This window comes from Methanomicrobium sp. W14 (assembly GCF_017875315.1).
In the GTDB taxonomy this organism is placed as follows: Archaea; Halobacteriota; Methanomicrobia; order Methanomicrobiales; family Methanomicrobiaceae; genus Methanomicrobium.
Map to the genome: position 1 here is coordinate 456,494 of NZ_JAGGMM010000001.1, position 115,343 is coordinate 571,836.

General features: G+C 41.9%; 120 protein-coding genes and 4 tRNA genes (2 of these 124 running past the window's edge). 66 read left to right on the forward strand and 58 right to left on the reverse strand.

Annotated features, from left to right (window positions below; all coding sequences use genetic code 11):
• A protein-coding gene (locus J2128_RS02385; protein ID WP_209689325.1) for a DNA polymerase sliding clamp crosses the window boundary here: on the forward strand, window positions 1-643 show its 3' portion. The gene continues 101 nt to the left of window position 1, outside the view; the window shows 643 of its 744 coding nt (coding positions 102-744); its start codon lies off the left edge, out of view; its stop codon occupies window positions 641-643.
• A gap of 17 nt (window positions 644-660) precedes the next feature.
• Window positions 661-1,767, forward strand: a complete 1,107-nt coding sequence (locus J2128_RS02390) for a DNA primase large subunit PriL (RefSeq protein WP_209689327.1) — start codon at window positions 661-663, stop codon at window positions 1,765-1,767.
• Window positions 1,768-1,877: 110 nt separating this feature from the next.
• On the opposite strand, the gene J2128_RS02395 is transcribed toward J2128_RS02390, so the two are convergent.
• Window positions 1,878-2,060, reverse strand: coding sequence for a hypothetical protein (locus J2128_RS02395; RefSeq protein WP_209689329.1), 183 nt, complete (start codon window positions 2,058-2,060; stop codon window positions 1,878-1,880).
• Window positions 2,061-2,186: 126 nt separating this feature from the next.
• Here J2128_RS02395 and J2128_RS02400 point away from each other — a divergent pair, with 126 nt between their 5' ends.
• From J2128_RS02400 to J2128_RS02435, 8 genes are all read left to right on the forward strand, one after another.
• Window positions 2,187-2,744, forward strand: a complete 558-nt coding sequence (locus J2128_RS02400; protein ID WP_209689331.1) for a thiamine-phosphate synthase family protein — start codon at window positions 2,187-2,189, stop codon at window positions 2,742-2,744.
• A gap of 12 nt (window positions 2,745-2,756) precedes the next feature.
• Complete coding sequence (locus tag J2128_RS02405) at window positions 2,757-2,948, forward strand: 30S ribosomal protein S17e (protein WP_209689333.1); 192 nt, start codon at window positions 2,757-2,759, stop codon at window positions 2,946-2,948.
• A gap of 7 nt (window positions 2,949-2,955) precedes the next feature.
• Window positions 2,956-3,831, forward strand: a complete 876-nt coding sequence (gene dapA, locus J2128_RS02410) for a 4-hydroxy-tetrahydrodipicolinate synthase (RefSeq protein WP_209689335.1) — start codon at window positions 2,956-2,958, stop codon at window positions 3,829-3,831.
• Window positions 3,824-4,591 (forward strand): 4-hydroxy-tetrahydrodipicolinate reductase, encoded by a 768-nt coding sequence (dapB, locus tag J2128_RS02415; protein ID WP_209689337.1) that lies wholly within the window; start codon window positions 3,824-3,826, stop codon window positions 4,589-4,591. Before dapA ends, dapB begins: the two co-directional genes overlap by 8 nt.
• 82 nt (window positions 4,592-4,673) lie before the next feature.
• Window positions 4,674-4,847, forward strand: coding sequence for a DUF362 domain-containing protein (locus J2128_RS02420; protein WP_209689338.1), 174 nt, complete (start codon window positions 4,674-4,676; stop codon window positions 4,845-4,847).
• Between the two features lie 60 nt (window positions 4,848-4,907).
• Complete coding sequence (gene asd / locus J2128_RS02425; RefSeq protein ID WP_209689340.1) at window positions 4,908-5,924, forward strand: aspartate-semialdehyde dehydrogenase; 1,017 nt, start codon at window positions 4,908-4,910, stop codon at window positions 5,922-5,924.
• 28 nt (window positions 5,925-5,952) lie between these two features.
• A complete protein-coding gene (gene albA, locus J2128_RS02430; protein ID WP_209689342.1) occupies window positions 5,953-6,222 on the forward strand; it encodes a DNA-binding protein Alba in 270 nt (89 codons plus the stop codon).
• Between the two features lie 126 nt (window positions 6,223-6,348).
• Complete coding sequence (locus J2128_RS02435; RefSeq protein ID WP_209689344.1) at window positions 6,349-6,798, forward strand: hypothetical protein; 450 nt, start codon at window positions 6,349-6,351, stop codon at window positions 6,796-6,798.
• A gap of 484 nt (window positions 6,799-7,282) precedes the next feature.
• Here J2128_RS02435 and J2128_RS02440 read toward each other — a convergent pair whose 3' ends face one another.
• The 5 genes from J2128_RS02440 to J2128_RS02460 all read right to left on the reverse strand — a co-directional run bounded on the left by J2128_RS02440 (window position 7,283) and on the right by J2128_RS02460 (window position 12,264).
• Window positions 7,283-8,398 (reverse strand): DUF373 family protein, encoded by a 1,116-nt coding sequence (locus J2128_RS02440; RefSeq protein ID WP_209689346.1) that lies wholly within the window; start codon window positions 8,396-8,398, stop codon window positions 7,283-7,285.
• Window positions 8,399-8,457: 59 nt separating this feature from the next.
• The gene (locus J2128_RS02445) at window positions 8,458-9,321 is read right to left on the reverse strand and encodes a coiled-coil protein (RefSeq protein WP_209689348.1); all 864 of its coding nucleotides are present in this window, start codon (window positions 9,319-9,321) and stop codon (window positions 8,458-8,460) included.
• Window positions 9,322-9,768: 447 nt separating this feature from the next.
• Window positions 9,769-10,407, reverse strand: coding sequence for a HEAT repeat domain-containing protein (locus J2128_RS02450; RefSeq protein ID WP_209689350.1), 639 nt, complete (start codon window positions 10,405-10,407; stop codon window positions 9,769-9,771).
• 405 nt (window positions 10,408-10,812) lie between these two features.
• Window positions 10,813-11,988 carry a cell division protein FtsZ gene (ftsZ, locus tag J2128_RS02455; protein ID WP_209689352.1) on the reverse strand — a complete coding sequence of 392 codons (1,176 nt, stop codon included), beginning with the start codon at window positions 11,986-11,988 and terminating at the stop codon, window positions 10,813-10,815.
• 96 nt (window positions 11,989-12,084) lie between these two features.
• The gene (locus tag J2128_RS02460) at window positions 12,085-12,264 is read right to left on the reverse strand and encodes a type II toxin-antitoxin system ParD family antitoxin (protein WP_209689354.1); all 180 of its coding nucleotides are present in this window, start codon (window positions 12,262-12,264) and stop codon (window positions 12,085-12,087) included.
• 198 nt (window positions 12,265-12,462) lie between these two features.
• Between J2128_RS02460 and J2128_RS02465 the strand changes: the two genes are divergently transcribed.
• Complete coding sequence (locus tag J2128_RS02465) at window positions 12,463-13,464, forward strand: histidinol-phosphate transaminase (protein ID WP_245323274.1); 1,002 nt, start codon at window positions 12,463-12,465, stop codon at window positions 13,462-13,464.
• Window positions 13,452-14,051: an NTP transferase domain-containing protein gene (locus J2128_RS02470; RefSeq protein ID WP_209689356.1), complete on the forward strand. Its 600-nt coding sequence runs from the start codon at window positions 13,452-13,454 to the stop codon at window positions 14,049-14,051. The genes J2128_RS02465 and J2128_RS02470 overlap by 13 nt, the downstream gene beginning before the upstream one ends.
• A 59-nt stretch (window positions 14,052-14,110) precedes the next feature.
• On the opposite strand, the gene J2128_RS02475 is transcribed toward J2128_RS02470, so the two are convergent.
• The 4 genes from J2128_RS02475 to J2128_RS02490 form a co-directional block, all read right to left on the reverse strand.
• Window positions 14,111-14,938, reverse strand: a complete 828-nt coding sequence (locus tag J2128_RS02475; protein ID WP_209689357.1) for a transcriptional regulator — start codon at window positions 14,936-14,938, stop codon at window positions 14,111-14,113.
• A gap of 7 nt (window positions 14,939-14,945) precedes the next feature.
• Complete coding sequence (gene alaS / locus J2128_RS02480; protein WP_209689358.1) at window positions 14,946-17,684, reverse strand: alanine--tRNA ligase; 2,739 nt, start codon at window positions 17,682-17,684, stop codon at window positions 14,946-14,948.
• A gap of 72 nt (window positions 17,685-17,756) precedes the next feature.
• Window positions 17,757-18,077: an SWIM zinc finger family protein gene (locus J2128_RS02485; protein ID WP_209689360.1), complete on the reverse strand. Its 321-nt coding sequence runs from the start codon at window positions 18,075-18,077 to the stop codon at window positions 17,757-17,759.
• 6 nt (window positions 18,078-18,083) lie between these two features.
• Window positions 18,084-18,791 carry a Nif3-like dinuclear metal center hexameric protein gene (locus J2128_RS02490; RefSeq protein WP_209689362.1) on the reverse strand — a complete coding sequence of 236 codons (708 nt, stop codon included), beginning with the start codon at window positions 18,789-18,791 and terminating at the stop codon, window positions 18,084-18,086.
• A 94-nt stretch (window positions 18,792-18,885) separates the two neighbouring features.
• On the opposite strand from J2128_RS02490, the gene J2128_RS02495 reads away from it, so the two are divergent.
• The 3 genes from J2128_RS02495 to J2128_RS02505 are packed head-to-tail and all read left to right on the forward strand — an operon-like array spanning window position 18,886 to window position 21,492.
• Window positions 18,886-20,394, forward strand: coding sequence for a homocysteine biosynthesis protein (locus tag J2128_RS02495; protein ID WP_209689364.1), 1,509 nt, complete (start codon window positions 18,886-18,888; stop codon window positions 20,392-20,394).
• Window positions 20,391-20,777, forward strand: a complete 387-nt coding sequence (locus J2128_RS02500) for a 4Fe-4S binding protein (protein ID WP_209689366.1) — start codon at window positions 20,391-20,393, stop codon at window positions 20,775-20,777. Before J2128_RS02495 ends, J2128_RS02500 begins: the two co-directional genes overlap by 4 nt.
• A 7-nt stretch (window positions 20,778-20,784) precedes the next feature.
• Window positions 20,785-21,492, forward strand: coding sequence for a UPF0280 family protein (locus J2128_RS02505; protein WP_209689369.1), 708 nt, complete (start codon window positions 20,785-20,787; stop codon window positions 21,490-21,492).
• A gap of 2 nt (window positions 21,493-21,494) precedes the next feature.
• On the opposite strand, the gene J2128_RS02510 is transcribed toward J2128_RS02505, so the two are convergent.
• Complete coding sequence (locus J2128_RS02510) at window positions 21,495-21,899, reverse strand: hypothetical protein (protein WP_209689371.1); 405 nt, start codon at window positions 21,897-21,899, stop codon at window positions 21,495-21,497.
• Between the two features lie 79 nt (window positions 21,900-21,978).
• Here J2128_RS02510 and J2128_RS02515 point away from each other — a divergent pair, with 79 nt between their 5' ends.
• From J2128_RS02515 to J2128_RS02535, 5 genes are read left to right on the forward strand one after another with little or no spacing between them, the layout of a single operon-like run.
• Window positions 21,979-22,281 (forward strand): hypothetical protein, encoded by a 303-nt coding sequence (locus J2128_RS02515; RefSeq protein WP_209689373.1) that lies wholly within the window; start codon window positions 21,979-21,981, stop codon window positions 22,279-22,281.
• Window positions 22,281-22,802, forward strand: a complete 522-nt coding sequence (locus J2128_RS02520) for a tRNA (cytidine(56)-2'-O)-methyltransferase (RefSeq protein ID WP_209689375.1) — start codon at window positions 22,281-22,283, stop codon at window positions 22,800-22,802. The genes J2128_RS02515 and J2128_RS02520 overlap by 1 nt, the downstream gene beginning before the upstream one ends.
• Window positions 22,799-23,884 (forward strand): ATP-grasp domain-containing protein, encoded by a 1,086-nt coding sequence (locus tag J2128_RS02525; protein ID WP_209689377.1) that lies wholly within the window; start codon window positions 22,799-22,801, stop codon window positions 23,882-23,884. The genes J2128_RS02520 and J2128_RS02525 overlap by 4 nt, the downstream gene beginning before the upstream one ends.
• The gene (locus J2128_RS02530; RefSeq protein ID WP_209689379.1) at window positions 23,878-24,399 is read left to right on the forward strand and encodes a transcription factor; all 522 of its coding nucleotides are present in this window, start codon (window positions 23,878-23,880) and stop codon (window positions 24,397-24,399) included. Before J2128_RS02525 ends, J2128_RS02530 begins: the two co-directional genes overlap by 7 nt.
• Window positions 24,396-24,899 carry an HDIG domain-containing metalloprotein gene (locus tag J2128_RS02535; RefSeq protein ID WP_209689382.1) on the forward strand — a complete coding sequence of 168 codons (504 nt, stop codon included), beginning with the start codon at window positions 24,396-24,398 and terminating at the stop codon, window positions 24,897-24,899. Before J2128_RS02530 ends, J2128_RS02535 begins: the two co-directional genes overlap by 4 nt.
• 22 nt (window positions 24,900-24,921) lie before the next feature.
• Here the strand turns inward: J2128_RS02535 and J2128_RS02540 are convergent, their stop codons facing one another.
• Window positions 24,922-25,422, reverse strand: a complete 501-nt coding sequence (locus tag J2128_RS02540; protein WP_209689384.1) for a regulator of amino acid metabolism, contains ACT domain protein — start codon at window positions 25,420-25,422, stop codon at window positions 24,922-24,924.
• Between the two features lie 235 nt (window positions 25,423-25,657).
• Between J2128_RS02540 and J2128_RS02545 the strand changes: the two genes are divergently transcribed.
• Window positions 25,658-25,742 (forward strand) — tRNA-Leu (locus tag J2128_RS02545).
• 357 nt (window positions 25,743-26,099) lie between these two features.
• Here J2128_RS02545 and J2128_RS02550 read toward each other — a convergent pair.
• Window positions 26,100-26,588, reverse strand: a complete 489-nt coding sequence (locus J2128_RS02550; RefSeq protein WP_209689386.1) for a molybdenum cofactor biosynthesis protein B — start codon at window positions 26,586-26,588, stop codon at window positions 26,100-26,102.
• Between the two features lie 227 nt (window positions 26,589-26,815).
• Here J2128_RS02550 and J2128_RS02555 point away from each other — a divergent pair, with 227 nt between their 5' ends.
• From J2128_RS02555 to J2128_RS02610, 12 genes are all read left to right on the forward strand, one after another.
• Window positions 26,816-27,436 carry a hypothetical protein gene (locus J2128_RS02555; protein WP_209689388.1) on the forward strand — a complete coding sequence of 207 codons (621 nt, stop codon included), beginning with the start codon at window positions 26,816-26,818 and terminating at the stop codon, window positions 27,434-27,436.
• A gap of 180 nt (window positions 27,437-27,616) precedes the next feature.
• Window positions 27,617-27,688 (forward strand) — tRNA-Arg (locus J2128_RS02560).
• Window positions 27,689-27,774: 86 nt separating this feature from the next.
• The gene (locus tag J2128_RS02565) at window positions 27,775-28,062 is read left to right on the forward strand and encodes a hypothetical protein (RefSeq protein WP_209689390.1); all 288 of its coding nucleotides are present in this window, start codon (window positions 27,775-27,777) and stop codon (window positions 28,060-28,062) included.
• Between the two features lie 461 nt (window positions 28,063-28,523).
• Window positions 28,524-29,345: a nitrogenase iron protein gene (gene nifH / locus J2128_RS02570; protein ID WP_209689391.1), complete on the forward strand. Its 822-nt coding sequence runs from the start codon at window positions 28,524-28,526 to the stop codon at window positions 29,343-29,345.
• 26 nt (window positions 29,346-29,371) lie between these two features.
• Window positions 29,372-29,698, forward strand: a complete 327-nt coding sequence (locus J2128_RS02575) for a P-II family nitrogen regulator (RefSeq protein ID WP_209689393.1) — start codon at window positions 29,372-29,374, stop codon at window positions 29,696-29,698.
• An 18-nt stretch (window positions 29,699-29,716) separates the two neighbouring features.
• Complete coding sequence (locus tag J2128_RS02580) at window positions 29,717-30,136, forward strand: P-II family nitrogen regulator (protein ID WP_209689395.1); 420 nt, start codon at window positions 29,717-29,719, stop codon at window positions 30,134-30,136.
• Window positions 30,137-30,163: 27 nt separating this feature from the next.
• The gene (gene nifD, locus J2128_RS02585) at window positions 30,164-31,795 is read left to right on the forward strand and encodes a nitrogenase molybdenum-iron protein alpha chain (RefSeq protein WP_209689398.1); all 1,632 of its coding nucleotides are present in this window, start codon (window positions 30,164-30,166) and stop codon (window positions 31,793-31,795) included.
• Window positions 31,788-33,155 carry a nitrogenase component 1 gene (locus tag J2128_RS02590; RefSeq protein WP_209689400.1) on the forward strand — a complete coding sequence of 456 codons (1,368 nt, stop codon included), beginning with the start codon at window positions 31,788-31,790 and terminating at the stop codon, window positions 33,153-33,155. The genes nifD and J2128_RS02590 overlap by 8 nt, the downstream gene beginning before the upstream one ends.
• 22 nt (window positions 33,156-33,177) lie before the next feature.
• A complete protein-coding gene (gene nifE, locus J2128_RS02595; RefSeq protein WP_209689401.1) occupies window positions 33,178-34,596 on the forward strand; it encodes a nitrogenase iron-molybdenum cofactor biosynthesis protein NifE in 1,419 nt (472 codons plus the stop codon).
• Window positions 34,562-35,974 (forward strand): nitrogenase component 1, encoded by a 1,413-nt coding sequence (locus J2128_RS02600; protein WP_245323277.1) that lies wholly within the window; start codon window positions 34,562-34,564, stop codon window positions 35,972-35,974. The genes nifE and J2128_RS02600 overlap by 35 nt, the downstream gene beginning before the upstream one ends.
• Window positions 35,975-36,014: 40 nt before the next feature.
• Window positions 36,015-36,323 (forward strand): 2Fe-2S ferredoxin, encoded by a 309-nt coding sequence (locus tag J2128_RS02605; RefSeq protein WP_209689403.1) that lies wholly within the window; start codon window positions 36,015-36,017, stop codon window positions 36,321-36,323.
• 3 nt (window positions 36,324-36,326) lie between these two features.
• Entirely contained in the window at window positions 36,327-36,965 is a 639-nt protein-coding gene (locus J2128_RS02610; RefSeq protein ID WP_209689405.1) for a Fe-only nitrogenase accessory AnfO family protein, read from the forward strand.
• Between the two features lie 755 nt (window positions 36,966-37,720).
• Here the strand turns inward: J2128_RS02610 and J2128_RS02615 are convergent.
• Window positions 37,721-38,584 (reverse strand): hypothetical protein, encoded by an 864-nt coding sequence (locus J2128_RS02615; RefSeq protein ID WP_209689407.1) that lies wholly within the window; start codon window positions 38,582-38,584, stop codon window positions 37,721-37,723.
• A 196-nt stretch (window positions 38,585-38,780) separates the two neighbouring features.
• Here J2128_RS02615 and J2128_RS02620 point away from each other — a divergent pair, with 196 nt between their 5' ends.
• The 5 genes from J2128_RS02620 to J2128_RS02640 all read left to right on the forward strand — a co-directional run bounded on the left by J2128_RS02620 (window position 38,781) and on the right by J2128_RS02640 (window position 41,281).
• On the forward strand, window positions 38,781-39,062 hold the full coding sequence (locus J2128_RS02620) for a hypothetical protein (RefSeq protein ID WP_209689409.1): 282 nt from the start codon (window positions 38,781-38,783) through the stop codon (window positions 39,060-39,062).
• Entirely contained in the window at window positions 39,059-39,400 is a 342-nt protein-coding gene (locus J2128_RS02625) for a hypothetical protein (protein WP_209689412.1), read from the forward strand. Before J2128_RS02620 ends, J2128_RS02625 begins: the two co-directional genes overlap by 4 nt.
• A 310-nt stretch (window positions 39,401-39,710) precedes the next feature.
• Complete coding sequence (locus J2128_RS02630; protein ID WP_209689415.1) at window positions 39,711-40,055, forward strand: hypothetical protein; 345 nt, start codon at window positions 39,711-39,713, stop codon at window positions 40,053-40,055.
• 218 nt (window positions 40,056-40,273) lie between these two features.
• Window positions 40,274-40,738, forward strand: coding sequence for a hypothetical protein (locus J2128_RS02635; protein ID WP_209689418.1), 465 nt, complete (start codon window positions 40,274-40,276; stop codon window positions 40,736-40,738).
• 81 nt (window positions 40,739-40,819) lie between these two features.
• The gene (locus tag J2128_RS02640) at window positions 40,820-41,281 is read left to right on the forward strand and encodes an ester cyclase (RefSeq protein WP_209689420.1); all 462 of its coding nucleotides are present in this window, start codon (window positions 40,820-40,822) and stop codon (window positions 41,279-41,281) included.
• Between the two features lie 71 nt (window positions 41,282-41,352).
• Here the strand turns inward: J2128_RS02640 and J2128_RS02645 are convergent, their stop codons facing one another.
• Window positions 41,353-41,736 carry a DUF2283 domain-containing protein gene (locus tag J2128_RS02645; RefSeq protein ID WP_209689422.1) on the reverse strand — a complete coding sequence of 128 codons (384 nt, stop codon included), beginning with the start codon at window positions 41,734-41,736 and terminating at the stop codon, window positions 41,353-41,355.
• Between the two features lie 346 nt (window positions 41,737-42,082).
• Here J2128_RS02645 and J2128_RS02650 point away from each other — a divergent pair, with 346 nt between their 5' ends.
• The gene (locus tag J2128_RS02650; protein WP_209689423.1) at window positions 42,083-43,831 is read left to right on the forward strand and encodes a radical SAM protein; all 1,749 of its coding nucleotides are present in this window, start codon (window positions 42,083-42,085) and stop codon (window positions 43,829-43,831) included.
• Between the two features lie 24 nt (window positions 43,832-43,855).
• Here J2128_RS02650 and J2128_RS02655 read toward each other — a convergent pair whose 3' ends face one another.
• The gene (locus J2128_RS02655) at window positions 43,856-45,688 is read right to left on the reverse strand and encodes an AAA family ATPase (protein ID WP_209689424.1); all 1,833 of its coding nucleotides are present in this window, start codon (window positions 45,686-45,688) and stop codon (window positions 43,856-43,858) included.
• Window positions 45,689-46,330: 642 nt separating this feature from the next.
• On the opposite strand from J2128_RS02655, the gene J2128_RS02660 reads away from it, so the two are divergent.
• On the forward strand, window positions 46,331-47,194 hold the full coding sequence (locus tag J2128_RS02660) for an IS5 family transposase (RefSeq protein ID WP_209689425.1): 864 nt from the start codon (window positions 46,331-46,333) through the stop codon (window positions 47,192-47,194).
• Here the strand turns inward: J2128_RS02660 and J2128_RS02665 are convergent.
• The 4 genes from J2128_RS02665 to J2128_RS02675 all read right to left on the reverse strand — a co-directional run bounded on the left by J2128_RS02665 (window position 47,160) and on the right by J2128_RS02675 (window position 49,340).
• Window positions 47,160-47,873, reverse strand: a complete 714-nt coding sequence (locus J2128_RS02665) for a hypothetical protein (protein ID WP_209689426.1) — start codon at window positions 47,871-47,873, stop codon at window positions 47,160-47,162. The two genes, J2128_RS02660 and J2128_RS02665, sit on opposite strands and share 35 nt — an antisense overlap.
• A gap of 172 nt (window positions 47,874-48,045) precedes the next feature.
• Entirely contained in the window at window positions 48,046-48,849 is an 804-nt protein-coding gene (locus J2128_RS02670) for a hypothetical protein (RefSeq protein WP_209689427.1), read from the reverse strand.
• 111 nt (window positions 48,850-48,960) lie between these two features.
• Entirely contained in the window at window positions 48,961-49,092 is a 132-nt protein-coding gene (locus tag J2128_RS12855) for a hypothetical protein (protein ID WP_281069277.1), read from the reverse strand.
• Window positions 49,093-49,184: 92 nt separating this feature from the next.
• Window positions 49,185-49,340, reverse strand: a complete 156-nt coding sequence (locus tag J2128_RS02675; protein ID WP_209689428.1) for a hypothetical protein — start codon at window positions 49,338-49,340, stop codon at window positions 49,185-49,187.
• 111 nt (window positions 49,341-49,451) lie between these two features.
• Between J2128_RS02675 and J2128_RS02680 the strand changes: the two genes are divergently transcribed.
• From J2128_RS02680 to J2128_RS02700, 5 genes are all read left to right on the forward strand, one after another.
• The gene (locus J2128_RS02680) at window positions 49,452-49,727 is read left to right on the forward strand and encodes a ribbon-helix-helix protein, CopG family (protein ID WP_209689429.1); all 276 of its coding nucleotides are present in this window, start codon (window positions 49,452-49,454) and stop codon (window positions 49,725-49,727) included.
• Between the two features lie 4 nt (window positions 49,728-49,731).
• Window positions 49,732-50,016: a hypothetical protein gene (locus J2128_RS02685; RefSeq protein ID WP_209689431.1), complete on the forward strand. Its 285-nt coding sequence runs from the start codon at window positions 49,732-49,734 to the stop codon at window positions 50,014-50,016.
• 25 nt (window positions 50,017-50,041) lie between these two features.
• Window positions 50,042-51,376 (forward strand): hypothetical protein, encoded by a 1,335-nt coding sequence (locus tag J2128_RS02690; RefSeq protein ID WP_209689433.1) that lies wholly within the window; start codon window positions 50,042-50,044, stop codon window positions 51,374-51,376.
• Window positions 51,377-51,466: 90 nt separating this feature from the next.
• The gene (locus J2128_RS02695) at window positions 51,467-52,756 is read left to right on the forward strand and encodes a PIN domain-containing protein (RefSeq protein WP_209689435.1); all 1,290 of its coding nucleotides are present in this window, start codon (window positions 51,467-51,469) and stop codon (window positions 52,754-52,756) included.
• A 325-nt stretch (window positions 52,757-53,081) separates the two neighbouring features.
• On the forward strand, window positions 53,082-54,362 hold the full coding sequence (locus J2128_RS02700) for a hypothetical protein (RefSeq protein WP_209689437.1): 1,281 nt from the start codon (window positions 53,082-53,084) through the stop codon (window positions 54,360-54,362).
• A 7-nt stretch (window positions 54,363-54,369) separates the two neighbouring features.
• Here J2128_RS02700 and J2128_RS02705 read toward each other — a convergent pair whose 3' ends face one another.
• The 9 genes from J2128_RS02705 to J2128_RS02740 form a co-directional block, all read right to left on the reverse strand.
• A complete protein-coding gene (locus J2128_RS02705; protein WP_209689438.1) occupies window positions 54,370-54,867 on the reverse strand; it encodes a hypothetical protein in 498 nt (165 codons plus the stop codon).
• A 76-nt stretch (window positions 54,868-54,943) separates the two neighbouring features.
• Window positions 54,944-55,078, reverse strand: coding sequence for a hypothetical protein (locus J2128_RS12860; protein ID WP_281069278.1), 135 nt, complete (start codon window positions 55,076-55,078; stop codon window positions 54,944-54,946).
• Between the two features lie 136 nt (window positions 55,079-55,214).
• The gene (locus J2128_RS02710) at window positions 55,215-56,036 is read right to left on the reverse strand and encodes a site-specific integrase (protein ID WP_209690190.1); all 822 of its coding nucleotides are present in this window, start codon (window positions 56,034-56,036) and stop codon (window positions 55,215-55,217) included.
• Window positions 56,018-56,425, reverse strand: a complete 408-nt coding sequence (locus tag J2128_RS02715; RefSeq protein WP_209689439.1) for a hypothetical protein — start codon at window positions 56,423-56,425, stop codon at window positions 56,018-56,020. Before J2128_RS02715 ends, J2128_RS02710 begins: the two co-directional genes overlap by 19 nt.
• 49 nt (window positions 56,426-56,474) lie before the next feature.
• Window positions 56,475-56,546, reverse strand: a tRNA-Thr gene (locus tag J2128_RS02720).
• 125 nt (window positions 56,547-56,671) lie between these two features.
• A complete protein-coding gene (locus tag J2128_RS02725; protein WP_209689440.1) occupies window positions 56,672-57,388 on the reverse strand; it encodes a sugar phosphate isomerase/epimerase in 717 nt (238 codons plus the stop codon).
• Window positions 57,389-57,457: 69 nt separating this feature from the next.
• Window positions 57,458-58,342, reverse strand: coding sequence for an ATP-binding protein (locus J2128_RS02730; protein WP_209689441.1), 885 nt, complete (start codon window positions 58,340-58,342; stop codon window positions 57,458-57,460).
• Window positions 58,339-59,193 carry an ATP-binding protein gene (locus tag J2128_RS02735; protein ID WP_209689442.1) on the reverse strand — a complete coding sequence of 285 codons (855 nt, stop codon included), beginning with the start codon at window positions 59,191-59,193 and terminating at the stop codon, window positions 58,339-58,341. Before J2128_RS02735 ends, J2128_RS02730 begins: the two co-directional genes overlap by 4 nt.
• A gap of 29 nt (window positions 59,194-59,222) precedes the next feature.
• A complete protein-coding gene (locus tag J2128_RS02740; protein WP_209689443.1) occupies window positions 59,223-59,549 on the reverse strand; it encodes a NifB/NifX family molybdenum-iron cluster-binding protein in 327 nt (108 codons plus the stop codon).
• Window positions 59,550-59,636: 87 nt separating this feature from the next.
• Between J2128_RS02740 and J2128_RS02745 the strand changes: the two genes are divergently transcribed.
• The 5 genes from J2128_RS02745 (at window position 59,637) to J2128_RS02765 (ending at window position 64,206) form a co-directional block, all read left to right on the forward strand.
• Window positions 59,637-60,572 (forward strand): radical SAM protein, encoded by a 936-nt coding sequence (locus J2128_RS02745; protein ID WP_209689444.1) that lies wholly within the window; start codon window positions 59,637-59,639, stop codon window positions 60,570-60,572.
• A gap of 131 nt (window positions 60,573-60,703) precedes the next feature.
• The gene (locus J2128_RS02750; RefSeq protein ID WP_209689445.1) at window positions 60,704-61,732 is read left to right on the forward strand and encodes a PAS domain-containing protein; all 1,029 of its coding nucleotides are present in this window, start codon (window positions 60,704-60,706) and stop codon (window positions 61,730-61,732) included.
• Window positions 61,733-61,866: 134 nt separating this feature from the next.
• Window positions 61,867-62,895, forward strand: coding sequence for a hydrogenase formation protein HypD (gene hypD / locus J2128_RS02755; RefSeq protein ID WP_209689447.1), 1,029 nt, complete (start codon window positions 61,867-61,869; stop codon window positions 62,893-62,895).
• A gap of 542 nt (window positions 62,896-63,437) precedes the next feature.
• Window positions 63,438-63,827: a hypothetical protein gene (locus J2128_RS02760; RefSeq protein ID WP_209689449.1), complete on the forward strand. Its 390-nt coding sequence runs from the start codon at window positions 63,438-63,440 to the stop codon at window positions 63,825-63,827.
• A 307-nt stretch (window positions 63,828-64,134) separates the two neighbouring features.
• A tRNA-Arg gene (locus J2128_RS02765) sits at window positions 64,135-64,206 on the forward strand.
• A gap of 142 nt (window positions 64,207-64,348) precedes the next feature.
• On the opposite strand, the gene J2128_RS02770 is transcribed toward J2128_RS02765, so the two are convergent.
• Both J2128_RS02770 and J2128_RS02775 read right to left on the reverse strand, forming a co-directional pair.
• Window positions 64,349-64,891, reverse strand: coding sequence for a hypothetical protein (locus tag J2128_RS02770; RefSeq protein ID WP_209689451.1), 543 nt, complete (start codon window positions 64,889-64,891; stop codon window positions 64,349-64,351).
• Window positions 64,892-65,220: 329 nt separating this feature from the next.
• Window positions 65,221-66,342: a hypothetical protein gene (locus tag J2128_RS02775; protein WP_209689453.1), complete on the reverse strand. Its 1,122-nt coding sequence runs from the start codon at window positions 66,340-66,342 to the stop codon at window positions 65,221-65,223.
• 380 nt (window positions 66,343-66,722) lie between these two features.
• On the opposite strand from J2128_RS02775, the gene J2128_RS02780 reads away from it, so the two are divergent.
• The gene (locus J2128_RS02780) at window positions 66,723-67,493 is read left to right on the forward strand and encodes a hypothetical protein (RefSeq protein WP_209689455.1); all 771 of its coding nucleotides are present in this window, start codon (window positions 66,723-66,725) and stop codon (window positions 67,491-67,493) included.
• Between the two features lie 19 nt (window positions 67,494-67,512).
• Here the strand turns inward: J2128_RS02780 and J2128_RS02785 are convergent, their stop codons facing one another.
• From J2128_RS02785 to J2128_RS02800, 4 genes are all read right to left on the reverse strand, one after another.
• On the reverse strand, window positions 67,513-68,820 hold the full coding sequence (locus tag J2128_RS02785; RefSeq protein WP_209689456.1) for an NCS2 family permease: 1,308 nt from the start codon (window positions 68,818-68,820) through the stop codon (window positions 67,513-67,515).
• Window positions 68,821-69,215: 395 nt separating this feature from the next.
• On the reverse strand, window positions 69,216-69,845 hold the full coding sequence (locus J2128_RS02790) for a hypothetical protein (RefSeq protein ID WP_209689459.1): 630 nt from the start codon (window positions 69,843-69,845) through the stop codon (window positions 69,216-69,218).
• A gap of 26 nt (window positions 69,846-69,871) precedes the next feature.
• Entirely contained in the window at window positions 69,872-70,387 is a 516-nt protein-coding gene (locus tag J2128_RS02795; RefSeq protein WP_209689461.1) for a ferredoxin-thioredoxin reductase catalytic domain-containing protein, read from the reverse strand.
• The gene (locus J2128_RS02800; protein WP_209689463.1) at window positions 70,380-70,670 is read right to left on the reverse strand and encodes a glutaredoxin family protein; all 291 of its coding nucleotides are present in this window, start codon (window positions 70,668-70,670) and stop codon (window positions 70,380-70,382) included. Before J2128_RS02800 ends, J2128_RS02795 begins: the two co-directional genes overlap by 8 nt.
• Window positions 70,671-70,943: 273 nt before the next feature.
• Here J2128_RS02800 and ftsA point away from each other — a divergent pair, with 273 nt between their 5' ends.
• The gene (gene ftsA / locus J2128_RS02805) at window positions 70,944-72,299 is read left to right on the forward strand and encodes a coenzyme F390 synthetase (RefSeq protein WP_209689465.1); all 1,356 of its coding nucleotides are present in this window, start codon (window positions 70,944-70,946) and stop codon (window positions 72,297-72,299) included.
• Window positions 72,300-72,347: 48 nt separating this feature from the next.
• On the opposite strand, the gene J2128_RS02810 is transcribed toward ftsA, so the two are convergent.
• The 6 genes from J2128_RS02810 to J2128_RS02835 form a co-directional block, all read right to left on the reverse strand.
• Window positions 72,348-73,178, reverse strand: coding sequence for a hypothetical protein (locus J2128_RS02810; RefSeq protein ID WP_209689467.1), 831 nt, complete (start codon window positions 73,176-73,178; stop codon window positions 72,348-72,350).
• A gap of 195 nt (window positions 73,179-73,373) precedes the next feature.
• Entirely contained in the window at window positions 73,374-74,507 is a 1,134-nt protein-coding gene (locus J2128_RS02815; protein WP_209689469.1) for a sugar-specific transcriptional regulator TrmB, read from the reverse strand.
• On the reverse strand, window positions 74,491-75,477 hold the full coding sequence (locus tag J2128_RS02820) for a homoserine dehydrogenase (RefSeq protein ID WP_209689471.1): 987 nt from the start codon (window positions 75,475-75,477) through the stop codon (window positions 74,491-74,493). Before J2128_RS02820 ends, J2128_RS02815 begins: the two co-directional genes overlap by 17 nt.
• Entirely contained in the window at window positions 75,474-75,965 is a 492-nt protein-coding gene (locus J2128_RS02825; protein ID WP_209690191.1) for an amino acid-binding protein, read from the reverse strand. Before J2128_RS02825 ends, J2128_RS02820 begins: the two co-directional genes overlap by 4 nt.
• A 121-nt stretch (window positions 75,966-76,086) precedes the next feature.
• Window positions 76,087-76,905 (reverse strand): NAD(+)/NADH kinase, encoded by an 819-nt coding sequence (locus tag J2128_RS02830; RefSeq protein ID WP_209690192.1) that lies wholly within the window; start codon window positions 76,903-76,905, stop codon window positions 76,087-76,089.
• Between the two features lie 4 nt (window positions 76,906-76,909).
• Entirely contained in the window at window positions 76,910-77,686 is a 777-nt protein-coding gene (locus J2128_RS02835; RefSeq protein ID WP_209689472.1) for a bifunctional fructose-bisphosphatase/inositol-phosphate phosphatase, read from the reverse strand.
• Between the two features lie 81 nt (window positions 77,687-77,767).
• Here J2128_RS02835 and J2128_RS02840 point away from each other — a divergent pair, with 81 nt between their 5' ends.
• On the forward strand, window positions 77,768-78,148 hold the full coding sequence (locus J2128_RS02840; protein WP_209689474.1) for a translation initiation factor IF-5A: 381 nt from the start codon (window positions 77,768-77,770) through the stop codon (window positions 78,146-78,148).
• Window positions 78,149-78,286: 138 nt separating this feature from the next.
• Here J2128_RS02840 and J2128_RS02845 read toward each other — a convergent pair whose 3' ends face one another.
• Window positions 78,287-78,970 carry an HAD family hydrolase gene (locus J2128_RS02845; RefSeq protein WP_209689477.1) on the reverse strand — a complete coding sequence of 228 codons (684 nt, stop codon included), beginning with the start codon at window positions 78,968-78,970 and terminating at the stop codon, window positions 78,287-78,289.
• A 219-nt stretch (window positions 78,971-79,189) separates the two neighbouring features.
• On the opposite strand from J2128_RS02845, the gene J2128_RS02850 reads away from it, so the two are divergent.
• Window positions 79,190-80,935, forward strand: a complete 1,746-nt coding sequence (locus tag J2128_RS02850; protein ID WP_209689479.1) for a sensor histidine kinase — start codon at window positions 79,190-79,192, stop codon at window positions 80,933-80,935.
• 175 nt (window positions 80,936-81,110) lie between these two features.
• Complete coding sequence (locus J2128_RS02855) at window positions 81,111-82,727, forward strand: putative manganese-dependent inorganic diphosphatase (RefSeq protein WP_209689481.1); 1,617 nt, start codon at window positions 81,111-81,113, stop codon at window positions 82,725-82,727.
• Here the strand turns inward: J2128_RS02855 and J2128_RS02860 are convergent.
• The 3 genes from J2128_RS02860 to carA form a co-directional block, all read right to left on the reverse strand.
• Window positions 82,724-84,019, reverse strand: a complete 1,296-nt coding sequence (locus tag J2128_RS02860) for a PQQ-binding-like beta-propeller repeat protein (protein ID WP_209689483.1) — start codon at window positions 84,017-84,019, stop codon at window positions 82,724-82,726. The genes J2128_RS02855 and J2128_RS02860 overlap by 4 nt on opposite strands.
• Before the next feature lie 183 nt (window positions 84,020-84,202).
• Window positions 84,203-87,370 carry a carbamoyl-phosphate synthase large subunit gene (carB, locus tag J2128_RS02865; protein ID WP_209689485.1) on the reverse strand — a complete coding sequence of 1,056 codons (3,168 nt, stop codon included), beginning with the start codon at window positions 87,368-87,370 and terminating at the stop codon, window positions 84,203-84,205.
• Window positions 87,371-87,373: 3 nt separating this feature from the next.
• On the reverse strand, window positions 87,374-88,429 hold the full coding sequence (gene carA, locus J2128_RS02870) for a glutamine-hydrolyzing carbamoyl-phosphate synthase small subunit (protein WP_209689487.1): 1,056 nt from the start codon (window positions 88,427-88,429) through the stop codon (window positions 87,374-87,376).
• 270 nt (window positions 88,430-88,699) lie between these two features.
• On the opposite strand from carA, the gene J2128_RS02875 reads away from it, so the two are divergent.
• The 4 genes from J2128_RS02875 to fhcD all read left to right on the forward strand — a co-directional run bounded on the left by J2128_RS02875 (window position 88,700) and on the right by fhcD (window position 91,710).
• Window positions 88,700-89,038: a hypothetical protein gene (locus tag J2128_RS02875; protein ID WP_209689489.1), complete on the forward strand. Its 339-nt coding sequence runs from the start codon at window positions 88,700-88,702 to the stop codon at window positions 89,036-89,038.
• Between the two features lie 130 nt (window positions 89,039-89,168).
• Window positions 89,169-90,119, forward strand: a complete 951-nt coding sequence (locus J2128_RS02880) for an ROK family protein (protein ID WP_209689491.1) — start codon at window positions 89,169-89,171, stop codon at window positions 90,117-90,119.
• Between the two features lie 111 nt (window positions 90,120-90,230).
• On the forward strand, window positions 90,231-90,794 hold the full coding sequence (locus tag J2128_RS02885; protein WP_209689493.1) for a 5-formyltetrahydrofolate cyclo-ligase: 564 nt from the start codon (window positions 90,231-90,233) through the stop codon (window positions 90,792-90,794).
• 16 nt (window positions 90,795-90,810) lie between these two features.
• Window positions 90,811-91,710, forward strand: a complete 900-nt coding sequence (fhcD, locus tag J2128_RS02890; RefSeq protein WP_209689494.1) for a formylmethanofuran--tetrahydromethanopterin N-formyltransferase — start codon at window positions 90,811-90,813, stop codon at window positions 91,708-91,710.
• A gap of 50 nt (window positions 91,711-91,760) precedes the next feature.
• On the opposite strand, the gene cobA is transcribed toward fhcD, so the two are convergent.
• From cobA to J2128_RS02930, 8 genes are all read right to left on the reverse strand, one after another.
• Window positions 91,761-92,486 (reverse strand): uroporphyrinogen-III C-methyltransferase, encoded by a 726-nt coding sequence (gene cobA / locus J2128_RS02895; protein WP_209689495.1) that lies wholly within the window; start codon window positions 92,484-92,486, stop codon window positions 91,761-91,763.
• A gap of 13 nt (window positions 92,487-92,499) precedes the next feature.
• On the reverse strand, window positions 92,500-93,387 hold the full coding sequence (gene hemC / locus J2128_RS02900) for a hydroxymethylbilane synthase (protein WP_209689496.1): 888 nt from the start codon (window positions 93,385-93,387) through the stop codon (window positions 92,500-92,502).
• Window positions 93,378-94,619, reverse strand: a complete 1,242-nt coding sequence (hemL, locus tag J2128_RS02905; RefSeq protein WP_209689499.1) for a glutamate-1-semialdehyde 2,1-aminomutase — start codon at window positions 94,617-94,619, stop codon at window positions 93,378-93,380. The genes hemC and hemL overlap by 10 nt, the downstream gene beginning before the upstream one ends.
• Window positions 94,606-95,589: a porphobilinogen synthase gene (gene hemB, locus J2128_RS02910; protein ID WP_209689501.1), complete on the reverse strand. Its 984-nt coding sequence runs from the start codon at window positions 95,587-95,589 to the stop codon at window positions 94,606-94,608. Before hemB ends, hemL begins: the two co-directional genes overlap by 14 nt.
• Window positions 95,559-96,848 carry a glutamyl-tRNA reductase gene (gene hemA, locus J2128_RS02915; protein WP_209689502.1) on the reverse strand — a complete coding sequence of 430 codons (1,290 nt, stop codon included), beginning with the start codon at window positions 96,846-96,848 and terminating at the stop codon, window positions 95,559-95,561. The genes hemB and hemA overlap by 31 nt, the downstream gene beginning before the upstream one ends.
• Entirely contained in the window at window positions 96,845-97,468 is a 624-nt protein-coding gene (locus tag J2128_RS02920; protein ID WP_209689505.1) for a bifunctional precorrin-2 dehydrogenase/sirohydrochlorin ferrochelatase, read from the reverse strand. Before J2128_RS02920 ends, hemA begins: the two co-directional genes overlap by 4 nt.
• A 130-nt stretch (window positions 97,469-97,598) precedes the next feature.
• Window positions 97,599-98,846, reverse strand: coding sequence for a nickel pincer cofactor biosynthesis protein LarC (larC, locus tag J2128_RS02925; protein WP_209689507.1), 1,248 nt, complete (start codon window positions 98,844-98,846; stop codon window positions 97,599-97,601).
• Window positions 98,843-100,693 carry a hypothetical protein gene (locus J2128_RS02930; RefSeq protein WP_209689509.1) on the reverse strand — a complete coding sequence of 617 codons (1,851 nt, stop codon included), beginning with the start codon at window positions 100,691-100,693 and terminating at the stop codon, window positions 98,843-98,845. The genes larC and J2128_RS02930 overlap by 4 nt, the downstream gene beginning before the upstream one ends.
• A 313-nt stretch (window positions 100,694-101,006) precedes the next feature.
• On the opposite strand from J2128_RS02930, the gene J2128_RS02935 reads away from it, so the two are divergent.
• From J2128_RS02935 to J2128_RS02945, 3 genes are all read left to right on the forward strand, one after another.
• Window positions 101,007-102,452 (forward strand): TrkH family potassium uptake protein, encoded by a 1,446-nt coding sequence (locus J2128_RS02935; protein WP_209689511.1) that lies wholly within the window; start codon window positions 101,007-101,009, stop codon window positions 102,450-102,452.
• Window positions 102,443-103,114: a TrkA family potassium uptake protein gene (locus tag J2128_RS02940; RefSeq protein WP_209689513.1), complete on the forward strand. Its 672-nt coding sequence runs from the start codon at window positions 102,443-102,445 to the stop codon at window positions 103,112-103,114. Before J2128_RS02935 ends, J2128_RS02940 begins: the two co-directional genes overlap by 10 nt.
• Window positions 103,115-103,249: 135 nt before the next feature.
• A complete protein-coding gene (locus J2128_RS02945; protein ID WP_209689515.1) occupies window positions 103,250-104,617 on the forward strand; it encodes an MBL fold metallo-hydrolase in 1,368 nt (455 codons plus the stop codon).
• Between the two features lie 99 nt (window positions 104,618-104,716).
• On the opposite strand, the gene J2128_RS02950 is transcribed toward J2128_RS02945, so the two are convergent.
• Window positions 104,717-105,670: a cation diffusion facilitator family transporter gene (locus J2128_RS02950; protein WP_209689517.1), complete on the reverse strand. Its 954-nt coding sequence runs from the start codon at window positions 105,668-105,670 to the stop codon at window positions 104,717-104,719.
• 169 nt (window positions 105,671-105,839) lie between these two features.
• On the opposite strand from J2128_RS02950, the gene J2128_RS02955 reads away from it, so the two are divergent.
• On the forward strand, window positions 105,840-106,820 hold the full coding sequence (locus tag J2128_RS02955; RefSeq protein WP_209689519.1) for a ketopantoate reductase family protein: 981 nt from the start codon (window positions 105,840-105,842) through the stop codon (window positions 106,818-106,820).
• Between the two features lie 201 nt (window positions 106,821-107,021).
• Here J2128_RS02955 and J2128_RS02960 read toward each other — a convergent pair whose 3' ends face one another.
• The 3 genes from J2128_RS02960 to bcp all read right to left on the reverse strand — a co-directional run bounded on the left by J2128_RS02960 (window position 107,022) and on the right by bcp (window position 109,212).
• Window positions 107,022-107,234 carry a hypothetical protein gene (locus J2128_RS02960; RefSeq protein ID WP_209689521.1) on the reverse strand — a complete coding sequence of 71 codons (213 nt, stop codon included), beginning with the start codon at window positions 107,232-107,234 and terminating at the stop codon, window positions 107,022-107,024.
• A gap of 105 nt (window positions 107,235-107,339) precedes the next feature.
• On the reverse strand, window positions 107,340-108,392 hold the full coding sequence (locus J2128_RS02965; protein ID WP_209689523.1) for an AI-2E family transporter: 1,053 nt from the start codon (window positions 108,390-108,392) through the stop codon (window positions 107,340-107,342).
• 340 nt (window positions 108,393-108,732) lie between these two features.
• Window positions 108,733-109,212, reverse strand: a complete 480-nt coding sequence (gene bcp / locus J2128_RS02970; RefSeq protein ID WP_209689524.1) for a thioredoxin-dependent thiol peroxidase — start codon at window positions 109,210-109,212, stop codon at window positions 108,733-108,735.
• 282 nt (window positions 109,213-109,494) lie between these two features.
• On the opposite strand from bcp, the gene J2128_RS02975 reads away from it, so the two are divergent.
• On the forward strand, window positions 109,495-110,835 hold the full coding sequence (locus tag J2128_RS02975) for a PAS domain S-box protein (protein WP_209689525.1): 1,341 nt from the start codon (window positions 109,495-109,497) through the stop codon (window positions 110,833-110,835).
• Between the two features lie 33 nt (window positions 110,836-110,868).
• On the opposite strand, the gene J2128_RS02980 is transcribed toward J2128_RS02975, so the two are convergent.
• Complete coding sequence (locus tag J2128_RS02980; protein ID WP_209689526.1) at window positions 110,869-111,378, reverse strand: DNA-deoxyinosine glycosylase; 510 nt, start codon at window positions 111,376-111,378, stop codon at window positions 110,869-110,871.
• 135 nt (window positions 111,379-111,513) lie between these two features.
• On the opposite strand from J2128_RS02980, the gene uvrA reads away from it, so the two are divergent.
• On the forward strand, window positions 111,514-114,324 hold the full coding sequence (uvrA, locus tag J2128_RS02985; RefSeq protein WP_209689527.1) for an excinuclease ABC subunit UvrA: 2,811 nt from the start codon (window positions 111,514-111,516) through the stop codon (window positions 114,322-114,324).
• Window positions 114,325-114,332: 8 nt separating this feature from the next.
• On the forward strand, window positions 114,333-115,343 hold the 5' portion of the coding sequence (gene uvrC / locus J2128_RS02990; protein ID WP_209689528.1) for an excinuclease ABC subunit UvrC. It continues 546 nt past the right edge of the window; only the first 1,011 of its 1,557 coding nucleotides appear in the window; it begins with the start codon at window positions 114,333-114,335; its stop codon lies beyond the right edge, outside the window.

Consider the following 115,343-nt stretch of genomic DNA (forward strand, 5'->3'; position numbering starts at 1 on the left):
TATGGCCCGTGCTGTTGACACAGCAAACGTAGCAATGATCTCTATTGAGCTTTCATCAGGTGCGTTCTCAAAATATTCCGCAACAGAGACTGTTGTGGGAATTGACGTAAACAAGATGAAGAACATTGTGGGTATGATGGGAAAGGAAGATGCTATATCCCTTGACCTGGCAGAAGGGGGCTATAAAATGGAACTTGCATTCGGCGGGTACAAGTATTCCCTGGCACTTCTGGATGTTAATACGGTCAGAAAAGATCCTAACATGCCGACAATACAGCTGCCCGGGAAAGTTGTCATATCCGGTTCTGAATTAAATGACGCAATAAAGGCGGCGTCTCTTGTTTCCGATAAAATAGCATTCGGTATAAACCCTGAAAAAGGTACTTTTTACATGGAGGCCGACGGAGATACCGATCATATCAATCTTGAAATCAGTGGAAGCGATCTGAAGTCATTTGTACCTGCAGAAGCGCGTTCACTGTTTTCCCTTGATTACCTGAAGGATATGGGCCGGGTTATGAGCAGGGCTGAAGAGGTTGAAATCCAGATCGGAGTTGATCACCCGGTAAAATTTGCATTTAGTATAGCAGATGGCAACGGAAAAGTCGAATATCTGCTTGCACCACGTATAGAAGCAGACTGATTTATCTTATAATAGTTATGCTCGTTGAACTTGACAAGAAAGATCTGGCAAAATACCCATTTTTAAAGGAAGCACAGAGCCTTGTCGGCAAAAGGGCTGATTCAATAGAACTTTTTTTAAAGAGCAGGTTCGGCGGCAGGATTGGAGAACGGGCTGTAATCCGTATAAAAGCGGCTCTGGAGTCTGATTTTGTATTCAACGAAATAAGGCTGGATAACCCCGAGGATGAAATCCTTTCATATGCGGTGTCAAGGCTTATTGTGTCCTGCATGAAAGAGCGGCAGATGGTAGATAAACTCTGCCGTTATGAGTCTGAACGTGCTTCATATTTTCTTCTGACCGAGGAATACCCGAAAAAAGAGTATGTTGCAAAAAGTGTCGGAATTACCTTTGGTGCAGACAAAATCAGGGTCTCCGATTATGTGGAGCTTGTCCCTAATCTGCGTGATGCAAAGTGGCAGCTTGTAAACCGTGACGTATCCGAAGGTTATGTCTTTATACAGAAGGATGAGTCTGATGAACTTTTAAAGGAGAGAATTCGTTCGGTTCTTCACAGCCAGCTGCCTCTTCCTGTGACTGAAAGTCTGTGCAGTCTCCTTGAATCCTCGTCAGGGGAAATCTCACGAGTATACCAGGAAAAACTTGTCGAACAGTTCGGTGAGGTTGACGAGGGTGCATTTCCCCCGTGCATGAAGGCTATAATCAATGCCGTATCGGCGGGGACAAATATACCTCACACGGCAAGGTTCTCCCTTACCGCGTTTATGCATACCATAGGGATGGATACGACAGGAATAGTGGAGGTGTACACACGTGCACCTGATTTTGACGTTGAGAAAACCCTTTACCAGGTGGAACATATTTCAGGAAGAAGCGGTACTGAGTATACTCCTCCCGGGTGTGCGACAATGAAAACTTATGGATTGTGCGTAAATCCTGACAGTCTCTGCAAAGGAAAAAGCATAGCTCACCCTTTAAGTTACTATAAGTTGCGTAAAAAACACCTCGATAAAAAAAATCAGGAAAAAGAACATTCTGTTAAAGACAAAATTTCAAGCGATAAAGACAGCCTGAAAGACACAGAAATGGGTAAAACAAATAATACTAAGATAAACCCCAAATAGAATTTAGTGCTTTATTGATAAATATAACATGTAAATAAACGACTCTCTGTGCGAAAGTGGCACAAAAAATATATAAAAAAACTGTTTTTTTAATTCTTTCAGTTTGAAGTCTATGTCCTGATATTGTTTTTGCTGATGTAATACCCTCCTGCGCTCATAAATAATATAAAGAGGACTATTGCAGCCAGTGTTGCGTATGCCGCGGGGAAAATGGCCGGAAGGACTGCAAGGCACAGTATGAGTATTATTATGCTGCTGATTGCTGTCACACAGTCTAAAACCACTGAATTCATACAGTCTGTTTTGTTCTTATATGATAAAGAAATATTCATGTTTATATTGAATACCCTGAATTGTCTGTACCTATTAAAAATTGGAATACAAAAAGTGAATAATGTTTGCAGGTACACCTGAATACCATGCGTGACGAGGAAAAACAGAATGCTACAGACATGCTTTCGCTGGCTATGGAAAAAATAGCTGGCCTTGTTCCGCCATGGTTTATTCCGGAAGTTGGTATGAATGTCGCATATGCACTTCCCGATGCGCGTGTGACCGGCGATGTCGCAGCAGTTGAAGGCAGAATAGTAAGGCTTGGAAACAAAGTCCACCCTGTAGGAGATATAAAATTCGGCGCAAGCAGCCATGTGGCAAGAATTGTACTGACAGCCATGAAGTTTGACAGTGACATAAGAAGTGCCGTAAACATCCGTTTTTCTGAAGAGATAATAAAAAAGGCAGAAGACCTGCTCCTTGAAGTCAGGAGTTTTGACAGGGAAAAAGAGCCTTCCGGGGTCAGCACCATGGACTGGGGTGTCGCCTTCTGTTGCAGCGAGGGGGATGTTCCCGATGTCATATATGACCGCGGAGGAGTCGGAAAAGAGCCCATGATAAGATTTCTTGGTGAGGACCCGCTGACAGTCGTCAATAATATTATTATGATAGCCGAGCGCATAAATAATAAAAATAAAAACTAACAGGTAAGAGAAATGGGAATTAAACCGACATACATAAAGGCTCTGAGCCAGGAACTGCTTTCTAAGAACACAGGAAAGTTCACAAATGATTTTGACGGGAACAAAGTTGTCGTTGACGAAGTTGCAGTAATCGATTCGAAACGTGTCCGCAACAGAGTCGCAGGCGCAATTACAAGAAAAGTAAATAGAAAGAAAGTCATATAAGCTCTTTATGTTTGAGGGAGTATATCCAGCATTAATAACTCCTTTTAAGGATAATCAACAAAGAGAGCTGGACCTTGAAGGTCTTAAATCCAACATAGACTTTCTTATTTCACAAGGTGTCCACGGGATTGTGCCATGCGGTTCCACCGGCGAGTCCGCGACGCTTACGTTTGAAGAGCATGAGGAAGTAATCAAAAAGTCCGTAGAGGTAGCGGACGGGCGTGTCCCTGTCCTTGCAGGAACAGGTTCCAACAATACTGCGGAAGCAGTAAGGTTTACAAAAGCCGCCAGAGATATTGGTGCTGACGGTGTTCTTGTTTTGAGTCCGTATTACAACAAACCGAACCGTTCGGGACTCGTTAAGCATTACGAAAAGCTTGCAGACCTGGATATTCCTGTTGTAATCTATAATGTTCCCGGAAGGACCGGGCAGAACCTTTTGCCTGACCTTATCATAGAGCTTGCCGAATACCCTGGTATTGCTGGTATAAAAGAGGCAAGCGGGGATATAACTCAGGTGTCGGCTATAATAGAAGGCACCCGTGATTTTGATTTTACGGTAATTTCCGGAGATGATGCTATGACACTTCCGATTCTTGCCCTCGGCGGCGGAGGTGTGATAAGTGTTACGGCAAACGTCGAACCTGAAATGATGGTGAAGATGTACGAGAGCTTTGAGTCAGGTTCTCTTGATGAAGCACGTAAAATGCATTATCTGCTTTCCCCTATGTTTCGGACAATGTTCATAGAGACTAATCCGATTCCTGTCAAGACTGCCGTAGGAATGAGAGGTATGGCGGCGGGGCCTCTCAGGCTTCCCCTTGATGAACTGGACAAAGACAAAAAAGAAATTCTCAAAGGAGTTTTGGAAAGATATGATTAAAGTTGGTATATGCGGAGCTCTCGGAAGAATGGGGACAAAGATAGGCGGACTTGTAAATGATTCGCCGGACCTTGAGCTTGTCGGAGGAATAGACGTAAAAGCCGGACAGTTCTATGGCACTGAAGTATATGAGTCCTGCCGAATAGATGAGTTCCTGAAAGAGAAAAAACCTGATGTCCTTGTTGATTTTACGGTTGCCGGCGCTGCTGTTGAAAACGTAAAAGCTGCATCAAAAAACGGCGTTGCGGTTATTGTCGGGACAACAGGTTTTTCCGAAGAACAGAGAGAGGAACTTGATAAAACTATCACAGGCCGTATTCCGGCGGTAATTTCAAGCAACTTCAGTCTCGGCGTAAACATATTCTGGAGACTTGTAAGAGAGGCCGCAAAACAGCTGAAAGACTATGATATTGAGGTCATTGAGGCCCATCATCATTTCAAAAAGGACGCCCCGAGCGGGACTGCCAAAACGATTATAAAGATATTAAAAGAAGAGGTTGGTGACCGTAAGGAGGTCTACGGGCGTGAAGGCATGGTCGGAGAACGTGGTGATGAAATAGGTGTTCACGTAATACGCGGGGGAGATATAGTCGGCGATCATACAGTTATGTTTGCAGGAAACGATGAGGTTATAGAACTCACTCATCGCGCATATGACAGGCTTGTATTTGCGCACGGAGTAGTTCGTTCAATACCATGGATCTATAAAAAATCTCCGGGCATTTACTCAATGGACGATGTCCTTGGTTTTAATGACTGAATATTATTAAATTATCCTTTATTTTGTAAAAAAACGAAATTTATTTTATTAGTACTGCCAACCTAAGACCGAGGAATTAACTATGGTAGCAGTAGTAGACAAAGATTCTTGTACAGGTTGCGAAAACTGCGTTGACGCATGTCCATCGGAAGCAATTACAATGAATGACGGTATTGCATCAGTGGACAAAGACAAATGCGTTGACTGTGAAGCATGTGTGGACGAGTGCCCTGTTGAAGCAATCAGCATGGAATAAAGCGGCCGGTATAGATAAACAAACATTTTATACCTAAATCAACGTATTCTTTTTTAATCCATGATCAATGTAGGAGTATTAGGTGCAACCGGTGCAGTAGGGCAGCGGTTTGTACAGCTGCTTGCCAGTCATCCCTGGTTTAATCTCCAGACCCTGACGGCATCTGAACGCAGTGCGGGAAAGAGTTACCGCGATGCGGTAAACTGGCGTCTTGACGAACCCTTTCCGGAATCTGTTGGTGATATCGTAGTAAAAAACACTGATGTAAACAGCGTAAAGGATTTGGATCTTGTATTTTCTGCTCTTCCTGCAAGTCTTGCAACAAATCTGGAGACAGATATTTCGCGTGCCGGTGTGGCGGTATGCAGTAATGCATCCTCCCACAGGATGGATGAAAAAGTTCCTCTTGTGATTCCTGAAGTGAATCCCGACCACCTGGGCCTTATAGATCTGCAGCGTGACAGCGGCAGTGACGGGTTTATTGTAACGAATCCTAACTGTTCAACTATAGTTATGGTTTCTGCGCTAAACCCAATAAAGCACCATGAAATTTCTGATATTCGCGTGGCAACAATGCAGGCCATATCCGGGGCCGGTTTTGAAGGTGTTGCGGCAATGTCAATCTATGACAACGTGATTCCTTTCATCGGTTCTGAAGAGGAAAAAATGGAGAACGAAACCCAGAAAATTATGGGGACCTTTGATGGTTCACAGATCATCAGTGCGCCGTTTTCAGTCAGCGCGAGCTGCCACCGTGTACCCGTAATAGATGGGCATACCCTGGCAGTCTGGCTTGGAGTCAACGCTTCGGTTGAGGAACTGAAGAATGACTACAGGAATTACAGGGCACCGTTTTCAGGTCTTCCTACACAGCCTGACAAGTCCGTAATTCTTCTGGAACAGGAGGACAGACCACAGCCCAGACTTGACAGAAATCGTGGCAGGGGAATGACGGTTTCTGTAGGAAGGGTTCGTGAAGGCATACGCTTTATTGCTATGGGGCACAATACCATACGTGGAGCAGCAGGTGCATCTGTCCTTAATGCAGAACTAATCGTTAGCAAAAAGTATCTTTAATTGAATTAAAATTAGGAGGGGAAACAAATTGACAGACAATACAGTGTTCGTAGGTAACAAACCTGTAATGAACTATGTTCTTGCAGTAGTTACGCAATTCAACCAGGGAGCTGAAGAAGTTTCAGTTAAAGCGCGTGGGAAAGCAATTTCCCGCGCTGTTGATACAACGGAGATTGCATTAAACCGTTTTTTGGAGAATGTCAAAAAGTCAGAGATAGAGACTTCTACAGAAATCGTTGATACTGAGAGTGGTAAAACAAACGTCTCCAGTATTGAGATTAAATTGACGAAAATCTAAGGAAAGTCTTAATTATCTCATTTATTTTTTTAATTTAATGCTTTTTTGTACATTTATATTGTTGCTTTTTCTGCAACAGGTTCTACCATAAAGAATATATCGTGTTTTTGATAAACGTTTAATCTAATGAAAATCATTTATGTGCTGTCTGCACTGCTTTTGCTTTCATTAATAGTTCCGGCTGTATCTGCAGATGAAGGCAGTCAGTACAGCTACATAGGAATAACCAATCTGTCTGTGGAGCTTTCCGACAATGAGGCTGTCTATGATGTTCACTACAATATTGATGAAGGTGTTCAGTTTCTTGTTTTGTTCCTCGGGAAATCGGACCTTAAAAGTAAACTCAGCAGGGTTATGAATATTAAAAACGGCAGGTTTGATATTGTTGATATGGATCACGCCGTTATAACTGTTGACAATTCGTCGGTTGACAACGGTGACGGCTCTCTGTGGTTCCCGAGAAAAGAGCTTATGGTAAATATTCCTGTGATATCTGTAAAGACGCCAAGGACATCTACAACTTATAATGATACGAAGGAAATACCGGGAATCGGTTATTTTGCAGAAAAAGTCTAATGAGCTTTTTTCTGCCTAATGTAATTTTAAAAAGTAAACCTTTTTTGATTTTTGGCAGTAATCTGAATTATATCTGTTCAGTTTTTTTATGCGTGTATGATTGACCAGCTTTTATCTCTCTTAGGGGTGCTTTTCAAAAAAACCTGAAAATTCTTATTTTCTAGACAGGTAATTAATTTTTTCGTTTCTTTGATTCTTTTCTTTTTTTATATTTTTTCTATAAGACATACGTAATTGTACTGAAAATTTTTGGTGCCTGGTTTTATGTCATCACCTGAAGAAATTAACCTGATGCTAATTTCAGGTTCTCTGAATTCTTCGCAGTCTTCGTCAGATGAAATAAATTCTGTATTAATGCATCGGATTTAGATGTAATGTTTTGGTTTCATTGTTATATTCAAAATCCGGAACCAAAAAAGGAGAAAAAAATTTAATAGCATTTCAACTAAAAAATGAAAATTTTATTTTTACAGAATTCCGGCTGTTAAAGTTCAGAATTCAGTTTTATTTTTGTCCACTTTATTATGTATTTTTGCAGGTACATTCCGGTTGCCGCAAGTATCAGCCCGATTGACGTTGTGTATACAATAACTCTTACACCTTCAATTCCGAGGAACGGGAAGTCCAGGTTACTGCTGACTGCAAGGATGTATATGCTTGCACCGTATATGATAATCCCCACAGCTGTGACAAAGAAAGGTATTGAGATATATCTCCCGAGAATTGTTATATCATTGAGATAAATATCGATGATTTTGCCTATGGACGCTATCAGGACTGCTATAGTGAAGTAAGCTATTGATCCGTATGTGAACGAAAGCAGATAAAACAAAATTCCCTGCTCTACGGAATACCATTCAAGAAGACTTGTAAGTCCGATAATTACACCGATTATTCCTATAAGTATAGCCGAGATGTAGGCAATGAACGTAAATCTCCCCCCCAAAAAGGAAGAGTGGAGGGCATTGAGGGCATAGTTGAAATATTCGTCAATTCCCATTCCTTTGAAGAGCAGAAACAGTCCTAAGACGCCCACTACTATTACAACAGCTATCTCCGGGGTTCCCATAAGGTTTGCAATAGCATAGAGAAGCATTGCAAGACCTATAGGCACAAGGAAAGTTCTTGCTACCTTAGGGTCATCCATGAATTTTTTGATTATATAGTAGGTGCCCTCAAGATTGGGCATCTGGTTCACTATAACACGCTGAATGCTTTTGACGTCCACAACAGACTGAATAATAGGGAGTACAAATTCGTCCTCTGCTCCGTCAGTGACGAGTATGCATTCATTGATCTCATTCTCCCAGACAATCTTTCCGAGTTCTTGTGAGATCCTCCTGTCTCCTTCTATTTCGTTTGTGTGGTTGCCCCCGATAACTGATATGTATACGTCTTCGCCTTTTGCCTTAAGCTCATCATAGGTTTTCAGAGCCTGAAACATTGCATTGACATCGGAATCCTCAGGATCGGAGAGAGCCAGACTGTTGGCCGCATTAAGGCAGTTGTCCCTTCCGACAACCGGTTCATTTATGTTTGCCTTAAAACCGATATCATCATCGCGATCGACACACAGAATCAGTGTTTTAACATCCGGCATCTATATTAAAATTCATTTTATATGTATAAAAAATTGTCTAAAAAAAGGATATTTTTTGTTTAGATCAGTTTTGCACGCTGAAGAAGCAGTATATCATCAGTCGTGAGTTTTTCACCGCTTCTGAACTGCTGGAATACCTGTTCAGCTTCTTTGCGCACAGCTTTCTGTTCTTTGGTAACTTTTGACTTCTTTGTCTTCTTGCGCAGGCCGCCGATTACCTTATCATAATCACGGATCTCTTTCTGGCATGCGATGAACTGGTTGTGCTCTGAATCCGCGGATTCCTGTGCTTCAACAAATTTTTTGTGTGCTTCATCGGCAGCTTCACGTGACTTGTCAGCCTTGCGGTAGCATTCAACCATAAGATCATGGTATTTCTGTGCAAGTTCAGCGGCTTCTGTTACCTGGGCATGAAGTTCTGAAGCTTTTTTGCGGAGGTCACGAGCTTCCTGAAGCTTTGTGTGAATCTCCTTGTTCTGCTCAAGTTCTTCTTCCTGGTCTTTTATGGAAAGCCTGAGCTGCTTAATTTTCTCAATAAGCTCGCGCTCTTTCTCAGTGTTCATCACCCTGGTCTGCTGTTCCATCTCAAGGTGTTCAATCTGCTTCTGCAGTTCTTTTATGCCGCGGTTGTTGCTGATTGCACCGTGCTCTTTTTTATGAGCATCTATTTCTTCGAAGAGAGCATTTGCCTTGTCATTGTAGACATTTCTCTCGTCTTTTAAGCGGTGAACATCATTATTTGATTTGTCACGAAGTTCCTTGTTTTTCTGTGCATCGTCAACGAACTCACGTGTCTGCGCATTAAGCTGATTGCGTTCGCGTGCATGCGAACTTGCAAGAGCATTTAGTTCATTTCTTTTTTCTTTATGTTCCTCTGACTGCTGGAGAACAACTTTTCTTTTTTCTATCAATTCATTCAACATGCTCAACACATACCTGTAGTCATAAACCCTGCATTCCCAAAACAGCCGTTTTTACAAATAACTGTCAATGTTGATTAAGGATAATTAAATTAACGAAACAAAAGATCTCTTTTCCCGGGTACTCCTTTTTTGGTATCCGTGTTCTACATGCTGTTCGTCTTTTGTTCGACTCCCTATTCCACCAACGGAAAGCTTTTTACATCACTTTTTAGACATTTCCGTTTAAGTTATTTGTGCACTCTTTTTAGGTCTGCACAATGATTTCTATAAATTAGAGGGCTTATATTAAATAAGATTTTCGTTAAGAGATTTTCATCTCTGTTGCACAACTAATAACAAGTTACTGATCTGCTTTGTTCTTTTAGAAATATATCGGTTGTTGGCTTATGAAACATTTGCGCTCAACGTAAATAATACTAAATCTTTCCTTGCAGATTGCATTAATTTTTAATGTTTAAGGCCACCTGTCATGTTTTTTTCTATAACCCTTATTGCTCCGGCAGAATGGATGCGGGTGACTCTGCAGGGGTCGTTAAGCTTCTCTTTTAGTTTTGGCAGTGAATTCTTTACAAGTTCAGGGTTGTATTTTCCGATAACCCTGAATATCTCGGGTGCTTCACTTCTTACATATTTTTCATCAGGGTCATCCAGCAGACTTTCAAAGACAGTGATGTACTCTTTAAACAAAACGGGATTTGTATTTGCAATATTTTCACAACACCAGATCATTGACATGCGAACCTTTGGCTCATCATCTCTATGCATGTTTATAATATCTTCCAGTCGTTGCGAAATTGTTTTAGTTTTTGCTCTTCCTGTTCTTCCTATGGCAAACAGGGCGTTCTCCCGGACTTTGGAAGATTTGTTTTTCAGGTGACAAAAGGCCGTCTCAAGGTGGCTTTGCACAATCTCTGGTTTACTGATACCTATCTGTCCGACGGCCCACAGGGCTCCTGCGATAATTTCCGGATCATTTCCTGTTAAACATTTTTCAATGAATAATAAATCGTTTTTTGTTACTGAATCGGGCTGTTTAGCTCCTCTGCGGGATATTTCCTTTACTTTTTCCAGTGCGGATTTTTCCATAGTTTAGATAAATTATTATTTTCATTCCTAAAAACAGGGCAGGGTTTTTATAAATGTCCGTACTTTTTCCTAAAGAGACAGTTTCTCTGGCAGCACTGTAACGGCCGGTCATTTTGTTTTACGCTTTAATGTGGGCATTTTCATACTGCTGTAAAATAGAGAAATACCAGATATCCGAACATGATAACCTGAAAAAAATATTTATGCCGGATTTTTGCTATATGGCGTGGTAAATACCCCTGACAGTCGTCTAAATAAAAATTATGCCATTCCTTTATTTTGGACAGAATAGAAAAATATATTTTAAGGCGGAAAATCTGTCATGTGGAATAAATAAAAAATATTTTATTATTGTATGGTGGTGTTGAAGATTTATGTCTGAGTTATCTGAATTTTTTTCAGTTTTTAGCGGATGAAATCTATAAGACCACCGCTTGTCTGTTCAGGTGTAGCCCTTCTTGCAGAAGAACCGAGAACGTTGTTGTGACGTGAATTATTTCTTTCAAACGGGCCCTGGGCGATTTCAGACCTTGACATGCTGGCTGTAGCGCTATTGCGCCCGATGACCTGCGCACTTTTTACACCTGTCATAATTGCCATGACTCTTACTTTTCCCTCGAATTCGCTGTTTATGCGTGCTCCCCAGATAACATCGGCATGCGCGTCAAGTTCATAGGTAAGTGTACTTGCAATTTCTTCTGCATCAGCGAGTGTCAGGTCGCTTCCTCCTGTGATGTGAATCAGGCTTCCTGTTGCGCCGCGGTAGTCGATATCAAGAAGCGGGTGGTTGAGACACTCGTGAACGACACTTTCGGATTTGTTCTGCTGTTTTGACTCTCCGACAAGCATTACTGCGACTCCGCCTTTGCTCATTATTGCACGAACGTCAGCGTAATCGATGTTAATCAGTGACGGCTCGGTTATCGTCTCAGATATGCCTTTTACAGTCTCTGCGATTAGCTGGTCCATAACCGAGAACGCCTGCCCGAGAGGAAGGTTGGGCACAAATGTCATAAGACGGTTGTTGTCCAGTACAATTACCGAATCAGCCGCATTGGACAGTGCTTCCAGTCCCTCTTCTGCACGCATGAGACGTGCTTTTTCCACCTGGAACGGATAACTTACCATCCCTACAACAATTGCCCCCTGCTCCTTTGCAATCTGGGCTACAACCGGTGCAACACCTGTACCTGTTCCGCCGCCCATGCCGGCTGTAATAAATACAAGGTCTGCATCCTGCAAAAGACCTTCAAGAGTTGTCCTTGCCATTTCTGCAGCACGTTTTCCGACATCCGGGAAACCTCCCGCACCAAGTCCCTTTGTAAGGGACTTGCCGACAAGAACCCTTTTGTCAGCCTGGATCATCTCCAGGTGCTGCTTGTCTGTATTTACGGCTATTGTCTCGGCACCGTTGACCTTCATGTGGTACAGACGGTTCACAGTGTTGTTGCCTGCTCCCCCGCACCCGACAATAACAATTCTCGGCTGACCTATGAAGTCTTCCTCTCCAATAACCCCTGTTCTCCTTTCAATTTGTTCAGATTCTGCGTGCTTTAAAGCCTCGTTGATAATACTTTGCATCCAATAAACCTCCTTTCCTCGTTTTAAATTAAATCAGATTTTGGGTTTGATTTTTTGAGACGGAATGCTTGTACTTAAATCTGTATCCCCTTTTGTTTACATCTCAAAGGAAATCTGTTCACTGTCTCTGATTACCCTGTTTGCGTGTTTTCCGATGAGTTCTCTAACAGAGTATCTTATTGCTTCAGATACTGTGGGGAATTCTCCAGCCTCCACCAGTTTTTCAAGCATTGCAACCTGCTGTGAAGGTAATCTGATTGTAACTCGCTCCATCATTGAAACCACATGTCCGACATATGGCAGACAATTGTCTGCTATTTGTCTGACGTATGTTTACTTTTTGTCAGACACTAATCTTCAGACAATCATTGATACAATCTATAACTATATAAAGGTTTGTTTTTAAAATCTGCATTATTCAAAATTTTTTTATCTACCTAAAATCAACTAACTGTATAAAAGGGAGAGATTTTTTTGGGACGCTATTTTCCCCGTAAAGTGTGTCACGGCGGAGCATCGCAGCTTCATGAAGAGTTAAACAGTGGAGGTATACTGGATTTTAGTGCCAATTTGAATCCTTTTCCCCCTGTGTTTGACTGGAATCCGGATATTTCATCTGCTTCTTTTTATCCGGATGATTCATATTATAAACTGAAAAAGAAAATTGCAAATAAATTTGGTTGCCACGAGGATGAAATCTGCGTAGGAAACGGGTCTATAGAGGTTATAAGGTCTTTTTTCTATGCTGTAATTGAAAATGGTGATCTTGTCAGGACAGATCCTCATACGTTTGGTGAGTATGCTCTTTCGGTGAAACTTGCAGGCGGGATATGTTCGTCTGATAGTATAAAAAAAGCAAAAGTCCGGGTCATATGTAATCCCAATAATCCCACGGGGGATTTGCTCTGCTTAAAAGACCTTCAGAATATTGCAGATGATATAAAATTATCCGGAGGCATGCTCTTTGTTGATGAAGCCTTCAACGAACTTGCAGAAGGTGCAGAATCCATGATTGGAAAAGGATTTTCAAATGTTTTTGTCAGCAGGTCGTTTACAAAATCTTTTTCCGTTCCTGGTCTAAGGATTGGTTTTGGTTTCGGTGACCCTTCACTCATAGAAAAAATGGAAGTTATCAGACCGCCCTGGACCCTTAATTCATTTGCCGAGAATTTTGCATATAATGCTCTTGATCATTATGATGAGCTTTTAGAATCCCGCTCACTGATAAAAAGGGAAAGAAACTGGCTCTATGAAAAGTTTGATGAAATCGGAATCAGTTATAATGAATCATGCACGAATTTCATCCTTCTGGATATATCCAGAAATGCAGGTGATTTTACACGTGATATGCTTAAGAGAGGAGTTTTCATACGTGACTGTACTTCTTTTGGTCTTCCCGGGTCAGTGAGGGTTGCTGTAAGGACGAGAGAAGAGAATGAGGTTCTTGTGGAGGCTTTGAAAAAGTGCTGGCTTTAATCATGGCCGGAGGTCTTGGGACCCGGATGAATCTTGGTGAAAAGCCTCTTGTCACTGTTCTTGGGAGACCTATGATATCATATGTCATATCAGCCTTCATGGATGCAGGTTATGAAATCCTTGTAGTAGTTTCGCAAAATGTGCCTATGACAAGGAACTGGTGCAGGGCCAACAATATTGATTTTTACCAGTCGAAGGGAAACGGGTATATTGAAGACCTTGTTGACTGTATAACTGAGATTGGCGTCACTACCCCTTTTTTTACATGTGTTGCTGATGTTCCGGGGATAAGGTCCGTTGATATTGAAAGAATCCGTGACCTTTACGAAAAATCAGATCTGCCGGCGTGTTCCGTATGGGTTCCGAAGATTTATTTCAGTGAAAACAACTGCAAGTGCAGCTATTATGAGACAGTGGACGGTGTTGTGTGCTGTCCTGCGGGGGTAAATGTTCTGGACGGGAAAAACATAGCTGGTGAGCAGGAAGAGCTTAAGGTTCTTCTTGATGAGCCTGCACTTGCCTTCAATGTCAATACCCGTGAAGAATTGTTGCAGGCTGAAAATTATTTTAAAAAAGTTACGATCTGATTCCTGTATTTTGTATAGGTCAGAATTAAATAAAACGATTTATTTTTCCAGATATTATCTCATTCTCTCTTTTTGAAATTGTTCCAGTATTTCTTCTCTTTTCTCCAGATGTATGATTCATATGCCATAAGAACCAGAAGTATTGCACATCCGCCGGCAAAGAACGATATTAATAATATATTTTCATCGAAACCTTCTCTTTCTTTGGTATTTTGAAGAATAATGTTAGATAAGTTATTTTCGTCTTCACAAGGTGTCATTTTCTCCTGGAATGTTTCGTTTTGAACAGTTTCGGTTCCAAAAGCTGCACCTGCACTTTTCGTACTGCCTTCGCTGCTGATGTTTTTCTGTGAAGATGTGGTATTATTGTTGGCGGTTACGTCGGTTGCTGCAAAGTACTGGCAATCTTCATTTTCTGCCCCAAAGTCATGTTGCACAGAATCCTGTGGTGATAAGCCCCCCTGGGGCTGGGACGTTTCAAAGTATCCTGAACCGGACAGGAGAGACGATGAAACCGCCGCTATGACAAGTGTTGCTATAATGAACAGCCCAAATACTGAAGCATATTTCATCAGTATCTGGCGGATGTCTTTTCCTCCTGCCGATACGATAACCACCTGGTCGCATACGCTGTATACTTTTACTTCTCTGCCTTTTTCACTGTATTTTATTCTTTTTACTTCTATAAGTCCTGCTTCAAGGAGATTTTCTACATGGTATTTTATTGTTGTCAGGGGCTGATTCAGATTTTCTGAGATCTCAGTAAGGGTCAGTTCCCCGTTTTTCAAAAGAGACAGAATGTCATTTGCTGTCTGGCTGGCCATGGCTTTGCCTATTTTTATTGCCCTCTCATCGCCAGGTTCAAGCAAAATTACGTTGTCTGTCATTTAAAATTTAGATCAGTTTTTTAATGAGATCTTTTCCTGCATGCAGGGCATTTTTTATTTGTGTCCTGTCGCTTCCGATTCCCTGTGCAAGTCCCGTGTTGCCTCCGCCTTTTCCTCCGAGAATGTTGCATACGGTTCTTACAATCTCCCCGGCGTTTACTGATTTGACGCCTGATGCAACGACGACATGAACCGGATCGCCGTCACTTACAAGAAGGCTGACGCCGCCTTTGTTGGACAAGTTTGTTGCTATTGATACAAGCTCTTTCTGGGAGGCATTTACTTCGTAAGCTGCAATAAGGACACCATTATAATCCTCGCCATGAATGGATTTTTCCTTTAACTCCACCAGCTCATTTCTGAGATTTTCAATGGTTTTTTTCTGTTCCTTCCATTCATTGAAGAACCTTTCAACAGATGACGACAGGTTTTCACGCTGAACACTCAGGACAGACGAAGAGTCATCTATTAACGCCTCAACCTTCTGCATGTACTTTAATGCAGCCATCCCTGCGGCGAATTCTATTCTTTCTATACCGTCCTGGACGTGCTCAACCCTGATTATTTTTATCGAGCCAATTTCACCTGTGCTGCGGCAGTGCGTACCTGCGCATGCCTGGATATCGTCAGCTACCTTGACGATTCTTATTTCCTTTCCGGGAGGCACGCCACCCTGGTAGAGACAGAAACCATATTTCTGTTCAGCTTTTGTTCTGTCCTCCCATTCGGTATACACGTGAAGGTCTGCAAGGACTATTTTGTTTGCGACTAATTCTATTTTTTTGAGTTCCTCCGGCGTTATATGCCTGAAATGCCTGAGGTCGATACGCGACGATTCATAGCCTTTCTGGGCACCAGCCTGGTGGATATGTGCACCAAGGACCTCCTTTGCCGCATGCAAAAGGACATGGGTTGCCGTGTGGTGGCGCATCATAGTCCTGCGGAAGTCCTCGTCGACAACACCCTTAATCGGCGTGCCGCGTTTTATAGCACCGCTTTCTTTTATTTTATGAAGAATGACGTCTCCGATTTTTATAGTGCTTATGACCTTCACCATTGCCTCTTTTGAGACAAGGCATCCTATATCCGAAGGCTGTCCTCCTCCTTCAGGGTAGAAGAGAGTCTGGTCAAGGACGATGTAATTGTCGAACTGGTCGATTACCATAGCCTCAAATTCGGTATCGGAGGTCTGCTCGTAGTATAAACGGCGTGTGGGCGGAAGAGCGTTCACTCTCTGCCTGATGTCGGCATAAGGGTCTTCTTTTGCCTCCTCTTCAGACTCTGAATGAAGGTCCGCAACAAGTGAATAAAAGTTGTCAGGAAGCTCTACCTCTTCTCCTTCCTTTGATGCAACGTCTTTTACAATCTCAGGGGGGATACCGTGAGAATCGTAGAGTGTCATGAGCTCTTTGAGGGGAACCGCCTGGTTCTGTTTTTTGTATTCCTTTGAAATCTTCTGGACAATTCTTGTTCCCCTCTCCATTGTCTGGTTGTATTTGCCTATTTCGTTTGAGATGATTTCACGTATTACCGAGGGTTCCTGCTCGAATGTGCCGGCTCCGATTGTTTTCATCTGCGCTTCAATGAGGTCAGACAGTTCATTGTCCATTCCTATTTCGTTCATCATGCGAAGCGTTCTTCTGATAACAAGACGTGCAAGGTATCCTTCCTGTACATTTGACGGGACAATGCAGTCTCCGAGCATATACGCAAGACATCTTGTGTGATCAGCGATTGCATATACCCGCTCTACAGGCTCCATTATCGACTGGAGCTTTTCATAGGAGACACCGATGTTCTGTGCAACCTTTTTCCTCATTGTAATGAGGTTTGAGCCGGTGATATCCATCATGCCTGCATATTTTGCATTCATACCAAGGATCTTGGTAAATTCGGGTTCGTCGAGAAGGTGCTCGATTCCTGCCGAAACCATAAGGTCGTTGACCATTTCCGGGAAAATTGCGTCATATATTGTAGGCGACCCTTTGGACGCCCAGACAAGACGCTCAAGGCCGTACCCGGTATCGACAATCTTTAAGTCGATAGGGTAATATGGGACGCCTTCAAGGTCAACAGGCTGTTTATCGTTTTTGGTTTTGCCAAGGCTCATGAAGACAAGTGTTGCAACCTCAAGACCGCTTATCATAATCTCAACGCTTGGCCCTGCATTTCCTCCACCTATCCACGGGTGTTCCTTGTATGTTACGTCCATCAGGTTTCCGCCGATGGATTCAAGGAAATTATCACAGAGCTCTACAGTCCTGTCTTTCCAGTAAATCTGCTCATTTTCAGAATTGAAGGCGTGATGTGCCATCATCTCGAAGGTTGTAAGATGTCTTCCGGACCTTCCGACCGAATCAAGGTCGTTGAGCCTGATGCACGGCTGTGATATCGTAAGAGGGTTTGCAGGCGGAGGGACGACGCCGCTTGTTACATACGGCTGAAAGTCTGCTATCGATGCAATTGTTAAATATATGTCATCTCTCCATCTTGCAGCTACAGGATATCTTTTTATTCTAGTGTGGCCGTTCTTTTCAAAAAATGAAAGATATGCCTCACGCATCTCATCAAGTGAATGCGGTTTGAAAACCGGATTGCCTATAAAACTGTAAGGCACACAGGGGGCGTCTCCGCAAACTTCGCGGTCAGGATCGCGTGTCCAAAAAGCAGAACCGCATTTTTTACAGATTTTCCTGACAAGTCCCTGAGATTTAAAATAATCTAATTGATACTCATCTTCGAGCATAGAAAACCACGTTATATCTCTTCAGTTTATAATCCTGAAATAGTATTAGTGTTTGCAATTTGTCGGATAATGCTATTTTACCCATTTATCCTGGTACCATTTGTTTATTTCCGTATACTCTTTTGTATACTTCGCGATTCTGACAGCAAGGATATGCCAGCACTCTTTTTGCCTGAAGGCAAAGTCATGGCATGTGCAGAAGTCATCCTCGACGACATATTCTCCTGAATTCCCTATAACAACAAAAAAATCGAGATATTTCAGGACCCTGTTTTCCCTGACTGCCGTTAACGCATTTTCGCCTTTTCTGCCGTATATAGATATGACTCTGTCCCAAAAATCCTTTTCACAGGTCTTTTTGTATTTAGTTGAGTCTTCTTCTGTACCAGGCATGATTTTTCACGGAATAGTTGTGAGAAGAGGTTTGTCTTCTATGTATGTCCATTTTTTATTCTCTGAAAGTCTTTTCATGCCGACTGATTCAAGCGCATAATGCGTGGACTCAATCAGGGGTAGTGATGATTCGAGAAAGACATTGTATTTCAGCTCGGCCGATATAAATGCATCAGCACCCGTCTCTTTTGCTTCGTTTATAAGTTCCAGGTCAAAGCCGCTTCCTCCTACAACCGCGATTATGTCGGTTTTTTTCAGGTCCCCGTAGATTCTGAGGTTTCCACCTAAAAGCTCTGATATTTCACTTATATCATGCCTGCATTCTCCGACCACTCCGAGGGACATCTTCTTTGTGTTTGTAAGACCCAGCAGTTCCGCAAGGGCATCGTTAATTCCTGATTCTGCATGGTCAAAATTGGTATGCATTGCAAAGATGTTCAGGTTACCTTCAAGTGCCTTTTTAAGGATTTTTCTGTCTCTTCCGGAAATCTTTGCGAGGGGGTCCCATATCGGCGGGTGGTGGACGACAAGAATATCAGCTTTCAGTGATATTGCTTCTGATACGGTATGCTCGGTCGCATCAAGAGCGCATGCAATTTTTTTGATTTCTCTGTTTCCCTCGACCGCAAGACCGATTCTTTTTTCATCGAAATCTTCGGCAATTTCAGGAGGCGCGATTTCGTTGAGTTCACTTATAAAATCTTCAATATCCATGTGAATATTATGGACAATGAGGCGGGATATAGTTTAATATTACCTCAAGTAATAATCAATACAAATAAATATTCACAGGTACAGACTCATAAACATGGAAAAGTCCATTGAAGAGATAAATACTAAGATAATAGACGGCTCTGCAAGAGTTGTCACGGCAGAGGAGATGCCTGACATAGTAGCCGAACTTGGTGAAGACGGTGCATTAAAGGAAGTGGACGTCGTTACGACAGGCACTTTCGGCGCTATGTGTTCATCGGGAGTCTTCTTCAATTTTGGACACTCAGATCCCCCTATAAGGATGGAGAAAGCATGGCTCAATGATGTGGAGGCTTATTCAGGTCTTGCAGCTGTAGATGCCTACCTCGGGGCGACACAGGAATCCGAAACAAGAGGAATAGAATACGGTGGTGCCCATGTACTTGAGGATTTGATTTCAGGAAAATCGGTTGAACTCAGGGCTTCATCTAAAGGAACTGACTGTTACCCCAGAAAAACCATTACAACCGAACTTCTCCTGGAAGACTTAAACCAGGCGACTATGTGCAACCCGAGAAATGCATACCAGAGATATGATGCGGCTATAAATTCCACAGACAGTCTTTTGCATACGTATATGGGAACTCTTCTCCCGGAGTTTGGAAACGTAAGCTATTCAGGTGCAGGGTGCCTGTCGCCACTTATAAACGACCCGAAACTTGAGATGATTGGAAGCGGGGTCCCGATATTTTTGTGCGGTGCAAAAGGAATGGTTATAGGTCAGGGGACGCAGACTTCACCTGCAAATCTTTTTGCAACTCTTATGACTACAGGCAACCTTAAGGAGATGTCACCGGATTTCCTGCGTGCAGCTTCTTTCACGGGATATGGCGTCTCAATATACCTCGGTGTAGGCGTCCCGATTCCCGTGACAAACCTGGATGTTGTAAGAAATACCGCAATTCGTGACGAAGATATAAAAACCTCAATAGTCGATTACGGTGTTCCGAGCAGAAACCGTCCCGGGGTTTTGGAGGTAAATTATAACCAACTTAAGAGCGGAACGGTTGAGCTGAACGGCGAGGAGATAAGGACTTCATCACTTTCAAGCTTTAAAAAGGCAAGGCAGGTGGCAGAAGAACTTAAGGGCTGGATCGAAAATGGTGAGATGACCCTATGTCTTCCCACGAGAAAATCAGATGCCTCAATCCGTGTAAGGCCCATGCATGAGTCGAAGAGGACACCATCCGTCAGGGAGATTATGAATACAAATGTCACATGTATAAGAGAAGAGGAGGACATCAAAACAGCTGCAAAACAGCTTCTCCGTGACGAAACGAATCACCTGCCGGTTATAAACAGCTCGGGAAAGGTTGTCGGCATTGTAACCACATACGATATCTCAAAGGCAGTCGTAAGGGAGACGAAAAAGAACAAGGTCTCAGAGATAATGTCAAAGAACATTGTTACGACGACCCCGGGTGAAGCAGTTGACATTGCAGCGATGAAGCTTGAGAAGAACAACATCAGCGCCCTCCCTGTCGTTGATGACGACATGCACCTGAAAGGTCTTTTAAATGCAATAGATCTTGGAAAGCTTTTCGGAAGGAGGTGGATGAAATGAAGCTTCTTGTAAGTTTTTCAAGAAAAAAAGGTTTTGAACCGCTTATTGCAAAGACGGTTATGGATACTCAGGTTTTAATCAACGTGGAAAGGGCCAATATAGAATCAATGTCAGGAGAAGTTTTAATTGATGTCCCTGATAAGGATGCACATAAGGTCTGCAAAAAATTAAGAGAGGCCGGTGCGGACGTTGAGAGACTTGACGAGTCGGTAAGGCGCGAGGAGGGAGAATGCGTCGACTGCGGTGAATGCATAAGCATATGTCCGCAGGAGGTCTTTTATTTTGACGAAGACTGGTCTATACAGATGAAAACCGACAACTGCGTTTTATGCGGCAAATGCATAACGTCGTGTCCCCACGGTGCACTCAGGCTTCTCCAGTAAATACGTTATGATAAGAGAATACTTCAGGTACAAATCCACGATAACCACAATTCTTGCCGGTTCGAAACTGCATGTTGATGCGGCGAAAGAGGCGATGATCTCGGCAAGGCAGGAGATCGAACGGACAATTCTTGATGAGCCGCTATTTTCCTCATCTTTTGAGCCCCTGCACATGAAGTCCTGTTCTGTTCCGGTCAAAAGAATGCTTAAGGCATCAGAGTCTGCCGGTACAGGGCCTATGGCCGCAGTTGCGGGAACTATTGCATGGAGCGGTGTTGAGGCGATGAAAGATGCAGGAGCAAAGTTTGCGGTCATAGATAACGGCGGTGACATCGCCTATATCTCGGACAGGGTTCTAAGGGTAGGACTTTACTCAGGCAACTCGTCATTAAGCAGAAAAATGGCTTTTATTCTGCTACCTTCTGAAGAAGTCTACGGTGTATGCACATCGTCTGCAACGGTAGGGCCATCAATATCATTCGGAAAAGCCGATTCGGTTACTGTATTTTCATCTGATGTTTCTCTTGCAGACGCATGGGCAACGTCGGCATGCAATGTGCTGAAAGCTGATGACAACAACGAACTTACTGAAAAAATTAAAAATACCGGTGTTGACGGTTTTTTTGGAGTAATCGGCGATGTCGTTGTAAAATGGGGTATTATTCCAAAAATTGCCTGTGCCGATGTTGATGAAAACCTTATCACGTCAGGATGATTTTACAGGAAATCTCCCTTGTCAAGGTAGTCAAGCATTTCTTTGTATGCGTCTTTGCCGGTAAGGCGTTTGTATATTGTATCACCGTCTGATATGTAGATTTCAGGGGTGCATCCGGAGATTTTAAAGAATATTTCCAGAATGTCGTATTCGTATATTAATATCCCCTTTTCGGAAAAAGCCGATGTTGCAGGCTCAAGGAGCAGTCTGTCTTCTATAATTTCTTTTGGTTCTGTCCTGAAGAAGTAGTAAAAAACCTGGTATGCATTTAAAAAATCTGAATTTATGAGCTCTTTACGTATATCCGGGTTTAAATCATCGAGAATGCCCAAAAGTTTCTCAGGGTCTTCTTCAGCAACACTTAGTATCTGATCGGCAAGTTTTGCCAGTTCAAGGTAGTCTGTCACCTTTAAAATCCACTCCTGCCAGAACTATTGTCTGTTTTGTAAAAAAATATATTGTATATTCGGGAAAAATCTAGAAGACATGCGGGAAGAGGATTTGGACTGGAAAATCTACCATATTATAGCATACAGGGAAAATATCCCGATAAATGAACTGAAAAAGGTCAGCGGGGCCGGGGAAGCTGACCTTTTCGGGTCAGTCGAAAGGCTGGTGAAAAACTGTCTTATAGAGAAAGACGATGAAAAAGTCAGGGTTCTTTCACTCCCGGAGACTATTATGAAGAACAATCTTTGTTGCCTTTTGAAAAATGATGATTCCGAAAGTCCGGTGATCATTGAAAACGGTGTTATAAAATCAAATCCAAATTATACCGAGAAAATCTGATGAAAGAAGTCTGTGTTTTAAGAATAGGCCACCGTCCCGAACGTGATCAGCGGGTTACGACACATGTCGGACTTACTGCGAGGGCTCTTGGTGCAAAGGGAATGTATCTTGCCTCCGATGACAAAGGCATAAAGAGGTCAATAGATGATGTTGCACAACGCTGGGGAGGAAATTTTTTTGTTGAGGACAATATATCCTGGAAAAAGTGCATCCGTGAATGGAAAGATGAAGGCGGAACTGTCGTTCACCTGACGATGTACGGGTTAAGGCTTACGGATGTAGAGGAGAGTATCCGCGAAAAAGAGAAAATTCTCGTTGTTGTCGGCGCGGAGAAGGTTCCGGGAGACATGTATGAGCTTGCAGACTACAACGTATCGGTTACGACGCAGCCACACTCCGAGATTTCAAGCCTTGCGCTTTTTATGGACCACCTGTTTGAAGGAAAAACGCTGAACCTTGATTTTTCAGAACCTGAAATTAAAATAATCCCGTGCGAACATGGCAAGAGGTTTGAGAGTTGAGCGGGGTCCTTGTTGCAGGTTTTGCCACCCGTCATGTCGTCTGTTCTGCTTATAACGCCGGTTATAGGGTTTATGCCATAGACAGTTTCTGTGACCAGGACTTAAGACGTGCAACAGAATACTGCAGAACTTTTGAAGAACTTGCTGAGATCCCGGGAATCGTCGAGGAGCTTGACAAAAAGGAGGACTTTGACTTCATTGTTACAACATCCGGTGCGGAGAACCTTGAGTTTACAAAGAAGGTCTGCGGGACGGACCCGAAGACCGCATCCTGCTTTCTTAATAAGAAAAGTATCCAGGATTTTTTTGAATCAAACAGTATACCTGCACCTGTAATTGCAGAAAATGGGCAATATCCCGCAATTTTAAAGCCGTGCACCGGGGCGGGGGGATGGAGAAACCAGAAGGTCTCAAATTTGCAGGAAGAAGAGGAATGGGTTTCTTTGTGGCCTGATGAACCTTATATCAGGCAGGAGATAGCAGAAGGCATCCCATGCAGTGTTTCCTGTATCTCGGACGGGAAAAAGGCTGTTGCAGTGTCTTTTAACGAACAGTTCATAAGAGGCGGCAGCGGTGAGAAGCATTATGGTTTTGCAGGTGCAGTTACGCCTTTTACCCACCCGTTTGAGGATGAGATAATCAATACGGCTGAAAAAGCGGTTTCCCTGAGCGGGTGCAAAGGCTCGGTAGGAGTTGATTTCATTGCCTCCGAAAACGGATTTTGCGCAGTTGAGATAAACCCGCGTTTTCAGGCTACAATGGACATAGTGGAGAAATCATACGGCATAAACCTGTTTTCCATGCATATAAATGCGTGCAGGGGAGTGCTTCCAAAAAGCTGCGTAAAAAGTCCACTGCAATACACGGCGAGAAAAGTGATTTTTGCGGACTGCGACATTGTGGTGAAAGACGACCTTTCCGGGTTATGTCCGCGTATTGCCGACGTTCCGTGTAAGGGGACGCTTATAGATGAAGGAAGTGCGGTCCTCAGTGTATACGGTGAAGGGCCGTCAAGAAGTGATGCCCTTGGTTCACTGGATAAAACTATAAAAGACATTGGCAGATATATAAGCAGATGGTAGCTCCAGATGAAGTATTAAAAAATGAGGCTGTCAGGGCTTATATTCTCCGAATGATCGGTGAAGAGGGCATGGAACTGATAGAAAAGTTCCCGCCGGAGGGTGAATATAGTGATGAAGATCTTGCTGAGGTCACCCAGATTAATCTGAATACCGTCAGGCACACACTTTATACCCTTTACGGGAAAAGACTCGCAGAATACAGGCGCATAAAAAACGCAGAGACGGGATGGCTTACTTATCTGTGGGTTTTAAAGCTTGAGAACATGAACAGCTGCCTTTACGAGGATATAGATTCTGTTCTTGAGATCCTTGAAGCGCGTGAGAAATACGAGACTATGAATGATTTCTATATCTGCCAGAAGTGTGGTCTGCGCTATACTTTCGACGAAGCTTTGAACAGGGATTTTGTGTGCCAGAACTGCAACGAGAAGATGGAACACTTTGACAATGAGCTTCTTGCCGAAGCCCTTAAAAGCCGCGTGGATAAAATAAAGGAAAATATGGGGCGCGTTTGAATACGGACTCCGACTGCTTCGCGCTTTTAAGAGAGGCCGGGTGCGAGGAGAAGGTCATAGAACACTGTATTGCAGTAAGAGACCTTTCGGTTGTCTATGCTGTTAACGCAGGAGCCGATGTGGGTCTTGTGAATGCAGGGGCCCTTCTTCACGACATAGGCCGCTCTAAAAGCCATGCAATAGATCACGGCCAAATTGGAGCCATGATGTGCCGTAAGATGGGACTTCCCGAAAAACTGTGTCTCATCATTGAAAGACATGTGGGTGCAGGTCTTTCTGCTGAAGAGTGCAGAGAGATGGGACTTGTACAGAAAGACTGTATTCCGTTATCGCTTGAAGAAAAGATTGTTGCACATTGCGACAACCTTATCAAAGGGAAAACTGAAATTTCGGTTGAAGAAAGACTGAAACTTTCGCAGTCCTCAGGACACAGCCAGAAGTCTATAGAAAGACTTTTGGCCCTTTGCGATGAAATTGAGAAATACCGCGTGAAAAAATAAGATTTCCTGATATAACTTTTTTTTAAATTATTATCTGCCGGACCTGCGGCAGTTTTTTAAGCTCTTCGTATACAGATGAAGGAGGGTTTTTTTCAACGATAATAACAAGTCTTGGGTCTTCTGAAAGCTGCGAGTCCGTAACGAATATCTGTCTTATAGAAAGGTCGTATTTTGTCAGGACTTCTACGGCGGCGCCTACAATTCCTTTCTGGCCTGCATCTTTGGGATATATTGTAATTACCGAGAGATCCAGGTGTTCTGCAACATTTGAAAGGTCAGGTGTTGCGCGAAGGTTTAAAAATATTTCACGAATGGAAGGTGTCGACAGTATTCTTTTTGCAGTTGCATCAACGACTCTTCTGTCAGTTTTTGTAATCCTGCCTATGTGTGTTGCCGGAATCTCTATTCCGTTGCATATTATGCGTCCTGTCTCGTTTACTCCAAAACCGTTTTCCAGAAGATACTTTACAATTAATGTCTGTGACGGAGAGTCTGAAAATTCACTCAGTATCGAAGCCCACATGAAAGATAATTTGCATTTATAATAATATAAACACTGATCTTGGGAAAGGATGTTTTTGGGGCCCGGTTTTTCTAAATTTGTAATGCCTGATACCGGCAGGGTTTAAGAAAAATGTTTCATTGAAAAATAGTTCTGATATTATTTTTATGCCTTATTCTCCTGTTAATACTCTTATTTTCCGTTCAAAATCGGAAGCTATTTTAGTCTAAACATCGTTCTTATTAGGGTAACACAGGCGAGGGTTGCCGAGCCAGGTCAAAGGCGCAAGGTTGAGGGCCTTGTTACGTAGGTATTCGAGGGTTCGAATCCCTTCCCTCGCATTTTTCGTTTTGTTTATTGTGATTTAAAGTTTTAATCCAGAGCTTTAGATGACTTCTTTTAAACAGGGTGTTTTCAGGACCGAAAATCCTTGGGATTTACAGGGTTTTATGGTATTTAACTGCCTGAATTTTTTGAAGTGCTCTTTACGTTGCAGTTATAAAAAACTGGATTTAAAAAAGCGCACAGGTATGTTTTAAGTGTGCTTTTTTTGGAAAAGTGAATTATATGCAGGCTTTCTTTTTGAAGTGCTTTATTAAAAAAATATTATGGTCTTCCGGCAGGCCGGATTTTTCAGGTCTTTGTCCGGGATATTCTTTGCAAAATGCTGATTCACCTGTAATTGCCGGGAAGGGGAATTATTTTCCCGCATGGGTAAGGACATGTTTTATCTCAGGGATTATAATGTCGTTCATTGCAAGTTTTACGGCGCCTGTTGAGCCGGGAATGCAGAAAACAGCTTTTTTACTGATAATCCCCGCCGATGCCCTTGAAAGGAGTGAGCGTGTTCCTATTTCTTCGTAGCTTTTCAGCCTGAATATCTCGCCGAAACCGTCGATTTTTTTGTCAAATAATGGTTCGACAGCTTCTATTGTCACATCGTCATGTGTAAGGCCCGTTCCTCCTGATATGACAATACAGTTTGAAACTTTGAGGGCTTCTGTACATACTTTTTGAATTTGCGGTTCTGAATCCGGGATAATTGTATAAAAATCCACATTAATGCCGTTTTTACGGAATATGGTTTTGATCTCTTTTCCGCTTTCGTCACTGGATTCATTTCTTGTGGATGATACTGTAATAATTCCCGCCCTGATCTTGATATCCTGAATATGGCTTGAGTCCATGATAAATAATTATTCTTTATGCTCAAAACTATTGCTCTTTTATGTAGTTGTTTAACCTGCCTGTTTTTTTAACCGGTTCGCATTTTCGGGAAAAATATTAAAATTTGCCTGCTTAATTATTGAAAAGTTTCATTAAATTCTCTAAAATATCAAAAATTAAATATTTGTTGTGCAAATGTAATGTAAGAATGAAATATAAAACTGGTCTGATCTTTGGTTTATTGATTTTGGTTATAATATCTGCGGGATGCGCCAAAATGCCCCAGGAGTCTTCCTCTTCTTCCGGCAATTCAGCCGATACCAGTACGGGGTCAGCATCTGTTTCAGCAGGGACTGCCACTACAGAGCCTGTGGTTTCGTTTTCAACAACATTTCCCACTCCCACTGATAAGCAGGGGCCGACATTTAGTGTTCCGCCTCCTGATAGTGTTAAACCGGAGGATAATCTTTCTGTTATTTATCAGGAGACTGTAAAGTTAAATTATAGCGTAATATCGTTTGATTATTATCTGAAGTACCCCCCTATGGTATTTTATTACTCGGCTGAAGTCCCTGTTGTCTCACGCACGAAGACGGGAACAAGCCAGTTTGGAGGCAAGGATGATTATTCATACAGCAGCGAGGTTCCAAATCCTCTCGCAAATTACAGGGTGACAGTATATAACAGGGATAACGGAGAGGTTGTCAGGGATTATGATATCGAAAGGTTCAATGACAAGTCCGAAAAGGGGGACTTTAAAATCCTTGAAGGCGGCGATTATCACATAGAGATTACAGGAAATCTTGCTACTGTAAATACAACTGTAAGGGTGCCCCTGGAAAACCTGAATACTGATAATCAGCAGTGAACATTGAAAAACAGGACATTCAAAATTTTTTCCGGGATAACAGTTTCAGCTTTATCTGTGAATATCATCCCGTTTGGCCCGGTTTTGTCTGATTACCTGTCAAAACAAATTGAGCAGGTATATATGTAAGTAAATCTTATTTATTTAGGCACAGATTACTAAGTTTCTCTGCTGCAGCAGGTCCCGGTAGGGTAGTGGATATCCTAGAAGCCTGCGGAGCTTTTGACCCGGGTTCGAGTCCCGGCCGGGGCGTATTTATTTAAGTCCGGTTTCTTTTTTTATATCAATAAAGTTTCTTTCTGATTATAATCTGTAGAATAAGTTATTATTCTCATAATATGATATCTGTGGGTATTGCTATGGCCTCTTTTAAAAAAGCGTCTGAAATCCATGAAATGGATAAGAGGGCTTTTGTACCTGAGATTAAAGATGTCCTGATAAGACATATCAAAAGTTTTGGAAGACCTGTTACAGTTACGAGTGCTATTGTTGAACTCAACAAAAACGGCCTTAACCCGTCAAGGTCAGTTGTGCGCAGGCACCTGGACGAACTGGCCGAATCGGGATTTCTTGACGTAAGTTTAAACGGGAATGTCTATGAATACAGGATAAAAAGAAAAGTATGATTATTGCCTGCCGCGGTAACAGATGTTGTGTTCTGTGGCGGGAATTTGAATTGATCATTTGTCAATCATTTCAGCTGTTATTTCTACATTTATGGCATATTTATTGTCTCAATACAAGAGCTATGGAAATATATTTCCCATGTATTTCATTTTATCGGGGCGGAAATCCAAAAAAAAGCTTTAAAATTTCTGATTTTTTGGGGACATTTTCTGTTAACATAACATCATGTGTGCCTATGATAAATATACGGGCATTCCGCGGAATTTTTTGAATTTAATCTGATATCCTTTAGTTTATTATTTATAATCATTTGTCATCGAATTTATTGTAAAGTTAAATGAATGATATTTACGCCTTACAAATATATTTATATGAGGTATAGGAAAGTATATTCCATAATAATTAAATAGTAATTTGTGGATTTCTATTTGTAGAAAGGAAAAAAGTTGGTGTAGACATAATGCGACAAATAGCAATTTACGGAAAGGGTGGTATTGGAAAGTCAACTACCACGCAGAACACAGTAGCAGCACTTGCAGAAGCCGGAAAGAAGATTATGGTGGTCGGCTGTGATCCAAAAGCCGATTCGACAAGACTTCTGCTTCACGGCCTGTGCCAGAAGACAGTACTGGACACACTCCGGGATGAGGGAGACGACATTGAACTTGATGAGGTCTTAAAACCCGGGTTTGGTGGTACACGCTGTGTTGAATCAGGCGGTCCTGAGCCAGGTGTCGGGTGTGCAGGAAGGGGTATTATCACTTCAATTAACCTGCTGGAATCACTTGACGCCTACACGGATGACCTGGACTATGTGTTCTACGATGTCCTTGGTGATGTGGTATGCGGAGGATTTGCAATGCCAATCCGCGAGGGAAAAGCACAGGAGATATACATTGTCGCATCAGGTGAACTGATGGCCCTGTATGCTGCAAACAACATCTCCAAGGGTATTCAGAAATATGCCGAGACAGGCGGTGTAAGACTTGGAGGTATAATCTGCAACAGTCGTATGGTTGACCACGAGTACGAGCTTTTGAAATCATTTGCAGAGGAAATCGGTTCCCAGCTGATATACTTCGTGCCACGTGACAATCTGGTCCAGAGGGCAGAGATTAACAAGAAGACCGTTGTGGACTTTGATCCCGAGTCAAACCAGGCCAACGAGTACAGGCAGCTTGCAAAGGCAATAAATGACAATAAACTGTTCGTCAAACCAAAGCCAATGACCCAGGACAGGCTTGAGGAACTGATGATGGAACACGGGTTCCTTGGACTGTAAATTTTCAATTTAGGATGTGATGACAAATGCTGTTTGTAAGAGCAATTATCAGACCCGAAAAAAAGGACGAAGTGCTGGGAAAACTTTCAGCCGAAGGTTTTCATGCAGCAACTATCGTCGATGTAGTAGGCCGCGGTAAACAGAAAGGAATCAAAATGGGTGATGTCTATTACGACGAAATTCCAAAGACCCTTATTCTGGTGGCCATAGAGGATGCAGATAAGGACAAAATCGTAGATATAATCCTTAAATGCGGGAAAACCGGAGAGAAAGGAAACTTCGGTGACGGTAAAATTTTCATAAGTCCTGTTGAGGAAGCCTATACAATTTCCAAAGGGATCAAAGGTCTGTGATAGGAGGCGGCTTTTGCGATGAAAGAAATTATGGCTATAGTCCGGATTAAAAGAACGGGTGCCACAAAAAAAGCCCTCGTAAGTGCAGGTGTTGCCGGTTTCACCGCAATGAAAGTCATGGGCCGCGGTAAACTGGTGAAAGACGAGGAAGTCATCATGCCATGCAAGGACAAACTTATGAAAATGGCCACAGATGACGTCACAGACAAAAAGGAGTCTGAAGAAGAGGTTGTTACGTTTCTTGACGATACCAGGCTTTTTCCGAGAAGACTCTTCACGATACTTGCCTACGACGAGGATGTACCACGTATAGTTAAAGCGATTATAGAGGCGAACCAGACAAAACGCGGCGCCGGAGACGGAAAGATATTCGTAACACATGTGACCGACGCAGTCCGTGTCCGTACAGGAGAATCAGGAGATGCCGCAATCTGGTAACTTAGCGTTACCTGGAGAACAAGAAAGATGACAGTTACAGAATCAGAGATCGAAGACGTGATGGCCACATATCCGCCTAAGGTGTTAAAAAACAGAAAAAAACACCTTGTACTTAAAACGGATGACTGTGCTGCCTCGTGTCCCCAGATCGAAGCAAATACGCGTACTGTTCCGGGTATCATATCCCAGAGAGGATGCTGTTATGCAGGCTGTAAGGGTGTGGTTGTAGGTCCCATAAAGGATATGGTCTCAATAACTCACGGTCCTATCGGCTGCGGTTATTACAGTTGGGGAACACGGAGAAACAAGGCAAGAGCGGATGACAAAACACCCCCCGAGCAGATATACACGGCGATGTGCTTTTCGACCGATATGCAGGAGAGCGACATTGTTTTCGGCGGAGAGAAAAAGCTTGCCAGGATGATAGACGAAGTTGTCGAGGCGTTTCATCCAAGGGCCATAAATATCTGCTCCACCTGTCCAATCGGGCTTATAGGCGATGACCTCAACGCTGTTGCAAAGGCAGCCGAAGAGAAGTATGGTATTACTGTAATTCCCTACAACTGCGAAGGCTACAAAGGGGTAAGCCAGTCATCAGGCCACCACATAGCCAACAACCAGATAATGGACAAGATTATAGGGACAGGCACGGATGAGCTGAAAGGCAAATATATCCTGAATATCCTCGGCGAGTACAACATCGGCGGAGACGGATGGGAGATAGAGCGTATCCTCGGAGATATAGGTTACACCGTAAATTCCATTCTCACCGGAGACTCCGCCTACGTGAATATAAAAAACCTTCACAAAGCCCACCTGAACCTTGTCCAGTGCCACCGCTCCATCAACTACATAGCAGAGATGATGGAGACAAAATACGGAATACCGTGGATGAAATGTAATTTCATCGGTGTTGAGGCTACAATCGACTCTCTCAGAAAACTTGCCGAAAGTTTCGGTGACGAAGAGCTTATGGCAAGGACTGAAGTCGTAATCGAACGTGAAATTGCAAGAATTACACCCGCCCTGGACCAGTACCGAAAGATTTGTAAGGGCAAGACCGCCTTTGCATTCGTCGGAGGTTCAAGGAGCCACCATTACCAGTACCTCCTAAGGGACCTCGGGATGGAAGTTGTCGTTGCAGGATACGAGTTCGCCCACCGTGACGACTATGAAGGCCGCCAGGTAATCCCGACAATCAAAAGTGATGCGGATTCAAAGAACATCCCGGAGCTTCATATTGAGCCCGACCCGGAGATGTACGAAGAACCGTACCTGCACCTGAACCTTTCAAAGGAAAAGTATGACCAGATGGTAAAGGAAGGTCATTTCGGGTACTATGAAGGTATGTACCCGGTTATGAAGGACGGGACTGTGATGGTTGACGACTGCAACCATTATGAAACCGAGGAGCTACTGGAGATGTTTCACCCTGACCTGATATTCTCGGGAGTAAGGGACAAGTACATATCCCACAAGATGGGTGTCCCGTCAAAACAGCTGCATTCGTATGACTACAGCGGACCTTACGCAGGGTTTAACGGTGCCCTGATATTTGCAAAAGACGTTGCGCATGCACTTACGACACCTGCATGGAAGATGATCACCCCGCCGTGGGAAAAAGAGACTGAGAAGAAAGAAGGTGATAACAATGCTTGACTGTGTCCCTGATAAACCGGTTGCACATACCGCAGGAAAAATCAATCCGATTAAAGCATGCCAGCCGCTTGGTGCAATGTATGCGGCTCTCGGGATACACGGGTGCCTCCCTCACAGCCACGGCTCGCAGGGGTGCTGTGCATATCACAGGATGGCTTTAACACGTCATTTCCGTGACCCGGCAATGGCATCCTCGAGTTCCTTTACGGAAGGTGCATCAGTGTTCGGAGGAGGTTCCAACCTGAAGACGGCAATAAAGAACATCTTCCAGATTTACAACCCGGATATAATTGCAGTCCACACTACCTGTCTCAGCGAGACAATCGGAGATGATATCCCGACTATAATAAAGCAGTCCGAGATCCCTGAAGGAAAATATGTAATCCACTGCAATACCCCGAGTTACAAGGGTTCGCATATAACAGGGTTTTCAAACATGTGCAAGGGCATGGTATCATACCTTGCCGGGTCAGACGGAAGCGAAAAGAAAAGAAGAGTCAACATATTCCCGGGATTTATAAATCCCGGAGATATGAGGGAGATTAAGCGTATCGTATCGGAACTGGGTGTTTCCTATATAATGTACCCTGATACGACAGGTGTCATGGACTCCCCGATTCTTCCGAAATACGAGATGTTTCCGAAGGGCGGAGCAAAAATAGAGGATATCATAGACTCGGGAAACTCGCAGGCGACCCTTGCACTCGGTTCCTGGGCTTCTGATGAACCTGCCGCATTGCTCCAGGAAAAGTGTAAGGTAAAGGGAATTCCGCTTAAGCTTCCGATTGGAGTTAAGGCAACCGATGACATGATAATGGCGATAAAAAACGAGTTCGGAGTTGAGGTTCCGGAATCCCTTGACATTGAAAGGGGACAGGTCCTTGACACTCTTATAGACACCCATTTCCATTACCAGGGAAAGACGGTTGCGTTATTCGGAGACCCGGACCATGTCATAGCAATGACCGAGTTTCTGATTACAATGGGAATGGTCCCGAAGTATGTCCTTACAGGGACGCCGGGCTCCAAATTTGAAAAGATTATCAACGGAATGCTTGAAGATGCAGGAATAGAGGGAAGCAAAGTCAGGGCTGAAGGAGACCTCTTTGATCTCCAGCAGTGGATAAAGGAGGAGTCGGTTGACCTTCTGATTGGAAACTCCCACGGCAAGTACATTGCAAGGGCCGAGGACCTTCCGTTTGTAAGGTTCGGGTTCCCGATAATGGACCGTGCTGTTCACCCCCTTATGCCTGTCACCGGCTACAGGGGATGCCTGCGTCTGATAGAGATGATAAGCGATGCACTGCTTGACCGCCGCGACCGCGACTGTCTGGACGAAGACTACGAACTTGTATTGTAAGATTTAAAGGAAGGTGATTGATATGGAGAATACTTGTCCTCTGATATCCGAAACGGACGCTGCACTGATTACCGACAGGCAGAGTTCGATAATGACTGCAGGAAACAACAAGAAAAGCATAAGCTGTGATGTTGACAGCCTGGCGGGTTCGGTAAGCCAGAGGGCATGTGTTTTCTCCGGTGCAAGGGTTGTGCTTAACCCTGTCACAGATGCAGTGCACCTGGTCCACGGGCCTATCGGATGTGCGTCCTATACGTATGATATACGCGGAAGCCTTTCAAGCGGCCCGAATATGTACAGAAGAAATTTCTCAACCGATATGAAGGAGAAGGACGTCATATTCGGGGGAGAAACAAAGCTGATTGCATGTATCGACGAGATTGTTGAAAAGTACAGCCCTCCTGCAATATTTGTATATGCAACATGTGTTGCGGGTATGATAGGAGACGATATAGTTGCAGTCTGCAGGGGAGCTTCAGAGAGGTATGGAATCGATATAATCCCTGTCGAGTCCAGCGGCTTTCTTTCGGGCAACAAGATTATAGGATACCGTGCGGCGGCAGAGGCACTTCTGAAGCTTATAACTCCTAAAGACGGCGAAGTTGTTGAAAAGACCAGAAAACTGAATTACCTGGGCGAATACAACCTCGGCGGAGAGAAATGGGTTGTTGAACGCTATCTCAAAGAGATTGGAATAGGGATAAATGTTGCTTTCACCGGGGATTCAACAGTCGCCAAACTTAAGAAAGCACCCGGTGCATGTCTCAACCTTGTCCAGTGCACGGGCTCGATGCACTGGCTTGCCGGTATGCTTGAGGAGAAGTTTGACATCCCGTATATGGACGTGAACTTCTTCGGCTCGCAGAACACCATCGAGAGCCTGAGAAAGATTGCGGCCTTCTATGACGACCCCGGGATATACGCCAGGACAGAGGCGCTTATCGAGAGGGAGATGAAGGCTGTAACACCTGTAATCGAGAAGTACAAAAAGAAGCTTACCGGGAAGAGGGCCGCAATATACGTTGGCGGCGCTTTCAAGGCCCTTGCAATCATCCGCCAGCTAAAAGAACTGGGAATGGAGATTGTTTTCACCGGAACCCAGACCGGGAAGAAAGAGGACTACGAAGAGATAGGAAATCTTCTCAACGAGGGATCGATAATTGTCGATGATGCAAATCCTGCTGAGATAGAGAAGTTTCTTATTGAAAAGAAGGTCGATGTCATGGCAGGCGGGGTCAAGGAGCGTTTCCTTGCATATAAGCTGGGAGTCGGCTTTATTGACCACAACCATGACAGAAAAGACGGTCTTATCGGATTCGAGGGAGCCGTCAAATTTATACGTGAGGTCTACGTGACGACGTGCTCGCCGGTCTGGAAATACATGAAAGAAGGTTTAAAGGAGGAAGATGATGACAGAAACAGTCAGCAAGACGACAGTTAAGCAGGTCAACGAGAACCAGTGCCATATGTGCATGCCTCTCGGAGGTGTTGTCGCTTTTAAGGGCATAGAAAACACTATGGTCCTTGTGCACGGTTCACAGGGGTGCAGCACATACATGCGTCTTGCAAACGTAGAGCATTATCATGAGCCTATCGACGTCGCTTCCTCCTCTCTTAACGAAAAGCAGACTATTTACGGCGGGGAAAAAAATCTCCGCAAGGGCCTTGACAATGTAAGAAAGGTGTACAATCCCAAAGTCATAGGTGTTGTTACTACCTGTCTTGCAGAGACTATGGGCGAAGACTTAAACAGAATGATTGCCGCGTACAAGCTGGACAACAACCTTGATGACGTCGATATAATTCCGGTCTCGACTCCAAGCTACACCAATAGTCATTCGGAAGGGTTCTGGTCAGCGACGCGTGCAGTCATAGAGTATTATGCAAAGCCCTGCGAACAGCACAACAGGATAAACGTGATAATAACCCATATAAGTGCAGCAGATATCCGCGAATTAAAGAGGATTCTTGATGTGTGGGGCTTTGAATACACGCTTATACCCGACTATTCCATGACCATAGACCGTCCGTTCACAGGCAAGTATAAAAAGATCGGTGCCGGCGGGACAAATACGGGCGATATCTCGCGTATGCCTGGTGCTCCTGTGACTATTCAGTTCGGGAGGACCTGTGAGGACAAGATGTCTCCAGGTCTGTACCTGAAGGAAAAGTTCGGTGTGCCCCTGGTAAACCTGCCGCTTCCTATAGGAGTGGAAAACACCGACCTTCTTATGAAGGCTCTTGGGGAGATTGCAGGAAAGTCCATGCCAAAGTCAATTAAGAACGAACGCGGGTGGCTAATCGACGCTATGGCCGACTCACACAAATACAATGCGTCGGCAAGGCCACTGATTTACGGTGAGCCTGAGCTTATATACGGCTATACCTGCATGTGCATGGAGAACGGTTCATACCCTGCCGTAATCGCTACGGGTTCACAGAGTTCGCTTGTCAGCGGTATGCTTGAAGAGGTCCTTGTGAACTCGGACGAAGAGGCTGTAATAATCGAGGATGCAGACTTTGCAACGATTGAGGATGCCGTATTAAAGGCAGGTTCAAACCTTGCAATCGGTCATTCCGGCGGCAAGTTCCTTACCGAGAATTACGGTATTCCCATAGTCCGTGCGGGTTTTCCGATTCATGACAGGGTCGGAGGGCAGAGGATTCTGTCTGTAGGCTATGCGGGGACACTCGCATTTCTCGACAGGTTTACGAATACCATCCTTGAGAGAAAACTCAGCACATACCGTGAAGCAAGAAAGACCGAGCTTTTGTCAAAGCTTGAGTCGGTACCAGACAAAAGCTGTGTGATGGAATAGACTTTGTTTATTCCAATTTATTTTAAAAAGAGGTGAAAAATTGCAGAAACCAAAATATCATATATTTGTATGCACGAGTTCAAGACCAAACGGCCAGCAGAAAGGGTTCTGCCTCTCGAATGACGGTGTGGAAATCCTTATGAAGTTTGTCGAAGAGATTGAAGACCGTGAACTTGAAGGAGAGGTGTTTGTTACGAATACCGGATGCTTCGGGGTCTGTGAGCAGGGCCCGATTGTTGTCGTGTACCCTGACAACGTATGGTACGGGTCAGTTACCCCCGATGATGTCGAAGAGATAATGGATGAGCATATTGAAGGCGGGAATCCAGTTTCACGCCTGGAAATCTGAGTTATGAGTACTGATGCGAGTGGTAAGAAAAGAGACATTGCAGTAATTCTTGATACAGACGGTGAAACGGGAAGGCTTTCTGATCCCGGAACAATTGTTGTCTATTCAAAGAACGGTTATTCGTGGGAAGTTGCCCGTGAGACCGAATTTTCGATAGATAAGAGCCAGGGCCTTCCTGAGCTTCGCCAAAAGATGCTGGAGCTTAAGGACTTTCTTGCAGACTGCCGGATATTTGCGGCGAAGTCCGCAAGCGGGGCCATGTTCTTTGAGCTTGAGAAATCCGGGTTTAATATCTGGGAAGTTTCGGGAAGGCCTGCCGAGTTTCTGGACAGTATTGTCGAGCAGGAGATTGCGGAAGATCGGGCGGAAAAACCGGAGCCTCTGGAAATTCCGGTCCCCCTGGAGGTGTCCCCGAAAAACTATTACATCTCGATTAAGGAAATCCAGGGAAAGGTACCTGATCTCAGCAGCAAGATGATCCTGCAGGACTTCATAAACCGCAAAAAGTTTGAGAGTCTTGAGATTGCCTGCGACCATGTCCCGCCGTGGATTGAGCTTGACGCCCGGAGAATAGGACTTATGATGGAGACTGAAAAAAAGGCCCCGTGCGAGTACCTTGTGAGGCTGGCACCAGACAGCTAAAAGAAGCTGGAAAAGACAAATAGAGAAAATCAAAAAAGTAAAAAAAAGTAGAATTGTATACACCCCTAAAAATTTACTCCCACAGATATCAGTGACCGGGAACTTGTTGATATTAGTTAACCCCTACTACCATCTCTCTCCACCCCCCTAAAGGTCACCGGTACTACAAAATAACGTTAAATATCAAAATAAATTCAGTTAAATGTCAGAAGTTTGATGGTGGCGGCGGAAAGGCGATAAGGCATTTGTTTTAAGGCTCTTTCCTTTCAGCCGTAACATATGTCTGTTCCGCAGCCCCTGCAAAATTGCGGTGTTTTTTCGCCGGCATATTTTTTTTGAGTTTTTTTATTTTCACTGTTAAAAATCGGCTTATATTTTTAATTTTTTCTTTTGCATTCTTTCTTAATAGTCAGTACAAGGTACAAAATTTATGGACTCAGGTGACGGACTGGCTGGTGCAAACAGGTGCAGGAAACTGGTGAGTATATATAAACCCACAACTGGAAGCTGTCTGGATTTTTTCAGTCATCTGACAAAATTATACTAAAACCGGCTGGGAAATCCAAAAATAACTTCCATACACCGTTTCCGGTGGTCCTTATAAAGGGTAAGCACAAAAACCGATCACACCAAAAATGAAAAATCTAAGCCTGCAGAATGCCTGTTTTTGCCGGTTTGAGGGGGTCACCTGCGGTGGTCTTTATAAAGGGGAGGGCATGAAGGCGATCACACCTGGACCCGGGAAATCGGAGGCATTAGGTACAGATAGAAACGTTTTTAGCACAAAAAAGTATACTGTTGTAACAACACCCGTTATCAGAAGGGTATGAAAACTTCAGGGCATTTTTTACAGAAGGTCTGTCATAGAATCTGAGATTATTATTCCTGCATTCTCCTATTATTGCAAGGTCATAGTCCTCGTTTCTGAACCGTTCAAGAAAAGACACATAATCAAACCTGTACCATGTAAGACCCGGGAATATGTCCCGGTATTCTGAAGGAAAAGCGCCGACTGCAATAATTTTTTTATTTCCTCTGGGAAATTCGTATTTCGGTGAGATATAATCGAAGACAAAGCTTTCGGGGTTGTTCAGCTCAAAACCGTCACTGACATACGGGCCTTTGAGTTCAACAGGGGATTTGGTGTATACAGTCTGTACGTTTCTGTCGTGAAACAATTTCCAGGAGTCACTAATCAGGTCATCTGTATAAATTTCGTCGCTGACATGCCATTTCCTGTATAAACCTCTGACATGTTTCTCCCAGCCGTCTTTGTTTTCATAGTCTATGACCTCGTTTATATTTTCAAAGAGGTCCGCAAAGACCAGACCCATAGGGGAATAGGCAAACGTTATCTCAAAAATGTAGACGTCAAAACCCTTTGGTGTCCATTTCTCAAATTCTTCTTTGCTTTTGGCCGCCTCGTACGGCATGGTGTAGTGATAGCAGCCTTTCTCAAGGTATGAACTTACGTCGTACTGTCCTTTGTTTAACTGAAGGCAGGCGACTTTTTTTCCTTCTTTCTTAAAGTGCTTCTCAAGAAGGAGGGCTGTCGTCGTCTTGCCCATGTTCGGAACAGAAGCAAGGACATAAATTTTTGGCAGTTTTTTGGTAGTCATCACGCATAAATTAACTCGTTATCGATATTACCCTCATTTAAATAAGAATAAATAGGGGCAGTTCAGCCGGAAAATTTTTGGAGCGGTGCTTAAAAATGGAAAAACAGGACGATGAAAGAAACGGTTTTTCCTCATAGTTTCCGGTACTCACGGCGGTACAAAAATTATATAACATTATACAATGAAATGTACATCAATGCCGGCTGAAGTTGAGAAGAGGACAGGCTGTCATTCGCCTACACTGGACAGTATCAGAATGGTGGAAGATTTTATCAGAGAAAACAGCGGTGAGTTCAAAAAAACCGCTCTCTGCAAAGAACTTCCGAAACAGATGATGTACCAGACCTTCATGCAGATAATAGATTATCTTCAGGAATCAGACAAAATCGCATTTGACAGTGAAGGTCATGTATGCTGGATATATAACCCGGAGATTGTTAAGTATTACAACAACCGTGAGGATCTCAGAATAAGATGACAACTCGTATTTTTTTCAATGATACAGATGTATCCGAAAAATACAAAAAACTTAAAGAATCCTCAAATTCTAAAGATGTCCTGATTTTAAAAGAGATAAACAAAGCAATCGATAAACTTGCAAAAGACCCTTTTTTGGGGATTCAAATACCTAAACGCCAAATCCCAAAAGATTACACCAGAATTTTTAAACCTGACAACCTCTGGAAATACGATCTTGACAGGTCATGGAGACTCATATACTGGATTTCTTCTGACGATGAAGGCCGGATTACTATTCTTATTGACTGGATGAACCACAAACAATACGATAAGTTATTTGGGTACAGCACATCATGAAAAATCAGGGGTAGTGGACAAACTTATCCCCTTCGCAAACATATATTTCGCCTGAGTTCTCCTTTTTATCAGAAGATTTTTCGATGGCTTTCTTCTGGTTGTCCGCTATCATCCCGAGAGCGATGAGCCATTTTATAACCTTTTCATAAGGCCATTTGCGTACGGTGTCGACATCGACACAAAGCTCCTTTGAAAGGAAGTAGAACTCAAGGTCAAGTCCGACCTCCGCCTCCCAGGTGTCTATGCAGTCTGACCCGTATTCAGAAAATCCTCAAAATTTTCAGTAAATGACAGAAAACATGCAAAATCATTGATCAGCCAGACTCCAAGAGTAACAAAAAGCCAGTGTTTTATGATGAACAAAGGCTATGATGCAGAATGGATTCATGAATCTATCTGGGGATATATCGGTGCAAATTCTCGAATTCCTGTAAGAAAATGGGTCGAAAAGATCCACATAGGAGAAGTCCGGTTTGAAATGCTTGATAACCTTGATCAGGAAAAATACGGACGAATAAATTTTGTTGAATGTGTTTTTTCAATGATTAAACGTAAATATGGGGATGCTTTGTGCTCAAGAAAATACTATAATCAGATTAAGGGAATCAAAGTCAGAATAATTCTTCACAATCTGCTTCTTGAAAAAAGTGATTAGGTTTTCTACAGAGCCGAAATATCTCTTTTTTAGAGTAATAATACATTTGTTACAAAATGTGCTTTTGATTGAGAACCTTTTGCAGAAATTAAAAAAGGTGATATAGCACTTTTTGTGAAATTTATTATAGACATATTTTTTCTTTGATTATCTTATGCTTTAATTACAGTATCTGCCGAAATAGATATCTGTAACAGGTTAACGGAGCAAAAATTCCTATGAGTCTTCTTTTCAAAGATAAACAATTCGATTTTCAGGCACTGCGTCTTTTGGGTGAAGCTGTTTACGGTTCCGCCGATATCGGGGAAGTGGTATCAACCGCGGAGAAAATCAGGGAAAACGATTACGAAAGCTGGTGTTCGGAATGGACAAAAACCGCTGAAAGACTGAAAAAAAGTGCTGATGAATCCTATTCATCCGGTCATTTTGTGAGCGCCAGAAAGGCATACCTGCGGGCTTCAAACTACTATCGCACTGCGGAGTTTTACCTCCATGAAAACCCCGGTGATCCAAGGATTTCGAAATTATACAACGAAAGTCTTGCATGCTTCTCAAAGGTCATGCAGCTAAACGACCCGGTTATAGAAAGTGTAGGAATTCCCTACGAAAAAACGATGCTTCCGGCACATTATTACAGGCTGAAGGGAATGTGTGAATTTCCAGCCGTATTTTTCGTTGAATAATTTTAAGGAATTACATTCCCGGCAACTGTGTTCTTTAAATATAAAAAAAGAGTAAACCCCTAAAAAAGAGGTTAATTCATCATGTCAGCTGAAGAGAACAAAGAACTGGTTAAAAAATTTATTAATGCCTACAATAATCGTGATATAGATTTGTTTGACAGTCTTGTAGCCGCAGATTATATTGACAACACCCACGGGCAAAAGGGCATCGAAAGTTTCAGGCAGCTTTTTCTGGACGCTTTCAGAGCATTTCCGGATTGGCATGAGAATATTGAGGACATCATCGCCGAAGGCGACAGAGTGTGGGTCCGTGTTAAGGCAACCGGGACACATACAGGGGAATGGAGTCTTTCCGGAGTTGCACTTCCGCCGACCGGAAACAGGCTTGAAATGATGATGGTTTTTATCTGGAGAATCGCTGACGGCAGGCTTGCCGAAGGCTGGGAAGTGGACTCAGATTCCGATTTTCTGATAAAGCTCGGCGTAATGGATTACACCGAAAAGGGGAAGGAAATTTTTGCAGAAAATCCGGGTCAACGTTAGTGTAAAATTAAAATGTGCCGCCTATTCATTTCTGATGTAAAAAATGCAGTCCTGATTCAGGACTCTCAACATCAACAGACACCGCATGACATCGTCATGTTCATGGCCGGCATATTATATTCGTTTATGTCTGTCGTTTTTATTGTCCTTGGAGTGGATTTGTTCCTTATTTTCAGGATAATTAAAAGTTTAAGCTCAATTTTATCATCTGATATATCAAGGTTTAACTCTATCTGGTGAGGGTTTCCCAGTGCATGCTTTGAAACACCAAACTTTTTTGATGCGTTTGAAATTTCAACTCCTTTAAGGGAGTTCTCTTTATTTAAGTCAGGTATTATATTATCCAGGTTTAATGAGTGACTGTAATCTTCACCCCTGGTAAAAAAGAACAAGCTGTCATTTTCATAACCATAATCTATTGTATCTGCATCTGTTTCAACCGGTTCGACAGCCATTTTGTTTTATCTTTCTGTTTATTTCTTTCCTGTAGCATATAATTAAATTATTATCTCATCCGTTCGTTGTTCCGGGTCGGTTATATACAGTTAAGGTGTCAAAAGTGTCACGTTGGTTTATTCATTTTCTTAACGGTTTTTCATTTTCTGTGACAGTTGAGAAAAACATTATACTAGTCCTGTTTATGTAAATCAGGTTTAATATACAATCATTTTATTTTTTCTGCATTTTAATGTTATATCAGAGATTTTGTTCTTTTAAATCACGCAGGTGAGTGAAAGAAAAACTTTTCAAGCTTTTTATGGATATAGCAGCAGGACGGGGCGGCAGAAGAGAGTGCTTAAAATGAGTGTACATTGTATTACAGAAGAAAAAATAACAACAGACAGAGAAAACTCAACTGGTATATATTCAGTCAGGTGCAGCATCTGCGAGAACCGGTGCACAATAACCGAAGGTGCGACCGGAAGGTGCAGAATGTATACCGTATCGGACGGTCTGCTTAAGGAGAAGTATCCGGGAATGCTATTCGCCATGTACCCGGTCTCCATAGAAAATATTCCCATACTTCATTTCATGCCCAACGGAAAGCTCATGCTTATCTCGACAATCGGCTGCAACTTTTCATGTCCGGGATGTGTATCCTGGATGATAATCAAAAGCCCGGATTCGGTATCAAGGATGCTGAAAAAAGTCAGTCCTGAAGAGGTGGTTAAGTCCGCAAAATCAGAGGACTGTTCAGGAATTGTTTTCTGCCTGAACGAGCCTTCGGTGTCCTATTACAGTTTTCTTGAATATATCAGGGCCGCAAAGGAGAACGGCCTTGTAGCCGGCTGTTCTACAAACGGATACATGACGAAGGAGGCGGTTGTTGAATGCTCCAAATATCTTGATTTCGTAAATATCGGCCTTAAAGGGTCAAGCCCTGAAAGATACCGTGAGTGCAAAGCAGCATCCCCTGACTCCGTATTCAGAAATATCAGGCTTTTTCATGAAAACGGTGTCCATGTCGAAGTTTCTATAATGCACCTTCTCGGAAGGGAGGAAGAAGTATTGAAAGCCGCGGAGATTATCGGGGGAATTTCGCGTGAAATCCCTCTCCAGATAATGCCTTTCATGCCGCATGATGAATCACAGAGAAAGGACCGTCCTTCAGTCGCCGAGTCTGAAAAACTCTGCACTTCCCTTGAACAATATCTTGACTTTGTATATATTTTCAATACTCCTGAAACAGAACGCCTGAATACCTACTGCCCGTCATGCAAAAGGATAATAATAAAAAGAAAGTTCAACGGCCCTATGGGAGCGAAGGTGATAAGCTACAGGGAAGGAGGAGTATGCGAATGCGGGAGGGATATCGGGATTAAGGGGGAGATAAAACCTCACGGGTTTTCCGAACCAAGATACATCGGGGGATATAGGTCAGTCAAGGCCCTTGACGGAATAGCAGTTCACCTGAAAACACTGGGAGTTACCGACAGTTCAACGGTGATAGACGTCTGGATAAAAGCTCTTGAAAGCGGTTATCTAAGTGAACTTCATAAGAAAACGTCCACAGTAGAAGGGTTCTTCAACGACCTCGGTTATTTTGCATCTCTTGTCGGGGCAGAAGAAAAGTACCGGGAAATCTACAGGAAATATCACCCGGTTGTCGAAAAGATATCCAAAGCCGTTGCCGGAGCAGAAACTCCTCCGGTGTATTCTATTATGGCAAAACCTGTCCTCCCACTGTTCGTGGATAAGATGGACATAGACCTTATACGCATCGCAGGCGGATACCCGATAAATCTGGAACTGGGACTTGACGATAAGTCAACGGAGATGGAGATCGACCCTGAAGTTATAAATTCGTTCAGGCCGGAATTTGTATTTGTCAGCGGCAAGAGAGACGGCAGAGGTCTCACACCCGGTGACTGGCGTGAAGCGGGCTTTGATATCCCGGCTGTTGAAAAAGGAAACGTATTCAGTTTCTTCTATCCTGGCTCGGACAGCATTTTCGGCTGGACAATTACTCTCATGGACCTTGCAAACCGTATCCACCCTGAAATCTTTTCTTTTGACCTGGAGAGGGAAAGAAAACTGCTTGCAATATGATAAATTCGGAAGGCTGCTAAAAAATTAAAGGGATATACCCTTTAAATCATCCAGGATTATTGTGGACAAATCTTCTTTTGATGGATTTTCTTTCATAGCAAGTCTGTTTGACATATTCTTATACGCCTGCTCAAAGAAATTCCGGACTTCTCTGCCATTTGCAAAATCCGCTCCCTTTGTTTTGCATCTTTTTTCAAAGACAGCTTTTGCATAAACCTGACTTTCTTCCGTCAAAGTCATTCCGTTTTTATGGCAACGTATATTGAGGATCTCTATCAGTTCGTCAGGAGAATAATCTTCAAAGTTAATAAATTTGTTAAATCTGGAGCGAAGACCGGGATTTGACTGTAAAAATTCCTGCATTAAATCCGGGTATCCTGCAACAATAACCAGAAAATCACTGCGATTATCTTCCATTGCCTTTAACAAAGTAGCGATTGCTTCATCACCAAAATCATTTCCCCCTTTTGAATTTGTCAACGTGTAAGCTTCATCGATAAACAAAATACCTCCCAGTGCACTCTGCACAACTTCCTGAACTTTTAGTGCAGTCTGACCGACATATCCTGCAACAAGGTCTGATCTGTCCACTTCAACAAGGTTTCCCCTGGAAAGGACGCCCAGTTTGTGATAAATTTCAGCAACCAGTCTTGCTACTGTGGTTTTCCCGGTCCCGGGGTTTCCGGAGAAGACCATATGTAGTGAAAGTTCAGGTTGATTTAATCCGTTATTCTCGCGGATCTGCCTTAATTTTACTAGATTTATCTGTGAATTTATATCTTCTTTTACTGAAGACAAACCTGTAAGTTCGTTAAGTTCTCTGAGTAAGTCTTCCAGTGATTTCCCGTCATTTTCACCGTTAAGGTCACTTAGCATATCGTCAAGACTGCTTTTGCTGCTGTCTTTTATTATTCTTTTAGATTGATCAGACGTTCCTTTCTGCAGTAATTCCTTCACTTCTTCTGTTGATTCAATATCGGGATTATATTCCAAAGCGTTATTATATGCTTCATTGCATTCATTTTCAGGTGCATGAGTCATTTTCAGGGCATAATACCGACAGTAACATAAAAAAGCATTTAAACCCTTAGTTTCTTCATGATCTGGCAAAAGAACCAGTGGATGGTCTAAGGAATCCTGATATTTACCGGAATCACAAAAACAGGTAGTTAAAGTTGCATTTGCAATATAATATTCAAGGGAATCCTTCTCACATAGTTCTAAAACTGTATATGCAGATTCAATGGCATCATCAGATCTTTCCAGTTCAGCCAAAACCAGCATTTTTCCACACCATGCACCGGTTTTTTCCCAATCAACTTTAATAGCATTATTATAAAAATTCAAGGATTTGTCATAATTTTTAAGTTCACGATAGACATCACCGATTCTTTTATAAAATTCAGCTATATAAACATCTGGAGAGGATTCTAATCCGTCCTGATATTTCCTAAGAGCAAGACGATATTTCTCGGACAACATCAAAAATCTTCCGCGTGATAGATTAAGTAATGCATCAGTTTTTAGTTTATTATCAGAAAAGTCATAACCAAAAGTATCGTCCCAGGAATAAAAAGCATTATAGCAGGCTTCTAATAAATTCAAAAATTCTTCAATAGAGCCTGTATCATCTTCAAAAACTTCAAAATATTCATTAATCCCGGATTCTAAAATGTCTATTGAATTATTGTAATATTCAAAAGCTCTTTCGTATTTTGATTTAGCTTTGTTCTCTTTTCCGGATTCGTAATATTTTTTTACATAAGTCAATTCATGAGTTAAATCATTAAGCATCTCAACAAGTTCATCGGATAAATTCTGTGAGGAATCACTCTGAAATATATTGGAAAAACTCATATTACCACACATCACTGCATAATTCTGATTCCAGTTTAAACAAAGCCTCATTTGGAATATCAGATGAAGACCCTGTAAATAAATTATATACGATATGTTTTATGGTTTTGACGCAGAATAAATGATTAAAATCATTAAATCGACCCATATTACTATAATTATCATAACAAGATATTAATTTTTTTAAATATTCATAATCAAAATATTTGAAAAATTGGCTTTGTAGAAAGCTTTAATCACCTTTTTCAAGAAGTGTATTATGAACTATAATTCTTGTCTTAATTTTTCGAGGTGGTTATAACATTTTCTTGAACTCAGAGTGCTGCTGTACTTATGTTTAATCATTGAAAAAACATACTCAATAAGATTTCTTTGTCCATTTTCTGTGTGTTGTGTGTTCAGGTTCCCAAACATCTCTCTTCTATGTTTGTCGGATTTTTCCTCGTATATTTGTGGTTAAGTAATATCAGAACTCCTGTATGATCGATCTTTCGGTCGCTATTTTCAGGAAGATTCCCACAAAGAGAAAATTTATAAAATTTGGCTCTGTAGAAATCCTCAGATAAAATATCGACCGAAAGATCGATCGTACAAGAGTTCCAACATTATTTAACCACAAATAAGTGAGGAACTACCAAATAAATGTTGCAGAACAGGTACATCAATCTTGTGAAAATCTCTCAGGAGGTAATAAAGGAATCAAAAGTACCTCTTCGTTCATCTGTTTTCTCTAAGAAGAAATTTAACCAGCATCAACTTCTCTCATTGATCATTTTAAAGGAAGAAAGAGGAGTTAATTACCACAATTTCTGCGACCTTTTAGAGATTTTAACTCCTATAAGGGACTTATTGAATCTACAGGAAATTCCTCATTTCACTACTCTCCATAAATTTTTTTCAGGATTTCCTGCACGGATTTTTGCCATAATTTTAACGAAAACAATCAAAAAATTGTTGCAGAAAGGCGAGAAGGTTCCGGTTACATCAATTGATGCAACCGGATTTACCAGTGATTATGCAAGTCATTACTATTCAAAGCGCATCGGAAAAACGCGTAAAAGCTTTGTAAAAACATCAGTTGCAGTTGATTCAAAAAGTTTACTGGTCCTGGGTTGGAAATTTTCAAAATTCCCGGTAAATGACAGGAAACATGCAAAATCATTGATCAACCAGACTCAGAGAGTAACAAAAAGCCAATGTTTTACTATGGATAAAAGCTATGATGCAGAATGGATTCATGAATATATTCGGGGATATATCGGTGCAGATTCTCAAATCCCTGTAAGAAAATGGGACGGAAAGATCCACTCCGGAGAAGTCAGGTTTGAAATGATTGAAAATATTGATCGAAAAAAATATGGTAAAAGAAATCTTGTCGAATGCGTTTTTTTGATGATTAAACGTAAGTACGGAGAGACTTTACGCTCAAGAAAATATTACAACCAACTCAAAGAAATTAAAACAAGATTTATCATTCACAATATGCTTCTAGAAAAAAGGGATTAAGGATTTCTACAGAGCCGGATGTTTCAACATAAGGCTGATATGAATCAATACCATGGTAACCGTATGGATATTGCCAGTAGCAATCATTCTTTGCATCATCTGCTGCATCTGCAATCTTTTCACCGTCCTTTGCGTGTTCCCAAAACTGTTCAGACCAGTAACATGATTTCGATTCAATAATCGATTCATCTAAGCCTATACAAACATCGGCACCTTTACCTACTGTCAGCCATGCTAAATTCCCGTGATACTGGCTGTCATGTGAAGAGTAGCATGCAAGATAAACGGCAAGTAAAACACCATCGAGAGCGTTTGCTCCATAATTTTCGATATAATACCTGCTATTTCCAGGTTGATGATTAGAATTATACTCCCCAATAATCAACGAATTGCTGCCAAATACAATGCCCCCACCATTTACTCCATTGTCATATGAAAGTCCGTGACCGTTAAAGAAGAATATTGCATCATCCTCAAAATCGAAATATGCATCTGATGCGGGCCGATTTGTATCAGAATAACCAGAGTATCCCATTGCTTCCTGATCATCTTCTGCATCTTCTGCCGTTGGAGTTGTATCCAAAGTACTGTCGGAGATATCATAATTATGTGCCGGATAAGCACTTGCAGAGCACACAATCAGCGATATCAAGCTTATTAAAAGAATAATTTTTTTCATAATTTTTACTTCCACTAGAATCTTTCATTTAGACTCTATGAAGCAATATTTGATTCTCAGTGGGGACCTTATAAAATAAAAGGCAATAGTTCGGAAAAAAACGAATGATAATAATATCCAGACCTTTCCAGCAATATTTTAGTATGAATTAATCCGGAAATTTATTCAAAACTTAAGGAGCATCAGGACACATATAGCTGTTTTCACAGGTTATTTTTGGGATATCCGGAGCGTCACTTGCCTTCAAAACAAAATACACATATTCTCTGGGAATATTTTCAATATCACATTCATCGCAATTATCACAAATTTCAGACATCGTATATGTCTCATTATTACCATCTATAAAAAAAGATGGCAAATATATAGTCAGAATCAGTTCAAATACCTCACCAGGTTCTGGCCTGAGCAGTTCTCCGGTAACTCTGTACTCCTTGTATTCTCCGGCAGGAAGATCAGTTACCTCGATATCTTCAACAGGAATCTCTCCTGCTGCTTCTTCATGATAATATCCCGTACTTAGATTAATTTCAACGACAGTAAATGTCACATTATACAGGGCTTTACCGCAATCAATTCCCGCTCCATTATATGCAGAATAATCAATACTGAGATTATTTCCTTCAACGGATATGTCAGGAGTATACCAGAGATCTTCATATAATTCGGGTTTTGAAATATCCTTACTGAAATAATTTCCTACAAACAGGGGTTTGCTCCATTTTTCCGGATCCTGAAGCTGAAATGAATCGTTTTCGATATAATATATAATAGTGGGAGTCATATTTTCAGTTCTGGGATTTGTAGAGTCTATAGCATATCCTGAGAACCAGTCTAGTCTGGTTGGTTCACTGGAGTAAACATGTGCTGATTCATAATGTGGGGCTGCAAAAATTATCAGATTCAATAAAACAAGAGTGATTGCCGCTGCAACGATTGCCAACACTTTTACCGGTTTTGAAATTTTTTTATCCATATATCTGCTAAAACCCCAAGGAACAATACTAAGATAGTTGTTTTAAAAAAAGAACATATAAATTACTATGCAATGATTCGGAAAAAAACAAACAGTTCTTAAAAAAATAAGTTAAAAGTCCTCCTGCTTATTTTCTTCAACGGGCTTTTGAGGCAGTGTCGGGATGAAAAAATCTGTATGATCGATTTTTCGGTCACCGACAAACTCAAAGCCGTATTCGGTTTCCAGCAGTTTTTTTGTCATTTCTTTTCCGCCTTTTATTCCAAGCTGACCGGCGAGCGGTGCAAGGGTTTTCTGTTACCAGCTTTCAAAGTCCTGGAGCTGTGCAACGACGGTCATACGGAAGCCTCCGCAGCAGTCATATGAGGTTTCAGGATGTTCCTGATAACTTTCGATCTTTCGCATCCTTCACGTGCCGCAATCGCATCGAGGGCTGAAACCCATGATGCAGGCAGACGAAAGGATATTTTTGTCATTTTCGTGGTGGTCATATTGTCCGACCTCGTAGCATAATTAGGCACATCTACATAAATATCTTGTCCTACAATAGAGTATTATTAAGCACATAAACTATTATTTTTTTAATGGTATTTTTTATTAGAATGGTCAAGATTAGCGAAAAGGAAAAAGTCAGTGTCAGGATCAATGCTGATTATATCAAAATACTAGATAAATTAGCAATTGAAAATGATAGAGACCGTTCTGGAGAAATTAATCACGCAATAAAATTTTATTTGGATTTTGCACACGAGGCTTGCAAAAAAGGTATGAGTGCTGAAGAATTGCATCAATGGCTATACAAAGAAGTTGAAGAGCTGTCTAAGAAGTATGATCGGCTTGAAGAAATTGTTGAGAAGATAGCTGATAAAAAATCTTAATGAAATGGCTCGTAAACCCCGCGAAGAAGATTATACCAAGATTAGTGTGCGTGTTGCTAATAAATCATTGAATATAATTGATGAATTAGCAGTCGAAAACGAAAGAGACAGATCCGGAGAGATAAACGTCGCACTTAAGTTTTACACGCGCTTTGCTTCGCAGGCTCAGAAGAAAGGTATGTCGGTTGATGAGCTTCAGGGATGGTTATTCAAAGAGGTTATTGATTTATCGGAAAAATACGATCAGCTTGAGGATCTTGTCAATAAGATGAAATCAGAAAAGGAATAAATCTTTTTGGGTTATGGGTTAAGTAATGGCAAATACAAAAAAAATAACGATAATTAGTGATGATCTATATCATCCACGCAATCGAAGATACTCAAAATCCAAATATTACGATATATTAAAAATAATCAATCCATTGTCAAAAGAAAACATCTTTGATTCGGATTTTATAATAATTGACATTGAAAATTTTTTCAAATCATATGGATATTTACTTAATGATTTCATCTCAGAAGGATCATTTTATAGTTACTCTATACGAAATAGTTGTTTTCCGCAAATAAATCAGGATTTTAAAGAAATTCTTCAAAGTAAAAAAAGCATCTATTTTATTACATGGGAAGAATCACCATTAAACCGAAATATTCCGATAGATTCCGTTTCAATGATTTTGCCGTTTGATATATACATATCAGATTATACTGGAAAAGAAGTACAGTGCATAAATCAAAAATATCAGGATTTTTACAAAAAATTGAAGGATTTTTTTAAATATCGGGCTTATTACAGTAACCTGCCTCAACAAAACGAAAAAACAACCGTATCAGAAATATTCTGCATAGAAAATAATCCAAATAGAATTCTTGGATTTGAATGGAGCGAGGGGTCTGGAAAAATTGTATTTCTTCCATATTTAGATTTGGATTCAGAAGCATTGGATATTTTAATAGAAGCAATAACTGAATTAGAAAATCCTGAGAAACGTGAATATTTTCTGCCCGAATGGAGTAACAATTATAAGATACCCTCTGAAAAAGAAACGTCTCAGGAAATAGAAAAATTAAATAAAGAACTTGAGAAAATCGACAAGGACATTTCTGGTAAGAATCAGAGGCTTTTGGAATTGCAAAATATGAAAGCTCTGTTTTCAGGTGATGGTATACCACTAGAGGAACAGTGCCTTAAAGTGTTTTTAGAGCTTGGATTTAAACAAATACCTGGAAAGAAAAATCGCAGTGACCTGATATTATCTTACGGCGATAAATTTGCAGTAGTTGAAATAAAGGGGCTTTCGAAAAGTGCTGCTGAGAAGAATTCTGCCCAGTTGGAAAAATGGGTTTCAGAATTTATTTATGAGCATGGGAATAAAAATCTAAAGGGAATTTTAGTAGTAAATGGCTATAAAGATACTCACTTAGAGCAAAGAAATCAGCCCGTATTTCCTCATTCTATGGTTGAATTTTCCAAAAAAAGAGATCACTGCCTGATTAGTGGTCTTCAATTTGCCTGTATATATTTTGACATTCTTAAAAATCCTGAAAAAAAGCCTGAAATAGTGGAAAAAATTTTTGACACCATTGGTGTTTTTGAAGGTTACGAAAATTGGAAAGATTATATTGAGTATATTCCAGAGAAATTATGAAAGTCAAATGAAAAAATTTATTCTGTCGGACGTCCAGCAATTATTAGTCATATATAAAAACATATGATAGATTAAAAGAGGGATGTCTAATTGGAGACTAAATTTTTTGAATATTACAAATATCCTGATAAAAGATTAGATCAGATCTGGGATAATTGCATATTTGTTTTTGATACAAATGTGCTTTTGAATTTCCATGTATATAATCAACAAACTGTAAAAGAATTTTTGAAAGATTTCAAATTAAAACCAGATAGATTTTGGATACCTTACCACGTAGGAAAAGAATATCACAATCATTTGTATTGCATAATATTAGAGCAAATTGTAGCTTACCAAGATATTTCATCAAAACTAGAAGAGTCAAAACAGAAAGTAATTGATTTTTGCAATAAATACAGCAAGCATCCCTATTTGAAATTAGAAAAGAATATCCAAAAAATAGAATCTGCATATGATTCCTGTTTAGAAGCACTAAAGAAATGTGAAGAGGAAAATCCTTCAGGAGTTAATGAAACAGAAGTAACAGGAATTATAAAAAAATTTTTTTCAGGCAGAGTTGGTGATAAATTATCTGATGATGAAATTGAAAAAATAGAAAAAGAAGGTGAAATAAGATACTCTAAAAAGATTCCTCCGGGCTTTGAGGATAATTCTAAAAATGAAAATAAATTTGGAGATTTAATAATCTGGAATGAAATAATTAAATATTCTCAAGAAATTCAAAAACCTGTAATATTTATTACTGAAGACAGGAAAGATGATTTTTGGTTTAATATAAGTGGAAGAACGATAGGTCCTGCTCCCTCTTTATTAAGAGAGTTTTATGAAAAAACAGGGCAATATTATTATCAATATAGATTTGATCGGTTTTTAGAGTTTTATCATGAAAAATATGGAGTCAAAACAGATAAATTGATACTTGAAGTTCAGGACTTAAATAAAAAGAAAGAAGAAAGCGACAAGGAAAAAATTGAAGATTATAATATAGATTATAAATTTGATTCTTTCAAGAATCTAAGACATAATATAAACGAAGATTCGCCCCAAAAAGGGAATAAATTTGATCCTTATTTCTCATATAATTCTTCAAGAGAGATTGAATTTCAGCGGAATATTCTTTATTCAGAATTAAAAAAATTAGAATCTGATCTTGTGATTTACAGTGATATAATATCAAATGGATTTAAACAACTAGATAAAATTAGTCCCAGCGATTCTATGTATAAAAAAATTATTTTACAAATAGAATATATGAATAAACAGACATATACTACAAGGGATAAGATATCCCGTATAAAATCCCAGTTATCCAAATTTGATGAATCCAAATGGTGCAATCAACGTAATAACTACAATAATGATACCAAAGATTATTAAATCTTTATAAAATGAAGTTTTTATACCATCTATTCCCTAAGTTCTCACATTTTTGACTTGATCAATATAATGTAGTATTCTTTTTTGAGACGATAAATAGGGATATCTATGGGAAATAACTCCCCCTAAAAAGAATTGACAGACAAGAAGAATACTTTTCATCTAATTTTTTTAAAATCCTAATGTTATGAAAACGTTTATTTTCTGTCGGACAAATAAAAATACTATATAAAATGCAGGTCTTGAAAATCCGGGGAGATTGGGATTTTGACCTGAAATAAAATGAGAAGACTTTTGTCTTAATATTAAATGCGGGGATAATATTTTGACGGATAATTCTAAGGATGATTTGGAAAATAAAACACTTAATTGCTGTAATATTAATCATTCAGAATGTGTATATAGCGAAGATCTATTCTTCAAGTTCATCTCTAAGGAGAAGGATGCACTTAAAATTGAAATAAACCAGTTAAAACAAGGACAGATAGCTCTTCTGACAGGAACAATCTCTGCAGTGGCTTTAATATTTACTTTTCTTTTCAATTTTTACTTAGTGATAGACAGTAAATTCTATGCGTATTACATGTTTCTGCCTTTATTGGTTCTAATACCTTCTGAAGTTATATTTTTCCATAAAGGTTATGAAATCAATGAAAAAACAGCATATATTCAGTTAATTAACAAAAAAACTTTGAATCATTATTTTTTTAAAGGTTACCAGGGATATGAAAATTATAAACCTGATTTTGACTCGGAAAACATTAATTTAAAATCTACAAAGAGAAAAAAAAGCAAAGCAGAGTCTATATGTGAAATATTCTTTGCAAATATCGGGAATAGATTTTGGAGCATGGCTTTCTGGGCTTATACAGGATTGATAATTATTAATTTTATAGTACCTATACATCTTCTGAATTCAGATAGTGTAACTGAAATAGATCCAGTGTGGGTTTATTTTACTGATATCTTATCAATAGGTATTATTATACCATACATAATAGGCAAATCATACAGTAGATCAAAAAATTACTGGAAAAGATACGGCTTATGTGTATATTCAGCCGTAATTATGCTACCTTTTATGAGTTTGTTCACATATTACGTTATATCAGGCATTATTATCCACAATACAGACGAAATTCTCAAAACTTCATCATTGCTAATTACGCTCATGCCTTATTTAATAATAGGATTATTAATTTTTTCAGTATATATAATCGCGACTGGAATCTCAAGTTTTTACGATGAAAACTCAATGCTCTGTAAAAACAAAACCGAGATATTACCCTTAGTTATAACAATGATATCTATATTTATATTTGCAGGACTCATTTCTGCGTCATTCTCAGCCATTGGAACACTAATATCTTATATCGTCATTCTTGTATCATTTGCTATGATTATATTCAGCTTTTCAGAAGCATGGAATCTAAAATTTGGGAATAAATCAATACCACAATTAGAGAGCAAATGGGAAATATTTGTGAATAATTATACTTCAGAGATGACCAAATTTAAAGACGAAACAAGAAAATATGACAATAGAAAGGAAAATGATGAAGTGGAATTTGAAGCGATAAAAATTATACCTGTTGAAAAAGAATAAATTATTTTTAATGAAACGCTTTAGTTTTTTTAATTGATTCAATAATATCAGGCAATTTTAGTTTAGATTTGCTTAATAAGGACCTTTTATGTATCTTCGTGATTTTTTCAGCTTGTTCCCAGCTCTTTGTTTTATTGTATACGAAAATTACTGTCGCAATTACTTCAAGCCATTCATATTCATCTAATCCAATCCCTTCAGGAGGTTTTAGAAGAGGTTTAATTCTGTCTAAACTTTCACAGTCTCCCCGATTAAGTTTATACTCTTCATATGAACGGTCTCCAACATTTATCGCGACCTGAGCACTATAATAACGATCAGCTAATTGAGGACTATATGGGCCTAAGTGGTAAAGATTGAAATTATAATTCCCAATATCTACACCTGCACATTGACCGATAAGTACTAACTTTTGAATTTTTACTCTATCTTTGAGTTCATTAATTTTTAGTTCTTCGCCTAATGCACTCAAGTAACTCATTAAATCTATATCTCTAAGATCCATAATTTCACCCCCTCAATTATGATCTAAATAATAATTTCTTTGTCATCTACTCTGTCCATCTTATTATATTTAATATTTACATACATAATATCTTTTTAATCCTTTTTTCTTGTTTCCGAATTTTATCCAGGGTGTCAATAATCTTTGAAAGTTTTCTGTATTCTTCATCGTCAGGCCAAGGCCATTCAAAAAAATCATCTTCATATACCACTGATTCACCCTGATGAAAACTGTCATACGTTCTCAGATATACGGTACAGGCGTGCGGGGCGTGAAAGTGAAAAAATGTTAAGTTATAATGTATTGAGACTGCTCGGATCTGTCTTCATTCTAAAATAAAATAGTTGTCATGATTTTTCCTCCATTTGTTTCTGAAGGAAAAGAGCAACCATCTCCTGGACCATCTCTGGAGTTATGTTTTTGGAGAAGTTTTCAACTGTTTTCGCGGCTTCCTTTGTCAGAGGCCTGTTGCACGAGAAGCAGAAAAGAGACCCGGGAGGGTTTACATACCCGCAGTCCGGACAGAGTATCGGTTCTGTTTTTTCAGGAGCATTTTGAGCGTTATTCTGCTTAAGCCCGTAATGCCTGAGAACAATGTCGTCCACGCTGCCGAACATGTGAGCGTACCTGTCAAGCTCCATAGCATTGACCTTTCCCCAGCATATGAGGCCGACCGTCTCCCGGTTCATACCTTCCTGTATCATATGGGTTATCCGGGTATGTCTCAGGAGGTGAGGGGGAAGAGATGTCTTTAGACCAGCTCTATTTGCAAGGACCCTGAGACGCTTTCTGAGTGCAGGATATTGATAAGGTTCTTTGTATCTGTTTAGGAAAACCGGTTTTCCGGGTTCAGGGTCCTTTGTGTTTCTCCACAATGTAATATATTCTTTGTATAGAATTATCGGGATCTGGCGTGGGTATCCGGTCTTAAAATTGATGTTCAGGTTCACGTGAGTTTTATGAAAGTCTATCATATCCCATGTAAGGGTCCCTATCTCACCTATCCTGAGAGCACCTTCATAGAGCAGTGTAAATATTGCAAGCTCTTCAAGGTCCTTGTAGGCACCGATCAGGGTCTTAATGTCATCTATTGTAAGAATGTCATCTTCAGAATATTTGCTCCTGGCAGTCCTCGGGGGTTTTAATTTACCTATCTGTTTTTCAGTGATATCAGAAGGCCCTCATCTATCAGCCACTTGTAAAACTGTTTTATTATATGGATATAGTCGGACAATGTTTCAGGACTGAACTCAGTTCCTTTTACTGTCTTTGAGTTCTCCAAAACCAGAATGCCCCTGGCAAGATCACCAATAGTGTTGGATTCGTATTCACCGATGTATTTTCTCCAGGTTGTTAAATGATAAACAAGTTTTCTTATTCTGCTAATGGTAATCTGAGAGCATCCGCGTTTAAGGTTGATATACTCAGAGATAAGGTCATAATCCCTTTTGGAAATTCTGTTTGAATCAAGAGCTGTATTCAGAGTTTTAAAAGCCTTCTCAATTGAAAGGTTATGAAAAGTGTCTCCCGTTAATTTATGCGTGGTGGTTGGTGACATAACCAGAATTATGTCATAATCATATAAAAGAGCTGAACTTCAGGGAATAAGCCTCAAGCGGGAGTTGAACCCGCGACCTCGTCCTTACCAAGGACGCGCTATGCCACTAAGCCACTGAGGCAGATGTTTTTTGATCTGAATTGCATTATAAAGTCGATGTGATACATATAAAATCTTAACTAAATATCCCCGGAAAGTCTGCCTGTTTTCTTCACTGAAAAAATATGCCAAAAATTATCAAAACAGCTATTTATGGCGCTTTAATATGTTAACACTGCGTTTTGCACTGTCAAATGTTGCAGTCTCCACTATCGGGCATCCCCTGCTTTCTGCAATCTTTTCATAGACAGGCGCAAAATCTATATTGCCGTCCCCTATCGCAAGGTGCGAGTCCAAAAAACCCTCGTTGTCATGGATATGGAAATGTGAAACCTCGGCTTTAAGAAATTCATCCAGGCAGTTGTTCATGTGTGCATGCCCGACATCAAGCGCCAGTGGAAAATCCTTTATTAAGGAGAGGTCTTCTGGTGTCTGGAGGAAAAAATAGTCCCACTTAGGCATATTCTCGATGAAAAAAGGCATTGAGTATTCGTCGGATATTTGATTTATCTCTATCAGTGACTTTTCTAGCTGAAAAACACCTACGTCCTTTTCAACGGTCCATGTAAAATATCCCGGGTGGACTACAACACCCTTTGCTTCAATATCAGAGCCTATTTTCAGGCAGTCCTTTATTACCTTAACGCTTGCCTTTCTTATGGGTTCAAGCTGGGACGCAATGTTCACACCACGTGCAGGTGCATGAAGAAAATACGTATATGAAAATGACTCCGGAACTTCGGCTGAATCAAGATAATGGAGACCGTCGTCCATAATTTCAACTGTTGAGGTGATGTCTGACAGAAGAGCGAGGGCATCTTCAAGTTTTGTCTCTAAAAGGCAGTTTGTTGAAACACCGTACATTAATTTACCTTCATAGTCCTTATTTTAAAAAATTTACTGTTAAATTCATATTTCCAGTTAAATCAGTTCTTATTCACCCCAAAGTCCTGTAATTCCGGATATTTTAGAAAAAACCTCCCTGATTTTTTCAGACGCGGGGCAGTTGTAATACGTTACCGGCTTCAGGTTCTTTATTGCTGAAAAGACTTTCAGGTCATAGGGAATTTTTCCTGCGACAGTTATTTTCTCATCAGAACAGAAGTCTTCTATCTTCTTGGTAATATCGGGGTTTAAATCGAAGCGGTTGATTATTACAAACATCTCTGCACCAAAATTTCTGATGACCTCAATTGCACGCTTCAAGTCATGCAGCGATGAAAGACCCGGTTCTGCAACGATTACAGCGTAGTCAACTCCGCTGACGGCCGCGATAAAAGGGCAGCCTATTCCCGGCGGGCCGTCTATAAGAATAACACCATTATTTTGAGACAAATCTTCGGCCTCTTTTTTGACTTCCTTTACAAGAAGGCCGCTTGACCCGCACCCGGGAAGGAGGTCTGCATGGACGATTTTAAAATCTCCTGTTGAAGAGACCGTAATATTCCCGGTTTTCTTTCTTGAAAGGGAGACTGCCTTATTCTCACAGACAAGGGTGCACACTGCACAGCCCTCGCATTTTATTCCGTTAACTTCAAAACAGTCTAAACTGTTGTTGTATGAAATTGCGTCAAACCTGCAGTTTTCCTCGCACAGGCCACAGCAGATGCATTTGTCACAGTCTATTTCCGATGCATCGGAACCGAAGAAATCCTTTTTGTGATCGTCCGCTGCACTGAAAAGCAGGTTTATATTTGCCGCATCTACATCACAGTCTGCAACAGTCAGTCTCTCTTTTGCAAGGAGGGAGGCAAAACCCGCTGTAATTGTAGTTTTCCCGGTCCCTCCTTTCCCGCTCACGACCGCAACCGACTTCATACGTCACCACCCCTGATTACATTGCAAAGTCTGCCGTAAAGGGATGTAAATTTATCAGTCCACTCCGGGTATATTTCTGAAAACAGTTCCCCTCTGTTTTGTATTTCGGCAATTTTTATGTCATTTGGAATTTTCATTATAACTTCAAGCGAATTCAGCCTGCAAAACTCCTCCACATCGCAGTCGTCGCCGAGGCTTTTGTTTATAACCACTCCTGTCGGAACACCTGTCGCCTTTGCCGCCTCATATGCGGCCTTTAGGTCATGCAGCCCGAAAGGAGTCGGCTCGGTGACAAGAATGCAGTAGTCGCTGTCGGAAACTGCCTCAAGGAAAAGGCATGCAGAGCCCGGCGGGGCATCTGAAATTACAGTCTCTTTTTTTTCGCATTTCCCCTTAAGAGCCTTTATTATACCAGTCCCTGACGGCTGGCCCGGGTAAAGTCTTCCTTCTGCAAGCGTAAGGTTTGGAGAAACTTTCACAACTGATATTTCCCCGGTTGAAACCTCTGTCTCTGAGATTGCATTTTCAGGACATATTATAGTGCACCCTCCGCAGGAATGGCAGACGGGATCAGATATTAAAACCCTGTTCTTAAGGACGTTTATGGCACCAAAACGGCAGAACCCTGCGCATTTCCCGCAGAATGTGCATAATCCCGCGTCAACACGTGGTTTTTTTGCAAAAACCTCCTCTGACGTCTTTTCCCCGCCAAAGAATATGTGAAGGTTGGGTTCCTCAACATCGCAGTCGGTGAGCATTACCCTGTTATTTTTTGAGACGGACCACGCAAAGTTTGCAGAGAATGTTGTCTTCCCTGTTCCTCCCTTACCGCTTGCAACAGTAATCCTCACATTTACACCTTTTTTCACGAGTAAACTTTTCAACAGGAGTTCTTTATTTCAAAATCGTTAATTGCCTCTTTAAGCGTCGCCCCCGGACCGGCTTTTATTATATGTATCCCTGCGGCCTTCAGGGCATCCACAGCATTTCCTCCGGTCATCCCTGTGATGACATACTCTGCACCGCTGTCTATTACGGCCTGTGCAGTTTTCCTTCCTGCTCCGCTTGCCATAGCACTGCTTGTGTTCTCTATAAATTCAGTCTTTTTTGTCTGCGTGTCATATACTGCCAGGTAGGGTGTCCTGCCAAAGTTTTTTTCCACTGCAGTTTCCATGTTGCCGTTTTTTACTGTAATACAGATTTTCATAATAATCCCCCGATAAAGTCGGTTGACATAAACTTACTACTGACACTACTAAATATCTATTGAATCTAATATTTTACGCAGGGATTTATGCATCATAAATACATTTTCGGCCCTGTACCTTCCAGAAGGCTTGGGATATCACTTGGAGTGGACCTTGTGCCTCTCAAGACCTGCTCCTACAACTGTATATATTGTGAGTGCGGAAGAACCACAAATCTTACAACCCAGAGAAAAGAGTATGTTTCTTCCGATGATGTCATAAGAGAGCTGGACTGCGTTCTGAAAAATCACCCCCCCCTGGACTATATCACGTATGCGGGCTCAGGAGAGCCTACACTAAATAGAGGCATCGGGAAAATAACCGCTTTTCTCAAAAAAAATTACCCGGAATACAAAATAGCCCTTCTCACCAACGGCAGCCTTTTTACCGACGAAGAAGTCCGCAGGGAATGCATGGATATTGACCTTGTGATACCATCTCTTGACAGCGCCAAGAATGATTCCTTCAGGCTGCTTGACAGGCCCCACAGCTCTCTTGATGTGGATTCGGTAAACCGTGGAATTATAGATTTCAGCCGTGAATTCAGGGGAAAAATCTGGATGGAAATATTTGTCGTCAGCGGCATAAATACCACAGATGCAGAAATAAACGCAATAAACAGGGTTATTGAAAAGATAAAGCCTGAAAAAATCCAGCTTAATACTCTCGACAGACCCGGCGCGGTGGACTGGATAAGAGCTGCCGACGACAGGACGATGACCGACGTGAAGAACAGGATAAACCATGATAATGTGGAAATTGCCGGAAAACCTGCAGAACGAATCCAGAATAAAGCTTTTTTAGGTGATATCATGGATTTGATTCTTCAGACCATAGCCCGCAGGCCGTGCACCATTGAGGATATCTGCAGTATTACGTCGCTGCATATGAATGAGGTCAACAAATATCTTAGTATACTTGAAGAAAAAGATCTTATTATCGAAACCAAAGGAGAAAGAGGAATTTTCTATTCCGTGAAATAATTTTTTTTATTAATAATGCAGCACGCCGTCAAAGGGGTTGACGGTTTGTTTCATCTATAAATATTATAAACGATATATAACGGGTAGGAATAATTTGGATCTCAATCCTTATATCTCAGAGCGGGGTAAATATGGAAAAAACGTATTCATCTGTGGATTTTTGCAGTGAGTTTATATCACTGATAAACACGATTCCTGATGCTGTTGTTTTGTTTGACAACAGCGGCTCTATGGTTGTATGGAATAAAGCTGCAGAACAGATCTTGGGTTATAGTATGGATGAGATCACCGGCAGAAATTTTACTGAAATAATTAGTCTCTGCCTAGGAAAAGATAAAGCCCTGAAAATGTCCGAGAGGTTTGAAAGTTTTGTCTCCGAAGAAACCGGTCTTAAAAACAGTTTTTTCAAAAAAGGAAAACTGAAAAGAAAGGACGGGACAAAGATTACCGTTGAAGTATCCGTATCTTCGGTTTTAATCAACAATAAATGGTATGCAGTGAGCATTGCAAGGGATGTCTCAGACCAGATGAAGGCTGAATACGAGAACGCATATCTCTCGAATGTTGTTAAGTCCTCAAACGAAGCGTTTATTGGTTTGGATTTGAACGGGGACATAATCAGCTGGAACGATTCCGCCGAGAGGATTCTGGGATACATGTCCTCTGAAATTATCGGCAGAAATCTGTCTGTGATAATTCCGGAAGAGAAGTTGGATGAAATTTCCGGGGAAATTAACAGGATGGAAGACTCCTGTCATACAGGTGGTTTTGAAACAGGAATGCTGGCAAAATCCGGTAAAATTGTGACAGTCATTATGAATGTTTCTCCTGTCAGGGATAATTCCTGTTCCGTTATAGGCACTTCCATTATTGCGACAGATATCAGCCGGGAAAAGGAGATGTTTAAGACGATGATCAACTATATATCGGAAGCGGCAATGAGGCTTAAGACTCCTGCGGAAATGGTCCGGATGAACCTTTTAAATATAATTGATCATGTCAAAAACGATACTATAAGCAAAGAAAACCTTGTATTGAACCTCTCAATCCAGATGAAGAGTACGGAGCAGATTGTCCACAACTTAAGGGAGCTTAACCAGGCTATCATAGGAAGCTATGAGGAAATACCGGAAGAATATGTAACATATTTTAACAAATAATTTTTGACTGCTTTTCTTTGGAACTCTTCCGTTTAATTTTTTTTCAAAAAATTAACCGTATTTAAAATTATTTTCCTGTTTTTTTTGAGCACAAATAAATTTGATTAGTTATATAGGATATATAAGAGGTATCAATGGCAGGCGGTAGTGAGATTAAAAAGGCGCTTGATGAAATTGTGGACCGTGAATATACTTTTATGCACATATGCGGTACGCACGAGGCGGCAATTGCAAAGTCCGGTCTTAGAAGCATTCTGCCAAAAGGGCTTAAAATTGTTATGGGGCCGGGGTGTCCAGTGTGCATTACTCCACAGGGGGAGATTGATGCGGCACTTGAACTGGCTGAAAAAGGCTGCATTATCGCAACATACGGTGACCTGATGCGTGTTCCCGGTACAAAAGGCTCTCTTGATTCGTGCGGCGGTGATGTGAGGGTCGTGCAGGGTGTCCATAAGGCCGTTGAAATTGCAAAAGAGACTGACAAAGAGGTAGTCTTTATATCGGTCGGCTTTGAAACGACTGCGCCGACAGTTGCGGCGGCTATTTTAACGAACCCGCCTGACAATTTCAGTATACTGTGTTCGCACAGGTTCGTTCCGCCTGCAATGAAATTTCTGATTGAACAGGGAGAGGCATCGCTTGACGGGTTTATGCTGCCGGGTCATGTATGCGTCGTTGCAGGGTATGAAATGTATGAACAGTTTCATATTCCGCAGGTCGTTGCGGGTTTTGAGCCTGAAGATATCCTCCTCGGGCTTTACATGCTGGTAAAGCAGGTGAAGGAGGGACGTGCCGAGGTTGAAAACGCATATCCGAGGGCAGTTGTAAGGGAAGGAAACAAAAAGGCGATGCAGATGGTCTACAAAGTCTTTGAGCCGTGCGATGTCGAATGGAGGGGTTTTCCTGTCATTCCCGACTCCGGCCTGAGGCTTAAGGAGGAATTCGGCAAATACGATGCGCTGAAAAAGTTCGGTGTCGAGGTTAAGCATGTCGAGAAGAATTCGGCATGCATCTGCGATAAGGTCCTGCGTGGAATATCCGACCCTACGGACTGCAAACTATTCGGGAAGGCCTGTACGCCTAAAAATCCTGTCGGTCCGTGCATGGTAAGCCACGAGGGTGCATGCAGGATATGGGCCCTCTACAACGAGAAGAGATATTAGAGGGTAAGGGGTATTCTGCTGCAATTGCAAAAATGCAAAAATTAAATTACAAAATTTTTTAGTTTTACTTAAGTCCGATTAAAATTGATTCTGTATCCTATAAATATTTTAAAAGAAAGAGAATACAAGAAAATAGAAGAAGAATAAACTAAATTTTTGAGTCTGATATTCTGGTAGGATATTGGGACTGAAATCCCCTTATCTACCTCTTGATATTTTCTAAAATCTTTCGAAAACAGCCTTTAAAGTATCTTCCTAAATATTTTTGGGATGATTGTTTTTTGGAATAAGGAAGAAATAACAGACATAGTCGTAACAAATAAACTTGTTTAATCTAAAAGACATCATCTATGAGTATATTGATCTCCGAATTTGAAGATATACCTGTAGATATGGTTATCACCCGTATAATTCGACTTAATGAGGATCTAAATCATTTTTGGATAAAAGCTGATGGTTGGGCACCGATTGAAGCTGCTCATCTACTAAGTAAATCGCGTCTTGATTAGCAAGTATCATTATCAAAATGCTTGAAAATTTGGTTGATAGAATCTTCTGTTGATGAGAATAATGGTCGTCTAATCTTAGCTTGGGTTAATTTGGGAAGTCTTGTTGAAGGAACGATGAAATTATTTTTATCTGTCTGGTATGAAGATTACAAAAAAGATATTGACGCAATTAGGCACAAGGGGGATTTGATTGATCCTGATAGTTTAAGTTTAGATAAATTACGTGAATTTTTTAAAAAGAAAATTTGGGTAAAGGATGGCGATGATTGGGATACCTGGATTCTAAAGATCCAGCGGCGGCGAAATGCAATTCATGCGTATAAAAATAGAGATATTGGGACTTTTGAAGAATTCTATTATGATGTTCGTGTTTATTTAAAATTTTTACTACGTATAAATAATCAACTTCTATATCCTTGGTAAATGTAATCAAAGAACCTATGATAATTTAGTGAATTCTTGGAACTTATCATTGCAAAATTTAAGGATATTTAACTTAATTTTGTGTAAGTGTATTCAGAGACGGTAAAATTAAATTCCTAATTTGTAGATTGACATTGATTTAAGGTGACCTGAATTTTGTGAGATCATTAGAATTCCATTCAAAATAAAAAAATTAATCTATTAAAGAGTAAATCTATTTTTATCACTATTCAGTTAGTATTATTAATAACTGAAGCATATCTAATAGAGCTTTAATTTAAAATCAGGCATAAATATATTGTTTCCTGTCCCGGTAGGGTAGTGGATATCCTGAGAGCCTCCGGAGCTTTCGACCCGGGTTCGAATCCCGGCCGGGGCGTGATTACTTTTTGGTTCAAAGCGTTTACAATTTGTTATATTTTAATAATTACTAAGAATTATCGTAAATAATTCGCAACAAAAAGAGATCAAATCTATAAATTCTAAAGATTTTGCCGTCATTAATTCGAATTCATATTCATTTATTTTCTTTTTGCAGTTTTTTCTAGTAAGACACGTAATTCAGGAATTAAACCCTTTGCATTTGTCAATTGTTCAATTAACCTTTCTCTATATTGAATCATTGGCTGTTCCGTAAAAATTTTCCGCGTTCTTTCTGCAGATAAAATATACGAATAAAAAATATCCAATTTTTGACACAAATCAGTTGGTAAATCATAGACTTTTTCTTTTAATATATTCCAGGTTCCTATATCAGAATAGATCTCGTTCTTAAATAATTGAAGAATATTATAACTTATTTTGAGGTTTCTCTCGTCTTCAGGACCCACTTCTACATCTTCAATTTCTTTTATTTTATTTAGAAAATCATTAATCATGGACTCTAAAAAATCAAATTCAATTAAAAATCCAGATGCAACATTTTTTTGCACATGTTTAATTTGTTTATTCCATAGATTTACAGCAGACCAATGACCAAAAATCGCGCCAAAAATCACGCCAAAAACACCGCTGATAACACTAATATTATTTAATAGTTCAAATACACACATTATCTCACTCACAATAAATTAATTTTTTTGAATTTACTCATTGTTATATCCATAATACCAGATTTATATTAGGAACTATGTTCAACCAATTGTAATTTTTCAACAAAAATCTAATTTTATCATTCTTCCTAAAATAAGAGATTTAATCATTTAATTCTTCTAATACCAGATTCTTCCAGACGGTTTTATCCTCATCAGAATCCCTATCAGTCCAATGCAATAAAGTAGATAAGCAGATAAATGCAGCCATTCAAGCATAGTTTCAATGAATGTCTTTCATCTGTATTTCATGAGAAAATTATAAAAAACGGGAAGAAAAAAAAATAAATTTTTTTAATGAACTACTTTCTTTTTGCAATGAATACCAGTGCGGCAACGAGTGCCAGAATTACAAAAGCCACAGATACCGGGGATTTGTTCGCAGAACCGGAGTCTTCATCTTCATGACTGTTCCCGCTTCCCTTGTATACTGTGGCACCGTTCCCGTTCACTTCTGAACCTGAGAATTCAAGGGTTCCATAGGTGTTGTCGCCGAAAAGAAATGTAGTACTTGCGGGCACGGTAAATTCAGCGTTTTCCGGGACTGCAAGAGACTTCCCTTTCGGTATTTCGAAGGTTTCGTCTTTCAGGAGTGAAACGCTTTTTGCCAGGATGGCATTTTTCCTGAGGATGTAATTTTCATTGTTCTTCCCTTCCGATGTAAACACCACCGCATTGCCACCTGAAATTGTTGTGATGTTTTCGTTGTATGCAAAATTGTCTCTTGACCCGCTTTCGTCCTCTTTTATGAAAATTACAGAACTGCCGGATATATTTACCGTTCCGTATTTGGAATCTATGCCGTAATTTCTGGTTGAGGCTGAATTTGAAACTACATTCACGTATCCGCCTGAGATTATTATGCCGCCGTCTGTGTCCTGGTTTGTAGTTACGTCTCCCCCGTCAAGTCCGAAGGTGTTGCTGCCGCCGTGCTGGTAAGCGTTTATGCTGCCACCTGTAACGGTGATATAATGTGAAGCATAGATTCCCTTGTTTTTATGGCACTCTGTGTCTTCCAGTGTTGTTATGCTGCCGCCGGAAACTGTAACGTTTCCAGAGTCCGCGTATATTCCGAAAGCGCTGCCGCTTCCGTTCTGGCCCTGTCCTGTTACTTTAATGTTCAGGTTTCCGCTTTCAACGTAAACGTCGGGCGCTTTGATGCCATACAGCCTATCACTGCTGTTGTTAACGATAATAGTAAGAGTGCTGTCGTCTGTTCCCTTTATTTTAACAGGAACGTCCGATTCAATCCCGAAGCTGCCGCCTGTATTTATTTCTGCATTTTCAGTGATGTTTATTATAAGAGTGTCAGCTCCGGTGTAGCTGATACCTTCTCCGAACTGCTCCGCCGAGGTGCTGTTAAGGGTAATCTCAACTGCATATGCAGACTGTACAAAAACAATAAGACTTAGAGCAAAAACCAAAATCACTCTGCATCCGGGTGTTAACCGTGTATTTAGCCAGTTATTAGCCATATAAAAGTCCTGTGGCATTCAATGCCCTTTTCAGGTAAAGGTTTGATATGAAAAATTCATATCGTTTGCGTTAATTTAATATGATCTCAGGCATTTTACAAAAATACGGCATATATCACAGGATTCTGTTAAGCGAAACACTGCTTTTTTACCGGCATTTGAATGCCGGTTCAGGAAGGTAGACACTATTTATATCATATGATATATAATTTGTATTTGTTTGTATCAGTGATTTTTATACTTAGAGGGGAGAGATCAAAATTACGGGTGAAATTGCCGGGATAGTAGGCCAGATCTTTGATTTTATCTTAGAACTTCCGCAAAAGGCTTTGTCAGGAGACCTTTTTGCAATCCTGTTATCCCTTGTCATAATTTATTCGGTTGTATATCTTGCCATAAAATCGGCAAGGTTCATGATGCATATCCTTAAAAAAATTGTACTGCTTGTCATAATTCTTATTGCAGTATACATATTCCTGAATAATTTCCTTTTCAGGATTGTCACGTACGGCTTTACCCCTGACGTGGTAGTCGTCGGATTCACCGGTCTTGCATGCGGTATTTTTGCTCTGGTTGTCGCTGTGGTCAAGGTAAGAGCGGCATTAAAAAGCCGGAAGAAAGAGCACCCCGGGGAAGTTGCTGCCGGTGCTGGTTTAAAAGGCGGCGATAACGTTTCAGCTGTTCAGGTTTCAGAGGAGAACAATATTCTGTCCTCACCTTATATTCCTTCGCAGCTCTCAAACTTCGCAAAGGATAATTCAGTCGGAATGGTTATAATTTATTTAATCGTAGCGGAGTTCGGTATTTTTTCGTCAAAAACGATTGCCGCTGTCAGTGTTGATTCAGGATTTGCGGTATTTGTCATATTCATGGTCGCTGCCTTAATCTTTGTAAGGCTTACATACAATGACTATAAAAAAGGCCTTGCCCACCTTGCCGTCGCCTTTGTATTCGGTTTTATACTGTCGGTGCTGCTTGGGTATTTCTGGGGCGGGACACCCATGGATGTTCTTTTGTCAAAACAGTACTTCGCAACTGATGCCCTTGTGGCCCTGATAACCGGGCTTTCCTTAAGTCTTTTTATGAGCAAAAAAGGGTGATATTAAAATAACTTTTTTTTCAGTACGGGTAGAAGATGAAAAATAACAGGCACAGTGCAAACAAAAACCATGTAGGTCTGCTGATTTCTTTCCATTTTCCGCCGACTGTTTTAAACAGCGGGTACAGGACAAATCCGCTGCAAAGCCCGACTCCGATATTGTATGTAAAACTCATAAGGACAATTACAGCTATTGCCGGGATCATTTCCGAGTAATCGGAGAAATTCATCTTTTTTATAGGCTGCGTCATCAAAAGCCCTACCATTATCATTGCAGGGCCTGTTGCCGCTGAAGGTATGGAGGTAAGGACAGGTGAAAAGAACAGGCACAGTGCAAACAAAACTGCTACAACCACAGCTGTCAGACCTGTCCTCCCGCCCGCCCGGATTCCTGTTGCGGATTCCGCAAATGCACCACTTGTCGTAGTCCCTACAAGAGGAGCTATAATGTTTGCGACGGCGTCGGAAAGGAAAGGCTTTTCGACTTCAGGCAGGTTTCCCTTTTCGTCCAGGAAACCGGCCTGTGCTGATATCCCGATAAGCCCTGCCATAGTGTCCAGGAAAGACATGGTGAAAATCGTCAGGATAACCGCAAAGAACCCCCATGTAAGGGCTCCTGCAATATCAAGCTGGAACAGTACCGGTGTTATATCGGGGGGCACACTGACAATTGCTTCAGGTACAGCTGCAATGCCTGATATAAAGCCTATCAGAGATGTTGCAAGGATTCCCACCAGGATAGCCCCCTTGATTTTCCGGACTGTCAGTGTAGAAATAAGCAGAAACCCGAAAATAGCCAGAATAACCTCCGGGCTTCCGAGGTCTCCCAGGTGCAGGGGGGCAGACTCTGTACCGAGGGCTACGATTTTGGAATTAACAAGACCTATAAAAGCGATAAAAAGTCCTATACCAACTGAAAAACTGTATTTCAGGTTTGTTGGTATGGCTTCGCACATAACTTTTCTTCCGCCGGCAATGGTAAGCAGGGCCAGAAGTATACCGCTTATGAAAACCGCTCCAAGGGCGGTCTGCCATGAATAACCAAGTACACCACATACAGTGTATGCAATAAAGGCGTTTTCGCCCATGTAAGGTGCAATTGCAAAAGGTCTGTTAGCATAAATTCCCATTATCAGCGTGCCGAACACAGCGGTGATGATGGTCGCGACCATTGAAGGGCCTATGGGAATTCCTGCCGCAACGAGTATGGCAGGGTTTACGATGACAATATAGGCCATTGTCATGAATGTAACGATACCTGCATTAACCTCGGTTTTAACGTCAGTTTTGTGATCTTTGAGTTTGAACAGTCGTTCAGAAAAATGCATCTAAAAACCTCTACAAAATAAATTCTGATTTAAAAAAATAAAACTTGTGCATTTTACAAAAATAAGCCAAATCCGTTTGTTATTTAAATCATTTAAATTGTTGTCATCAAAAACCATTTTATTTTACACCTGCCGTGTAAATGTTCTCTTTGTTTTTAATGCAAAACTAGAATCGGGGCCTGTATTGGTGTTTATAAAATAGTACCCGGGACAGCATTTTTTGGTCTTCTTCCAGAAAGAAAGAACAAATAATAAATATAGGTTTTTTGGGAGGTGGCCGTTTTGTATTTCTATAGGTTTTATACTCGCGGATATTTCATTTTCATCAAAAAGGCGCACTTTTATTTTGAAAGCGGGGACATTGCATCGGATTAAATTTAGATAAATGAAAAAAATCAAAAAGAATTTGTGTATTCTCTCAGGATTTTTTTGCACGTGCAGTGGTTTCCCAGGTGGCATACTGCAAGACTTTTGCATGTGAATTTTTCGGGGGCAAAAGGGACATTTTTAAGGCAGTATACATCGCCGTTTCCAAGTGTTATATGCGGTGAAAAATTTTCGCCTGTTGAATTTTCCGGGTAATCTGATGAATATTCCAGGGTAAATCCGGTTATTTCCTCCCTGTCAGGGTATACCATCTCTTTTTTTACAGGTCCTGTTCTGTAACTGAAAAAAGCTGATATTATCTCGTCCTGCAGGTCCGTGAAACTGCCGGTCTTTATCAGGTCCATTCCTGACACCGTATTGTTTTCAGAGGTCTTAACCGATGCAAGGCCTTTATAAAGAGTCTCAAAAGGGATGTATTTGTCACCTATTGCTCTCAGTTCTTCATAGAAATCGTTTAGATCAGAGACTTTCAGGGCGCCCATTGCAAGGGAAATATGCGGAATTGTCGTAGTTTTTCCGAGGACAAGGGAATAGTCTTTTGTCATTTCGTTAAGCATTTTGTTGATCCTGACTGCATAATCCGTTATTTCGTCAGGAGGTCTTAATATTACATCAACTGCAACTGTTTCGGATAACACGATAAAGGATTTAAAAATTTTAATATTTAGAAGTATTTTTCAAATCTGTCCGCCCCGACCCCGCAGATGGGACATTTCTCAGGCGGGTTTTGCCTTGAACAGAGATATCCGCAGACTTTGCACCTGTATACAGGATATTTAAGATTCAGGGCGTTTTTTATGGAAACTTTGGTCTTTTCTTCTGTTTCGGTTTTCTCTTTTTCCTCAAGTCTCCTGTCGGGGATTGGTTCAACTTTCTTTTTTTCCGAACAGACGTCTTCAGAGACATACAGGGCGCAGAAGCATGACCCGTAATCCGAAAGGTCTTCGTCGCGGTAATAGCACGGACAGATTATGTCCAGGTTCTTCTCTTTTTTGCCTATTACAAGCCTGCACGGGCATGATTCAAATCCGTATCTCTCATCATTTTTAACCAGCCCGGATACCAGGTCTTTTACCATTGATTCATCAGGGTTGAGATGGTATCCGCCTTTCTCTGCGTCTTCTCTCAGTTTTTTAAGTCTGAGTTCAACTTTTTTGTCATTTGGTTCTGCTTCAGTCATTTATACCAAGAGCCTTTTTTATTTCGTCAATTCTTGAGCCGACTATAACATCTTTTCCGTCGAATACAAGCGTCGGAAAAGAGCCGCGTGGATTGAATTTTTTCATTTCATCATATACCTTTTCAAGTCCGCGTTCATCAAGCAAATCTACATATATATAGTCATAGGCAACTTTTGAGTTGTCCAGAAATTCCTTTGTTCTTTTGCAGTGACCACAGGTACTCAAAGCATAGAGTTTCAGGTCTCTTTTTTTTCTGCCTTCTATATGAGTCCATTCTGTCATTATAAGTGCAAATATTATTGTTATCCAATATAAACCATTGCGTCCCGCTTTGCAGAAAATTCAACCTGAAATGAATGAAAATTGAAATAATATGTTTTTCTGTATCTTTTTCGGCCGGTCATGCAGAAAACGGACAGGACAGACACCACTGAAAAGAACGGTGGAGTAATTATAAAATGATATTTCGTTTTTCATACATATGTCAAAAAAATATATCTGTTTCCAGGAAAATATGAGAACGTCTATGTTTTTTCGCCGGGGGCCTGGGATGATATGACTGAAGAGTCTTTTTACAATTCTTCTATTGAAAAGATGGAGAGAAATGAGCTGGATAGTCTCGTTGACGAGAGAGTGCAAAATACCGTGTTATATGCCGCAGAGAACTCTCCTTTTTACAGGAAGTGGTTCGAGAAAAACAGGACAGACCCGCGTGATATTAAATCCCATGATGACTTAAGAGAGCTTCCGGTAATATCCGGCGGCGTCATAAGAAAAAACCAGCCGCCTGCTGCAAAAGAGTTCCTTTTCAGGAGTGTAAAATGCAGTGACGTATATACGATTCACGAGACAAGCGGAACAAGCGGTGTCCCGAAGAGCTTTTTTCTTGCATGGGACGACTGGAAAAGATACGCCGAGAAGTATTCGAGAATATTTGTATCTCAGGGCCTGAAAAAAGGTGACCGGATGGCGGTCTGTGCTTCATACGGGATGAACGTAGGGGCGAATACGATGACTCTTGCTGCGCACAGGGTAGGGTTTACGGTAATTCCTGAAGGGAGATGCAGTTTTCAGGTAAGAGTCATAGAAAATTACCGTCCGACAGCAATAGTCGGAAGCGTATTCAAACTCCTTCACCTTGCGCAGAGGCTTGAAGAGGCCGGAATAAATCCACGTGAGTCCGGGGTTGAAAAACTTATTGTCGGCGGGGAAAGTTTTGCGAAAGAGTCAAGGGATTATCTTGACGAAGTCTGGGGTATTGAAGTATGCAACACCTACGGAAGTACAGAAGGCACTATGTGCGGGGAATGCCGTGAAAGGGCAGGTCTTCATGTCGCAGAGGATTTGATTCACATGGACCTCTATGACTCTTCAATGAAGAATTTCGTTGATGACGGAAAGAAAGGAAAAATTGTCCTTACAACACTTGTACCGAAAGGAGAAAAAGCAGCAAACGTTTTGATAAATTATGACACCGAGGATATTACAAAAGTTATAAGCAGGGATAAGTGCAGGTGCGGCAGGACTCACATGAGAATAGACAATCCCTTCCGCGAGGCTGAAACTATATATATATCTGACTCCCCCGTAAACCGCGTAGATATAGAAAGCGGCGTTTTTCAAACGGAAAATATGGGCTACATAACAGGAGACTACGAGGCATTTTTATACGGGGGAAGAGATGAAGGTGAAACTGTTCTCAGGGTAAGTCTTGAGTGCAAAGATCTTTCGTCATGCGACAAAAGACTTGTTGAAAACAATTTTACCGGGGCCCTGCTGAAAAAAATACCCGGTCTTACGGAAGATTATTTGGACGGATATTTCAGGATAATGTTTAACTTTACAAATAAAGGCGGACTTGAGCTTCACAAAATAACAGGCAGGCCAAAAAGGTTCGTTGACAGAAGATAGTACAACAGTAATTAAAAATTAAAAGGTCCCTTTGGGAATAAAGGAATTTTAATTTTTGTCATCTATTTCAGCATATTTTTTAAGAAATTCACGGATGTTTTCAGCTTCCTTCCAGCCTATGTTGATTTCCTTTAATTTGTTGTCTATCTGCACCGCCTGGCTGTACACAAGATTTGCGTTTTTACCACCTTCAAGGTCGGTTAACCCGACGATTGCCTGGAGGGGGTTTCTTATATCGGCGTTTATTTTTTCAAGCTCCTTGATGTCGCCCAGAAATTCTCCGATGCTTTCAATAAGCTCCTTTAGCTGTGCCTCACTTTCCTTAAGGGCCTCCATTGATTCCTGGTACGCCGTTATGTCTTCCATTATTACTGTAAAGCCGGGGGTTCCGTCATTAAAGACAGCAGACAGAATTTTCATCCTGAAATAATGTTCTTTTTCGTTTCTGCATACTGACACGTCTCTTACTACTTCGTCCCCGCCGGAAGCTTCTGCGAGCAGACTCTCTATTTCAGGGCAAAACTCGCCGAACAGCCCTTTTGCATTCTTTTCATCTGTTATATCCTCATCAAGGCCCATAAAGTCGGTAAATTTTTTATTTGCCCTGACTATCCTGAATTTATCAGACAGAATTACAACGTAATCGGATGTAAAATCCATCAGTGAAAAAAGAGGAACTCTTTTGGACAGGTAAAACACTTTTGCCTGCCCGTAGGATTCCATGTCCACACTGCCTGAAAGAAGCATTATATCAAGATAATGGCCTACAGAGATTCTGTTTACGCCTATGGCCTCTGATATCTGCTTTACAGACATTCCCCTGGGATTTTCCTTAAGAATTTCAATGATATTTGAAAATTCCTTATTATAATCTCCCATATATTTAGTGGTTTTATCCCCCCAATCAAAAGAAGTTTTCCTATTTGATTAATGTTTTGACCAGACTTTTTTCACTTTTGTGCGGCTTTAACATTTTTAAGATTCATTTATTTACAGAGATACCCGGGATTTTGCCTGCCCAAATGAAAAATACTACAAAACTAAATATTTTATAATACCGGTTTAGAAGTTTTTTTAAATTACATCTTTTCTGAAACTGTTGTTTGAAGGGTCAAGAAGGATTTCGTTTGAAAGTCCCCTGAATGATATTGCTGCGACAGCACCGATTATGCCTCTCTTCCCTTTTACAAATATTTTATTGATATTAGCGATGTTTTCTGCATCCTCTTCCGTGATTCTGTTGCACCTTGCCGATATGCCGTAATCCCTGAGGCTTTCAGGGATTACAAACCCTGTTTTTATTGCAATACCCCAGTCCTCTGACAATGACTCGTTTTCGACGAAACGTACAGCAATATCACTTATTTTCTTTGCTTCCCGGGGGATTACCGCAAGTTCAATGAAACTGCATGAATTTCCTGCCGTGCAGTCTTTAATGTCCGGGTTTAGCATAACCACCCTGTGTGATATCGGTATTACGCTCTTCAGCCTGCTTAAAAACTGAAGAAGACCCAAGGCCAGGGCAAATGTTGCACCTTCGTTTTTTGTGTCGGTATCATCGACCCCTATTATCAGATGGGACATAGAATATGTATATACGTCCCCTTCAGTAACCGGCCCCTCATTACAGATTCTGATGTCATATACCCCTTCTGCCATCTTCATCATGCCGGTCAGAGAGTATGCAGGTCCTCCTACACACCTTATTTTCTGGACAATAAAATTACCTTTCTTCTGTACATCAACAACGCCGACAGCGGGTGACGGGTAGAGTCCTATTTCCGTGTCAGGGAAAGTGTATCCTGTTTTAAGACAGGACTTCTCTATAAGCAGGTTTCCGTCTCTCTGCGCACTTATGATAACCCCTTTTGCGAAAAGATGGTGATAATGGCAGAAAGCAGCACAGCCGTTGCTTCTGCATTCGTGAAAAATAAGGACAAAATCCCCGTCGACTGTTGTGAATATTCTTTTGCATGCACTCTGGGGAGTAACGCTTTTTGTTACATATCTGGCAGGAGAACGTCCTCTTTTCTCCTCTTTTATTATGACACAGTTCTCATCAACGAGACGGTTTATCCAGTCCTGAACTGTGCTCCTGGGAAGATTTGTTTTTTCCTCGATGTCGTGAACTATAAAGTACCCCCTGTCCAGGGTGCACTCTCTCATTAACTCCAGCAGTTCTCTTCTTTTTTCAATTACGCCTGCCATTGCAACCACTTATAAAAAGCAGGTCGGAGATTATTGCGCTTGCAGTCTCAACGGAACCCGCTCCTTTTCCGATAAAAGTCACATCACCGGCGAGGTCTGTCTCTGCCGTGACTGCATTAAGTGTACCGGAAACGACAAGCGTATGATTCTTGGGAAGGACTCTTGGCGATACCCGGAGAACTTTATCTTCGGCGTTTATCTCACCGATAAGCCTGATTGTCTTTTCTTCCTCGTGTGCAAGTTGCAGAGCTTCAGACGGTACATTGTCAATTCCGGTTATTTCAACATCATCCAGGGTTTTGTCGAATCCGAATATTGTATTTGCAAGGATTACAAGTTTGATTGCCGTGTCGATGCCCTTGATATCATATGTCGGGTCGGCTTCGGCATATCCGAGCTCTCTCGCCTCGGAAAGCGCCTGTTTGTATGTCAGTTTCTCATTAGACATGCGTGTCAGGATATAGTTGCATGTACCGTTGAATATCCCGTATATCCGTTTTATTTTATTCCCGGCAAGTCCGTGCTGGAGTGCATGAATCAGGGGAATCGCACCACAGACCGTTGCTTCGTATTTAAAATAGCAGTTTTTTGATTCAGCAATTTCCATAAGATTTTTGAATTCCAGTGCAACAGGACCTTTGTTTGAAGTTACAACGCTTTTTCCCCTGGAGAGGGCACATTTTATGTAGTTTAAGGCCGGCTGTCCCGATATCGCATTTGTAGGAGTCACTTCCACGAGAACGTCATAGTCCGCTGACTTTATAATATCTTCTGCAGTTATATTTTTGTCCCCGCAAAGGCCTGTCTTTCGTTTATTCTCAAGGATTTGGGGGATATTAAGTCCCTGATTGTCTATAATCCCGCTTTTTGAATCCGCAACCGCTGTAATTGTGATGCCAAGGTTCTTCCTGGAGATAATCCCGGCAAGCCCCTTTCCTACCGACCCGAAGCCAATTATAGCGATTTTCATAATGTCCCCTCCAGTGGTTCGACTATCAGGATTTTTTTCTGCTTTGCGACTTTTTTGAGTATTTCCATTGCACGGTTGATGTTCTCAATGCTGTCTGATTTAATCGTCATTTTGGCTGAAGTCGGTTCATTTATTGCAGGCATAAGCATTGAAAGTTCGCCTACCTCGGCAAATCCTGTGGCGTCAATTCTGTCAACTGTATCGCTTAAGTCGGTATGCATGAGATGACCTATCAGGATTACCGATCTTCTTACAAGATATCTTTCCTCCCCTATCCGAAGGATGGAAACACCGTTTTTTCTAAGCATCTCCTTTAAAGATTCAAGCTTTTCCTCTGGCATCTCAAGAGTTATTTCAACATCCAGAGTTTCTTTATCGGACACCGGGTCCCTTTCGTGTATAACTGATTTGATATTTCCTCCAAGATCAGACACCGGTTTCAGCGCTGTTATAAGCTGCCCGGGAGAGTCCCTGATTTCAAGTTTCATGGATACCTGCATATATCTGAAAACACCTTTTATTTGATTTGGACTCAAAAGAAGATAAGCCTTCTATAATAATTTATGAAGAAAATATAAAGATTTTGAGAAAGGGACTGTTTATGACTGTTCACAGGTTTTTCAGTTTTTTGTCGACTTTTGCAAAGAAGTTTTTGCCTGCATTGATGAACAGTGCCGGCTCCGGGGACTTTTCGACGTACAATACATTTCCGTTGTAAAGCTCCATTATGTGCTGTCCGTCGATAACAAGGTCAGCCGGTTTAATGCTGTCAAGCTCAATTCTCAGTCTTCTTTTGCTGCTCACAAGATGCGGCCTCGACGACAGGTAATACGGTGCCAGGGGGACCACAAGAAAACCGTCTATCCAGGGGTCGACTATCGGACCTCCGGCACTCATCGCGTAGCCGGTCGAACCTGTCGGAGTACTTACAAGGACTCCGTCAGCCCTGAACTGTTCGGCCGGGACATAATCTATATTTATAATAAGCTGGAGAATTTTTGCAGGTCTGGATGTCACAATAACGGCTTCGTTTAAGGCTTCACCCACATATTCCCCGTCAACAAGAAGGTGAAGGCGCATCCTCTGCTCTACAGTATAGTCTCCGGACTCTATCTTCAGGAGGTATTCCTTTGCCTCATCCGGTTCAAGTTCGGTCAGAAAACCCACACGTCCCCTGTTGATTCCTATTATCGGCACCTGCTCTTTGAGCTGCCTCACGGTATGAAGGACTGTCCCGTCGCCTCCTATAACTATCGCGGCATCTCCTTTGAGGTCTTTAAAATCCGTGCCGAAGGCTTTTCCCAGGGCAGTTGAGGTCCGGGTCTCATAAACTACAGCATGTCCTCTTTCCGCCAGAAACGATGATATGTCGTCTGCCAGTACCAGTGCCTTTTTGTCATCAGGTCTTGCAACCAATATAAATCTGATAATCTCACCTCAGGTATTCTATGGTTTTTTTATGGATCAGCCCGTTTGTAGCTATAAGGCACTGGCCGCAGCTGACATCGTCCGAAAATTTAACGGGGTTGCCGCATTTATCGGATATAGTCCCTCCTGCTTCACTGCAGAAAAGCATTCCCGCTGCGGCGTCAGTAATTCTGAGAGTGTTTCTTATATCAATAAATCCGTCAAGGCGTCCGCACCCTACATAGCACAGTTCCAGCGCCGATGCCCCGTAGAGCCTCCACCTGCGGATCTTCTCTCCCAGTTTTACAATTGTCTCAGGGTCAAATTTTTTCCCGTAAATACTGATTGTACTTTTTTCAAGAAGTTTTGTCGATGAAACTTTTACTTTCTTTGTGTTGTTGTACGCTCCGAGACCCTTTTCCGCGTAAAAATACTCCCCACGCGCAAGGTCCTTCACGTAGGCCTTTTTTATTACACCATCTTCTGCATAGGCAATTGATAAGGCATAGAACGGGTTTCCGGTGACTGCGTTGTGCGTGCCGTCGACTGGGTCAAGATATACCGTTCCTTTTTCTCCTCCTATGCTGACGCAGCCGGCTTCTTCGCTGATAAGAGTCCTTCCAAGTGAGTTTTCCTTCAGGTAATTCAGGACTATGTCCTCTGCGACCTGGTCTATTTTTTTTGTAGGTGTTCCGTCCGCGCCCTGCCTGACAACCAGTGCGCCGTCTCGTGTACCTATAAGTGGAGATATGCCTTCAATGACTTCTCTTGCGATCTCCTCGCAGCGTTCAGGGAATTCCATTCTATCTAACCTGTATATTTCATGATTCTTCGCTGAATTTATTTAAGTTGATTGTAATATACATAATAGAGTTTGATCATTATGAAAGAACAGACTGAAGTAGGAAAATTAAAAGAGGGACGATATGTCGTCGTTGAAGATGAACCGTGTAAAATTCTTGGAATTGCAATATCAAAACCGGGTAAGCACGGAGCAGCAAAGTCAAGGATTGATGTAGTAGGAATTTTTGACGGTGTAAAACGCTCAATCGTACAGCCGGTAACGGCAAAGACCTACATCCCTATTGTAGAGCGAAAATCCGCACAGATTATCTCGATTTCCGGAAACAACGTCCAGTTGATGGATGTAAAGGACTTTGAGATGTTTGAGCTGACTCTCCCCGAGGATGAAGTTGCAAAACTTGAAGCAGGTACTGAAATTCCTTATATTTCATCGATGGGCAAGAGAAAACTTGACAATTAATGATAAATATTAATATCTTTGTCATTTTTTACTGTAAAATCATATTCTGGTGTTAAATCTTCCAAAGAAGATTAAAAAATGTTTTAAATTATATTCCCGGTATTGCTTCTTTGATATTGCAGTTTTAGTATTATGAGATTACAGGTTTAGTATTTTTGCAATCTCCGAGAATTTTTCTATTGTATAGTCCGGTATAACCTGTGGAGAAGGAATTTTCAGCCAGTCGCCATACTTTGCGTATACTGTTGTCATACCAAGTTTGTTGCACGGCTCTATCTCTCTTCTCGGGCTGTCGCCGACAACCATCGAATCCGAAGGGTCTGTAGACAGTCTGTCCAGGGCCATTATAAACGTGTTGGGTTCAGGCTTTCTCCTGCCTGATTTATCAGGGGATATTATATCCCTGAAATATCTGCGTATCCCTATCTTCTCCACCCTTTTTTCCGCCTGTGAACTTTCGGCATCGGTTACTATCGACATTTTAATCCCTGCATCCGAGATGAGGGGAAGGGTCTCGTAAACACCGGGGTAAGCTACTATTGACTCAAGTTTGACTGACTCATAAATCCCGGCGGCTTTTTTGAACGTTTCTTCTCCCGTGATATTTTTGTCTGTCATAAACTGGCTGATGTTTCTGTGGTCTTCAAACCCGAACCCGCTGTAAAGAAAATATCTTAGGAGTTCTTCTCCAGTCCCGGCTCCTATATAATCAACGACGGCCGTACAGGCCTTCAGCTTTGCATCCGAGAAATCATACAGTGTATTATCCATATCAAAAAGAATAACGTCAGGTCTTCTGACAACTGTATCCTTTTGATTCATGTTATTATATTTGGCCTGCGGTTTCATAAAAGCAGTGACCGTTGCATTGAGAGTCATGAACCAGGCAAAAAAGCGGACATATTAATATCTATGTTATTTCCATTAAAAAACAGATATTTATTTATGCCAAAATGCAGAGTTTATTTTTATTGGGTGTTTCTTTTTCCTAAGACCTGAAATAAAAAAGAGATTCCTGTATGAAAAGGGGGGAATAATAAAATGACTTCAGATTACGAATCGGGGATAACAATTCTTACTAAGATTCTTAATCAGTCATATAAGCCTGACTCATTCATCTTTGATGCATCAAACGGTGCAAATATAATTCTTGACCTCTCAGGGGAAGTAATTATTGCAAATTCAGCATTTTTCAGAATTTTTGGCACGAACTATGCATCTTTTTCAGGGGGAATATTTTTGTCGGACTTTTTTGATGAAAACGAGACTTCAAAGCTGAGACTGTTCCTGAAAGAAAGAGTCGGTGACCAGTATAATTCCCCGAAAACAATCGTTCTTTATAAAAATCCCCGTTCAGACCAAAAAGGGGAAGTCATTATTACAGGTGTAAGAATCCCGGGCACGGGCAGTATTTTTATTTCAGCAGTGGAAGCAAGACTTGATATGGTGCAGGAAAGTGTTTTAAAACTGGAAAGAGACCTGCAAAGACCTTATTCAAAAGTTCTGCCTGAGAATGAAGTGATCTCACGCCGTGAAAATAACAAGGTTACAAACAATGCAGGTGAAAAGAAACTTCCAAAAAAAGGCAGCCAGAAAAGTTTTCAGCTGAAACTTATCAACAGGATTCTTGTTTCCGCAGGTTCAGTTTTTATATTTGGAAAAATGCTTGATTCAATCTTAAAAATAATTTTAACCGACCTGAAACTGGATATAGGCTATATAAGCATAAAAAGTGCTGACGGTAAAACCGCAAATATAGCTTCGTCGTCCGATGTTCCTGCAGGCTTTATAGAAAAATACGGTATCCGGAATATAAGGAGCTGGCCGGACAACCTGGTATTTTATGCAGGGCAGCCAATGTTTGTCGAAAATCTTCCCAATATAGAACTCGGGAAAAACGATCTTGATATTCTTGAAAGTCTTAATGCGCTTTCATATTCAATAGTGCCTTTTATCACTGACAACACGGTAATAGGGGCTTTATTCGTAGCTAAAGCTGATGAGTACAGGTTTACGCAGTTTGAAAAGGAAACTCTGGCTCTGATAGGAAGAAAGGCAGGCAGCATTATACTGCGCGGGATGCTTCAGGAGAAACTTGAAAGCGAATGCAATGAAGCCAGGAAATGTTTCGGCCTGATATTTGAGGATATTTTTGATATTAATGAAAACCTTCTGCTCTCTATGGAAAGCATAGGCGATACAGGCATGCCGCGTGGCGATCTGACTGAAAAAATAGTTTCCGATATAAAAAGCAACAGAAAACTGCTTAGCAACCTGAAGACTCTTCGTGAGAGCTGCAGCACGTCTTTGTTTAGTTCAAAAGAGATATCTGTTGACGATTCAATGCACAGAACCCTGGAAAGATTCCATGAAACCGTAATAGATTACAGGGACTGCGGGGGGTATGTTTATGCAGACGATAACCTGGCTGAAGTATTCAGCAACCTCATTGATTTTATGGTCGAGACTGGCAGAAATGAAAAGAATAACAATAGTATAATCGTAACTCCTGAGATATTGCCTGGAAACGTCATAATTTCTTTTGAAAATGCAGGGACTTCTCTTACCGAAGAGAAAAAAATGTCCCTTTTTTCAAAATTTGAAAATGAGAATCTGCACCTTGACCTGACATCAACGGGCCTTTATACTGCATATTCTCTTGTAAAAAAATACGGCGGGACAATTGAAGCTGTTGATCGTATAGCGGGGGACAGCAAAAAAGGGCTCAAATTGAAAGTTTATCTGCTAAGATCATATAGTTATAAGCCGGAGAATTTACTGACCTGATAAAACCGGAAAGCCTAACGGGCGGAGTTGAAACCTGACAACTCAGTCCTTACCGGTGACGTGCTATGCCATAAAAATAAAGATAATGTTCTAAGTTTAACAATTGTTACTGGAGTTTTTTGTAATCAGCCTGTAAAACAATTGCACTTGTTTTTGCGGTTATACGGAGTTTAAGATGAACAAAATATATGTAATCGGGCATAAAAATCCTGACACCGATTCTGTATGCAGTGCTGTAGGGTATGCAGAACTTATGAATGAAAAAGACGACGGCAGATACGTGGCGGCGTGCTGCGGCGAGATAAATGAAGAGACACGTTTTGCAATTGAGACTTTCGGTGCGGAGGTCCCGGAATACATTGAAAGTGTTGAGGCAAACATTTCAGACCTCCCGTTTACTTACACGTTCAGTGCCGAAGAGGATGTTCCGACAATAGACGTCATCTCCATGATGGACGAACATAACGTCAGGAATATGCCTATAACAGACTCAAAAGGTATTCTTAAAGGGCTTATGAGCGAGCATGGCCTTGCACAGGCATATGTGAGACGCCAGAAAATTGAGCAGTTGTCAATAACACCAATAAAGCTTGATACTCTTACAAGGATACTTAACGCCAGGATTATTGTTCCCTCAAAAGACCTCCTTGAAGGAAGGGTCTATATTGCAATAGACGCACTGCACGTAACGCTTTCCAAATTAACCAGAAATGATGTGGCGGTTGTAGGGGACAATGAACCTGCCCAGCTTGCTCTGATTTCAGTCGGAATTGCGGCCCTGATAATAGCGGACGGGGCTCCGGTAGGAGAACGCGTTAAAAAAGCCGCTGAAGAGAAAAATGTCGCTCTTATATCCACAAACCTTGACGCATTCGGTGTCGGCAAGATGATAAACCTCTCTCTTCCCGCAAGCAAGGTAATGGCAAAGGATGTCCCTGTCGTGACTAAAGAGGACACGATAGACTATGCAAAACAGCTCGTCTCAAGTTCAAGGTACCGTACGGCGTGCGTAGTTGACAACAACAGAAAATTTCTGGGGATGATCTCCAGGAACACGTTTCTGGATAATGTGCAGAAGCAGGTAATTCTCGTTGATCACAACGAATATTCGCAGGCTGTCGACGGGATAGAAAATGCGGATATTCTTGAGGTTATCGATCACCACCGTCTCGGTGCGATAACCACCCTGAAACCGATAAGATTTTTAAACGAGCCTGTAGGTTCGACTTCCACAATCATCGCCGGGAAATACCTTGAAAAAGGCATAAAACCTGATAAGAGGACAGCCGGACTTTTGCTGTCAGGAATATTGTCTGATACCCTTGTCCTGAGACTTTCAACGACAACTCCGAAAGACAAAAAGATGGTTGAGTATCTCGGAGACATTGCAGGTGTGGACTACAATGAATTCGGGACTGAATTAATAAAAAAAGGGATGGAGCTTGACGGTGTCAACATAAAGCTTCTGCTTATGAGGGATACCAAAGTGTATGAGCTTTTTGGGAGGAAAGTCATCATCTCGCAGATTATGATACCTACATATGAGTTTTCCGTTGAAAACAGGGAAGAGATTTTAAAGGACATCAAAGAGCTTAAAAAAGAGAACAGTGCCGATGTATTTGCTGCCCTTTTTACAAGTGTTTTTGAAAACGGGAGTGAAATATACATAAATGCTGACAGTGTAATTCTCAGCCAGAGCGGTGTTAAAACGCAGCCTGTAAGAAAAGACGGGATGATGTCACGTAAAAACGATTTTCTCCCGTGGTTCGGCCAGATACTTAAAAATAATTAATTCTTGTTTTTTCTGCTGATTAACGCAGCAGCGACAATGCCTATTGCCAGTGCAAATACAGTGACTGCAGCAGGAGGTGCCGAACTTCTATTTCCTGATGATTTTGATGCTGACATAACAGCAGAAACTCTTGTTTCCTGACCGCCGCTGATCTCTTCGGTCCAGTCATCATACCCGGGCATGCGAAGCATCAAAATATGGTTTCCCTGTGCTATATCTTCTGCTTCAATCGGTGTTATTCCGATATACGAGTTGTCTATGTAAACGTCTGCACCGGACGGAGTTGAGTTAATATAAACTACACCTGCTCCTGTTAGATTGATGACAGGCTCGCATGACGGGAGAGGCTCGGGTGTTGCCGCAACAATTCCCGGGACTGACAAATAATACAGGTTTTCGTCATTTGATGCGACCGAAAGGTATGTCCCGGTGTATGAGAGGGATACCCCCCTGACGTTTCCGTATGTCGCATATTTCAGTATCTCCTGTTTATCGTCACCATATAACCGTGCATAATTGTCGTTTGATCCTACAGCTATGTACTGTCCGTAATATGAAGAGGAGACTCCGTTTACCGGGACTTTGACGTTCGTGGCCCACACTTTCGTCCCGTTGCCGTCAAGAATTACAACACGCCCGTCAGCACATCCCGCAACAATCCTGCTGCCGTCAGGTGACATGTCTACGTCGTTTATTTGATCGTCAGTCCTGTACTTCCACAGGTTCTCCCCTTTGAGGTTATAGAGATAGGCATAAAACACCTTTGTACCTGCTGTTATAAGGCTCCCGTCTGCATTCATCGAGACGCAGTAAACTTCATCGGCAAGTCTCTTCTTCCATACCAGTTCTCCGCTGCTTTTGTAAAGGTAAAGATTAGCGTCGTTTGAGCCTGCCGCAATGTAAATTCCGCCTGAGGATATTGCAGTATCATATACTACCTGTCCGAGCGTTTTTTTCCAGAGTGTGTTCCCATGGTAATCGAAAAGGTACAAAGTCCCGTTTTTCGTTCCCGCAACGGAATACTCACCGTTGTCCGAGACAGAGACTCCGCTGACGGCCCCGTCTACTGTTTTTTCCCATATCAGTCTTCCGCTGCTGTCAAGAAGATATACTTCCGAGTTTGTTCCCCCTGCGATTACATAGCCTTCATCCGGCGAGATAGCTGTATCCGCAAAATTCGTGACCTGCGTGAATTCCCACAGAAGAGAGGCGTCTTCCGCACATGCCGCCGCCGGGATAAGCATGATGCACAGACTGATTATTGTTATGTATGCGATATCTGAAGTCTTCATTTTATTTTCACGGATATTATTCTATGCAGTTATTTTTATTAAAAATATTATCTTTACAATCTCTTACCATGAAGAAAAGTATCCGCACGGGAAAAAGGCAACTATATTAAAATTGCTATTCCCGGACGCAAAATCATTTCCAAAACTTTCTGAATATCTGAACTGCTGCTAAAAAAGTTAATATTAGTTATAATTGTGGTAATGACTCAGGGGTTCAAGTGTTATGTCCTGCTTTTTCATTGCTTCTATAGCCATGGCAGCAGCCCTTGCCGCCTGCATGGTCGTGATGTAGGGGATACCGTAATCCAGAGCGTAACGCATTATCTGCAGGTGGTCCTGCCGGGAGTATTTTCCCGAGGGAGTGTTTATTATCAGGTTCGCCTCTCCTCTTCTCATCATGTCTATGACATTCGGAGAGCCTTCCTGAACTTTTCTTACTAGTTTTGCTTCTATATCGTGCTCTTCAAGATATTCGACTGTCCCGCTTGTCCCGAGGATTGACAGACCAAGTTCACGAAGTTTTTTTGCGACAGGAACGATTTCGGCTTTGTTGTCATCTCCTATTGATATGAACACAGTCCCTTCAAGAGGCAGTTGGTTGTCGGCAGATGTGCTGGCCTTGAAATAAGCACGACCAAAATCATAGTCTATGCCCATAACTTCACCAGTACTCTTCATCTCCGGGCCCAGGACCGTATCAACGCCCGGAAGCTTGTTGAAAGGCAATAGCACCTCTTTTACCGCGACATGGCTTATTGTGTGCTCCCTGTAATCCATGTCTTTCAATTTGCACCCGCACATGACACGTGCGGCGATTTTTGCGAGAGGGATTCCGGTTGCCTTTGAGACGAAAGGAACCGTTCTGCTTGCACGAGGATTCGCTTCGATTATGTAAACAACACTGTCCTTTATGGCGTACTGTATGTTTATAAGGCCGACAACTCCGATTCCGAGCGCAAGTTTTCTTGTATAGTCCCTGACAGTTTCAACTACCTTGTCCGAAAGCGACTGCGTCGGAATCACACATGCAGAGTCGCCGCTGTGAACGCCCGCCTCTTCTATGTGCTCCATAATTCCGCCGATTAGAACGTCTTCTCCGTCGCAGACGGCGTCGACGTCCAGCTCAATTGCATTCTGGAGGAATGAGTCCAAAAGGACAGGATGCTTTTTGCTGACACGTACAGCTTCCTTTATGTAGTTCTGGAGTTCTATGTCGTCATGGACAAGCTCCATCGCCCTTCCCCCAAGTACATATGACGGACGGACGAGAAGAGGATACCCTATTCTCTTGGCTATTTTAAACGCTTCCCCCTCGGAATATGCGGAGCCGTTTGCAGGAGACGGTATTTTCAGCTTCTCAAGCAGCTGGCTGAACCTGTCTCTGTCTTCAGCCATGTCCATTGAGTCCGGGGATGTCCCGAGAATTTTTGTTTTAAGGCCAAGCTCTTTTATTTTGTTCTCTATGGGCAGGGCGAGGTTTACCGAGTTCTGTCCTCCAAACTGGACCATAACACCCGAATAGTTGTCCTTTTTGAGGATGTTCATTATGTCCTCGAGCTTCATAGGCTCAAAGAACAGCCTGTCAGACGTGTCAAAGTCTGTCGAGACTGTTTCGGGGTTGTTGTTTACTATATGAACCTCGATTCCCATGTTTCGTAGTGACATTACCGCATGGACAGTGCAGTAGTCAAACTCGATTCCCTGGCCTATTCTTATAGGTCCTGAACCGATAATCAGGACTTTCTGTTTGTCGCTTCTTTTTATCTCGCACTGTGAGTCATGCGTTGAATAGAAGTACGGGGTCGATGCCGGAAATTCGGCTGCACAGGTATCAACGATTTTGTATACAGGGTCTCCCGTAATTCCTTCAACGTATTTTTCGTCCTTTTTTGTAATCTCACTTATTTCGGTTACAGTGAAGCCCTGCACGCGTGCGGTCTTTATGTCATCAGCTGAAGGACTGCCTTTAAGCTTGTTCTCGGTTTCGATGATGTTTTCAATCTTTTTTAGGAAGAATTTGTCTATGCTTGTCAGTGATGTTACTTCTTCGACGGTAAAACCCTGCCTGAATGCATCGAAAAGGCAGCCGAACCTCTCGTCAGTCGGGTTCTGGAGAAGCATAGATATCTCTTTTCTTGACGTATGTTCATTGATATCAGTGTCAATGGACCTCATGGCTTTCATAAAGGCTTCTTCAAGAGTGCGGCCTATTGCCATTACCTCTCCGGTGCTTTTCATTGATGTCGTAAGAGTTCTGTCAGCGTTCTTGAACTTGTCAAAAGGCCACCGCGGAATTTTTACGACGACATAGTCTATTGCAGGTTCAAATGACGCAGGGGTGCACCCCGTAACGCTGTTTGTTATTTCATCAAGACGGAGCCCTACGGCAATTTTTGCCGCAACTCTTGCTATTGGATATCCTGTTGCTTTTGATGCAAGAGCAGATGAGCGTGATACACGCGGATTTACTTCGATGATTCTGTAGTCCCCGTCCTTAAACGCCATCTGGACATTGCATCCGCCCTGAACACCGAGTGCACGGATTATTTTTATTGCGGCGCTTCGAAGCATCTGGAACTCGTCATCACGCAGGGTCAGAATCGGCGCTACAACTACGCTTTCCCCGGTATGGATTCCCATGGGGTCGACGTTCTCCATACCGCAGACTATTATGCATGTATCACATGAGTCACGCATCACCTCGAATTCAATCTCTTTCCAGCCCATTACACTCTCTTCAATAAGGACCTGGTGAATTCTCGAGCGCTGAAGGCCAAGCTCCACTATCCTTCTAAGCTCTTCCTGGTTGTGCGCAATTCCTCCCCCTGCTCCTCCGAGGGTATAGGCAGGTCTTATGATTGCCGGAAGGCCGACTTTTTCGTAGACTTCATCGAGCTGGTTCATCGACTCAAGGATAAGGCTTTTCGGGACGGGTTCGCCTATGTCATTCATAAGCTCCTTGAACTTCTCCCTGTCCTCTCCCTTGTATATCGCATCAAGAGGTGTACCGAGGATTTCCACGTCTTTGAGGGCACCCATTTCGGCAAGTTCTGCTGTCAGGTTAAGTGCGGTCTGGCCTCCCATGCCGCTTAAAATCCCGTCAGGCTTTTCTTTTTCTATAATTTTTGCAACAATCGGAGCTTTCAGCGGCTCGACATATATGATGTCAGCCGTATCCGGGTCAGTCTGTATTGTTGCAGGGTTTGAATTGACAAGAATTACCTCGATTCCCTCTTCTCTTAAAGACCTGCATGCCTGTGTCCCCGAAAAATCGAATTCCGCTGCCTGACCAATCTGGATTGGTCCCGAACCTATTAGTATTACTTTTTTTATGTCTTTTCTAAGCGGCATTTATTAGCAGATCCTCCTGTACATCATATCGAAAATTGGTTTTTCAGTATCAAGCGGCCCCCCGTGGGCTTCCGGGTGGAACTGTACGCAGAACACGTCAAGGTCTTCGGAGCAGAACCCTTCAAGCGTACCGTCGTTTACGTTTGAGAAGAAAATTTTGCAGTCTTCGGGAAGGGTGTTGCCGTCGACCGCAAATCCGTGGTTCTGTGTTGTTATGTATATTGATCCGTCGAAGTGCCTGACCGGCTGGTTTGACCCCCTGTGACCGAATTTCATCTTGTATGTATCAGCACCAAAGGCCCTTCCGAGAACCTGGTTTCCCATGCATATCCCAAAGACCGGAATCCGGCCTATGAAATATTTTGCGCATTCAACTGCATCAGTTGCACATGCAGGGTCTCCCGGGCCGTTTGTAATGAATATGGCCTCAGGGTCGCATGCCATAAGGTCGGATGGTTTCGAATTGTAAGGATAGATATACAAGTCCGCATCGCGTTTCCTGAGAGACACAGCGATGTTTTTCTTTATACCCAAATCTATCACAGCAATCCTTTTTCCTTTCCCGGGTATTCTGAAAGGCTTTTTGCATGATACCTGATTCAACAGGTCTATGTCAGATATCGGTTTTAAAGCCCTTGCGCATTCAACAGCGTATTCCCCGTTGTCGTCTCCGGCAATCAGTGCAGCCCGGAGAGTCCCTGTAATCCTTGTATCTACAGTTAACTTTCTGGTATCAACACCTGAAATACCTAATAAATTGTTTTGTTCAAAAAAAGACTGCAATGACATACCTGAAGACGGATACCGGCAAAGTTCATGGACAACACAGCCCATTGCATTTACTTTTGGACTCTGGAAATTCTGCGGGTCGACCCCGTAATTTCCGATAAGAGGATAAGTAAACATCAGAATCTGGCCCGCATAGCTTGGGTCAGTCAGTGCCTCCATATAACCACTCATCTGGGTTGTAAACACAAGCTCTCCTGCACATGAGCCTTCTGCACCGAATCCTTCTCCAATTACATATTCACCGTTTTCTAGACCCAGAACTGCCTTCATCGAAATAATCATTATTATTTAGAAGTAATCCCTATTAATTCCTCTCCCTGTCTTGGAAAATTGTTTAACAATCCTGTTTTAACCTGAAATGAATGCCTGATATCCATGAAGGTTTGTATGTATAATTAAGAGAGGAATACAGCATGAAAATCCCAGAATTCAAGCATTTTTACGTGTTCTGCAGTTATTTTGAAGAATCGTCTTTCTTTACAGTATTTTACTTGTATTTTTCTGCAAAATCAATATACTAACAGGTACTAAATAATCAGTATGGCCAAAGCAGTAACAGTGGAAATTGTGGGGTTCAGCTATTCACCGTGCGGTCCGTTTCCGTGCGACGGGGACAGGACGTGCGAGCTTGAGAAGTGTGCACCCTCAGAAGAGCTTGTAAAAGCGTTTGAAGCGTTAAAAGAAAGGTTAAACCATATTTACGGGGACAATGTTGAGTTAAAGCTTACAATAATAGATGACAAAGTCCCTGACTATATTGTGGAAATTGTCGAAAAAGATCACCCCCCTATACCTATGGTACTTGTAAACGGCAGAATAACGCCCATAGGAAGAATTTCTCTTCCAATGATAAGAGATGAGATTGACAAGGTCCTTTGAAGATAACCCTGAAAGTCCCTTGATATCCTAATATATCAATGAGCAAAGAGTAATGACAGGCTTTAAATTTCCGGATAATCCGGATTTTTTTATAAATATGAAAGTATTTGTCTTATTTTTCTGAATCCATATGAACGGCAAAAAAACAACTGCAATAGCTGTTGATATCGGTGCGACCCATATAAGGGCGGCTTATTTCAAAGGCGGCAATTTTACAAAAAGTGTCTCTTTTAAAACCCCGCAAAAAGGAAATTCGGGTGATATAATCTCTAAAATGATTATTAAGGAAATTCATTCCGTATTTTCCCGGGATGAAATAGGTTCCGCAGAATTTGTAGGGGTTTCTTCGGCAGGTCCCCTTGACGTTATGAAGGGGAAAATCGTAAATTCTCCAAATATGGCCTTTCCGGAAATAAAAATACAGGAACCCCTGGAAAATGACCTCTTGAAAGACGTATATTTAGTTAACGACTGCCGCTCCGGGGTTCTCGGAGAAGTCATTACAGATCCTGACCTGAAAGACAAAACCGTGGTGTACATCACATTTTCGACCGGAATCGGTGCAGGGGTATATTCTGAAAAACGTCTGCTCCTTGGAAGGAACGGAAACGCCGGTGAAATTGGGCACATCTTTGTTGACGGAAAGTATCTTCTTCCATGCAGGTGCGGATTCTCCGGACACTGGGAAGCCTATTCATCCGGTACAGGAATACCCGGATTTTTCAGGGAATTCTGTATGCGCAGAAAAGAAGACTCCTGTGCTTTCGGTGACCTGTCAGCCGGAGAGATACTTGAAAACGCAAAAGAAGAGAAAGGAATATTTCGTGAGTTTACAGAAGAACTCGGGATAATCAATTCACGCGGGATTGCAGCAGTAATCGCAGCCTATTCGCCGGAAATAATAATCATTGACGGCCCGGTAGTCCGGAACAACAGTCATGTTATTTTGGAGGGTATAACAAAGCATACTGACAGATACCTTAATTTTCCGGTTATCAGGCTTAGCGGTCTGAAGGGTTTTGCGCCCCTTTACGGTGCGATTTTTTATGCTCTTTTAAAAAGAGGCGAAGAGAGGAAATAAAAGGAAACCAGGCATATCAGCATATTTCTGTAAAAATCAGTTATCCCCTTAAACCGACACGTTTTTTCAGATAACTAACCATAAATATTAATATAGGAGATAACATTCCTCATGTTGGAAGAGAAAAACAGGCTTCGGGACATTATGCGTGAAAAAAGGGAGAAACTTACGCAAAAAGAGCGTCTTTCTAAAAGCGAAACCATATGTCAAAATGTACTTTCGATAATAAAACCCGGCGAAACGGTTATGGGGTTCGCTTCAAAGGAGCTTGAGGTGAATACAGAGCCTCTTCTAAAGATGCTTCTTAAAAATAAAAATCCCCTTGTAATGCCTATAATTGTCAAAGAGGACAAAAGCCTCCGCCTTTCTTATTTAAAAGACCTGTCACATCTTGTGCCAAGTACTTTCGGGGTCCCTGAACCCATAGGACATGAAATTCCTGTCCCCGAAGGAGCTGTAGACGTTGTAATTCTGCCAATGCTTGCCTTTGACAAAAGGGGAGGAAGGCTGGGCTACGGCTCGGGATACTATGACAGGTTTCTTGAGAAGAATACAGACGTAAAAAAGATAGCGGTAGCGTTTGCGTGCCAGGAAACTGAAGAAGTGCCTCTTGAGGACAACGACGTCCTCATGGACTACGTGATTACCGAAAACGGAGTTGCATTCAAAAGATAAAAGGAGGGGATTAAAGATGAAGATCAACGGTGTTGAGATAATCGACACCTATGCAGAGGCTTTTCCTATGTGGTTTTCAAGAATCATAATAACAGCCGATGATTACGATCTTGCAAATACTGCGGCGGTTGAGGCGACCGGTTTTGCGACGTCTGCAATAGGATGCCCGTGCGAGGCAGGCATTGAAAGGAAATACCTTCCTGAGGAGACACCTGACAAAAGGCCCGGAGTATCCATATTCATATGTTCTGCAAGAAAGAATATGCGTGAGCGTGTCGCAGAAAGAATATCACAGTGTATTCTTACTGCCGCGACGGCGTCGGCATTCGACGGGTTTCCCGAGGCCTTGACCAGGTTTTCAACAAGGATGCACTACTTCGGCGATTCATACGAGTCGGGGTGTGTGGTAGGCGGGAGAAAGTGCTGGAAAATACCTACTATGCAGGGCTACTATACAGGAGAAGAGACTTTCGGGGCTGTCAAGGGAATTGCCGGCGGAAATTTCTTTATAATGGGAGACTCACAGAAATCAGCCCTTGCCGGGGCAATGGCAGCGGTAAAGGCGTTTTCAAATAGTGAAGGCATTATTGCAGGTTTTCCCGGAGGAATCGTTGCAAGCGGTTCGAAGGTCGCAAGCAAAAACTACCATTTCCCGATGCCTGCAAGCACAAATCACAGGTTCTGCCCCGCTTTAAAGGATATAATAAGCGACTCTCTGGTGCCCGAGGGTGTCACATCAATATATGAAATTGTCATAAACGGCCTTAACGAAAAGGTGATATCAGAAGCCATGAGAAAAGGGATTCTTGCGGCAGTCAGGGAGAAAGGAGTAATGTACATAAGCGCCGGCAACTATGAGGGAAAACTCGGCACGAGCAACTTCCACCTTCATGAGATTTTAAAGGATTTCTCGTGAGAAATATTCAAAAATAACCCTGAATAAACAAAAATCAGATATAAGAAAAATTATTCTTTGTAAAGGCTTACGACTTCGCCGATTACAATTATCGCCGGAGCTTTCACGCCTTTTTTTTGTGCAGTTTCTGCTATATTTTCAAGTGTTCCTGTTGTAACCCTCTGATCAGGCCTTAGCCCTCTCTCGATTATTGCAACGGGCTTGTCTTTTTTCATCCCGTTTTCAATAAGCGCTTTTGCAATATTCGGCAGGTTTTTGACTCCCATAAGGATGACGATTGTCCCCGGAGACCCTGCAAGCCATTCCCAGTTTATGGCAGAGTCTTTCTTTGAAGGGTCTTCGTGACCTGTAAGAAACGTTACCTGCGATGCAAATTTCCTGTGAGTTACGGGAATTCCGACGCATTCCGGGACAGCTATTGCACTTGTGACACCGGGGACCATCTCTGCATTTATCCCGTACTTCCTGAGAGTCTCAAGCTCCTCCCCGCCGCGGCCGAAAAGGAAAGGGTCTCCTCCCTTAAGCCGGACGACTGTCTTGTCCTCTTTTGCGTATTTAACCATCAAAAGCTCTATTTCATCCTGCTCCTTTGTGTGCTTACCGCCGTATTTTCCCACATCTATTTTTTCCACGTCGGGAAGAGCCGAGATTATCTCCTCTCCGGGGAGCTGATCATAAAGGATCACATCAGCGCTGTCTATAACTTCTCTTGCCCGGAATGTCATCAGACCAAGGCCGCCCGGGCCTGATCCTACAAGATACACTTTGCCTGTCATTTCTCTGCCTCTTTTAGTTATCAGTTATTCCAAGTTCGCTTCTTGCTTCCTCAATCAGGTCATAAGCCATTGCCTTAAGTTTTTTCCCGATAAGCCGGCCTTCTTCGGTTGTCTCTCCATTGTCCTCGATTCTCTGGTACCTTTTGCCGTCAAGAGAGAGAACCTCGGCTATAAGAAAACCGTCGCAACAGTACACGCCCTGCGGCGTGAAGCACCCTCCTTCAATCTCCTCCATAACTGCACGCTCAACACCAGAATCGTTTCGGGTCTGCGGGTCATCAAGGCATGAAAGGACCTTTTCTGTTTCAGGGTCGTCCCTGCATACAACGGCAATAATGCCCTGGTTCGGAGACGGCACGTACCACTGCGGGATAAGCCTTGTCCCCGGAAGTTTCAGGCCCAAACGCTGCATGCCTGCCTCGGCAAGAACTATCGCGTCATATTCCCCTTCTTTCAGTTTTCTTATCCTTGTGTCGACGTTTCCCCTAAGCTCTTTTATCTCGGGGTTCAGGTTTCCCCTCAGGAGCTGTGCCTTTCGTCTCGTGCTTGATGTGCCTACGACTTTAACGTCCTCAAGCGGGCATTCATGGACAAGAAAATCACATGGGGAATCCCTTTTGAGGACTGCACAGGTTACAACGCCTTTTGGCCTTTTGGCAGGTATGTCTTTCATACTGTGGACCGCGAAATCGACCTCTCCGTTTATTATTGCGTCGTCAAGGGCCCTTACAAATATTCCCTGCCCCCCCACCTTGTGCATCGGGACTCCGGTTTTCTCATCTCCAGTGGTCTTCACCACCACAGTCTCGGTGTCTATTCCTCTTTCGTTAAGCATACCGCAGACTCTTTTTGTCTGGGCCATCGCAAGGCGCGAGCCTCTTGTACCTACCTTCAAAGACATCTGCAGTAAGCCTCAGCTATTTTTTCAATGTCGTCTCTGCTGTGAGCTGCAGAGATGAAATTGGTCTCAAACTGCGATGGAGGAAGGAATATTCCGGATTTAAGCATCTTCTTCCAGAAAAAGGAGAACTTTTCCGTGTCGCTCTCCTTTGCTTCTACGTAGTTTTTTGGGTGCGTCTTCCTGAAGAAGAGCTTGAACATGGACCCGAGCCTCACGAACGAGTCCCGGTACTTTTCAGGCAGAGTCTCCTGGATGGTCCGGGTATTTTCATCAAGCCTGTCGTAGAGGTTTTTGTCTTTGTGAATTTCCTCCAGGTTTGCAATCCCGGAGGCCATCGTAAGCGGGTTGCCGCTGAATGTCCCTGCCTGGTAGACAGGTCCTGCGGGTGCGACAAGCTCCATTATGTCGCGCCTTCCACCAAATACTCCTATGGGAAGACCTCCGCCTGCTACTTTTCCAAGAGTTGTAAGGTCAGGTGTTATCCCGTACTTTACCTGGGCTCCACCTATTCCTATCCTGTAACCGCAGATGACCTCGTCGCATATTAAAAGGACGTCGTTTTCGCGGGTTATCTTTCTGACTTCTTTGAGGTAGTCTTTTTCGGGAAGGACAGGCCCGATGTTTCCCATAACAGGTTCGATAATAAAGGCTGCAATGTCATCACCTTTTGAGACAATCTCTTCAAGTGATTCTATATCGTTATACGGCACCTGTGCGGTATGGGACACAATCTCAGGGATTACTCCGGCAGAGTCGGGGACGCCCATCGTCGTCGCACCGGAACCTGCCTGGATTAAAACACCGTCATGTGCACCGTGGAAACCTCCTTCGACTTTTATTATGTCTTTTTTTCCTGTAAACCCACGTGCAAGTCTTATTGCAGCCATAGTCGCTTCCGAGCCGCTTGAAACGAACCTGCACATGTCAACCGAAGGGTGGTCGGTGATAATTCTCTCGGCAAGCTTAATCTCAAGTTCGCACGGAGTGCCGTAAAGCCACCCCTTCTCGAGCTGCGCCTTTATAGCCTCTTCAACTTCCTTTGGCCTGTGACCGAGAAGAAGCGGTCCGTAGCCCATGCAGCAGTCTGTCAGGACATTGCCGTCTTCGGTTGTAATCTTTGATCCTTCGGCCGATTTTACGTAGAACGGGTAAGGTTTTATCGCTCTTACGGGACTGCTGACTCCTCCAGGCATCAGTCCTTTTGCTTTTTCAAAAAGTTCACTGCTTTTCATCAAGCCACCCTGCCGCATTTTCTGCATAATATGTAATGATAAGGTCTGCCCCTGCTCTTTTAATCGATACAAGGCTTTCCAGAACTATTCTTTTCTCGTCAATCCACCCGTTTTCAGAGGCCGCCTTTATCATCGAGTACTCGCCGCTTACCTGGTAGGCTGCAACGGGCAGACCGAGAGTTGCGACAGAGGCTATTACATCATGATAAAATCCGGCAGGTTTTACCATCAAAATATCAGCACCCTCATCAAGGTCGGTTTCGGATTCGAGAAACGCTTCTCTTGAATTCTCATAGGCCATCTGGTATGTCGAGCGGTCGCCGAAACTCATACCGGAGTCTGCTGCGTCCCTGAAAGGCCCGTAAAGTGCACTCGAAAATTTCGTTGAGTATGACATTACCGGGACCTCTTCGAACCCCGCGTCGTCAAGTGCCTCTCTTATTTTGAGGACCATCCCGTCAAGCATGCATGACGGTGCAACCATATCGCAGCCTGATTCTGCATGAGATACCGCAATACGGGCCATAAGCTCAAGCGATTCGTCGTTTAAAAGGTCAGGACCGCCGCAGGTCTCTCCTATTATCCCGCAGTGGCCGTGGTCAGTGTACTCACATGCGCACACATCGGTTATGACAACCATCCCCGGAACCTTTGATTTAATCTCCGCGACAGCTTTCTGGACGACTCCGTCTTTAATCCAGGCGGATGTTCCGGCAGGGTCTTTGTCTTTTGGGATTCCGAATATAAGCATGGCACGGATTCCCTTTGATTTTACTCTCTCTGCAACGGCGCCTGCTTCAGATACAGGATACCTGAACTGGCCGGGCATTGATTCAACAGGTTTTTTTTCAGAGATTGTTTCGTCAAAGAAATACGGTGCAATAAGATCATCTTTTGTAAGTACCGTCTCCTTGAACAGAGGCTGGAGTATTCTTTTTCTTAATCTTCTAAGTCTTCTTTGGGGGAACATGGTTTTTCACCTCTGGTAATTGCAAGAACGAGTTTTTCTGCGTTTCTCATATCTCCACATTCAGCGCAGCTTCTTACTGCAAATGTGGCATCTGTAAGAAGTTTTTTTACTATAACTCTTGAAAAATCATCCAGTATCTCTTTTGTCCTGTCATCGGCATAAGAGATTCTTCCAAGGGCCTTGTCACGCTCCCGGACGCGGATAGATTCCGCCCATGTGTATAAATCACCAAGCGCCTCGTTTGCAGAGGCGCGATTTATGAGGGAGACAAAATTTTTTTCTTCCTCAAGGAGGTAGGCTTCGGCCATCTCGGCCTCATGGCGGCGTGTGTCCATGTTGCTCTCGCTGACGCTTTTAAGGTCGTCGATTGTAAATACCTTCACGCCGTCGATATCCGGGATATTCTCGTCAATGTCCCTTGGCTGGGCGATATCAATGAGAATAAGAGGATTATTCATATGTTCTGTTTCTATGGGCCATCTCTGTTTATCCAGGGTCTCTTTAAGCGGTTCATAGTGGATGACAGTATGGGGGGCTGCGGTGCACGAGATGACTACATCGGAAAGCGAGATGTAGTGATAAAGCTCATCCATTTTTACCGCTTTACCTCCGATTATTTCAGCAAGTCTCTGTGCAGCTTCATAGGTCCTGTTGGTTACATACATAGCCATAAGGTTCTTGGCTGCAAGTGCCTGTGCGACCAGTTTTCCCATCTCGCCTACGCCTACCACAAGGATATGTCTTCCTTCAAGACTTCCCAAAAGCTCTTCTGCAAGCTGTACTGCAGCAGAACCAATGGAAACGGCCCCGTTGTTTATATGAGTCCGTGTTCTGACTTCCACTCCGGCGTGGACAGCCTTATTGATGCACAGGTCAAGGACAGGGCTGCATGCACCTGTCTCCTGCGAGACTGAAAGAGCTTTTTTAAGCTGGCCGATTATCTGGTCCTCGCCCACTATCATTGAGTCTATCCCGGATGCAAGCCTTAAAAGGTGGTTTAAGGTACTGCATCCGTCAAGAGTCCGGTAACCTTCGCGGCCTTTTGATTTTAGGTAACTGTCAAGAGTTTCAGCTTCACCCTGGACATAAATTTCAACCCTGTTGCATGTCTGGAGGAGGACAACTCCCTTGAAGTGCTCTCTTGCCTCCTCAAGGAATTCCTTTTCATCAGAAAACCGGAATTTCTCAAGCTGTTCAATATTTGCCTCGTGGTGTGTAATCCCTGCACATGCCACAGGGGTCAGCAGTCTGTACTTCATTGCAAATACTTTCCTCTGATGTAATTCATTGCAGAATCTCTGCTGTTTTCAAGTTCTTTCCATACGGTTTTGTCGTTAATTACAGCTTTCAGTATAGAATCTCTTTTTTTTTGATCAGGTTCGGCCTTTTTAAGATATCCTCTTGTATCCATCTGGATGTCTATCATTTCATCTATTAAAGGGCAGTGTGATTCAAGGTATTCCCTTATATATCGCGACATTCCCGGGCTTTTACCGCCGGTTGATATTGCTATCTGATAATTTTTTCCGTTGATTACTGATGGAATAATGATGTCCCCGCAGTCGCCGCTGGCATTATTGAACAGGATATTTTCTTTACTGCATATTCTTTTGATCCTGTTGTTTAATCCGCTGTCGGAAGTTGCCGCGACAACAACATAACAGCCGTTAATTAAACATTTTATACCGTCATCCGAAAGCAGTTTCAGGTCCTGCTTTCTGGTGGTGATACCCGAACCAAAAAACTCGTCGCAGAATGCCCTGCTGACAACAATAACCTCTGCTTCAGGATAAAAAAAAGACGCTTTGCGAAACCCCACTTTTCCTCCTCCAAAGATTAAAACTTTTTTCCCTTTGAAGTCATGAATTAGAGGAATCATAAAAATATGATTTGATGCGAAGAAAATTAAAACTTTGTCTGAAGAATGGGTTCAGTATTTAATACTGCAGATCGCTGCATAAACTAAAAGAAATATTGAATTTCTGAAGACTAAAATTTTAAATACAACCTTATTCTCTGGACTTTATGCTATCTGTTTCCGACCGGAGTTTTTCACCGGTCACGGACTTCATCTGCCTGTTAACTTCCAATGCAACTTCCCTTAAAGAAACCTGAAGCTTTTGGGCTATTTTTTTCATATCTTCAAACTCCGGTTTGGCTGTGAATGTTTTGCCTTTGTGTTTTGAAATTTTGACCCTGACAGGATAAATGTTTCCTTTAATCCTGAAATTATACACCTCTCTCTTTCTTTCGGCAACAATCCGCGGCTCTTCTCTAATCCTTACGCCAAGAGTCCCCGTTTCTTTCATCAGGATTCTGGTTATCTCCATGTATTTGTCCTGTCCTGTAATCACGGACATGATAAACACAGGACGGTTTTTTTTCCCGAAACCCTGTGTCACGAATACGTCAACGGCACCTGCGTTCAAAAGCCTTTCAATGGTATATCCCATTACCTCTCCTGTAACATCGTCAAGATTTGTTTCAAGGATAACTATCCTTTCGTCCGTAAGGTCACTGATTTCACCTTCAATTACCCTGATGATATTATACCCGTTTTTACTTTCTTTAGTGCCGGCGCCGTATCCTGTTTTAACAGGAGTATATTGGGGAAATTCCTCTCTTACCACTGCAAGATTTGCCAGAAGAGCCGCACCAGTAGGGGTTGTAAGCTCCATATCACTGGAATTTTCTGCAACAGGTATCCTGTGCATGGCGCAGATCTCAAGTGCTGCCGGCGCAGGTCCTCCTATAATCCCGTTTTCCGTCTGTATAACACCGCTTCCAAGAGCGGGAGGAGTGGAATATATCGGACATTGGAGAAGTCCGGAATCTTCAAGAATCAATATCGGGCAGATTATGTCAAAGATTGTATCGGCAGAAAAAAAATTTTTGTTGTTGGAATTTTTGCCGTGAAACCTGCTGTAGACCGTGTTTAAATCAGACAGGACTGAAGCGGCTTTTTCCGACGCATAAGAGGACATTTCCAGATAATCCAGCAGCCCGCAGAGCTCATTTTCAAGATTTACTGAGGGTTTACTACGGTTTTCGCTTATTTTTACGGAAAGCTGTTTTGCGTTAAAGCCTTTCTTAGCCGTGACTAATCTTGCGTCAAAATTTGAGCATCCTTCAAGAGTAGAGACAGCCTCTGCTACTTTTTCTATCGATTCGGTACAGCCGGTAAGGTCGGCAAGAGACGCAGTAAGCATGTCTCCTGCTATTCCCCCGGCTTTAGGGTCTATTAACAGTGTTTTCATTCTAAAGGCGGAAACTGTTCATTCAGTTTTTCGTATATCTTCTGTGAAATTCTTGCCGCTTCAAAAGCCTTATCCTTTGCGCCGGGTATTGCACGGGTCAGGTATGCACCGTTTTCAGAACCCTTCGCAGCTTCTTTTGCCTCCATTCCCATGAGGGCCGCAACAGCAGCCGGAACAACTACGTTTATTATTGTATGCCCTATATACTGAAGCTCCTGGGACAATACCGCTCCGCAGAAAAGTACAGTGGGCCAGTCAGGATTATCCCTGTTTTTGCCGTTCAATGCAAAATCAGGAACTTCTTTGGCGCTTAGATTTTCAACGTGATACTCTTTGCCGTCAAGTTTTATGTCATATGATATGTAGGAATCAAAACTCCAGTAATGCTCGGTAAACTTGTCTTTCCTTCTTCCGTGAGATTTGAGAGCTGTAAATTTCAGTTCAACTTCATGCCCGGTAAAGCCTGAAAGGATAACAGAGCCTCTTTTCTCGACATATGACTTTCTTTCCTCGTCCAGAATTCTCGATACGTCTGACACAGTTTTGCCGCTTTTAATCATATCGTATGTACGCGATGCACGCCTGTGGATGGCTCTGTCCCTTACTCCTTCTGATGCCAGTATGCATGCTTTTGTCACTTTTCCACGGCTGACCTGTTCTGCCTTGCGGGATATTGTGTTAAGGCTGCACAGGGCAAGCTCGGGGTCTATAAAAGAATTCATCTTATAGTCCTTTATAGCCCCGGCGACAGCAAATACATCCCCTTCATGCTTTATTAAAAGCCTTAAGGCTGGAACACAGTCTCCTTCTACGTGACCCAGAGGGGGGTTTACAGGCCCGCCGGAGAACCCTGCTCCTATACTTGCAGATTCTTCGAAGGCTGCAAATATCTCCGAAAGTGCCATTGAGCCTATTACAGAGGGACCCCCTATGTCCTTTAATATAAGACCAAAATCTCCCAGAAGTTTTGCAGTATCATACTCCTCGTGTGTTCCTCTGATATGCAGTTTTTCAGGAAGTTTGGCTGCATCTCTTGCGCCTTTCCCGGCAAGATACGATGAGTCAACGGTTCCGAACTGCCCAAACTCTTCACCCAGTATTGCATCAGGGTGTACAATCTCCATTGTAACAGCAGAGCCTATAAGTGCCGGCCAAAGCCCGAGAGGTGTAACTCCTGCTCCTGCCATGGCGTTAAGCATTGCTTCGGTTCCGATTTTTGCGGCGTTATAGGCAAGCTCAGGGATATTATAGTCTTCACCGAGTGCCGAATGACCGTAGATAGTCCCTCCCGAGATAAAAGGCGGAAGAATCCTGCCGTCAACTTTTGTAAGCTTTTTTTCTCCCAGAGCTTTGTATATCGCTTCATATGCAGGAAAAGCCTGTATCCTGTGCGTTGATTTTCCTGTCACAAGCGCAATTGCACTGGTTCTTGCAACTTTAGCATGAATTCTTGCTATTGCACCAAGCTTCCTGTTGCCCAAAGGTACTCCTGACCTGGCACAGGAACCTGCGAAATAAGCCAGTGAGGCAACTATAAGTGCTGCGTTTTCAGGTGACGCTCCAGCTTCAATTGCGTGATTCACTGCTTTTTCTATAACCATGTCTACGGGGAGTTCTCCCTGTGAAGCGTCTACTACTGTCATCCTCCCGACAAGACTCATTTCAGGACCTGCAACCGAGCAGAAAAGATCTTCTGCTATCGAGTTTGCAGCAGCGTATACCGGGATAACCAGAGAGCCGTGCCCTTTTGTGGCGGCCTCAAGTTTGTCGTTTGTTATAATATCCGGCTCAAATGCCGATGCCATGCATGCGGCAAAAACTATTTTCTCTTTTGATTCGTCGTTCATGATTCACCCCTTTCTGCACGCGTGAAAATATGGTTTTATTCTAATTAAATGTTGACAAAACTTAAGTATGCCAAAGAATATTGAATCGTTTTTCCGGCAGTATAAGGTTAACACCTAATTATAATAAATAATAAATATTATGAAATAAGGGCCAGATCTAAAAATTCTGCCAGGAACAGAATTTTTAAAATTTATTTTTTATTTAACGGAATAAAAGTCAGTTTATGCCTTTGTATTATTTTCTGCTTTTCAGGAGGGTATTTTCTGTAAAAGCTTATTATTTATGACTAAAATTAAGTATTACCTACTGAAAATGTATGAACTTGCATCTCCCGTAAGGCTGAAAGTGATAATGAAATACCTTTCCCAGGTGCTTATCGGAGCTGCATTCGTCATTTTTATCCCGTTTCTTGCAGCCGCGTTCAGCGGAGAAACTTTTGTTGCAGCCATATATCTTTTAATTACAGCAGTTATTTTCCTGGCAGGATTTGTCATTAACAAAATACTGCCTGAAGATGAGATGGAGCGAAAAGAAGCTGTAATTATCGTTGCACTGGTATTTCCTCTCCTTGCACTTATATGCACTTATCCTCTGACTCTTTTAACCGACATCTCTTTTACTGACGCATTTTTTGAAGCTGTTTCAGGAGTTACGACAACCGGACTTTCAGTATCCCCGCAAAATCCCGGAGATCTGTTTTTGTTTATGCGCTCCTGGCTCCAGTGGATAGGCGGAATAGGAATTCTTGTTATAGCGCTTATAACATTCTCAAACCCTGGAGCAAGCGCTTACAGGCTCTACAGTGTTAATACGGGCGACAGGAAACTCAGGCCTACGGTCTTTGCGACGGCAAAAGTCATAATAAGCCTGTATGTAATACTGACACTTATATCGTTTGTCCTCCTTTTAGCGGGAGGAATGCCGGTTTTTGATGCCCTGTGCCACTCAATGTCTTCGGTCTCAACAGGGGGTTTTTCGACGAGCGGTGAATCTGTCTCAGGCTTTCCCGGATATTTCCTTCCTTTGATTGTTACCGTAAGCTGTATTCTGGGGGCGATAAACTTTGGTCTTTACCCAAGTTCACTTGAAAATATCAGAAATTTGTTTTCAGATATCCAGATAAAATATTTCTTTGCAATAGGTATTTTCGGGTCCGTAGTCCTTCTTATAACTCTTGGCAACAGTTATTCTTTTGATGAAAGCATATCCGTATCCTTTTTCCAGGCATTTTCTGCACTGACTACATCAGGATTTTCTACTGTTGATACGGGGTCACTGCCTGATGTTTCAAAAGTTGTCATTTCCGCTCTTATGTGGGCCGGTGGGTGCATGGGTTCCACGGCGGGAGGAATTAAAATAATAAGGCTGATAATCCTTTTAAAAATAATCCAGCTTGTTTATATAAGATTTTTCCTGCCCAAAGAAGCCCTTACACCATTAAAAATAGGTTCAGAAAGTATTGATCCTGAAATAGTATATAATACAATAACAGTATTTCTGCTTTATTTTATTGTAATCTTTGTTTCTGCGTTTATATTTATGATTTACGGGTTTAATCCTGTTGATTCCCTGTTTGAAGTTTCAAGTGCACTGGGAACAGTAGGACTTTCATGCGGGATTACCTGTGCAGGGATGCCTGTTTTTTTAAAGGTGGTCCTGATTTTTGATATGCTTCTCGGAAGGATAGAAATTATTCCGCTATTTATATTGCTGTTACCGCGAACATGGATTAAGAGAGAGAAAAGAGTATGCGGGTAATTATAGTCGGGGCAAGCGCCCTTGGTCTTGACCTTTCCAGGATGCTTATCAAAAGAGGTTACGAAGTAGTACTGATTGAACAGGACTCACAGACGGCAGAAAGTCTTTCTGAAAGCATGGACTGCACTGTAATCAATGCCGAGGGGACAAGCCCTGACATTCTTGAAAAGGCCGAGATAGGAAAAGCTGATGCAATTGTCGCATGCGGAGGCCATGACCAGGACAATATACTGACGGGACTTATTGCCCGCGGATATAATGTACCGGATATCATTATCACGACAAAAAATACCGAATTTATGAATGTCGCAAAAAAACTTGGGTTTCACCATGTTGTAAACCCTCCGCAGACAGCTTCAGTCAGCATATATAATACGCTTAAAGGAATTGACACAATCGAACTTTCCACGATGATGAGAGGCAATGTAAGATTCATAAGCATTATCGCAGGCGAAAGTCACAAAGGAGAAAAACTGTCTGATATTCAGCTTCCGAAAAAAAGCGAATTCATAGGCCTGTACAGAAATGATGACTTCTTCCTTGTGACAGAAAACCCTGCTGTTGAAATCAATGATGAACTTCTAATTGTAACTCTTTCAGAGCATGTAACTGAAATCGATGAGATTTTCCGTGATTACCAAAAAGAGACTATACAAAGCTGAATTTCACGGATAAACTGCAATTACTTCCGCATTTCTTACAGACATCGGTACCATATTCCGGTTAACCCGGGATGTGAATTATTTTATATATTATTTTTTACTATAACAGACTACATGAAAATTTAAAGTGGTAATATGCTTTTAAAACAATTTTTCACGGAAAAATTAGCTCACAACTCATACCTTATCGGAGGCAGTGAGAGATGTGCAGTTATTGACCCCGACAGGGACGTTGAAAAATACATGTCTGCCGCAGAAGAAGAGGGCTTAAAAATCACACACGTTATTGAAACACATCTGCATGCGGACTTTGTATCCGGTCACCTTGACCTTGCAGGAAAGACAGGAGCCCTAATATATGCTCCGGCTGAAGGGAAATGTCTCTTTGACCATTTACCGTTAAAAAATGGCGATGAATTCTTAATAGAAAACATAAAATTCCATGTTCTTGAAGCACCGGGTCACACACCCGAATCCTTGGTATATGTAGTATCAGACCTTTCAAGGGGCCCTGACCCGGTTCTTGCTTTTACAGGAGACACCCTGCTTGTAAACGATGTCGGAAGACCTGACATTTCCACTGAAAAATCCCGTGAACTTGCAGGGATGCTGTATAAAAGTCTTCACGAGACAGTTATGAAACTTCCTGACAGCTGCATTGTCTTCCCTGCACACGGAGAAGGTTCTTTGTGCGGGAGGGCAATCGGTTCAATGAGGTTTTCTACGATAGGATACGAAAAAAAACATAACTCTGCTCTTTTACTTGATAATCCCGGTTCTTTTATAGATTCACTCACAAATGACATGCCCCCGGCGCCTGATCATTTCCCAAGGTGCAGCGAGATAAACAGAAAAGGGCCTGTTCCTGTTTCCGAACTTAAAAATCCTGTTTCCCTCACTCCGGAACAGTTTAAATCACGTATTAAAGGTGGAAACACAGTAGTCATAAGCACTGAGGATTACCCCCGATATGGCGGAAACCACATCCCCGGAAGTTATAATATTTATATGAACGGCAATTTTTCAACTTTTGCAGGATGGGTCATTCCGCCTGACAAAGATATTCTTCTTGTTACCCAAACAAACGAAGAGGTGAAAACGGCGGTTGTAATGCTTAGGAGAGTTGGTCTCGACAGGGCGGCCGGATACCTCAAAGGCGGCATGCATTCATGGGTTTCTGCCGGATATGATACCAGCCATATATGCCAGCTTTCCCCGCCTGAGGTCTTTAATAAACTAAACAATGAAGAGTGGATGCTTCTGGATGTAAGGTCCAAAAATGAATATGAAGGCGGGCATATAGATGGTGCAGTAAATATACCTGTAGCGGATTTAAGGACAGAATACAAAAGATTTGACCCTGAGAAGAGAATAATTGCAATGTGCAGAACAGGCAGGCGCTCAAGTCTTGCATGCAGTATCCTGAAACAGAATGGTTTTGAAAATATATATAATGCAGAAGGGGGAGTTACGGGATACAAAAACGGAGGATTTATGGACTGACAAATATTTGTAAAACGGAAAAATCTTTCCTTCATTTTTTCAATGGTCTCAGTTTAAGGCTTATGTCATTATATGCCGGAGCGGAAAAATTGTTTATTTTCAGCTTTTCTTTTTATAGTTGCAGAATGACCCGCACCTGTCGCATCCGTTTTTACCTTCATTGCACGGTTCGACATGGATTGTGACGACTGAACGGGGAAATTCAACCTTTAGGTCGGATTCTATGTGGTCTTCAAGGTCATGCGACTGGCGGACCGTAACATCACCTGAAACAACAAGATGAAGATTTATAAAAATTTCAGGGCCTGCACGTCTTGTCTTAAGGCCGTGAAAGCCTGCATACTCCGATTCATGTTCACAGATTATATCCTTTATTCTCTGTTTGTCCTTTTCAGGGATGCTCCTGTCGATAAGATCAGAAAGCGATCTTTTTGTAAGGTCAAAAGCCGCGTGAAGTATTACAAATGCTACTGCTATTGCTATAACGGAGTCCAGGGCATAAATGCCGGTAATTTTTATCAGAATCAGTCCTGCGAATACTCCCAGAGAAGTGTATACATCTGTTCTGAGGTGCCATGCGTCGCTTTCAAGGGCAATTGACTCTGTTTTTTTTGCAGTATCCATAAGTCTGCCTGATACGACCCAGTTGACGAGCGCTGAAACCCCCATTACTGCAACACCCGCCAGAAACATTCCTGAAGGCTCTATTGAATGCTCTCCTTCCATAAGTTTTGAGAGAGCTTCAAATATTATGAGTACAGCAGCCGCAAATATCAGAAAAGCTTCTATGAGGCCGGAAAAATCCTCAAATTTTCCGTGTCCGAATTCATGCTCCGTATCCGGAGGCTCTTCAGATTTTTTCACCGAAAAAAAAGCGATGACAGCTGCAAGCAGATCCATTCCCGAATGAATTGCCTCTGAAATTATACTGACAGATCCTATGGAAAAACCGACAATGAATTTCAAAACGAAAAGACTGCTGTTTGAAATTACAGAAAGTTTAGCGGTATTCTGTTTTATATTTCCAGAATTATTTTCGGATGGAACTGACATATGCTCAGGCTATAACTTCAACCCGGTTCAACTTAATTCATTTGGTATCGGTCGGGAAATGAAATGTATTGACAAATATAAAATGTCCTTTACTTATCAACAGACCTTTGTTTTGGGTATACAGGTATTCCAAACTTAATTAAAAAATGAAGCAGATTATGTTAATGAAATGGATAAAGAAAAAAAAGAGATTCTCATACTTGGGGCCGGCGCTGTAGGACTTTCCATAGCCGGCAGACTCTCCGGTATCTGCAATGTCTCAGTCGTATGCAGGGAAAGACATGCAGAGGTAATACGTAAAAAGGGACTTTTCATGGATGGTATCTGGGGTAATAAGAAAGTAAGCGGAATAAAATGCTTTTCATCACCTGAGATACTTGCTGAGGCCAAAACAGGATATGACTTTGTACTGATAACATGCAAAAGCAATGATACACTGAATGTCTGCAATGAATACAGCAAATTTCTGAAAGAAAATATCGCCGTCAGCATTCAGAACGGAATTGGAAACGGAGATATAATTCAAAGATTTTCTGACCTGGTTATCGGTGCAACTATTACGACAAATTTTTATTCGCATGATAACGGGTGTGTAACTGTCCGAAACGAGACAGAACCTTTAAAAATAGGTATATATCCAGGCAACAGGAATACCGGGGACAGTCAGGGGGCTCTAAACGAAATTGAGGAGATTCTGTGCAGAGCAAAAATAAGTACCGAAATATCTTCTGATATCAGGGTTTCAATATGGGAGAAAAATCTCCTAAACATAGCAGTGAATCCCGTCAGTGCAATACTTTCCATTAAAGTGGGAGAGGTTATGAACGAGAATGTGAAAGTCGTCGTTACAGGACTGATAAAAGAGACTTTTGAGATAATGTCTGCAGAAAAAATAAAGACAAAATGGAAAAACCCTGACGATTATCTGAATTATCTCTTCAGTACTCTTGTACCCTCGTTTTCCGGGGTATACACATCCATGTACCAGGACCTTGAGATGAAAAGGGAGACAGAAATTGATTATATTAACGGAGCTGTAGTTAGTCTTGGGGAAAAAAACGGAATAAAAACTCCTTTCAATGTATGCGTATGCAGTCTCCTGAAGTATTGTGAAAACAGAAAATTACTTTCACTGTGCACGGTCGAATAATAAATAACATACCTGTGATTTCTTTAATTGTGTCGGTATAGGTAAAAGACTGGGAAAGGTAAATACCCCTGTTTGCATATGAGAAATTCTCTGAAATTTTTCAGTGTTTTACTGTTATTCAGGCACAAACAATCCGATAAAAGACTCCTAAAAACCTCGTAAATACTTTTTTTTAAATTAGAATGGTTTTTTAATATTGTCTCAGCTTTCTTCAAGGAAGTATGGCAGTGCCCGTGGTGCATGGACCTTTATTTCTTCCATAAAATAAGAACCCATCTCCTTCTCCGAATCGGCAAGGGACTGTTTCATTGTTCTGACAAGCCACGCAGGAAGTTTACCTTCGGCATCAAGCGAATTCATAAGAACCACGACAGCTTCATCGACATCGATTTTGTTTTTCCATCTGTAACCCATAATTTCCCCCTTTTTTATGTCAGATGTCTTGTTGAGAATACTGGTATATAATATTATCCTGGAAAAAGGAAATAGTGTAAAATATTTCTTATCAGCAGTGTCCTGTTATTTTTCAGGTTTCGTTTTCTCCGGAATATCTTCCATTCCCAGAATGACCGTAATCCACTTTGTACTTTCAATATACCTGAAGGCAATTAAAATCATTATTGTCAGAGGAACCGAGATGAGCATACCAATCGGTCCGAGGACCCATGTCCAGAGAACCAGAGAAAGTATTACCACAAGCGGAGGCATATTGAAGTCTTTGGCTGCAAACTTGGAGAACACGATATTTTCGACGACTGCGTTGATTATGCATATTCCTATTACAACAATAACAACACCCCACAGGCCAAGCTGAAGCCATGCAAGGATTATCGCCGGGACTGACACTATCAAAAGCCCAATGTAGGGGATATAGCTCAATATGACTGCCATAACCCCCCAGAATACTGCCAGATCTATTCCGAGTGCATAAAGCATGGCCCCGAAAGATGCCCCCAGAACAACGTTTGTTTTGGTTTTTACGACAACCCATCCTATCATACTTGTGCACATTTCCCTGTACTGAACTAGCAGGCTGCTGTCTTCACCTGCAAGCTTTTTTATCCTTCTTGGAAGAGACGGAATTTCAAGGAGAATGAAGCATGTTATAACAATTATAAAAAATCCGTCCATCAGAATTGCAGAGACATTTCCGGCAAGACCCAGCAAAATTTTTGATAAAGTCCCCCAGTCAGGTAAAAACAAAGAATCTGCCGACACAGAAACCCCTAAATTACCTATCAGGCTGAATAAACCCTGCATTCTTATCGTAAAAAGCTCCTCGTATTTAGGAAGATCCATGAGAAGGACGTTTACGGACTCAAAAATAAGAGCAAGAAAGAAAAAAATCACGATTATATATACCGTCATTATTATTGTAACGGAAATTACATCTGAAAAACCCCTTCTTTTCAGCCTGAACAACAAAGGTGTTCCAAGCATCGCAAGAATTAGGGAGATTACAACCATATTTATCAGGTATGCAGTTTCATGCATGCCGACAAGTATTATAAATATCAGGGCTCCCGTAAGCAGGTACCTGAGATTATCGCTTAGTTTGTCTATATAACTCATTTGTGGAAATCCTGCGCATTTTTTTGCACGTAACTTTTTTCGTATATGTTGTTTTATGGTTTAAAGCAGTGCATATAAATATTGCTGTTTATGGCCTTATCAGATGTAAATAGTAATCGGCAGACACTCATACAAAAACAACAGCATGATTCTTAAAACCAACAATTTTTTATCCGGGACGCTTTATCAGGCACCGGAGGACTGCGGAAGATGCCGATCCGGAACAAGGACCATTCATGCATTCGGTGGCAGACGTGTTGTTCAGTTATTGTTCAAATCCGGCGGAAAAAGCACAGAGCAGTAAAAGGGAAATTTTTCAAAAACAAAAAATTAAAAAAAATCAGGAAATTTCCTTTAATTTTTCCATAACATCATCGGTATGACCTTTCACCCTGACTTTTCTCCAGATATGGCTGATTGTGCCTGATTTAGAGAGCAAAAATGTACTCCTTTCAACACCCATGTATTCCCGCCCGTACATCTTTTTCAGTTTCCATATACCATACTCCTTTAAAACCCGGTGATCCGGGTCTGAAAGCAGAATAATGTTAAGATCATTTTTTTCTGAAAATTTTTTATGGCTTTCGCATGAATCAGGACTTATCCCAATAACAACTGCATCCAGACCAGCAAAAGTCTCCAGGTTTTTGGAAAAAGATTTTGCTTCCTGTGTACATGCAGATGTATTGTCTTTTGGATAAAAATACAGGACAACATTTTTTCCTTTGAATACAGACAGGCATACCTCTTTGTTTTCCTTGTCAAAAAGACAAAAGTCAGGTGCAGGCTTTCCTTCCTTTAAGCTGATGGTATCAGGCATAATGGTAATATTGCCAGTTTGAGACATTATAATATTATTGGCAAACTTTTTTTCACAATACCTGATATCATATATAATCTCCATATCCGTTCAATAAATTATATATGTTTATTGTGAAAGACTCAAATATTCCTCTGACAAAAAAAGAAATAACGAATGGCAGGACTCCCTTTTATTGATCAGACAAAAAACAATAATTGTATCTGTCTGGAAAATTGCCCTTTTATCAAAGAACTCCCTGAAAATATAAAAGGTGATACCCGCCGGTTCCTTTTCGATCTGATGTGTTTCTCGGTTGAAAATTCTGTGGACGAAATATACTGGATAACCAGGGATATGAGGGTTATTTATGCAAACGAAAGAGCATGCAGTTCCATGGGATATTCGCTTGATGAAATTCTGTCTAAAAAGGTAGATGAACTGCGTCCTGAAAATGAGGCAAAAAGACTGAAAAATCAGTGGAATGAGATATTTTCAGGCAAAAAAAGTTACATTTATGAAACATACCACAAAAGATCGGACGGGTCAACATATCCTGTAGAATCTCATGCGAGCTATTTCCGTTCGGATGTCCTTAAATTTTCATGCATTTATTCAAGGGATATAACCGATAGAAAAAAATATGAAGGAAAACTTAAGCAATCCGAAAAAGAAAAAACGCTTATTCTTAATACAATTCATGAAAACCTTGTATTTTATGACTGCAATTTCAAAATAATCTGGGCAAACAAAGACCCTGCTGATTCACTTAACATGAAACCCGAAGACCTTGTAGGAAAGATCTGCTATAAGCTGTGGTACAACCGCGATTCTCCCTGTGAGGGCTGCACAGTCCTAAAGGCCATAAACACAAAAAAGCCTCTTGTTGAAGAAAAAACAAGGTCCGGCGGGAAAAGAATAAATGTAAAAGTTGCAGCATATCCTGTTTTTGACGAAAATAACCAGGTTATAGGTGCAGTTGAATCTGTCCTTGACATATCCAAGAGAAAAAAGGCTGAAAAAGCTCTGGAAATAAGTGAAAAACAGTATAAAGAACTTTTCTCCACAATGAACAACGGATTCGTACTTCATAAAATTATTACTGATGAAAACGGTATTCCATGTGACTACAGGTTTCTCGAGATAAACCCCGCATTTGAAAAGATGACCGGATTAAAAGCGCAGGATATCCGCGGCAAAACTTTTTTTGAACTATACCCTGATGAAGACAAAAAAAGCATTGAAAGGTACGGAAAAATTGCACTGTCAGGTATACCTGAAGAGTTTACAGAGTACAACAGTATTTTCGGGAAATATTATAAGATATATTCATATTCACCAAGGAAAAATCAGTTTGCAGCAATATTCACGGACATAACCGATATAATAAGCCTGAAAAAGCACCAGAAACAGTCTCTTCAGCAGATCGAAAAAAACCTGGAGCAGCTCGCCATATTAAACGACGAAATAAGAAATCCCCTACAGACAATAATCGGGTATATAATGCTCGGGGATTTCAAATATACCTCTGAAGTTTTGGAGCAGACCAAAGTAATAGACAGGCTTGTAAACCGCCTGGACCAGCAGTGGCTTGAATCACAGAAAATCAGGGATTTTTTGCGGAAACATTACAATTTTGACTAATCCTTTCTATAAAAACATAAGTACCGGAAGTTTTTATCTTACGTAATCCCTGATGACAGCCCAGCGTTCTGCTTTTTCCTCAAAACTATATAGTGCATTTGCAGGACTTGATGAGGGAAGGGTAATAACCTGAATACCTGGAAAAACGTCTGAAAAATTCTTATGATACCTGAAGAATAGTCTGCCTGCACCGGTTATCCCGTTTAAAAAAACGGCCCTTATACTATTATGGGACTTAATGAAGCCAAAAATATCATTAGGAACTACATTTTTTATGCTTCCATCCATGCTTTTTACCCTGTCACATGTATAAACGACGTCCCACAGGGCAATACCTGATGACCTGACAGCTTCCGTTTTTCTTTCATAGGAAAGGTCGAAATCAATGTTGAGAGTTATTTCAAGCAGTTTCCAGAAGTGGTTCCTTTTGTTTGCATAGTACTGATTCTTTTCAATCGAGACTTCACCCGGAAAACTTCCGAGGATTAAAACTTTGGGTTTTTTACCGGAAACAGGAAGAAGACCGGTACGTGGAGTCTTCATTAGTGTCTACAGATTAAATTACGCGGATTTAAAAAGATTTGCGTTCCTGAAAAAATTTTAAAAACCTACACTTTCACACCGCGTGCCTCTATAATCATTTATATGAAGACTCAAATAGACTTCTGATAACTAAAAATGGACTCAATAATAATACGGGGAGCAAGGGAGCATAACCTCCGGGACATTACCCTTGAACTCCCGAGAGACAAGCTAATCGTAATCACGGGAGTATCGGGCTCCGGAAAATCCACACTCGCTTTTGACACAATTTATGCGGAAGGGCAGAGAAGGTACGTTGAGTCACTGTCTGCTTATGCACGTCAGTTCCTTGGCCTTATGAACAAACCTGACGTCGACTCAATAGACGGCCTGTCCCCTGCGATATCAATAGAGCAGAAGACGACATCAAAAAATCCCAGGAGCACTGTCGGGACAGTCACTGAAATATACGATTACCTGCGTCTTTTGTTTGCAAGGACAGGTACGCCCTTTTGTCCCGTTCATAATATAGTCATAGAATCCAGGTCACCAGAGATGATAGCGGACGCCATATCCTCGGAATATAAGGGCACTGTAACAATACTGTCGCCGAAAGTCCGCCAGAAAAAAGGAACATACCCGTATATCTTAAAAGACCTGAACAGCCAGGGTTTTTCAAGGGCAAGAGTCGACGGTAATATAGTGAAAACCGACGGTGAGATAAACCTTGAAAGATATGTCAAGCATGACATCGAGATAGTAGTCGACCGTCTCGACCCCGGAGACGACAGATCAAGGCTTGTCGAAGCGGTTGAAACAGCACTGGAAAACTCAGAGGGTCTTGTAATCGTTCTTCCTGAAAAAGGGGAAGAAAAAATATATTCGTCAAAACTTGCATGTCCTATATGCGGTTTTTCATACGATGAACTCCAGCCCAGAATGTTCTCGTTCAACAGTCCTTTCGGTGCATGCCCTGAATGCAACGGACTTGGAATAAAAATGGAGTTTGATCCAGACCTCATCATTCCTGACAAAAGCAAATCGCTCTCGGAAGGTGCTGTTGCAATGTACAGGAATTTCCTCGACGGCTATCGTGTCCAGTACCTTGCATCGGTAGCGAAACATTACGGGTTTGACATATTCACCCCCGTAAAAGACCTGACAAAAGAACAGTACAACGCTCTTATGTTCGGGTCAGACGATGTCCTCCGGTTTAACCTGAAAAACAGGGAGGGGGACACGTCATGGTCGCACAACGGAAGGTGGGAAGGCCTTCTGCCGCAGGCGTCACGCCTGTACGGCCAGACAAAATCAGAATACCGCAGAAAGGAGCTTGAGAAATTTATGAAAGTCTCCAAGTGCCCAAAATGCGGGGGAAAACGCCTTAATGAAAAGGCACTTTCCGTAAAGGTATCCGGAAAATCAATAGTCGACGTAACCGACCTCCCGGTCTCCGACTGCCTGAAATTTTTTGACAGCTTAAAACTAAGCAAAAAAGATGAAGAAATTGCAAAACAGGTATTAAAGGAGATAAAATCGCGCCTGAAGTTTCTTGAAGAGGTAGGTCTCGGGTACCTCACCCTGTCCCGGAACGCAGGGACTCTTTCAGGCGGAGAAGCACAGAGAATACGCCTTGCGACACAGATAGGATCAAACCTTATGGGTGTTTTGTATGTGCTCGACGAACCTTCAATAGGTCTCCACCAGCGCGACAACCACAGGCTTATTGAAACGCTTCAGAAGCTGCGTGACCTCGGCAACACGCTTGTCGTGGTCGAACACGACGAGGACACTATCAGGGAAGCCGACTATGTCGTTGATATGGGCCCCGGGGCCGGAGTAAACGGGGGTTATGTCGTATCAAGCGGTACTCCGGATGATATTGAAAAAGATGACAAGTCACTTACCGGCATGTACCTCTCAGGCAAAGAAAAAATAGATATTCCCAAAAAAAGAAGGAAAAGCAAATCATTTATTCATATCACAGGGTGCCGGGAGAACAACCTGAAGTCGGTTGATGCAGATATCCCGTTAGGCCTTTTTACTGTGGTTACGGGAGTCTCCGGGAGCGGAAAGTCGACCCTTATATATGACACGCTTTATCCTGCGCTTTCAGCCAGAATAAACAGATCAAAGGCAGAAGGTGGTAAATTTGACGACCTCTCTTTTGACAGACCCGTGGACAAGGTAATAGTCATTGATCAAAGTCCTATCGGAAGAACCCCGCGTTCAAACCCGGCAACATACACCAAAGTATTCGACGAGATAAGGGGCATATTTGCGGAGACAAAAGAAGCCAAGATCAGGGGATACAAACCAGGGAGGTTTTCCTTCAATGTCAAAGGGGGAAGGTGCGAGACCTGCTGTGGGGACGGCGTCATAAAAATCGAGATGAACTTTCTTCCCGACGTCTACGTTGAGTGCGAGGAATGCAAAGGAAAACGCTACAATTCCGAGACACTTGAGGTGAAATACAAAGGAAAATCAATATCCGACGTTTTGAACATGACGGTCGAAGAAGCGGCATCGCTATTCGAGAATCACCCTTCCGTTAAAAACAAGCTTGAAACCCTGTGCAGGGTGGGACTAGGATACCTTAAACTCGGCCAGAGTTCGACAACCCTTTCAGGCGGGGAAGCACAGAGGATTAAACTGACGCGTGAGCTGTCGAAACGTGCAACAGGAAAAACTGTATATCTCCTTGACGAGCCTACGACAGGGCTTCACTTTCACGATGTAAAAAAACTAATAGGCGTCTTAAACTCTCTTGTTGAAAAGGGAAACACAGTTGTCGTAATAGAGCACAACATGGACATGATAAAGTCGGCGGATTACATAATTGACCTCGGTCCCGAAGGTGGAGACCTTGGAGGTAAAATTATTGCGACAGGAACACCTGAAGAAATTGCAAAGGACAAAATAAGTTATACAGGGCATTTTCTGGCGCAGATACTGAATAAGAAATAAAAACCACAATGACAGACCTCTCGGTAATCCCGAACGAACCGGGGTGCTACCTGCATAAAGATGAAGACGGAAAGGTAATCTACGTAGGCAAGGCCAAAAACCTGAAGAAGCGTGTGTCCAGTTACTTCAACAGGAACATCACCGACCCCAAGACAAAGGCGCTTGTAAAATCAATATCCACTACCGATTTCATAGTCACAGGAAATGAGGTTGAAGCGTTTATCCTGGAAAACAACCTCATAAAAAGGTACCAGCCTAAATACAACATCGATCTAAAAGACTCAAAAAGCTATGCCTATATAAGACTGTCAGGCGACAAATTTCCTTCAATCGGAATCGCAAGAAAAAAGACAGGGACAGGAGAGGTCTTCGGGCCGTTCGTATCCGCAAAAGAAAGAGATTATGTGTTATCAGTTGTAAAAAAGACGTTTAAGCTTCGTTCCTGCAGGAGGATGTCCAAAAGAGGATGTCTGAGGGCTCATATCGGCACGTGCAGTGCACCGTGCATGAAAAAAATTTCCGCTGATGACTATAGTTCACAGGTAAAAAAGGCCTCGTCGGTTCTACGCGGAAACACAAAAGAGATGATTAAAAGCCTTGAATACGAGATGGAGGAGAAGGCAGAGTCACTTGACTTTGAAAATGCGATACAGCTCCGCGACCAGGCCGCGGCACTGGGACATTTGGCCGAGAGGCAGCATATCAGCAGCAAAAAACTAACTGACGAAGATGTAATCAATTTTTCGGAAAGAGACGGCGTAATATACCTGATGCTCTTTTCGGTATACAAAGGCTGCCTTGCAGAAAAACAGGAATTTATATTTGATGACGGCGATGAGGCGCTTGAAGAATTCATAATACAGTATTACTCGGAAAATGAGCCGCCTTTTGAACTTATCCTTCCTGTTTCAACCGGTTCAACGCTTGAAGATTTTCTGTCGGAGAAAAAGGGCAGAAAGGTGAAGGTTACAGTCCCCCTGAAAGGAGACAAGAAAATTCTTCTTGACCTTGTTTTGCAC

Bases quoted from the DNA above. Each gene is read 5' to 3' on its own strand.
- J2128_RS02500 (WP_209689366.1), top strand. From the start codon at position 20,391: ATGAAGCTTCTTGTAAGTTTTTCAAGAAAAAAAGGTTTTGAACCGCTT.
- J2128_RS02785 (WP_209689456.1), bottom strand. From the start codon at position 68,820: ATGCATTTTTCTGAACGACTGTTCAAACTCAAAGATCACAAAACTGAC.
- J2128_RS02580 (WP_209689395.1), top strand. From the start codon at position 29,717: ATGAAAGAAATTATGGCTATAGTCCGGATTAAAAGAACGGGTGCCACA.
- J2128_RS02590 (WP_209689400.1), top strand. From the start codon at position 31,788: ATGCTTGACTGTGTCCCTGATAAACCGGTTGCACATACCGCAGGAAAA.
- J2128_RS02685 (WP_209689431.1), top strand. From the start codon at position 49,732: ATGGCTCGTAAACCCCGCGAAGAAGATTATACCAAGATTAGTGTGCGT.
- J2128_RS02660 (WP_209689425.1), top strand. From the start codon at position 46,331: ATGTTGCAGAACAGGTACATCAATCTTGTGAAAATCTCTCAGGAGGTA.
- J2128_RS02600 (WP_245323277.1), top strand. From the start codon at position 34,562: ATGATGACAGAAACAGTCAGCAAGACGACAGTTAAGCAGGTCAACGAG.
- J2128_RS02885 (WP_209689493.1), top strand. From the start codon at position 90,231: ATGTTGGAAGAGAAAAACAGGCTTCGGGACATTATGCGTGAAAAAAGG.
- J2128_RS02940 (WP_209689513.1), top strand. From the start codon at position 102,443: ATGCGGGTAATTATAGTCGGGGCAAGCGCCCTTGGTCTTGACCTTTCC.
- J2128_RS02945 (WP_209689515.1), top strand. From the start codon at position 103,250: ATGCTTTTAAAACAATTTTTCACGGAAAAATTAGCTCACAACTCATAC.
- cobA (WP_209689495.1), bottom strand. From the start codon at position 92,486: ATGACAGGCAAAGTGTATCTTGTAGGATCAGGCCCGGGCGGCCTTGGT.
- J2128_RS02975 (WP_209689525.1), top strand. From the start codon at position 109,495: ATGTGTTTCTCGGTTGAAAATTCTGTGGACGAAATATACTGGATAACC.
- J2128_RS02475 (WP_209689357.1), bottom strand. From the start codon at position 14,938: ATGACAGACAACGTAATTTTGCTTGAACCTGGCGATGAGAGGGCAATA.
- alaS (WP_209689358.1), bottom strand. From the start codon at position 17,684: ATGCTCGAAGATGAGTATCAATTAGATTATTTTAAATCTCAGGGACTT.
- hypD (WP_209689447.1), top strand. From the start codon at position 61,867: ATGGCAGGCGGTAGTGAGATTAAAAAGGCGCTTGATGAAATTGTGGAC.
- J2128_RS02530 (WP_209689379.1), top strand. From the start codon at position 23,878: ATGGTAGCTCCAGATGAAGTATTAAAAAATGAGGCTGTCAGGGCTTAT.
- J2128_RS02840 (WP_209689474.1), top strand. From the start codon at position 77,768: ATGAAAGAACAGACTGAAGTAGGAAAATTAAAAGAGGGACGATATGTC.
- J2128_RS02880 (WP_209689491.1), top strand. From the start codon at position 89,169: ATGAACGGCAAAAAAACAACTGCAATAGCTGTTGATATCGGTGCGACC.
- J2128_RS02620 (WP_209689409.1), top strand. From the start codon at position 38,781: ATGCCGGCTGAAGTTGAGAAGAGGACAGGCTGTCATTCGCCTACACTG.
- J2128_RS02515 (WP_209689373.1), top strand. From the start codon at position 21,979: ATGCGGGAAGAGGATTTGGACTGGAAAATCTACCATATTATAGCATAC.
- J2128_RS02680 (WP_209689429.1), top strand. From the start codon at position 49,452: ATGGTCAAGATTAGCGAAAAGGAAAAAGTCAGTGTCAGGATCAATGCT.
- J2128_RS02445 (WP_209689348.1), bottom strand. From the start codon at position 9,321: ATGTTGAATGAATTGATAGAAAAAAGAAAAGTTGTTCTCCAGCAGTCA.
- J2128_RS02855 (WP_209689481.1), top strand. From the start codon at position 81,111: ATGAACAAAATATATGTAATCGGGCATAAAAATCCTGACACCGATTCT.
- J2128_RS02845 (WP_209689477.1), bottom strand. From the start codon at position 78,970: ATGAATCAAAAGGATACAGTTGTCAGAAGACCTGACGTTATTCTTTTT.
- J2128_RS02395 (WP_209689329.1), bottom strand. From the start codon at position 2,060: ATGAATTCAGTGGTTTTAGACTGTGTGACAGCAATCAGCAGCATAATA.
- J2128_RS02390 (WP_209689327.1), top strand. From the start codon at position 661: ATGCTCGTTGAACTTGACAAGAAAGATCTGGCAAAATACCCATTTTTA.
- J2128_RS02625 (WP_209689412.1), top strand. From the start codon at position 39,059: ATGACAACTCGTATTTTTTTCAATGATACAGATGTATCCGAAAAATAC.
- J2128_RS02460 (WP_209689354.1), bottom strand. From the start codon at position 12,264: ATGATGGAGCGAGTTACAATCAGATTACCTTCACAGCAGGTTGCAATG.
- J2128_RS02750 (WP_209689445.1), top strand. From the start codon at position 60,704: ATGGAAAAAACGTATTCATCTGTGGATTTTTGCAGTGAGTTTATATCA.
- J2128_RS02705 (WP_209689438.1), bottom strand. From the start codon at position 54,867: ATGGATCTTAGAGATATAGATTTAATGAGTTACTTGAGTGCATTAGGC.
- asd (WP_209689340.1), top strand. From the start codon at position 4,908: ATGATCAATGTAGGAGTATTAGGTGCAACCGGTGCAGTAGGGCAGCGG.
- J2128_RS02540 (WP_209689384.1), bottom strand. From the start codon at position 25,422: ATGTGGGCTTCGATACTGAGTGAATTTTCAGACTCTCCGTCACAGACA.
- J2128_RS02655 (WP_209689424.1), bottom strand. From the start codon at position 45,688: ATGAGTTTTTCCAATATATTTCAGAGTGATTCCTCACAGAATTTATCC.
- J2128_RS02715 (WP_209689439.1), bottom strand. From the start codon at position 56,425: ATGTCACCAACCACCACGCATAAATTAACGGGAGACACTTTTCATAAC.
- J2128_RS02490 (WP_209689362.1), bottom strand. From the start codon at position 18,791: ATGGATATTGAAGATTTTATAAGTGAACTCAACGAAATCGCGCCTCCT.
- J2128_RS02520 (WP_209689375.1), top strand. From the start codon at position 22,281: ATGAAAGAAGTCTGTGTTTTAAGAATAGGCCACCGTCCCGAACGTGAT.
- hemA (WP_209689502.1), bottom strand. From the start codon at position 96,848: ATGAAGTACAGACTGCTGACCCCTGTGGCATGTGCAGGGATTACACAC.
- hemB (WP_209689501.1), bottom strand. From the start codon at position 95,589: ATGTTCCCCCAAAGAAGACTTAGAAGATTAAGAAAAAGAATACTCCAG.
- J2128_RS02670 (WP_209689427.1), bottom strand. From the start codon at position 48,849: ATGGATAAAAAAATTTCAAAACCGGTAAAAGTGTTGGCAATCGTTGCA.
- J2128_RS02835 (WP_209689472.1), bottom strand. From the start codon at position 77,686: ATGGAATTCCCTGAACGCTGCGAGGAGATCGCAAGAGAAGTCATTGAA.
- J2128_RS02640 (WP_209689420.1), top strand. From the start codon at position 40,820: ATGTCAGCTGAAGAGAACAAAGAACTGGTTAAAAAATTTATTAATGCC.
- J2128_RS02920 (WP_209689505.1), bottom strand. From the start codon at position 97,468: ATGATTCCTCTAATTCATGACTTCAAAGGGAAAAAAGTTTTAATCTTT.
- nifD (WP_209689398.1), top strand. From the start codon at position 30,164: ATGACAGTTACAGAATCAGAGATCGAAGACGTGATGGCCACATATCCG.
- J2128_RS02505 (WP_209689369.1), top strand. From the start codon at position 20,785: ATGATAAGAGAATACTTCAGGTACAAATCCACGATAACCACAATTCTT.
- J2128_RS02860 (WP_209689483.1), bottom strand. From the start codon at position 84,019: ATGAAGACTTCAGATATCGCATACATAACAATAATCAGTCTGTGCATC.
- J2128_RS02725 (WP_209689440.1), bottom strand. From the start codon at position 57,388: ATGTACGGTGTTTCAACAAACTGCCTTTTAGAGACAAAACTTGAAGAT.
- J2128_RS02565 (WP_209689390.1), top strand. From the start codon at position 27,775: ATGATATCTGTGGGTATTGCTATGGCCTCTTTTAAAAAAGCGTCTGAA.
- J2128_RS02850 (WP_209689479.1), top strand. From the start codon at position 79,190: ATGACTTCAGATTACGAATCGGGGATAACAATTCTTACTAAGATTCTT.
- nifH (WP_209689391.1), top strand. From the start codon at position 28,524: ATGCGACAAATAGCAATTTACGGAAAGGGTGGTATTGGAAAGTCAACT.
- J2128_RS02405 (WP_209689333.1), top strand. From the start codon at position 2,757: ATGGGAATTAAACCGACATACATAAAGGCTCTGAGCCAGGAACTGCTT.
- carB (WP_209689485.1), bottom strand. From the start codon at position 87,370: ATGCCGCTTAGAAAAGACATAAAAAAAGTAATACTAATAGGTTCGGGA.
- J2128_RS02950 (WP_209689517.1), bottom strand. From the start codon at position 105,670: ATGTCAGTTCCATCCGAAAATAATTCTGGAAATATAAAACAGAATACC.
- ftsA (WP_209689465.1), top strand. From the start codon at position 70,944: ATGACTGAAGAGTCTTTTTACAATTCTTCTATTGAAAAGATGGAGAGA.
- dapB (WP_209689337.1), top strand. From the start codon at position 3,824: ATGATTAAAGTTGGTATATGCGGAGCTCTCGGAAGAATGGGGACAAAG.
- J2128_RS02435 (WP_209689344.1), top strand. From the start codon at position 6,349: ATGAAAATCATTTATGTGCTGTCTGCACTGCTTTTGCTTTCATTAATA.
- nifE (WP_209689401.1), top strand. From the start codon at position 33,178: ATGGAGAATACTTGTCCTCTGATATCCGAAACGGACGCTGCACTGATT.
- fhcD (WP_209689494.1), top strand. From the start codon at position 90,811: ATGAAGATCAACGGTGTTGAGATAATCGACACCTATGCAGAGGCTTTT.
- hemL (WP_209689499.1), bottom strand. From the start codon at position 94,619: ATGAAAAGCAGTGAACTTTTTGAAAAAGCAAAAGGACTGATGCCTGGA.
- J2128_RS02820 (WP_209689471.1), bottom strand. From the start codon at position 75,477: ATGAAAATCGCTATAATTGGCTTCGGGTCGGTAGGAAAGGGGCTTGCC.
- J2128_RS02815 (WP_209689469.1), bottom strand. From the start codon at position 74,507: ATGGCAGGCGTAATTGAAAAAAGAAGAGAACTGCTGGAGTTAATGAGA.
- J2128_RS02495 (WP_209689364.1), top strand. From the start codon at position 18,886: ATGGAAAAGTCCATTGAAGAGATAAATACTAAGATAATAGACGGCTCT.
- ftsZ (WP_209689352.1), bottom strand. From the start codon at position 11,988: ATGCAAAGTATTATCAACGAGGCTTTAAAGCACGCAGAATCTGAACAA.
- J2128_RS02635 (WP_209689418.1), top strand. From the start codon at position 40,274: ATGAGTCTTCTTTTCAAAGATAAACAATTCGATTTTCAGGCACTGCGT.
- bcp (WP_209689524.1), bottom strand. From the start codon at position 109,212: ATGCCTGATACCATCAGCTTAAAGGAAGGAAAGCCTGCACCTGACTTT.
- hemC (WP_209689496.1), bottom strand. From the start codon at position 93,387: ATGTCTTTGAAGGTAGGTACAAGAGGCTCGCGCCTTGCGATGGCCCAG.
- J2128_RS02665 (WP_209689426.1), bottom strand. From the start codon at position 47,873: ATGAAAAAAATTATTCTTTTAATAAGCTTGATATCGCTGATTGTGTGC.
- J2128_RS02935 (WP_209689511.1), top strand. From the start codon at position 101,007: ATGTATGAACTTGCATCTCCCGTAAGGCTGAAAGTGATAATGAAATAC.
- J2128_RS12855 (WP_281069277.1), bottom strand. From the start codon at position 49,092: ATGACAAAAAAACTGCTGGAAACCGAATACGGCTTTGAGTTTGTCGGT.
- J2128_RS02690 (WP_209689433.1), top strand. From the start codon at position 50,042: ATGGCAAATACAAAAAAAATAACGATAATTAGTGATGATCTATATCAT.
- J2128_RS02485 (WP_209689360.1), bottom strand. From the start codon at position 18,077: ATGCCTGGTACAGAAGAAGACTCAACTAAATACAAAAAGACCTGTGAA.
- J2128_RS02675 (WP_209689428.1), bottom strand. From the start codon at position 49,340: ATGACCACCACGAAAATGACAAAAATATCCTTTCGTCTGCCTGCATCA.
- J2128_RS02615 (WP_209689407.1), bottom strand. From the start codon at position 38,584: ATGACTACCAAAAAACTGCCAAAAATTTATGTCCTTGCTTCTGTTCCG.
- J2128_RS02960 (WP_209689521.1), bottom strand. From the start codon at position 107,234: ATGGGTTACAGATGGAAAAACAAAATCGATGTCGATGAAGCTGTCGTG.
- J2128_RS02420 (WP_209689338.1), top strand. From the start codon at position 4,674: ATGGTAGCAGTAGTAGACAAAGATTCTTGTACAGGTTGCGAAAACTGC.
- J2128_RS02745 (WP_209689444.1), top strand. From the start codon at position 59,637: ATGCATCATAAATACATTTTCGGCCCTGTACCTTCCAGAAGGCTTGGG.
- J2128_RS02825 (WP_209690191.1), bottom strand. From the start codon at position 75,965: ATGAAACTTGAAATCAGGGACTCTCCCGGGCAGCTTATAACAGCGCTG.
- dapA (WP_209689335.1), top strand. From the start codon at position 2,956: ATGTTTGAGGGAGTATATCCAGCATTAATAACTCCTTTTAAGGATAAT.
- J2128_RS02980 (WP_209689526.1), bottom strand. From the start codon at position 111,378: ATGAAGACTCCACGTACCGGTCTTCTTCCTGTTTCCGGTAAAAAACCC.
- J2128_RS02795 (WP_209689461.1), bottom strand. From the start codon at position 70,387: ATGACTGAAGCAGAACCAAATGACAAAAAAGTTGAACTCAGACTTAAA.
- J2128_RS02930 (WP_209689509.1), bottom strand. From the start codon at position 100,693: ATGAACGACGAATCAAAAGAGAAAATAGTTTTTGCCGCATGCATGGCA.
- J2128_RS02800 (WP_209689463.1), bottom strand. From the start codon at position 70,670: ATGACAGAATGGACTCATATAGAAGGCAGAAAAAAAAGAGACCTGAAA.
- uvrA (WP_209689527.1), top strand. From the start codon at position 111,514: ATGGACTCAATAATAATACGGGGAGCAAGGGAGCATAACCTCCGGGAC.
- J2128_RS02875 (WP_209689489.1), top strand. From the start codon at position 88,700: ATGGCCAAAGCAGTAACAGTGGAAATTGTGGGGTTCAGCTATTCACCG.
- carA (WP_209689487.1), bottom strand. From the start codon at position 88,429: ATGAAGGCAGTTCTGGGTCTAGAAAACGGTGAATATGTAATTGGAGAA.
- J2128_RS02610 (WP_209689405.1), top strand. From the start codon at position 36,327: ATGAGTACTGATGCGAGTGGTAAGAAAAGAGACATTGCAGTAATTCTT.
- J2128_RS02645 (WP_209689422.1), bottom strand. From the start codon at position 41,736: ATGGCTGTCGAACCGGTTGAAACAGATGCAGATACAATAGATTATGGT.
- J2128_RS02740 (WP_209689443.1), bottom strand. From the start codon at position 59,549: ATGAAAATCTGTATTACAGTAAAAAACGGCAACATGGAAACTGCAGTG.
- J2128_RS02650 (WP_209689423.1), top strand. From the start codon at position 42,083: ATGAGTGTACATTGTATTACAGAAGAAAAAATAACAACAGACAGAGAA.
- J2128_RS02810 (WP_209689467.1), bottom strand. From the start codon at position 73,178: ATGGGAGATTATAATAAGGAATTTTCAAATATCATTGAAATTCTTAAG.
- larC (WP_209689507.1), bottom strand. From the start codon at position 98,846: ATGAAAACACTGTTAATAGACCCTAAAGCCGGGGGAATAGCAGGAGAC.
- J2128_RS02575 (WP_209689393.1), top strand. From the start codon at position 29,372: ATGCTGTTTGTAAGAGCAATTATCAGACCCGAAAAAAAGGACGAAGTG.
- J2128_RS02440 (WP_209689346.1), bottom strand. From the start codon at position 8,398: ATGCCGGATGTTAAAACACTGATTCTGTGTGTCGATCGCGATGATGAT.
- J2128_RS02955 (WP_209689519.1), top strand. From the start codon at position 105,840: ATGGATAAAGAAAAAAAAGAGATTCTCATACTTGGGGCCGGCGCTGTA.
- J2128_RS02550 (WP_209689386.1), bottom strand. From the start codon at position 26,588: ATGGACTCAAGCCATATTCAGGATATCAAGATCAGGGCGGGAATTATT.
- J2128_RS02450 (WP_209689350.1), bottom strand. From the start codon at position 10,407: ATGGAAAAATCCGCACTGGAAAAAGTAAAGGAAATATCCCGCAGAGGA.
- J2128_RS02400 (WP_209689331.1), top strand. From the start codon at position 2,187: ATGCGTGACGAGGAAAAACAGAATGCTACAGACATGCTTTCGCTGGCT.
- J2128_RS02730 (WP_209689441.1), bottom strand. From the start codon at position 58,342: ATGAAGTCGGTTGCGGTCGTGAGCGGGAAAGGAGGGACCGGGAAAACT.
- J2128_RS02965 (WP_209689523.1), bottom strand. From the start codon at position 108,392: ATGAGTTATATAGACAAACTAAGCGATAATCTCAGGTACCTGCTTACG.